The sequence below is a fragment of the Streptomyces sp. NPDC005281 genome, assembly GCF_040607495.1.
GTDB lineage: Bacteria > Actinomycetota > Actinomycetes > Streptomycetales > Streptomycetaceae > Streptomyces.
Window position 1 is genome coordinate 1 of record NZ_JBEXGX010000014.1, and the last position, 115,343, is coordinate 115,343.

Consider the following 115,343-nt stretch of genomic DNA (forward strand, 5'->3'; position numbering starts at 1 on the left):
GGCACCCCGACGCCGTGCCGCTGGCCCTGGAGGTCACCGACCCCGCGTCGGTCGCGGCCGCCGCCGCACGGGCCCAGGGCCCGGCCCCGGGGCCGGGCCGTGCGGCTCCCGGTGGTGGATCAGTCCACCGTCGGCGTCTGTGCCTTCAGCAGGGCCTGGAGGCGCGTCGTACGGGGCTTCTGGGAGACCTCCACCACCGCGTGCGGCAGCGCCTGCTCCACCCCCTGCACGACGGAGAGATGACGCTCGGCCCGCCCGAAGGCCGTGTAGATCCAGGGCCTGGTCAGGGCCGCCGCCGCGTCGCCCGGGAGCACCACGACCGCGGCGGGCCAGCGCAGCCCCACCGCCTGGTGCGCCGTGAGCGCCCAGCCGTGCCGCACGGTCTGCTCCACCCGCTCCTTCGGTACGACCACGGGGGCGCCCGAGCAGTCCAGGTGCAGACCCTCGGCGTCGGCCCTCACCACACGTCCCGGCAGCGCCCGGCCCGTGGCGGGGGAGTGGACGATCCTGTCGCCGGGGTCGAAGCCGCCGAAGCGGCCCGGACCGGGGTTCAGCCGCTCCTTGAGCGCGGCGTTCAACGCGCGGGTGCCGGCCGCGCCGCCGTGCCCCGGGGTGATGACCTGTGTCTGCTCGGCCGGGATGCCGATCGCGCGCGGCACCGAGTCGGCGACGAGCTGAACCGTGCGGTGGACCGCCTCGCCCGCGTCGCGCACCGGGACGATCACGACCTCCTTGCCCGGCGCCTCGACCTGGTTGAGCTCTCCGATGCCGATTCCGGAGACCAGCTCGCCGATGGGCCCCGGGTCAGGGGTCCGCGAGGCCGCCTGAGGGCAGACGCGGGCGGCGAGCAGGTCCGCGAAGACCCGGCCGGGGCCGGCCGACCACAGCACCCCCGGATCACCGCTCAGCACCAGGCGCGCCCCGTCCGGCAGCGACTCCACGAGCATCGCGGCCGTCTCGACGTCGAGCTGCGGCGCGTCGAGGACGACCAGGACGTCCAGGTCCAGGGCGCCGTCCGCGTCCCGGCCCGGCCCCTCGGCGCCGGAGAGAAGTCCGGCGACCGTGGCGGCCCCGGTCGCCGCGCCGACGGTGGCGCGGTCCGCGGAGTCCTCGGCCCGATCGTGCCGGACCGTCCGGGCCGCGAAGTCGTCGCGCCCGCCGGAGGTGTGCGCGGCGGCCCAGCCGCGCAGCCCGAGCTCGCGTGCCGCGTGCAGCAGCGCCGCCGCCTCCGACCGCGAGGCCTCGCCGCCGGTGTGGAGGATCAGGCCGTTCGTGCCGGCCGCGCGGACCAGCTCTCCCGCGGCGCGGGGGGCCGAGGCCGCGGCCCGCTCCCAGTCGGCGGCCGAACCGTCCTCCTTCGGCACCGAGTTCATCAGCCGGGCGAGTCCGTCGGCGAGGCTCTCCTCGGCCAGCGCGTACCGCTCCAGGCCGATCAGGACGCGCACCGGGCGCTCCTCGGGCTCCTCCGTCTCGTCCTGGGCGGCGGAGGCCGGGGGAGCGCTGTCCAGCGCGTCCTGGAAGACCAGGGCCTCGCCCTCCGCGAGAGCGTTCTGCACGGCCGTGTCCGGGTCCGGCACCGAGCGCTGGGAGAGCGCCGCGGTCAGGGCCGGGGCGTCCAGCGCGGTGTGCCCGGCGACGGCCGCCTGCTCCAGCAGCCACACGGTCAGCGCCGTGCCACGGCGTTCGTCGTCCGGGCCGCACTCCGCGCCGAGCAGCGCCCGGGCGAACCCGTCGGCCTGCTCGGGCCGCACTCCGGGCGCCCGCAGCAACTGCCAGGGATCCTCACGCAGTCGATCCTCGGCGCCCTCGCCCAGAACCGCGACGACCGATGCCGCGAGTGCTTCGGGGGCACCGGCCCCGGCCAGCACGGCACGGACGGCGGCGACGGCTTCCGGGGCCGCGCCCGGTGCCGGTGCGGCCGGTGCCGGGACCGGCTGCGGTCGTCGTACGGGCTCCGGCGCGGCTCTGCGCGGGGCGGGGTCCGGCTCCTGGAACGCGGTGGCCACGGGCTTCTCGCCGCTCTCCACGGCCCGTACGGCCGCGAGCAGGTCCGCCGCCGTGCCGCTGAGCTTGCCCCCGGCCGCGATCGGCGCCCGCTTCTCCGCCTTCCGCCGCTCGATCCGCTCCCGCTCCACCCGCTGGGCCGCCAGTTCGGCGGCGGCCTCGGACACCTGCGCGCCGCCTTCGCCGCCTTCGGCGTCCTTGCCGTCGCCCGCGTCCGTGCCCTCGCCCCCGGAAGCGTCCTCCTCCCCGGAGGCGTCACTCTCCTCGGCGAGATCCCCGTCCCCGGAGCGCGCGTCCGCCCGGTCCACGTGCTCGCCCGTCGGCTCAGGGGCACCGGCTGCCGTGTCCGCGCCCGGCGTCCCCGGCTCCGCGTCCTGAGTGGTCTCGGGCTCCGTGCTCACAGCGTGCTCCAGTCGTGATCGGGATAGTGGTGCACCGGGGCCGACACGTCGTCGAGCGCCCGGCAGATCTCGTCAGGAAGACTAAGCGTCTCCACTGACAACGCGGCCGCGAGCTGCCGTGCGTTGCGCGCGCCGACGATCGGGGCGACGACCCCGGGCCGGTCGCGCACCCAGGCGAGCGCAACCTGGAGGGCGCTCACGGCGAGGCCGTCCGCCGCGGTCGTCACCGCCTCCACGACACCGCTCGCCGTTTCGTCGAGATACGGGGCGACGAAGGGCGCGAGGTGTTCCGAACCGCCCCGGGAGTCGGCCGGTGTGCCGCCCCGGTACTTTCCGGTGAGCACACCGCGCCCCAGCGGCGAGGAGGGCAGCAGGCCGACGCCCAGGTCCAGGGCGGCGGGCAGCACCTCCCGCTCGATGCCGCGCTGCAACAGGGAGTACTCCATCTGGGTACTGGCCAGCCGGGTGCGTATACCGGGCGCGGCGAGCTGCCAGGTGGCGGCCTTGGCGAGCTGCCAGCCGCAGAAGTTGGACACGCCCGCGTAGCGCGCGCGGCCGCTGCTGACGGCCAGGTCGAGGGCCTGGAGCGTCTCGTCGAGGGGTGTGTCGGGGTCGTAGGCGTGCACGTGCCACACGTCCACGTGGTCGGTGCCCAGGCGGGCGAGCGAGGCGTCCAGGGCCGACAGCAGATGACTGCGCGAGCCGTCGAAGCGGCGGTCCGGCTCGCGCACGCTCCCCGCCTTCGTCGAGATGACCAGGTCCCGGCGCGGAATGAGCCCTTCCATCAGCTGTCCGAGGAGGTACTCGGCTTCCCCGTCGCCGTACACGTCCGCCGTGTCGACGAGGTTCCCGCCCGCTTCCCAGAACGTCTTCAAGAGGTCCGCGGCGTCATGCTCGTCGGTGTCCCGTCCCCAGGTGAGGGTGCCGAGCCCGATCCGGGAAACACGCAGGCCGGTACGGCCGAGATGCCTCTGCTCCATGGACGCCGAGATTACTGTCCGGCACCGGCGGTGTGGGGCCCTGTGGACAACGGAAATCCCGGCGGCGGACCGCACGGCGGCGCACCGCGTCCGGACCCGGAAGGAGAACGTGCCGCTCCCCGCCCGGGGGCCCGCACGCTAGGGTCTCGGGCACAAAGGACGTTACTGATCGGTAAGGGGATCGGCCATGCAGCTCGGAATCAATCTCGGCTACTGGGGCGCCGGAATGGACGCGGACAATCTCGCCGTGGCCCAGGAGGCCGACCGGCTCGGATACTCCGTCTGCTGGGCCGCCGAGGCCTACGGCTCCGACGCGGCCACCGTGCTCAGCTGGGTCGCCGCCCAGACCGAGCGCATCGACGTCGGTTCGGCCATCTTCCAGATCCCGGCCCGCCAGCCCGCGATGACCGCGATGACCGCCGCGACGCTCGACTCGCTGTCGGGCGGCCGCTTCCGCCTCGGCCTCGGCGTCTCCGGCCCTCAGGTCTCCGAGGGCTGGTACGGGGTCAAGTTCGACAAGCCGCTGGCCCGCACCCGCGAGTACGTGGAGATCGTGCGCAAGGCCATGACGCGGGAGCGGCTGTCGTACGAGGGCGAGCACTGGACCCTGCCGCTGCCGGGCGGACCGGGCAAGCCGCTCAAGCTGACCGTGCACCCGGAGCGCGAGCACATCCCGCTGTACATCGCCGCGATCGGCCCGAAGAACCTGGAGCAGACCGGCGAGATCGCCGACGGCGCGCTGCTCATCTTCCCCTCGGCCGAACACCTCGAGGACACGGCGATCCGGCACCTGCGCGCGGGCCGTGCGAAGGCCGGCAAGACGATGGAAGGGTTCGACGTCTGCCCGACCCTCCCGCTCGCCGTCGGCGCCGACAAGGACGTCCCCGCGCTCGCCGACATGTTCCGTCCGTACACCGCGCTGTACGTCGGCGGCATGGGAAGCCGCAAGCAGAACTTCTACAACCAGCTCGCCCAGCGCATGGGCTACGAGAAGGAGGCGGCCGAGATCCAGGACAAGTACCTGTCCGGCGACAAGGAGGGCGCCGCCGCCGCGATCCCGCACGCCCTGATCGACCAGACGACGCTCCTCGGCTCCGTGGACCGCATCGCCGACCGCATGAAGGCCTACGCCGCCGCCGGGGTCGACACGCTCACGCTGGCCCCCGCGGGCTTCACGCTCGAGGACCGCCTCGCCTCGCTGCGGGCCGGCACCGACGCCCTGGAGCGGGCCGGACTCGCGTAACCGCGGCGGAATCGCCGCCGGGGGACTCGCACGACCCCGGCGGAACCGCCGCCGGGAGGTTTCTGCGGCCGTGGTGGGGGCTCGGGGGTCTTCCCCGCCACGGCCGTCACGAGGAACAACGCACGGGCGGCCCCTTGGTTACGCGCCCGGACCCGCTTCTCCGTCCATCGTTCGGCGGATTTGTCGGATACATCGGTTGCCAGGTCACGAACAACCCATTTGACTCGTTTTCTGCACAACTCTGCAGAGAGGGTGTCAATGATGCTGTCCGCCAAGAGCCTGTTCCAGGAAATCCTCGACAACGACGAGTCCTACCGCCTCTTCTGCTCCATCGCCGCAGGCGGCGAGTCACAGGGCGGCTGGGAGAACGCCCGGATCGCCGCACTGGCCCCGGCGGGCGAAAGCGCACTCGCCCCCAAGATCGCCCGGCACGGCGCCGACGAGGACAAGCACGGCCGGATCTTCAACGCCCTCATGAAGAAGCGCGGCCTCGAACCCGTCGAGGTGCCGCCCGACACCGACTACACGATGCTCCTGGAGCGCCGCGGCATCGGCCTGGCGCACGACAGGCTCAAGAGCGATCAGCCCCTCACCGTGCGGGACATCGTCACGTATCTCGCCCACAGCCGGGTCACCGAACAGCGTGCCTCCGAGCAGATGGACCTGCTGCGCCGGCACTTCGCCGACCATCCCGACATCGGCCGCGCGGTCAGGATGATCGCGGCCGACGAGGACAACCACCTCGCCTACTGCCACGAGGAACTGCTGCGCTTCGCCCACGCCGGCCACGGCCGCGCCATCCAGCGAGTCCTGCGCGAGTGCGCGCTCGCCGAGATCCGGATCTACCGGGACGTCAGCCTCGCCGTGATGGCCCGCATGGGCCGCGTCCTCGGCTGGTCGAGGGCCAAGGCGGCCGTCCTCGCCGCGGGCATCCACGCCGTGTACGTCTACGAGCGGGCCGCGGGCTGGCGCCGGATGGTCACCCTGAAGATGCCCGAGCGGCGCGGCGCCCTGAACGGCCCCGCGACGACGGCACCGGAATTCGCATGAAACGACGCTCCTACAGCCAGCCCCGCCGCTTGAAGAGCCGGAACAGCAGGATCTCCAGGACGACCATCAACCCGATCACCGCCGGATATCCCCACACCCAGTGCAGCTCCGGTATGTGGTCGAAGTTCATGCCGTAGATCCCCGCGATCATCGTGGGGACCGCGGCCATGGCCGCCCACGCGGAGATCTTCCGCATGTCGTCGTTCTGCCGCACGCTCATCTGCGCCAGATGCGCCGACAGGATGTCGGACACCAGCCGGTCCAGCGCCTCCACGGACTCGTTGACCCGCATCAGGTGGTCGTTGACGTCGCGGAAGAACGGCAGCGCCTTGTCGTCCACGAACGGCACGGCCGCCACCTTCAGGCCCGAGCCCGAGAGCCGGCCCAGCGGCATCGCCAGCGGCACCGTCGCCCTGCGGAACTCCTGGACCTGCCGCTTGAACGCGTAGATCCGCGAAGCGGTGTTCCGCGACCCGCCGAGCTGCGGCGAGAAGACCTCCGCCTCCAGCTCGTCCAGATCGGTGCCGAGCTCGGTCGCCACCTCCAGATAGTGGTCCACCGTGGCGTCGGCGATCGCGTACAGCACGCCCGTCGGCCCGTGCCGCAGCATCTCCGGATCCGACTCCAGACTCTGCCGGACCCGCTTGAGGGGCGACTCCTCGCCGTGCCGCACGGTCACCACGAACGAGTCGCCCACGAAGACCATGACCTCGCCGGAAGTGACGGTGTCGCTGCGCGCCTCGTACGACACCGGCTTGAGGACCACGAAGAGCGAGTCCTCGTACACCTCGAGCTTGGGGCGCTGATGGGCCTTGAGGGCGTCCTCGACCGCCAGCGGATGGAGCCCGAACTCCTGCGTGACCAGGTCGAACTCGTCCTCCGTCGGCTCGTGCAGACCGATCCACACGAAGGAGTCACCCCCGGCGCGGCACTGTGCCAGGGCGTCGGACAGGTCGTCGGCGCCCCCGGTGCGGCGGCCGTCGCGGTAGATGGCGCAGTCGACGATCACGGTGCGCATTCTCCCGCCGCCGTGGCCCCCTCGCACACCGGGGACCGCTTTCCACAGGGCCCGCCGCCTTTCGGGGCCGTCCGTTTACGCTGGGCCGCATGCCCACCCTGATCCTCGTCCGGCACGGACGCTCCACCGCCAACACCGCGGGACTGCTCGCCGGCTGGACACCCGGCGTCGCGCTCGACGAGCGCGGCACGCAGCAGGCCGCGGCCCTGCCCGGCCGGCTGGCCGGGCTGCCGATCGCCGAGGTCGTCACCAGCCCCCTCCAGCGCTGCCGGGAGACCGTCCAGCCGTTGCTGGAGGCCCGTCCCGAGGTCCCCGTCCACACCGAGGAACGCATCGGCGAGGCCCACTACGGCGACTGGTCGGGCCGCAAGCTCGCCGAGCTCAAGGACGAACCGCTGATGGACGTCGTCCAGGCGCATCCGTCCGCGGCCGCGTTCCCGGGCGGCGAATCGATGCGGGCCATGCAGACCCGCGCCGCCGAGGCCGTACGCGAGTGGAACGCGCGCGTGGAGCGCGACCACGGCGGTGACGCGGTCTACCTCATGTGTTCGCACGGCGACATCATCAAGTCGCTCGTCGCCGACGCACTCGGACTTCATCTCGACCTCTTTCAGCGGATCTCTGTCGAACCGTGTTCCATCACCGCGATCCGTTACACCCGGCTGAGGCCCTTCCTCGTGCGTCTCGGGGACACCGGTGATCTCGCCTCCCTCGCCCCGCGCGAGGAAACCCCGGGCGGCGACGCTCCGGTCGGGGGCGGTGCGGGCGCACCGTGATCGTCGGCCGCAGTAGGGTGAAGCGGTCGAACCAGCACAGTAGTTGTCAACCCGTTCTCAGCCGACGCGGGCCGGCGCCGTCAGCCGGCCCCCGTGCCGATTCAATGGAGACAGGACGTGTCCCGTCAGGTGTTCCTCTACGACCCCCCGGACCGTTTCGTGGCCGGTACGGTCGGGTTGCCCGGACGTCGTACCTTCTTCCTCCAGGCATCCTCCGGCCCCCGGGTGACGAGCGTGGCTCTGGAGAAGACGCAGGTCGCCGCACTCGCCGAGCGGATGGACGAACTCCTCGACGAGGTCGTCCGGCGCACCGGGGGCAGCGCCCCGGTTCCGGCGATGGCCCCGACCGAGGTGTCCGACACCGCGCCCCTCGACACACCCGTGGAGGAGGAGTTCCGGGTCGGCACCATGGCGCTGGCCTGGGACGGCGAGGAACAGCGCATGATCGTCGAGGCGCAGGCACTCGTCGAGGTCGAGGCGGAGTCCGACGAGGACCTCGCCGAGGCCGAGGAGCGGCTCCTCCAGGACGAGGAGAACGGCCCGCCCATGCTCCGCGTCCGGCTCACCGGCGCGCAGGCCAGGGCCTTCGCCAAGCGCGCGCTCGACGTCGTCAACGCCGGCCGGCCCCCCTGCCCGCTGTGCAGCCTCCCGCTCGACCCGGAAGGACACGTATGTCCGCGCCAGAACGGATACCGCCGCGGAGCGTGACCATCGCCGAGCTGCTCGCCCGGGGCGAGCTCGAGGTGCGCGGACAGATCCGCGAGGCCTCGAACGCGGTGCTGTACTGCTCCGTGTCCTACGAGGGCCGTGAGGTCTTCTGCGTCTACAAGCCCGTCGCGGGGGAGCGGCCCCTGTGGGACTTCCCCGACGGCACGCTCGCCCAGCGCGAGGTCGCGGCCTACGAGGTCTCCGAGGCGACCGGCTGGGGGCTCGTGCCCACCACCGTCCTGCGCGACGGGCCGTACGGCGAGGGCATGTGCCAGGTGTGGATCGAGCCCTTCGCCGCCGAGGACGGGGACGGGCTGCTCGCCCTCGTGGAGGGGGAGGAGCCCGCCGAGGGCTGGAAGGCCATCGGATTCGCCGAGGTCGGCGAGGGCGGCACGGCCCTGCTCGTGCACGCGGACGACGCCCGGCTTCGGCGGCTCGCGGTCCTCGACGCAGTGATCAACAACGCCGACCGCAAGGGCGGCCATCTGCTGCCCACGCAGGAGGGCCGCCTCTACGGCATCGACCACGGGGTCACCTTCAACGCCGAGAACAAGCTGCGCACCCTGCTGTGGGGGTGGGCGGGGGAGCCGCTGACGGACGAGGCACTGGAGGTCCTGGCCTCCCTGCGCGGCTCCCTGGCGCCCGGCGCCCCGCTGGCCACCCGCTTGGCCGAACTCGTCACCGGCGCCGAGATCGACGCCACACGCGCGCGGGTCGAGACGCTGCTCACCTCCGGCAGGCACCCGGAGCCGAGCGGGGACTGGCCCGCGATTCCCTGGCCCCCGGTGTAGCACGGCGGTTCGCCCGCACCGGGCGGTCCGCCGCGGGACGGGGTCCCAGGCCGACAGGTGCTGCCCGGTTCGTATACGGAAGTCCCGTCCGGTTAGGCTCATGACATGTATGCCTGGCCCGCTTCTGAGGTCCCCGCCCTGCCTGGTGAGGGCCGCGACCTCCGGATCCACGACACCGCGACCGGTGGGCTCGTCACCCTCGACCCCGGTCCCGTCGCCCGTATCTACGTCTGCGGCATCACGCCGTACGACGCCACCCACATGGGACACGCGGCGACCTACAACGCGTTCGACCTCGTGCAGCGCGTGTGGCTCGACACCAAGCGGCAGGTTCACTACGTCCAGAACGTGACGGACGTCGACGACCCGCTGCTGGAGCGCGCCATACGCGACGGCGTCGACTGGGTCGGCCTCGCCGAGAAGGAGACCGCCCTCTTCCGCGAGGACATGACCGCCCTGCGGATGCTGCCGCCCCGCCACTACATAGGCGCCGTCGAGGCGATACCCGGCATCGTGCCGCTCGTCGAGCGGCTGCGGGACGCCGGAGCCGCGTACGAACTCGAAGGCGACGTCTACTTCTCCGTCGAGGCCGACCCCGACTTCGGCAGGGTGTCCAACCTGGACGCCGGGGCGATGCGCCTGCTCTCCGCCGAGCGCGGCGGCGACCCGGACCGGCCCGGCAAGAAGAACCCCCTCGACCCGATGCTGTGGATGGCCGCCCGCGACGGCGAGCCGAGCTGGGACGGCGGCTCGCTGGGCCGCGGCCGGCCCGGCTGGCACATCGAGTGCGTCGCCATCGCCCTCGACCACCTGGGCATGGGCTTCGACGTCCAGGGCGGCGGTTCCGACCTCGCCTTCCCGCACCACGAGATGGGCGCCTCGCACGCCCAGGTGCTGACCGGTGAGTTCCCGATGGCCAAGGCGTACGTCCACGCCGGCATGGTCGCGCTCGACGGCGAGAAGATGTCGAAGTCCAAGGGCAACCTCGTCTTCGTGTCCCGGCTGCGGCGTGACGGTGTCGACCCCGCCGCCATCCGGCTGGCGCTGCTCGCGCACCACTACCGCTCCGACTGGGAGTGGACGGACAGCGTCCTCGAAGAGGCCGTCGCGCGCCTCGACGACTGGCGGGCCGCGGTGTCCCGCCCCGACGGGCCGTCCGCCGACGCGCTCGTCGCGGAGATGCGCGCCGCGCTCGCCGAGGACCTCGACGCACCGGCGGCGCTCGCCGCGGTCGACCGCTGGGCCGCGCTCCAGCACGAGAGCGGCGGCACGGACGAGGGTGCCCCCGGCATCGTCTCGCGGGCCGTCGACGCCCTCCTCGGCGTCGCCCTGTAGTACCCCGTCCCGCACCGCGCCCTGAGCGCGGCGGGACCCGAGAGTGCCGGGCGGAGAAGCTCCGCCCGGCACTCTCCATGTTCCTGGAGCCCCGTCCCTACCTGGTCACGATGACGGACTGGAGGGCACCGGTGCCGGTGTCGTAGATCCCGTGGACCTGCTGCCCGAAGGCGAAGGCCCGCTGGACCACCTCATGGGTCACCGGGTCGGGGTCGACGAGCCTGCGCCAGCCGTTGTCGATGAACAGGTACAGGGCCCGCGGCTGGCCGGGGAGCGGGGTCACGACATCCTGGAAGTGCTGGGCCGTGCCGATGGCCAGAGCCCGGGTCTCGACGGCGCTCTGAAGGATCAGCGGCTCGCCCTGCTGGATCTGCTGATGCTGCTGGATCTGGTGCTGCTGGCCGCCGAGCTGCTGGAGCAGTTGCTGGAACGGCGGCTGCTGACCGAGCTGCTGGAGCTGCTGCTGGAGGTGCTGCGGAACCTGCTGCCCGGTCTCGTGCCGGCCGAAGGGCTGCTGCGTCTGCTGCCCGAACGGCATCTGCGGTGCGAACGGCATCTGCGGTGCGAAGGACATCTGCTGTCCGATGGGCATCTGCTGCCCGAACGGCTGCTGTTGGGCGATGCCCTGCTGCTGGTAGGGCGACGTGCTCGGGTACTGCTGCTGTCCCTGCTGGCTCATCTGCGGGATCGTGCTCATGCGGGGTGCCACCTTCCATCCATGGTTGGTTGCGTTCCGTCTCGGTCCGGTGGGACCACGTCCTCAGCCCGTGACGACCAGGCCGACGATCTCGTCGTCCGCGAACCAGACCCGTACGTCGGGCCGTCCCCCCGCGAAGGCGGAGTGCACCGCCTGGCGGACCTCGGGGGACGGACGGTCGAGGTTGCGCCAGGCACCGGACACGTACAGCCGGAGCCTCGGCGGGAGTTCACGCGGATACGGCAGCAGCTCGTCCCAGTACCGCTCCGCCAGGCCCGAGCCGACCGCCTCCGGCAGCAGCCTGGTGACCGCCGCCCTGATGTCCGGCCGGCTGCCGATCCGCTGGGAGGCGGGCCGGCCCGGCGCGTCCTGCTGCGGGGAACCGGTGGCCCGCAGCAGGACGCGCGCACGTTCCGAGGACATCGGCGCCTGGCCCGCGGCCTTGAGCATGCCTTGCAGCGCGGCCAGGGCGCCGACCACCACCGGGGAGGCGGAAGAGGTCCCGGAGAACGTGTCCGTGTACCAGGCGATCTCCTCGGCCCCGCCCTGGAGATCGCCCGGCCGGTCCCAGAAGCCGCCGGTGGTCGTGACCTCACGCCCCCAGCCCTGCGCGTCCACACGCGCGCCGTAGTTGGAGAACGTGAGCCGCGAACGGTCCGGCCCGTGATCGCGGCCGTGGGTGCCGGGCGGCGGCGCCCCCGCCCCGACCAGGACCGCTCCGGAGGACGGGTTCGAGGGGTTGAAGGGATTGCGCCACCACTCGGGGAACTCCGCGGGCCGCCGTTCGTAGAGCGCGTCGTCGAGCGACTCGCCGCCGTTGCCGGCTGCCGCCACCACGAGGATGCCCCGGGCGGTCGCGTCCTGGATGGCGGCGAAGTCGTCGGGCCACCATTCGAGGGCGATGTAGCCCGCCTGGCTGTCGCGCTCCTCGAAGTCGAACCGGGGCCCCGGAGCGTGCAGTTCGACCAGGATGATGTCGCCCGGGCCCAGCCGCTCCGCCGCCGCGTGGATCGCCGCCGCCGTCCCGATGCCCTGGCAGGACGCGGCCGCGGTCACCGCCTCCGGCACGATTCCGGTGATCCCGTGCCCATCGCGGTCGCCGCCGATCACGCCGATCACGGCGGTGCCGTGATTGCGCCACGCGAGATCCGTGTGCGGTGTGCCGACGACCACGCCGGCGAGCTTCGACGCCAGGTCCTCGTGTCCGAGCTGCCAGGCGCCCTCCACGTCGATCACGGTCACGCCCTGGCCCGACCCGCCCGGCCGCTGCCACGCCCAGTGCGCGTCGACGCCCTCGGGCGCCGGGCGCAGATAGCCCTGCCTGCTGGTGAAGTCGGGGGTGACGGGCGCCCCTTCCTTCAGCCGCCGGCCGTCGTCGGCGCTCCGGCCGGTCCACGGCGCCGGTTCAGGCGACGCGGGGACGGCGCCCGGCTTCACGTACGCCGCCTCGATCCCGGGCAGCGCCGCGATCCGCGCGCGCAGTTCCTGGGCGCGGTTGCGCGCCCCGCGCAGCCGGTAGAAGAGCGCGAGGCCGGGCCCGCCCCCGGTGTCCGCCGGGGACTGCCGGAGCCGTTCCTCACTGCCGAACAGCGGCTCCAGGACGAGCTGTTCGTCACTGAGGAACATGTCCAGGGCCGAGACGTCGGCGCCCGCCGCCGAATGGACGCCGTCGGCCCGTGCGCGCAGCCTGGCCTCCGGACGGGCGACGACGATCAGCTCCTGCTCGGCTCCTCGGTAGGTGAATCCCGCTCCGTCGGGCCCCGGCCCGGACATTCCCGGGCCCTGCGCCGGCTGTACCTGGTCGGTCATCGCGTACCGCTCCCTTCGATCCCTGGGGTGCCGGTCCCTGCGTGTGCCGTTCGTTGCCTGAGCCGTGCCGTGCGTTGTCCTCCGGCCGGCTCCGTACGCCGACTCCCCTGGCGGGGCGGCGGCTTCGACGCACAACCTGGCACGCCGAAGCCATCCCGTCCACCGCGAATGCGCCAACTTGGTTTGAGGACAAGTTGAATTGGGCAACCTGTGCAATCCGTCCTGAAACAGATGTCACGCCGAATTCAGGCCGAAGGCCAACGAGACGGATGTCATGTGGCGGGGCGGGAGCGGTGGTTGAACGACGGGACCACGACCGCGGGACCGCCGCCCCGGGCGGGGGACGGGGCGGCGATACGGGTCCGGACAGCCGGAAGGGGCGGTACGCGCCGCGCGTACCGCCCCTTCCCGGCCTGTCAGTCCTCGGAGGAGTCCTCCGCGTCGGAGGAGCCGGAGGCATCCGGCGCGTCCGTGGACTCCGGCGTGTTCGACGCGCCCGAGCCGTCCTCGGAGCCGGACTCGCGGTCCCGGTCCCGGTCCTGGTCCTCGGCGTCCGTCCCGGTGTCCTGTCCGCTGCCGGACTCGGGGCGCTGTGTCAGCGGAGGCCGGGTGCGGCCACCGGGAGTGTCACGGAGGTAGGGGGCCGGCTCGCCGCTCTCCGTCGCGTGGCCCTGGGGCCCCGCCGCCGGACCGCCGCCGTCCCTGCGGCGCAGATACCGCTCGAACTCGCGGGCGATCGCCTCGCCGGACGCCTCAGGCAGCTCGGCGGTGTCCCGGGCCTCCTCCAGCGTCTGCACGTACTCGGCGACCTCGCTGTCCTCGGCGGCGAGCTGGTCGACGCCCAGCTGCCAGGCCCGCGCGTCCTCGGGCAGCTCGCCCAGCGGGATGCGCAGGTCGATGAGGTCCTCCAGGCGGTTGAGCAGCGCCAGCGTCGCCTTCGGGTTGGGCGGCTGCGACACGTAGTGCGGTACGGCGGCCCACAGGGACACGGCGGGCACGCCCGCGTGCGTGCACGCCTCCTGGAGGATGCCGACGATGCCCGTGGGGCCCTCGTACTTGGTCTCCTCCAGATCCATCGTGCGCGCCAGGTCGGAGTCGGAAGTGACGCCGCTGACCGGCACCGGACGGGTGTGCGGGGTGTCGCCGAGCAGCGCGCCCAGGATCACCACCAGCTCCACACCCAGTTCGTGCGCGAAGCCGAGCAGTTCGTTGCAGAACGAGCGCCAGCGCATCGACGGCTCGATGCCCCGGACCAGCACCAGATCGCGCGGCTTCTCGCCGCCGATCCGGACCACCGACAGTCGCGTGGTCGGCCAGGTGATCTTGCGTACGCCACCGTCGAGCCACACGGTCGGGCGGTTCACCTGGAAGTCGTAGTAGTCCTCGGCGTCCAGCGCCGCGAACACCTCGCCCTTCCATTCCCTGTCCAGATGCGCGACCGCGGCGGAGGCGGCGTCGCCGGCGTCGTTCCAGCCCTCGAACGCGGCCACCATGACTGGGTCGATCAGCTCGGGAACCCCCTCCAGCTCGATCACCCAGCGCCTCCTTCCGATCTGCCCTCGCGTACGCCTCAACCTTACGGCGTGCCGAGGGGACCTCCGCAGCCCCCTTGCACGGGGGAGTGAACGGATCACTGCCCCGTCCGGGGCCCGGAAACACGCGCGACCGCCACCGCGCCCCGCGCGCCCGCCCGCGCCGTCCCCGGCCAACTCGCCCGGAAAGCGCGCGCATTGCCCCGGCGGAAGGGGCCTCGGGACCGCGCGGTGCCCGCACACGGGTGAGAGGCGGCACCCCCCCGTGGGAGCCGCCCCTCACCCGGGTTCGGGCGCCTACTTGTCGTCGAGCAGGTCCTGGACCCTGCCGCGGACCTCGTCCGTGGCCAGACCGCGGATCGTCAGGGTCGTGCGGCGGCGCAGCACGTCGTCCGCCGTCTCGGCCCACTCGTTGTCCCGGGCGTAGACGACCTGCGCCCAGATCTCCGGGGCGTCCGGGTGCACGCGCTCGCCGAGCGCCGGGTTCTCGTTCGCCAGCCGGGCGATGTCGAAGGCCAGCGAGCCGTAGTGGGTGGCCAGATGCCGGGCCGTGTCGGCGGCCATGCGCGGGCCGGGCGCCGGGCCGTCCACCAGCAGCCGGTGCGCGACCGCGCGCGGGTTGGCGACACCGGGGAGCGGCATCCTCTTCGGCAGCTCGGAGATCGGCTCGAAGTCCTCGCCCAGCGGCCGGCCAGGCAGCGACTCCAGCTTCTTCATGACCGTACGGCCGATGTGCCGGAAGGTGGTCCACTTGCCGCCCGCGACGGACAGCATCCCGCCGCGGCCCTCCGTCACGACCGTCTCCCGCTTGGCCTTCGACGTGTCGCCGGGGCCGCCCGGCAGCACCCGCAGACCGGCGAAGGAGTAGGCGATCAGGTCGCGCGAGAGCTGCTGGTCGCGGATGGAGTACGCGGCCTCGTCGAGTATCTGGGCCGTGTCCTTCTCGTTGACCGAGACGTCCGCCGGGTCGCCCTCGTACGCCTCGTCGGTGGTGCCGAGCAGCAGCATGTCCTCCCACGGGAGGGCGAAGGTGATGCGGTACTTGTCGATCGGGGTGGCGAGCGCCGCCTTCCACGGGGCGGTCCGCTTCAGGACCAGGTGCGCGCCCTTGGACAGCCGGATGGAGGGGGCCGCGTTCGGGTCCTCCAGCTTGCGCAGGTGGTCGACCCACGGGCCGGTCGCGTTCAGCACGAGCCGGGCGTTCACGCCGAACTCGTCGCCGGACAGCCGGTCCCGCAGCTCCGCGCCCGTCACCCGGCCCCGGGCGAAGCGCAGGCCCGTCACCTCGGCGTGGTTCAGGACCGCGGCGCCCGACTCGACGGCCGCGCGGACCGTCATGAGGGCCATGCGGGAGTCGTTCATCTGGTCGTCGCCGTACACGGCCACGGCCTTGAGGTTGTCGGTGCGCAGCTCGGGCACGTCCTGCGCGGCCTTGGAGGGGCTGAGCAGATGTCCCACGCCGTCACCGAACGCCGACAGGGCGGAGTAGGCGAAGACGCCCGCTCCGAGCTTCGCCGCGCCGTGCGGCCCGCCCTTGTACACAGGGAGGTAGAACGTGAGCGGATTCGCCAGGTGGGGTGCCACCTGGCGGGAGACCGCACGGCGCTCGAAGTGGTTCTCCGCCACCAGCTTCACCGCGCCGGTCTGCAAGTAGCGCAGACCGCCGTGGAGAAGCTTGGAGGAGGCGGAGGAGGTGGCGCCGGCGAAGTCGCCGGCGTCGACCAGCGCCACCCGCAGACCGGACTGCGCGGCGTGCCAGGCGGTGGAGATGCCCAGGATGCCGCCGCCGATGACGAGGAGGTCGTACGTCGCCTTGGAGAGCTGCTCCCGGGTCTCGGCGCGGCTCGGGTTGGAGCCGGAGGCCGGGTGCGTACCGAGGGCAGGCACGGACTGCAGGGTGGACTGGCTGGTCATTGCGGTTTCTTACTCCTCGTCAGTTCTCGTCTTCGATCCAGCCCATGGTCCGCTCGACGGCCTTGAGCCAGCTCTTGTACTCACGGTCGCGGACGTCCGCGTCCATGTTGGGGGTCCATTCCGCGGCCCGGCGCCAGTTGGCGCGCAGGTCCTCGGTGTTGGTCCAGAAGCCGACGGCCAGACCGGCGGCGTAGGCGGCGCCGAGGCAGGTGGTCTCGGCGACCATCGGGCGCACCACGGGGGCGTCCAGGACGTCGGCCAGGGTCTGCATCAGCAGGTTGTTGGAGGTCATGCCGCCGTCGACCTTGAGCGCCGTGAGTTCGACGCCGGAGTCCTTGGTCATGGCGTCGCTGATCTCACGGGTCTGCCAGGCGGTGGCCTCCAGGACGGCGCGCGCGATGTGCGCCTTGGTGACGTACCGGGTCAGGCCGGTGATCACACCGCGGGCGTCGGGACGCCAGTACGGGGCGAACAGGCCGGAGAAGGCCGGCACGAAGTACGCACCGCCGTTGTCCTCGACCGAGGACGCGAGCGTCTCGATCTCGGCGGCGGACTTGATCAGGCCCATCTGGTCGCGCATCCACTGCACGAGCGAGCCGGTGACGGCGATGGAGCCTTCCAGGGCGTAGACCGGCTTCTGGTCGCCGATCCGGTAGCCGACCGTGGTCAGCAGGCCCGAGTACGAGTTGATGATCTTGTCGCCGGTGTTCATCAGCATGAACGTGCCGGTGCCGTACGTGGACTTGGCCTCGCCCTCGGAGAAACAGGTCTGGCCGAACAGGGCCGCCTGCTGGTCGCCGAGCGCGGAGGCGACCGGGATGCCGCCGAGCAGCTCGCCGAGCGGGCCGCCGGTGACCTCGCCGTACACCTCGGCGGAGGAGCGGATCTCGGGCAGCATGGCCAGCGGGACGCCGATCGACTCGGCGATCTTGTCGTCCCAGGCCAGGTTGTGCAGGTTCATCAGCATGGTGCGGGAGGCGTTGGTCACGTCGGTGACGTGCTTGCCGCCGTCGACACCACCGGTCAGGTTCCAGATGACCCAGGTGTCCATGGTGCCGAAGAGGATGTCTCCGGCCTCGGCGCGCTCACGCAGGCCCTCGACGTTGTCGAGCAGCCAGCGGGCCTTGGGGCCGGCGAAGTACGAGGCGAGCGGCAGACCGGTCTCGCGGCGGAAACGGTCCTGTCCGACGTTGCGGCCGAGTTCCCGGCAGAGGGCGTCGGTGCGGGTGTCCTGCCAGACGAGCGCGTTGTGGACGGGCTCACCGGTGTTCTTGTCCCACAGCAGCGTCGTCTCACGCTGGTTGGTGATGCCGATGGCCTTGATGTCGTCACGGGTGATGCCGGCCTTGGAGATGGCCCCGGCGACGACCTCCTGGACGTTGGTCCAGATCTCGGTGGCGTCGTGCTCGACCCAGCCCGGCTTCGGGAAGATCTGCTCGTGCTCCTTCTGGTCGACGGAGACGATGCGTCCGTCGCGGTCGAAGACGATGCAGCGCGACGAGGTGGTGCCCTGGTCGATGGCGGCGATGAAGGGGCCGGCGGTGTGTGCGTCGGTCACGGTGTGCTCCTGGTGTCCGTGGGAGAGGGGCTGTATACGGCGCGGTGCTTCAAAGCGGTGCTGTGCGGCTCATGGTGCATGGGACCTGTGCTGTGGGGCTCATGGTGCATGGGACGCGGCTTCCAAGCGTGCTGGAGCGGGGCTCCTAGGCGAAGGCGACGTTGTATATGCCTGCTGCGATCGCGCCGCCGATGAGCGGGCCGACGACCGGGATCCAGGCGTAGCTCCAGTCGGAACCACCCTTGTTGGGCAGGGGGAGCAGGGCGTGCACGATGCGCGGACCGAGGTCACGGGCCGGGTTGATCGCGTAGCCGGTGGGACCGCCGAGCGAGAGGCCGATGCTCACCACCACGAAGGCGGTGATCAGCGCGCCGAGCACGCCCAGGCCGTCGCCGTTGTTGTTCAGTCCCTGCGTGAGGATCGCGAGGATCAGCACCACGGTGCCGATGATCTCGGTGGCGAGGTTCTGCACGACGTTGCGGATCTCGGGGCCGGTGGAGAAGACACCGAGCACCGGGCCGGCGCCGGGCTCCTCGGCCTCGACGGCCTTCACCACCCGCTCCTCGGGAGCTCCGACGATCTCGCTGTCGGTGAGGTGCGCGAGGAACTGACCGTAGTAGGCGACCCACACCAGCGCCGCGCCGATCATGGCGCCGAGCAGCTGTCCGCCCCAGTACGTGGCGAGGTTGCTGTAGTCGTCGTTCTTGATCGCGAGCGCGAGCGTCACGGCCGGGTTGAGGTGCGCTCCGGAGAGCGGCGCCGAGATGTAGACCGCGGTCATGACCGCGAAGCCCCACCCGAAGGCGATGGCCAGCCATCCGGCGCCACGCGCCTTGGATGCCTTCAGCGTGACGGCGGCGCACACGCCACCGCCCAGCAGGATGAGAACGGCGGTACCTATGGTCTCGCCGATGAAGATGTCGGAGCTGGACACCCGCGACTCCTTTGTCCTTCGTCCAGGGGAAGCCGAACCCCGGGTCCCACCGGTGGTTCGTGCTCTCGGGGAGTGAGAGCGATCTCGGCCCTGGCATTGCCACACCCTAACGCCTATTGCCGGTAGGTGTTCGACAATGTCGACCGATGGACGGGAGTCTTGCTCTCGCTTCGGCACCTCGTCAAGGGTTCGGTTATCGAAAACGGGATCGTTATTGATTGCCGTGTGCTATCAGTGCGTCGCCGCACGTCCGAGGGCATACGAAGGAGGCCGGGAAGCATTCCGCTTCCCGGCCCCGACCCCTGTGGATCCCGGACCTCGTCCGGTGTGAAATGTGGTCCGTCGCACGTCGAAGCCGCCGGCGGCCGTTGCGCGCGCCAGGGCGCCCGGCGCGCGCGTCGAGGCGGCGCCGCGAAGGAGCGCGCCCGAGAGCGGTTCCGCGAACGGTGTACGTGCCGAGGTCGCCCGGCGGCCGGTGTATACGCCGGTACGGCTAGGCGAACGGCGTTCGCGCCGCCGCGGCCCGGCCGGCGAGCGGCGCGTCGGAACGGCCGGGCCGAACGGTGTCCGTGCCGCCCGGCGAGGTGCGCGTCAGAACGGCCGTGCTGGAGGTGTGCCGGTCAGAACCGGCCGGCGCCCAGGTCGCGCGACACCGCGCGGGCACAGTCCCGTACCGCGGCGATCAGGTCCGGGCGCAGCTCCCCGCCCTTGCACACCCGCTCCACGGCCCCGGTGATGCCCACCGCGCCCACCGGCATCCGCCGCCGGTTGTGGATCGGGGCGGCGACCGAGGCCACACCCGTCCAGGTCTCCTCGACGTCGTCCGCGTACCCCCGCGCGCGGGTCACGTCGAGGACACCCTCGAAGTCGTCCAGTTCGCTGATCGTCCGAGGCGTGAACGCCTTGCGCTCGACCTCCAGGACCTCGCTGTGCGCCACCGGGTCGTACGCCGACAGGACCTTGCCCAGGGCCGTGGAGTGCAGCGGCTGCATCGCCCCGACCTCCAGGACCTGACGGCTGTCGTCGGGCCGGAAGACGTGGTGCACGATCAGGACGCCCTGCTGGTGCAGCACGCCCAGGTAGACGCTCTCGCCGCTGGAACGGGCCAGGTCGTCGGTCCACACCAGGGCGCGCGCCCGCAGCTCGTGCACGTCCAGATAGGTGGTGCCCAGTCGCAGCAGCTCGGCGCCCAGCTGATAGCGCCCGGAAACCGGGTCCTGCTCGACGAACCCCTCCTGCTGGAGGGTGCGCAGGATGCCATGGGCCGTACCCTTGGCCAGGCCCAGCGAGGAGGCGATGTCGGACAGGCCGAGCTGCCGCTCGCCGCCCGCGAGCAGCCGCAGCATCGCCGCTGCCCGTTCGAGCGACTGGATGTTCCGTGCCATCGCCGTGCTGCCTCCGTCCCCTTCGGCCGTCGGCGCGACTACCGCTGCCGTTCGGCAATGTCGAACACTACCGGTCGTCACCGAGCTCCCGCCAATGGGTGGTCGCTCCACGTTCCGTCCGACTCCGGACCGCCGTCACCCACGCCACGCCCGTCCGCCTCGTGGACGCCCATGCCTGATCCGCGGCGCTCCGGGCTACCCTGACGGCGTGCGCCTTCCATGGGAAGCGCAAAGCCGACAGCCGTCGCACTCCAGGGAGCACCTTCATGGCCTCGTTGCCGAACCCGTCCCTTTCGTCCGGTCTTTCCGAGGGCCGGATGCGAACCGACGCACTCCGAGAAGCGCTCGCCACCCGTGTCGTGGTGGCCGACGGCGCGATGGGCACGATGCTTCAGGCGCAGGACCCCACGCTCGAGGACTTCGAGGACCTCGAGGGCTGCAACGAGATCCTCAACATCACCCGCCCCGACATCGTGCGCTCCGTCCACGAGGCGTACTTCGAGGTCGGCGTCGACTGCGTGGAGACGAACACCTTCGGGGCGAACCACTCCGCGATGGCCGAGTACGACATCGCGGAGCGCGTACACGAGCTCTCCGAGGCCGGGGCCAGGATCGCCCGCGAGGTCGCCGACTCCTTCGGCGCCCGCGACGGCCGCCAGCGTTGGGTCCTCGGCTCGATCGGCCCCGGCACCAAGCTGCCGACGCTCGGCCACGTCTCCTACGGCACCCTGCGCGACGGCTTCCAGGCCAACGCCGAGGGACTCCTCGCCGGCGGGGCGGACGCCCTGATCGTCGAGACCACCCAGGACCTGCTCCAGACGAAGTCCTCCGTCCTCGGCGCGCACCGCGCCATGGAGGCGACCGGCGTCCGCGTGCCCCTGCTGGTCTCCATGGCCTTCGAGACCACCGGCACCATGCTGCTGGGCTCCGAGATCGGCGCCGCCCTCACCGCGCTCGAGCCGCTCGGCATCGACATGATCGGCCTGAACTGCTCGACCGGCCCCGCCGAGATGAGCGAGCACCTGCGCTACCTCACCCGGCACTCCCGCATCCCCCTGCTGTGCATGCCGAACGCCGGCCTGCCCGTCCTGACGAAGGACGGCGCCCACTTCCCCCTCGACGCCGAGGGACTGGCCGACGCCCAGGAGAACTTCGTACGGGACTACGGCCTCTCCCTGATCGGCGGCTGCTGCGGCACGACCCCGGAGCACCTGCGCCAGGTCGTCGAGCGCGTGAACGGCGTCACGCCCCCCGAGCGCAGCCCCCGGCCCGAGCCCGGCGCCGCCTCCCTCTACCAGACGGTCCCGTTCCGCCAGGACACCGCGTACATGGCGATCGGCGAGCGCACGAACGCCAACGGCTCGAAGAAGTTCCGCGAGGCCATGCTGGAGGCCCGCTGGGACGACTGCGTGGAGATGGCCCGCGACCAGATCCGCGAGGGCGCGCACATGCTCGACCTGTGCGTCGACTACGTCGGCCGGGACGGCGTCGCCGACATGGACGAGCTGGCCGGCCGGTTCGCCACCGCCTCCACCCTGCCGATCGTGCTCGACTCCACCGAGGTCGAGGTCCTGCGCGCGGGCCTGGAACGCCTCGGCGGCCGGGCGGTCCTCAACTCCGTGAACTACGAGGACGGCGACGGACCCGACTCACGGTTCGCGAAGGTCACCCGGCTGGCGCAGGAGCACGGCGCCGCGCTGATCGCGCTGACCATCGACGAGGAGGGCCAGGCCCGTACCGTCGAGACCAAGGTCGCCATCGCCGAGCGGCTCATCGAGGACCTCACGTCCAACTGGGGCATCCACGAGTCCGACATCCTCATCGACACCCTGACCTTCACCATCTGTACGGGCCAGGAGGAGTCCCGGGGGGACGGCATCGCCACGATCGGGGCGATCCGCGAGCTCAAGCGCCGCCGCCCCGACGTACAGACCACCCTCGGCCTCTCCAACATCTCCTTCGGCCTCAACCCGGCCGCCCGCATCCTGCTCAACTCCGTCTTCCTCGACGAATGCGTCAAGGCGGGACTGGACTCGGCGATCGTGCACGCCTCCAAGATCCTCCCCATCGCCCGGTTCAGCGAGGAGGAGGTCACCACCGCCCTCGACCTCATCCACGACCGGCGCGCCGAGGGCTACGACCCGCTCCAGAAGCTGATGGCGCTCTTCGAGGGCGCCACCACCAAGTCGCGCAAGGCGGGCAAGGCCGAGGAACTGGCCGCGCTGCCGCTGGACGAGCGCCTCAAGCGGCGGATCATCGACGGCGAGAAGAACGGCCTGGAGGCCGACCTCACCGAGGCACTCCAGGACCGCCCCGCCCTCGACATCGTCAACGAGACCCTGCTCGACGGCATGAAGGTGGTCGGCGAACTGTTCGGCTCCGGCCAGATGCAGCTCCCGTTCGTGCTCCAGTCCGCCGAGGTCATGAAGAAGGCCGTCGCCCACCTCGAACCGCACATGGAGAAGTCGGACGCGGAGGGCAAGGGCACCATCGTGCTCGCCACCGTGCGCGGCGACGTCCACGACATCGGCAAGAACCTCGTCGACATCATCCTGTCCAACAACGGCTACAACGTCGTCAACCTCGGCATCAAGCAGCCGGTCTCCGCGATCCTGGACGCCGCCGCGGAACACAGGGCCGACGTCATCGGCATGTCGGGACTCCTGGTCAAGTCCACGGTGATCATGAAGGAGAACCTGGAGGAGCTGAACCAGCGGGGCCTGTCGGCCGACTACCCCGTCATCCTCGGCGGCGCCGCCCTGACCAGGGCATACGTCGAGCAGGACCTGCACGAGATCTACCAGGGCGAGGTCCGCTACGCCCGCGACGCCTTCGAGGGCCTGCGCCTGATGGACGCCCTCATCGGCGTCAAGCGCGGAGTACCCGGCGCGGTCCTGCCCGAACTCAAGCAGCGCCGGGTCCGCCCGGCCGCGTCCGCACAGGTCGAGGAACGGCCGCAGGAAGGACACGTCCGCTCCGACGTCTCCATCGACAACCCCGTACCGAAGCCCCCCTTCACCGGCACCCGCGTGATCAAGGGCATCCAGCTCAAGGAGTACGCCTCCTGGCTGGACGAGGGCGCCCTCTTCAAGGGCCAGTGGGGACTCAAGCAGGCCCGCGCCGGCGACGGCCCGACGTACGAGGAACTCGTCGAGACCGAGGGCCGGCCGCGACTGCGCGGTCTGCTGGACCGGCTCCAGCGGGACAACCTCCTGGAGGCCGCCGTGGTCCACGGCTACTTCCCGTGCGTCTCCAAGGACGACGACCTGATCATCCTGGACGAAAGCGGCAACGAGCGGACCCGCTTCACCTTCCCCCGCCAGAGCCGCGGCCGCCGGCTGTGCCTCGCCGACTTCTTCCGCCCCGAGGAGTCGGGCGAGACCGACGTGGTCGGCCTCCAGGTCGTCACCGTCGGCTCCCGGATCGGCGAGGAGACCGCCAAGCTCTTCGAGGCCAACGCCTACCGCGACTACCTCGAGCTGCACGGCCTGTCCGTGCAGCTGGCCGAGGCACTCGCCGAGTACTGGCACGCACGCGTGCGCTCCGAGCTGGGCTTCGCGGGCGAGGACCCGGCCGACGTCGAGGACATGTTCGCCCTCAAGTACCGCGGCGCCCGCTTCTCCCTCGGCTACGGCGCCTGCCCGAACCTGGAGGACCGCGCCAAGATCGCCCAGCTCCTGGAACCCGAGCGCATCGGCGTCCACCTCTCCGAGGAGTTCCAGCTCCACCCCGAGCAGTCGACCGACGCCATCGTGATCCACCACCCCGAGGCGAAGTACTTCAACGCACGGTGAGCACCCCGACGCGCCGCGGCACGCGCCACGACGCACACTGATCGGATAAGTCGTACACTGGTCGGTCCATCGCAGGCCGGTCGTCCCCTGGCTACAAGGGGGCGGCCGGCCTGATCGTCCCTCAAGGAGGTGCGCCAGGATGACCAGTACGGTCCCCGCGCTCGGAACCCGTACGGCCGAAGGCTCAGCCCTTCAGGCCGTACTCCTCGACATGGACGGAACCCTGGTGGACACCGAGGGTTTCTGGTGGGACGTGGAGGTCGCGGTCTTCGCCGCCCTCGGACACGTGCTGGACGACTCCTGGCGTCATGTCGTGGTCGGCGGCCCCATGACTCGAAGCGCCGGATTCCTCATCGAGGCCACCGGCGCCGACATCACCCTGCCCGCACTGTCCGTGCTGCTCAACGACGGTTTCGAGGAGCGCATCGGCCACTCCCTGCCGCTGATGCCGGGCGCCGCCAGACTGCTCGCCGAACTCGCGGCGCACGAGATCCCCACCGCGCTGGTCTCCGCCTCCCACCGGCGGATCATCGACCGCGTCCTGGGCGCGATCGGCTCCCACTTCTTCGCCCTGACCGTCGCGGGCGACGAGGTCGAGCGGACGAAGCCGTTCCCCGACCCGTACCTCCTCGCGGCCGCCCGGCTCGGAGCCGAACCGGCACGCTGCGCCGTCATCGAGGACACCTCGACCGGCGTCGCCTCCGCCGAGGCCGCCGGCTGTCAGGTGATCGCCGTGCCCTCGGTCGCACCCATCGCCCCGGCGGCCCGCCGCACCGTGGTGAATTCCCTGGAAGAGGTCGACCTGCCCTTTCTCCATCGTCTGATGACAAAAGCGCACTGACCGGTCACGGAAAGGGGTAGGGGCCGTCACGCAGCGTGCGGAATTGAATGCGCGGGAAAGCGGCGGCCGATCCGTGTGGTAAGCGCGGGCGAGGGCCCGGCGGAATGCATATCGGGGCGGAACCACCAATTCCGGTACGCCTCAATCAATTTTACGGTGTGACCTTCGCCACGTGACGGAGGGTCGACAGCGGGACCGACCTGTGCGCGTGGTCCCCAATTGTGAAGGCCCGACGTGCCCTTGTGTCCCGATTGGTGAAACCCTGCACTAATCCTTCCCGTGTCGGGTTATCGGTGCGTCCACGCCCGGTTTCGCAGCGTGAGCGGAAGACGTTCCCGGGAACGGACTGCCGACCTTGTGGTGCGGACTAATGTCATCGCGAGAACATCGCCGTATCCCCGTGACCCGCCGCACCACCCCTGCATGCCGGTTCGCGGAACCTACAGCTCTGGAGAAACACGAGCATGAACCGCAAGACTTTGGTGCTGCCGGCCGTGGTCGGCCTGCTGGCCCCAGTGCTCGCCGCGTGTGGCGGATCCGCCGGTGGGGGCAACAGCGGCGATGCCATCGTTGTCGGTACCACGGACCAGTTCACCGCGTCGAAGGATGCCCCGGCACCGTTCGACCCGGCGTACGCCTACGACGTCGGCACCTGGAACGTGCTCCGCCAGACCGTGCAGACGCTGATGGTCCAGCCGCGTGGTGACGGTGAGCCGCAGCCCGAGGCGGCCGAGAAGTGCGGGTTCACCGACAGCGGGAACGAGCGCTACTCGTGCACCCTGCGCGACGGCCTGGAGTTCTCCAACGGTGACTCGATCACCGCGAAGGACGTCAAGTTCTCCATCGACCGTGCGCGGGCCATCAAGGCCGACAGTGGTGTGGCAGCTCTGCTGTCCACCATCGACACCGTCGAGACCCGCGGCGACCGCGAGGTGATCTTCCACCTCAAGATCGCCGACGCGACGTTCCCGTTCAAGCTGTCGACCCCGGTCGCCGGCATCGTGAACCCGAACGACTACGAGAAGAACCACCTGCGTGACGGCTTCTCCGTGGACGGCTCCGGTCCGTACACCGTGAAGATCGAGTCCAAGGACGACACCGTCACCAAGGCCGTCTTCACGAAGAACTCCCACTACACGGGACAGCTGAAGGTCAAGAACTCCTCGGTCGAGCTGCGCTCCTTCGCCGACGCCGACAGCATGGGGAAGGCCCTCGACAAGGGCGACATCGACCTGATGACGCGCTCGATGACGCCGGACCAGATCAACAAGCTGGACAACGCTTCGGGCAGCAGCATCAACCTGAACGAGATGCCCGGCCTGGAAATCCGCTACCTGGCCTTCAACACCAACGCCCCGTCGGTGAAGTCGACGGCCGTCCGCCAGGCCATGGCGCAGCTGATCAACCGCGGCGAGCTCATCTCCAAGGTCTACGGTTCCCAGGCCGAGCCGCTCTACTCGCTGGTCCCGGCGACCATCACCGGCCACGCCAACGCGTTCTTCAACAAGTACGGCGACCCGAGCGTCAGCAGGGCCCAGTCGATGCTGGCCAAGGCCGGCATAACCACCCCGGTCAAGCTGACCCTGCACTACACGACCGACCACTACGGTGCGGTCACCGCGCAGGAGTTCGAGGTCCTGAAGAACCAGCTCAACAAGAGCGGCCTCTTCGACGTCAGCGTCCAGGGCACCCCCTGGGCCAAGTTCCGCCCGGCCGAGCAGAAGGGCGACTACGACGTCTACGGCATGGGCTGGTTCCCCGACTTCCCCGACGCCGACAACTACCTGGCGCCGTTCCTCGACAAGGACAACTTCCTCGGCTCGCCGTACCTGAACACCAGGATCAGCAACACCCTGATCCCGGACTCCCGTCGCGAGGCCGACCGCCTCACCGCCTCCAAGAGCCTCACGACCATCCAGGACATCGTCGCCAACGACGTCCCGGTCATCCCGCTCTGGCAGGGCAAGCAGTACATCGCCGCGCGTGACGACATCACGGGCTCGGAGTGGGCGCTCAACTCCTCCTCCACCCTTCAGCTGTGGGAGCTGGGCCGCGGCGTCAGCGAGTGACCCAGCCGTCCGACCCGGGGCCGACAGGCCCCGGGCCCGACCCGGGACCCGACGGTCCCGGGTCTTTCGGGCTCGCCGAGAGGCGCACGCGCCGCGGGACGGCCCGAGGTCCGGCCCCGGCACCCTCCGCTCACGTGAAAGGGCGCCCGTTCCCCTGAGGAACGGGCGCCCTTTCGCGCGCTCTCGGACAGTCGGACATCAGTCGGACACCAGACAGACGGGACCGGACAGCCCCGGCGCTACTGCGCCCCGGGACGCACCAGCCCGCTCTCGTACGCGTACACCGCGGCCTGCACCCGGTCACGCAGCCCCAGCTTCGTCAGCACATGTCCCACATGCGTCTTGACCGTGGTCTCGCTGACGAACAGATCAGCCGCGATCTCCGCGTTCGACAGACCACGCGCCACCAGCTTCAGCACCTCGACCTCACGGTCGGTCAGCGTGTGCAGCGTGTCCGGAACCGGCTCGTCCCCGGACGGCAGATGACCCGCGTACTTGTCGAGCAGCCGACGCGTGATGCTCGGCGCGAGCATCGCCTCGCCCGCCGCGACGACCCGGATCGCCTGCACCAGCTCGTTGGCCGGCGCGTCCTTGAGGAGGAAACCGCTGGCACCCGCCCGAAGCGCCTCCACCACGTACTCGTCGAGGTCGAACGTCGTCAGCACCAGAACCTTCGCCGGACCGTCCCGTCCGGGACCGGTGATCTGCCGGGTCGCCTCCACACCGTCCATCCGCGGCATGCGGATGTCCATCAGAACCACATCGGGCTGCAAGGCACGCACCTGATCCAGTGCCTGGAGACCGTCACCGGCCTCGCCGACGACCGCCAGGTCCGGCTCCGCTTCCAGAATCATCCGGAAGCCGGTGCGCAGCAGCGGCTGGTCGTCGACCAGTAGGACGCGGATGGCCACGTAAGTCTCCTTCGCTAGTCCGGCCCCATTCTGCCCTGCTCACCCGCACCCGACCCGGGCGCCCTGACCGGCAGCGGATACACCGGGGGAGTACCACCGAATTCCGGACACACCGCCTGGTGGTCGCACCAGCCGCAGAGCTTGGTGGGACGCGGCCGCCACTCACCCGTCTCCGTCGCCTCCCGGATCGCGTCCCACAGAGCGAGCAGCTTGCGCTCGACACGCTCCAGATCCGCGATCTCGGGGTCGTACGTCAGCACGTCACCACTGCCCAGATAGACGAGCTGAAGCCGGCGCGGGATCACCCGCTTCAGCCGCCACACCACCAGGGCGTAGAACTTCATCTGGAACAGAGCGCCCTCGGCGTACTCCGGCCGCGGCGCCTTGCCCGTCTTGTAGTCCACGATCCGGACCTCGCCCGACGGCGCCACATCGACCCGGTCGATGATCCCGCGCAGCGTCAGCCCGGAATCCAGCCGCGCCTCCACGAACAGCTCCCGCTCGGCCGGCTCCAGCCGCGTCGGGTCCTCCAGCGTGAACCAGCGCTCCACCAGCCGCTCCGCCTCGGACAGCCAGCGCGCGAGCCGCTCACCCTCCGGGTCGTCCGCGAACAGCTCCACGACCTCGGGCTTCGTCTCCCGCAGCCGGTCCCACTGCGCGGGGATCAACGACTTGGCACGCGGTGCCGTCCGGTCCACGGCCGGGGCGTCGAACAGCCGCTCCAGGACCGCGTGCACCAGAGTCCCCCGGGTCGCCGCCTCGCTCGGCTTCTCCGGCAGCTTGTCGATCACCCGGAACCGGTACAGCAGCGGACACTGCATGAAGTCACTGGCACGCGAGGGCGACAGCGAGGCGGGCGCACGCGCGACCGCGGGAGCCGGACCGCCGCCGTCGCCGCCGGCGACGGCCCGGCCCGCCACGGCCGATTCTTCGGGCACGGCGCCCTCGGTGCTGGTTTCCATGACAACAGACCATACGGCCCGCCACCGACAGTGAACCGGTCCCGGCGGGCACGACGGCACGGAAAAGAGAAGGGGTGCCGGGGCGGAACGCGCCGCGACGGCCGCATACCATCGACCCAGACCCTCCCGCTCCACACGAACCGGGGGGCGGGGGACGCTTCGAACGAGGGGACATCGTGGACGAGAGCGGCGGGAGCGGGCAGCCGCAGTCCGGTACCGGCGAGACGACCGAGCACCACGAGAGGCCTCTGGCCTCCACCGGTCGGGACTCCGCCGCGCACCCCGGACCGGCAGGGCCCGAGACCACCGGGCCGCAGCCCACGGCCCCCGGTCACGACCCCCGGACCCCGGCGCAGCCCGACGCGGACACCGGCACCCCCTCCCGGACGGAACCCCCCGCCCGGCCCGAGGACTCCTCTCACCCGGACGCCGACACCGCGACGCACCCGGAAACCGGGCCCCACGACCCCGCCACGGCCCCGAAGACCGGGCCACTCGACCCCGCCACGGCCCCGAAGACCGGACCCCGCGACCCCGCCACGGGCCCGCAAACCGGCCCCCGCGACACCGTCACGCATCCGGAGACCGGGCCCTCCGAAGGGGCTGACGGCCACGACCGGGATCACGGCCAGGACCACGGCCACGGCCAGGACGAGGACCACGCCGAACCCGCCGGCACCCACCGCACCCGCGCACGCACCGGGACCACCAAGGGGCGCCCGCCACGCCGTACCAAGGAACCCGGCGGCGGACTCCTCATGGGCCGCCCCTTCGGCGTCCCCGTGTACGTCGCCCCCAGCTGGTTCCTCGTCGCCGCCCTGATCACCTGGGTCTTCGGCGGTCAGCTCGACCGCGTCCTGCCCGACCTCGGCGCCGCCCGCTACCTCGTCTCCCTCTTCTTCGCCGTCGCCTTCTACGCCTCCGTCCTCGTCCACGAACTCGCCCACACCGTCGCCGCGCTCCGATTCAAACTCCCCGTACGCCGCATCCAGCTCCAGTTCTTCGGCGGCGTCTCCGAGATCGAGAAGGAAGCCGAGACCCCCGGCCGGGAGTTCGTCCTCGCCTTCGTCGGCCCACTCCTCTCCCTCGTCCTGTCCGGCCTCTTCTACCTCGCCATGCTGCCCGTCGAGTCCGGCACCGTCCCCGGCGTCCTCCTGGCCGGCTTGATGATCTCCAACCTCTTCGTCGCCGCCTTCAACCTCCTCCCCGGCCTCCCCCTCGACGGCGGCCGCATGCTCCGCGCCGTCGTCTGGAAGATCACCGGCAGGGCCATGAGCGGCACGGTCGCCGCCGCCTGGGTCGGCCGCGTCCTCGCCGTCTCCGTACTCATCGGGCTGCCCCTGCTCACCCAGTCCGAGGCACTCGGCGCCGCCCCCGCGAACGCCGGCAGCATGGACACCATCACCGACGCCCTCCTCGCGGCCATCCTCGCGGCGATCATCTGGACCGGCGCCGGCAACAGCCTCCGCATGGCCCGTCTGCGCGAACACCTCCCGGAACTGCGCGCCCGCTCACTCACCCGTCGTGCCGTCCCCGTCGAGACCAACACCCCGCTCTCCGAAGCACTCCGCCGCGCCAACGACGTCGGCGCCCGCGCCCTCGTCGTCGTCGACGCCGACGGCGAACCCCTCTCCCTCGTCCGCGAGGCCGCCATCGTCGGCGTACCCGAACACCGCCGCCCCTGGGTCGCCGTCAGCGGCCTCGCCCAGGACCTCACCGACGGCATGCGGGTCTCCGCCGAACTCGCCGGAGAGGAACTCCTCGACACCCTGCGCGCCAGCCCCGCCACCGAATACCTCGTGGTCGAGGACTCCGGCGAGATCTACGGCGTCCTGTCCGCCGCCGACGTGGAACGCGCCTTCGTCAAAGCCATGGCCCGCCCCTCCTGACCGTGGTCGGCGGCCCCGTCCGGGACCGGTAGGCTGTTCACATGTCCGAACCGACCGGTGCCGCCCGCAGGCGCGGGCCCTTCAAGGTCGGGGACCAGGTTCAGCTGACCGACCCCAAGGGCCGCCACTACACGTTCACGCTCGAGGCCGGGAAGAACTTCCACACCCACAAGGGTTCCTTCCCCCACGACGAGCTGATCGGTGCTCCCGAGGGCAGCGTTGTCCGCACCACGGGAAACGTCGCCTACCTCGCGCTGCGCCCCCTGCTCCCCGACTACGTCCTGTCCATGCCCCGCGGCGCCGCCGTGGTCTACCCCAAGGACGCGGGGCAGATCCTGGCCTTCGCCGACATCTTCCCCGGCGCCCGCGTCGTGGAAGCGGGAGTGGGCTCCGGCTCGCTGAGCAGCTTCCTGCTGCGTGCCATCGGCGACCAGGGCATGCTGCACTCCTACGAGCGCCGCGAGGACTTCGCCGAGATCGCCCAGCAGAACGTGGAGCGCTACTTCGGCGGACCGCACCCCGCCTGGCAGCTCACCGTCGGCGACCTCCAGGACAACCTCAGCGACACCGACGTCGACCGGGTCATCCTCGACATGCTCGCCCCCTGGGAGTGCCTGGAGGCGGTCTCCAAGGCCCTCGTCCCCGGTGGCATCGTCTGCTGCTACGTGGCGACCACCACCCAGCTCGCGCGCACCGTCGAATCGATCCGCGAGATCGGCTGCTTCAACGAGCCGACCGCCTGGGAATCGATGATCCGCAACTGGCACATCGAGGGCCTGGCCGTCCGGCCGGACCACCGGATGATCGGCCACACCGGCTTCCTGCTCACCGCCCGCCGCCTCGCGGACGGAGTCGAGCCGCCCATGCGCCGCCGCCGCCCCGCCAAGGGCTCGTACGGCGAGGACTACTCCGGCCCGAACGCCGACGGCGGCTCCGGCCGCTGACCCACCCAACGCACCGCACCTGTGGCCGAGTTCCCGGACCTCTCCGGGAACTCGGCCACAGCGCTTTGCCGTTGACACACCATCAGGCCGATGGTCGGCACCCACGGCCGCGGCCCACCGGTGTGCCGAGCGCGCACGCGGGCCACGCGCAAGGGCTCTGACGGACCGTGAGGTCGCGCGCCCGCGCCCGCTGACGAACCGCGCGGTCGCGGAGCCCGCAAGATCTACCGGGCCTGCCGGGCCACGGGGCCGGCTGGGTCGGCGTTGCCTGGGTCGGTGTTGGCCGGGTAGGCCGGTTCTGCCAGGTGCACCGGGGCCTGGCCCGGGCGAGGTCGGTCCGCGCAGCGTCCCCGAGCCCGGGCGAGGATCCGTCCGCGCGATGAGCTTCGAGGCAGGGCCGCCACGGGCACGGCAGCCGGACGGCGTCGGGTACGGGCCTCGGGTACGGGCCTCGGGCCTACATCGGCAGGCCCGGCCCGCGCGTAAGCCACCGGCCGACCCGCCTGCCCCCTTGGCACGGTCGCCGGGTCCCGACGCAGACGGGATGCGGCCCGCGAGCCGCGAGGGGAGCCGGGCGACGCCCCCTCGGGGCCCGATCCTGGCGGGCCGGCAAGGACATGAGGTGGAGCCCGCCCGGGGCTGCGCGATCGTCCACCCGGAGGGCCCCGGCAGGGGCACGTCGCGAACCGACCCGGAGCCGCGCCCGATGCCATGCGCTCGCCCTCCCGGCTGCTTGGCCTGAGCCGGCTGTGGGCCTCCCGGCCGCCTGGCCCGGGCCTGCCGGAAGGCAACAAGGCGGCCTCCGGGCCATTTGGCCGGGGCCTGCCGGAAGGCGACCTGGCGACCTCCCGGCCACTCATCCCAGGCCCGCCCGAAGGCAACCCGGCGGTCTCCCGGCAGGCCCTGCCCAGGCCTGCCGGGGAAGCCACCCGACGGCTTCCCCGGCTGCCCGGGCAGGCCCGTTCGGGAGCCCCGCCGGAAACTCCCGCGGAACTCTTCACAAGTCCGGACCCCGCCGTTCCACCAGGCTGTGACGTGTGGCACCATGCGGGACACCCACCCCACCGGCACAGCCCTCGCGGGAGACACCCCTAGTGCAGCAATCCGTTGTCCCGGAACTGGCACATACGCAGACCAGCCCCATCCAGTGGGTCGCCACGGCAACCGCCATCGCCGGAGTCGTGGCCCTGTCGTCGGTCGTCCATCCCGATCCGGCGAGGGCCGCTCAGCCCGGTGCCGGGACGAAGACGGCGGCGGCCACGGCGGCCGCCCCCGACCCGACGGGCGTGGACTTCCCCATCGTCTGCGGGCCCACCAAGGTGCTGGTGGAGAAGAAGGCATCCGGGGACCTGGACGGCGACGGCCGGCCGGAGACCGTCGCCGTCGTCCGCTGCGACGCGGGCTCGGGCACCCCGCCCAACGGCGTCTACGTCCTCACCCAGGCCGAGGGAGCCGAGCGGCCCAGGGTCGTGGCCACCCTGGTCGAGCCCAAGGACCGGCTCAGCGTCACGGACTTCGCGGTGCGCGACGGAGCCGTCACCGCCACTCTCCTCGGCTACTCCTCGGCCGACGTACCGAGTTGCTGCCCGGACCTGAAGCAGAACGCCAAGTGGCAGTGGAAGAACGGCGCGTTCATACGCTCGACGCCGTCCGAAGCACTCGGTGCCTGAACGCGCCCCCGGCGCGAGACCCGAACAAAACAGAACACCCTCCGCCGCGCGGAGGGTGTGAGGAACCGGTCACCGGATGACGCGCGGTGCGCGCAAAGTCACTCCGCGTCAGGTCCGAAGATCTCGGTCTTGTCCGAAACACGACGGACATGGATACAGTCCCCCGGGCACTCCTTCGCCGAGTCCACCACATCGCGCAGAAGCGGCAGGGGCACGGGCGTTGTGGCACCCACGGCCTGGAGGAGCTCGTCCTCGGCGCTCTTCACGTACGCCAGCCCGTCAATGTCCAGCTCAAAGACCTCGGGCGCGTACTGGACGCAGATCCCGTCGCCGGTACAGAGATCCTGGTCGATCCAGACCTCAAGCGCCTCGCCGTCGACTCCGGCCTCCTGCTGCACGGTCATTTCTCCTGCCGTTTTCTGCGTCGAGCGAACCTGAGACTGGGGAATCGGGCCAGCTCTGACGGGTGTTGAACACTTCGACCCTACCTCCGCCCGCTTCCCAATCATGTTCGGTGGGTATTCCCCTGGCGTGAGGGAGAGCGCAAGGGTGAAGATCGGACACACCCCGACAGTCTTTGTGATCTAGGGGTTTCAATCGACACCCACCCAGGTAGGGTCTGGAAGCGTCCAGCTCCCCTTGGAGGAGGTGAGGACCGTGGCAGCCCACGACGACGACATGAACCGCGGCATCCGCCCGGGAAGAGGGTCCGATGACCCCGCCGGGCAGATTGCCTACCTTGAGCAGGAGATCGCCGTCCTGCGACGCAAGCTCGCCGACTCTCCGCGACACACGAGGATTCTCGAAGAGCGGATCGTCGAGTTGCAGACCAACCTGGCCGGTGTGTCCGCACAGAACGAACGACTGGCGAACACACTCCGTGAGGCCCGCGACCAGATCGTGGCCCTCAAGGAGGAAGTCGACCGGCTCGCACAGCCGCCGGCCGGCTTCGGAGTCTTCCTCACGGCGAACGAAGACGGCACCGCCGACATCTTCACCGGGGGCCGCAAGCTCCGGGTGAACGTCAGCCCCAGCGTCGAGCTCGACGAGCTCAGGCGCGGCCAGGAAGTGATGCTCAACGAAGCCCTCAACGTGGTCGAGGCCATGGAGTACGAGAGCTTGGGCGAGATCGTCACCCTCAAGGAGATCCTGGAGGACGGCGAGCGCGCCCTCGTCCAGGGGCACACCGACGAGGAACGGGTGGTCCGGCTCGCCGAGCCGCTCCTGGACGTCAATATCCGTCCCGGGGACGCCCTGCTCCTCGAACCCCGTTCCGGCTACGTCTACGAGATCGTTCCCAAGAGCGAGGTCGAGGAACTCGTCCTCGAAGAGGTCCCGGACATCGGCTACGAGCAGATCGGCGGTCTGGGCGGCCAGATCGAGATGATCCGCGACGCGGTCGAGCTCCCGTACCTCTACCCCGACCTCTTCAAGGAGCACGAACTGCGGCCGCCCAAGGGCGTCCTGCTCTACGGGCCCCCCGGATGCGGAAAGACGCTCATCGCCAAGGCCGTGGCCAACTCGCTGGCCAAGAAGGTCGCCGAAGTGACCGGACAGGCCACCGGCAAGAGCTTCTTCCTCAACATCAAGGGCCCCGAGCTCCTGAACAAGTACGTCGGTGAGACCGAGCGGCAGATCCGGCTCATCTTCCAGCGTGCCCGGGAGAAGGCCAGCGAAGGAACCCCCGTCATCGTCTTCTTCGACGAGATGGAATCCCTCTTCCGCACCCGCGGATCCGGCGTCAGCTCGGACGTGGAGAACACCATCGTCCCCCAGCTGCTCGCCGAGATCGACGGCGTGGAGGGCCTGCAGAACGTGGTCGTCATCGGCGCCTCGAACCGCGAGGACATGATCGACCCCGCCATCCTGCGGCCCGGCCGGCTCGACGTGAAGATCAAGATCGAACGCCCGGACGCCGAAGCGGCCAAGGACATCTTCCAGAAGTACCTCACCGAACGCCTCCCCCTGCACTCCGAGGACGTCGGAGAGCACGGCGGCGACAGGGCGGCCACCGTCCACGGCATGATCCAGACAGCCGTGGAGCAGATGTACGCCGAATCGGAGGAGAACCGCTTCCTGGAGGTCACCTACGCCAACGGTGACAAGGAAGTCCTCTACTTCAAGGACTTCAATTCCGGCGCCATGATCGAGAACATCGTCGGCCGTGCCAAGAAGATGGCCATCAAGGACTTCCTGGAACACAGCCAGAAGGGCCTCCGCGTCTCCCACCTCCTCCAGGCATGCGTGGACGAGTTCAAGGAGAACGAGGACCTCCCGAACACCACCAACCCCGACGACTGGGCCAGGATCTCCGGAAAGAAGGGCGAACGGATCGTGTATATCCGTACGCTCATCACCGGAAAGCAGGGCGCGGACACCGGACGCTCCATCGACACGGTGGCAAACACCGGTCAGTACCTGTAAAAGCCAGGGCGGCTGCGGGTGCCCCTTCACGGGTGTCCGCAGCCGCCCGCTTTTCCGGTCACGGCCGGAACACAGCAATGACGCAAATGATCTCCCCACCAGCGCAGTGGCGTTCTAGGCTCTTTCGTACCGCCGAGTCGCGCAGTGCGGGGACGGGCACCGCACACGCACCGGAGCGCCAGCGGTACTTGAGCAGCGCCCCCGACCGAGGGCGCCGCCGGGCAAGGAGGGCCGCATGACCGTACGGCGAGTAATGGGCATCGAGACGGAGTACGGGATCTCCGTCCCCGGTCACCCCAACGCCAATGCCATGCTCACCTCGTCCCAGATCGTCAACGCCTACGCGGCGGCGATGCACCGGGCGCGCCGCGCCCGCTGGGACTTCGAGGAGGAGAACCCGCTGCGGGACGCGCGAGGCTTCGACCTCGCCCGGGAGACCGCCGATTCCAGCCAGCTCACCGACGAGGACATCGGCCTGGCCAATGTCATCCTCACCAACGGCGCACGGCTGTACGTCGACCACGCACACCCGGAATACAGCTCCCCCGAAGTCACCAACCCCCGGGACGCCGTCCTGTGGGACAAGGCCGGCGAACGCATCATGGCCGAGGCCGCGGAGCGGGCCGCCCAGCTGCCGGGCGCCCAGCCGATCCACCTCTACAAGAACAACACCGACAACAAGGGCGCCTCCTACGGCACGCACGAGAACTACCTGATGAAGCGGGAGACCCCCTTCTCGGACATCGTGCGCCACCTCACCCCGTTCTTCGTCTCCCGCCAGGTCGTCACCGGAGCGGGCCGCGTCGGCATCGGCCAGGACGGGCACGAGCACGGCTTCCAGCTCAGCCAGCGCGCCGACTACTTCGAGGTCGAGGTCGGACTGGAGACCACCCTCAAGCGCCCCATCATCAACACCCGCGACGAACCGCACGCCGACGCCGAGAAGTACCGCCGGCTGCACGTGATCATCGGAGACGCGAACCTCTCCGAGATCTCGACCTACCTCAAGCTCGGCACGACGGCACTGGTCCTCTCCATGATCGAGGACGGCTTCATCGCCGTCGACCTGGCCGTCGACCAGCCCGTACGCACCCTCCACCAGGTCTCCCACGACCCGACGCTCAAGCGCCTGGTCACGCTACGCAGCGGCCGCACACTCACCGCCGTGCAGCTCCAGATGGAGTACTTCGAGCTCTCGCGCAAGTACGTGGAGGAGCGTTTCGGGGCCGACGCCGACGAACAGACCAAGGATGTCCTGCTGCGCTGGGAGGACACCCTGAACCGGCTGGAGAACGACCCGATGAGCCTCTCCGGAGAGCTCGACTGGGTCGCCAAGCGCGAGCTCATGGAGGGCTACCGGCGCCGCGACGACCTCGACTGGGACGCAGCCCGGCTGCACCTGGTCGACCTCCAGTACGCCGACGTACGCGCCGAGAAGGGCCTCTACAACCGTCTGGCGGCCCGCGGCAAGATGAAGCGCCTGCTGGACGAGAACGAGGTCGAGCGGGCCCGTACGACCCCGCCGGAGGACACCCGCGCCTACTTCCGCGGACGCTGCCTCGAGCAGTACGCGGACGACGTGGCGGCGGCCTCCTGGGACTCGGTGATCTTCGATCTGCCGGGCCGGGACTCGCTCCAGCGCGTCCCAACCCTGGAGCCCCTTCGCGGAACGCGTAATCACGTCAAGGAGCTCCTGGACCGCTGCCGTACGGCGGAGGACCTGGTCAGGGTTCTGTCGGGAAACTGAGCTTCCCCCCGGACGGCACGGGCCGGACAGGGTGGAATACCCGGCGTTACGGGAATCATCGAGGTGGTCCCCGTACGTTGTGGCAACTGCGGGGCCGATGTCGGACCCTGCTTGTAGGGTCTGATCAAGAACGTCGAACCGAGCGGGGTGAGGGTTATGGCGACCAAGGACACCGGCGGCGGACAGCAGAAGGCGACGCGTTCCACCGAGGAGGTCGAGGAACAGTCGCAGGACGCGAAGACGACCGACGAGCTCAAGGAACGCCAGGAAAAGCTGAGCGACGACGTCGACTCGGTTCTTGACGAAATTGACGATGTACTCGAGGAAAATGCCGAGGACTTCGTTCGAAGTTTCGTTCAGAAGGGCGGCGAGTAGCCTTCGAATCGTAGGCAACGGGGGTCCTGCGGTTGGGAAATGTGGAAAGCGTGAAGCGCTGCTCGCGGTGCCAGGAGTCCAGGCCGCGAGCAGCCTTCGCCAACAACAAGGCGGCCCGTGATGGGCTGCAGGCCTACTGTCGGGAATGTTGGGCGGCATACCACCAGACTCGACAACTGGCCAAGGGTAGGAATGTCAGGCCGAAGGTGAAGGTGCCGGAAGGCCACAAGTTCTGCCGAAGCTGCGGGGAGATCAAGCCCCATAGTGACTGGCATCGCAATGCGACCGCCTCCGATGGTCTCGCGACGTGTTGTAAGACCTGTAAGGCGGCCAAGGGTCGTGCCGGACACCTGAAGCGCCAGTACGGGCTCACCGAAGCCGATCGTGACGCGATGGTCGCCTCTCAAAAGGGGCTCTGCGTGATCTGCCTGAAAGCTCCTGCCGTTCATGTGGATCACTGCCACAGGACGGGTAGTGTCCGTGGCGTACTGTGCTTCAACTGCAATTCGGCCATCGGCAAGTTGGGAGACGATCCCGACGCTGTTCGTCGGGCTGCCGCCTACCTGGAGGGAAACGCGTGGAAGCCAACACTCGTAGCACCGGGCGTCTACCGGCTGCCTTCCTGACGCCCGGGTCGTCGTCCTTCATGGACTTCCTGTCCGAGCACCAGCCGGAGATGCTCCCGGGCAAGCGGCAACTGCCGCCCGTCCAGGGGGTGATCGAGGCGCCGCACGGCACGACCATCGTCGCGGTCACGTTCCCCGGCGGAGTCGTCCTCGCCGGTGACCGGCGGGCCACGATGGGGAACGTCATCGCCCAGCGCGACATCGAGAAGGTGTTCCCGGCCGACGAGTACTCGGCGGTGGGCATCGCCGGCACGGCGGGCCTGGCCGTGGAGATGGTGAAGCTGTTCCAGCTGGAGCTGGAGCACTTCGAGAAGGTGGAGGGCGCCCAGCTCTCCCTGGAGGGCAAGGCGAACCGCCTGTCCACGATGATCCGTTCCAACCTCGGCATGGCCATGCAGGGCCTCGCCGTGGTTCCCCTCTTCGCGGGCTACGACGTGGACCGCGGCAAGGGCCGCATCTTCTCCTACGACGTCACCGGCGGCCGCTCCGAGGAGCAGGGCTACGCCTCCACGGGCTCCGGTTCGATCTTCGCGCGCGGTGCCATGAAGAAGCTCTACGCCAAGGATCTGACGGAGGACCAGGCCACGATGCTGGTCATCCAGGCCCTCTACGACGCGGCCGACGACGACTCGGCGACCGGTGGTCCCGATGTCGCGCGCCGGATCTACCCGATCGTCACCGTGATCACCGAGAGCGGCTTCCGCCGGCTCACCGACGAGGAGTCCTCCGAGATCGCCAGCGTGATCCTGGAGAGGCGACTCCAGCAGCCCGACGGCCCTCGTGCCGCGCTGTACTGAAGACCCGTCCCTCTCCCAGGTGATCCAGTGACTTCGACAGAAAGGGACGGATAGCCGGTGTCGACGCCGTTCTATGTCTCACCCCAGCAGGCGATGGCCGACCGGGCCGAGTACGCCCGCAAGGGCATCGCCCGTGGCCGCAGCCTTGTCGTGCTGCAGTATGCCGACGGAATCGTGTTCGTCGGCGAGAACCCGTCCCGCGCGCTGCACAAGTTCAGCGAGATCTACGACCGGATCGGCTTCGCGGCCGCCGGCAAGTACAACGAGTACGAGAACCTGCGGATCGGCGGTGTGCGCTATGCCGACCTGCGTGGCTACACGTACGACCGTGCCGATGTGACCGCCCGTGGTCTGGCCAATGTGTACGCGCAGACGCTGGGCACGATCTTCTCGTCGGCGGCGGAGAAGCCGTACGAGGTGGAGCTGGTGGTCGCCGAGGTGGGCGAGACGCCTGACGGTGACCAGATCTACCGGTTGCCGCACGACGGTTCGATCGTGGACGAGCACGGTTCGGTCGCGGTCGGCGGCAACGCCGAGCAGATCAGTACCTATCTGGATACTCAGCACCGGGACGGCATGTCGCTGGCCGAGGCGCTGAAGCTGGCTGTCCAGTCGTTGTCCCGGGAGCCGAACGGCGGTGAGCGGGAGATTCCGGCGGAGCGGCTGGAGGTCGCGGTGCTGGACCGGGCACGGCCGCAGCAGCGGAAGTTCAGGCGGATCGTGGGGCGTCAGCTGTCCCGGCTGCTGGAGGCCGGGGGAGCGGAGACCGCGACGGAGGCCGAGGACGACGACGACGAGTGAGTTCCCTGGTTCGACCGCGCACCCGTTCACCGGGTGTTCGTACGGAAGGGGCCGCACCGGTGCATACCGGCGCGGCCCCTTCCGTACGTCTTGGCGTCGGGGGCCGGTCTACGTTCCAGGAGGGGCTGTGGAGCCTCGTACGACCAGTTCGACGGGGATGTCCTCCTGTGGGGGTGTGCGGCCGTCCAGGACGGCCAGGAGGGCCTTCATGCCCTGTTCGCCGAATCGTTCGGCGTCGAGGCGGACGGTGGTGAGTTCGGGGTCGAGGGCGCGGGCCAGGGCGAGGTCGTCCAGGCCGGTGATGGAGATGTCGTCGGGGATGCGCAGGCCCAGGCGCCGGGCCGCCTTGTAGGCGCCCGCGGCGAGTTTGTCGTCGTCGCAGATCACGGCCGTGGGGCGGGGTCCCGGGGCGGAGAGGGCGGTCTGGGTCGCGGCCAGGGCGTCTTCGAAGGAGATGGGTGCCCGTGCGATCCGCAGGCTGGTTCCGGGGACCTCGCAGAGGCAGGAGGCCAGTTCCTGGCCGCGGACCTCGAAGGTCCAGGAGGCGATGTCGGCCGCGAGGTGCAGGAAGCGGCGGTGGCCCAGGTCCAGGAGATGGCCGGTGACCTGGCGTACGCCGTCCCTGATGTCGAGGTTGACGGTGGCCGCGCCCTGGCTGCCGGCCGGGTCGCTGTCGAGCATGACCAGGGGGAGCTGGTCGCCGCGGATCGCGGTGAGGGCGTCGGCGGCCATGGAGGAGGCGATGACGCCGTCGAGGGCGGCCTGGGCCGAGCCGAAGGGGTCGCGGGCGGGGCCGATGCCCTCGGGGGACGGGTAGAGGACCAGGCCGAAGCCGTGTTCGGCGGCCACGCGGGCCGCGCCGGTGTAGACGCCCGCGAAGAACTCCGTGGTGAGCGCGGGGACCACCAGGAGGACGGTGCGGGTGCGGCCGAGGCGGAGGTTGCGGGCGGCCAGGTTCGGGCGGTAGCCGAGTTCCTGGGCGGCGTCCCGGACGCGTTCGGCCGTCGTGGCGGAGACCCGGCCGCGCCATTTGTCGCCGAGTACGAGGGAGACGGCTGCCTGGGAGACCCCGGCGGCCTCGGCGACGTCCCGGCTGGTGGGGCGCGTGCTACCTCTTGCCACCGTGTGCCTGCTCCTTCGTGTGGACTCGCGGTCAGCGCACATGGTACGTATTGAGGGAGACGTTATACGTAACACTTCGACGTCGCGCGCTACCGGAAGGGCAGGCCATGGCTGCGGGATACCTGGAGATCCTGAGGGCGAGGCACGCCGCCCGGCTGCTCGCCGGGACGCTGGTGGGGAGGCTGCCGAACGCCACCGCGGCGATCGCCGTCGTGCTGTTCGTGCGGGCCGGGGGCGGCACGTACAGCCTGGCGGGCGCGCTCGCGGCCGTCTACGGGGTGGCCAACGCGGTGGGACAGCCGCTGCTCGGCCGGCTCGTGGACCTGCACGGCCAGCCCCGGGTGCAGCTGCCGGCGGCGGTCGTCTCTGCCCTCGGCATGGTCGTCTTCGCGCTGGCCGGCACGGAGCCGGTGGCGCTCGCCTGCGCCGCGATGGCCGTGGCCGGACTCTTCACACCTCCCCTGGAGGGCGGCCTGCGGGCGCTGTGGCCCTCCGTGCTGCGCGAGGAGGGGCAGGTGCACACCGCGTACGCGATGGACGCCGTCGCGCAGGAAATCATGTTCACCGTCGGGCCGTTGTTCGTGACGCTGTGCGTGGCTCTGTGGTCCGCGCAGGCCGCTCTGCTGATCCTGAGCGTCATCGGTGTCCTGGGTGCCCTCTCCGTGGTTCTCTCGGAGCCCTCGCGCGCGTGGCGTTCGGCTCCGCGCGAGGCGCACTGGCTGGGCGCCCTGCGCTCGCCGGGGCTGCTGGCGCTGCTCGGGGCCTTCCTGTTCATCGGGATCGCGCTCGGCTCGATCACGGTCGCCGGGCTGTCGTACGCGGACGCGCACGGCGGGGACGCGGTGTACGGCTGGCTGATGGCGGGCATCGGGCTCGGCGCGCTGTGCGGCGGTGTGGTCTACGGGGCGCGCCGGTGGGGCGGGGCACCGGAGCGGCGACTGCAGGTGCTCGTGGGCCTTCTGGCGGTGTGTTACGTCCCGCTGGTGCTGGTGCCCGGTCCGGTGGCCATGACCGCGCTGGCCACTCTTGCGGGGGTGTTCCTCGCGCCGAGCATCGCGTGTGCCTTCGTCCTGGTGGACCGGCACGCTCCGGCCGGTACGGTCACCGAGGCCTTCTCCTGGCTTGTGACGACGTTCACCGTGGGTGCCTCGGTCGGAACGGGTCTGGCGGGGCCGGTCGTCGAGTGGGGCGGGGCGGGGCGGGGGTTCGCCGTTCCGGGGGTCGCTGGTGCCGCCGCGCTGGTGGTTCTGCTGGCCACGGGCAGGGTCCTCGCAGCCGCCGGTAGGGGCGAGGTTGTTGCGGTGTCATCGGAAAATGATCCAAACCGAGCCGTCGAACCCCGTTTCAGCTCAGTGGATCGGGCGTAATGTTCAGTCATGGACCGCCGCATTTTCGGGCTGGAGAACGAGTACGGCGTCACGTGTACGTTCAGGGGACAGCGCCGGCTGTCTCCCGACGAGGTGGCGCGGTACCTCTTCCGCCGTGTCGTGTCATGGGGCCGCAGCAGCAATGTCTTTCTGCGGAACGGTGCCCGCCTTTATCTCGACGTGGGATCACATCCGGAATACGCGACACCCGAATGTGACAACGTGACGGAACTCGTCACCCACGACAAGGCCGGCGAGCGCATTCTCGAAGGTCTCCTGGTGGACGCAGAACGACGCCTGCACGAGGAAGGAATCGCGGGCGACGTCTATCTGTTCAAGAACAACACCGACTCGGCCGGCAACTCCTACGGATGCCACGAGAACTATCTGGTGGCCCGGCACGGGGAGTTCTCCCGGCTCGCGGACATTCTCATCCCGTTCCTCGTCACGAGGCAGTTGCTGTGCGGTGCGGGCAAGGTGCTCCAGACGCCGCGCGGTGCCGTGTACTGCGTCAGTCAGCGGGCCGAGCACATCTGGGAGGGTGTCAGTTCCGCGACGACCCGTTCGCGGCCCATCATCAACACGCGTGACGAGCCGCACGCGGACGCCGAGCGCTATCGGCGGCTGCATGTCATCGTCGGCGACTCGAACATGTCCGAGACGACCATGCTCCTCAAGGTCGGTGCCACCGATCTCGTGCTGCGCATGATCGAGGCGGGCACCGTCATGCGGGACCTGACTCTGGAGAACCCCATTCGGGCGATCCGTGAGGTCAGTCACGACATCACGGGCCGTCGCAAGGTGCGGCTGGCCAGTGGCCGTGAGGCCTCCGCGCTCGAGGTGCAGCGCGAGTACTACGAGAAGGCCGTGGACTTCTGCGAGCGCCGGGGCATCCGCACCGGGACGGTCGAGCAGGTCCTCGAGCTGTGGGGCCGTGTCCTCGACTCGATCGAGGCCGAGGACCTCGACCGGATCGGCACGGAGATCGACTGGGTCATGAAGTACCAGCTCATCGAGCGGTACCGGGCCAAGCACAACATGACCATGTCGCACCCCCGGGTCGCCCAGATAGACCTCGCCTACCACGACATCCACCGTCGTCGTGGCCTGTACTACCTGCTGGAGAGGAAGGGGCAAGCCGCGAGGATCTGCAACGATTTGAAGATCTTCGAGGGCAAGTCGGTGCCGCCGCAGACGACTCGGGCCCGGCTGCGTGGTGACTTCATCCGGCGGGCGCAGGAGCAGCGCCGGGACTTCACCGTCGACTGGGTGCATCTGAAGCTCAACGACCAGGCGCAGCGCACGGTGTTGTGCAAGGACCCGTTCCGTTCGGTGGACGACCGGGTGGAGAAGCTGATCGCCGGAATGTGAGCCGGGTGTTCCGTGGGTGACGCGGAACGCAACGCGGGGCGCCGTACGTTTTCCGTACGGCGCCCTTCTCACGTCGTAGAGTTGCGCGCACGCCATCAACAAGATCGACCGATACGAGGCCTTCACCGTGCGCCGACGCTCACTTCTTCTCTCCGTACCCGCTGGACTGGTCACGCTCGCCGGATGCGGTGACGGCGGCAAGTCAGACACGGCGAAATCCAGCAACAGTCCCTCGCCCTCGGCCTCGGCCGCGGCTTCCGCGCCGCCGCCGCCGAAGATCGTCGACGGTCCGCTGCCGGCGATCACGGCCGGTACGAAGTTCGGTGAGAAGCCGACCGTGGCCAAGGGGTCGGGGGAGCCGTCGAAGGATCTGGCGGTCAGGACGGTGATCGCCGGAGGCGGCAGGACGGTCGCGGAGAACGACTACATCCAGGCCAATTACCTGGGGCAGATCTGGGCCACGGCGAAGGTCTTCGACAACTCCTACGACCGTAAGACGCCGCTGGTCATCCAGCTGGCGCAGGGCGGCATCATCGACGGCTGGCGTTATGGCCTGGTCGGCAAGAAGACCGGCAGCCGTGTCGAGATGTCGGTTCCCCCGACCTGGGGTTACGGCTCGTCGGGCAACGCGCAGGCGGGTATCAAGGGCACGGACACGCTGGTGTTCGTGGTGGACATCGAGGACACGTTCAACTCCAAGAGCTCGGCCAAGGGCAAGGACGTCCCGCAGAAGGACGCCTCGCTGCCGACGGTCGGCACCAACACGGACGGTTCGGCGCCCAAGATCACGGTGCCGAAGAAGACCGCTCCGACGAAGCTCGTGGCGAACTATGTGATCGAGGGCGACGGCGACGAGGTCAAGGCGGACAGCACGGTCCTGGTGCAGTACGAGGGTGTGCTGTGGGACGGCGGCAAGGAGTTCGACTCCACGTACAAGCGCGGCCAGCTGACGTCGTTCTCGTTGCAGCAGGTCGTCAAGGGCTGGGCGCAGGGGCTGACGGGCAAGAAGGTCGGCAGCCGCGTCCTGATCGTGATTCCGCCGGCTCTGGGTTACGGCGACAACCCGCCGGCCGGCAGCGGCATCAAGAAGGACTCCACGCTCGTCTTCTCGGTCGACATCCTGGCGAAGATGTAAACCCCTTCGGGGATGTAAGACTGTCCGTGTTGTCCTTACGCACACAAGCAGGAGCGAAGACGTGAGCATCGAGAAGCCCGAGATCGATTTCCCCGAGGGCGAGCCGCCGGCAGAGCTTCAGATCAAGGACATCTGGGAGGGCGACGGCCCCGAGGCCAAGTCGGGTCAGAACGTCACGGTGCACTACGTGGGTGTGGCGTTCAGCACGGGTGAGGAATTCGACGCGAGCTGGAACCGGGGCGACGCGTTCCGCTTCCCGCTCGGTGGCGGCCGTGTCATCAAGGGCTGGGACCGCGGCGTGCAGGGCATGAAGGTCGGCGGCCGTCGTCAGCTGACCATCCCCGCCCACCTCGCGTACGGCGACCAGAGCCCGACTCCGGCCATCAAGCCCGGTGAGACGCTGATCTTCGTGGTCGACCTGATCGCGGTCTGACCACGGCGGACCGGATCCGACCTGGATCCGATCATCCGGGGCCCATGCCCGTCCGGGCATGGGCCCTCGGCTTTTGCCGCGACACCCCGGAGCGGTACGGTCATCGGTCGGAAGCACCATAGGAAGGGCGTCGATGGCCATTGCCAAGGCCGAGCGGCTGATGAACCTCGCACTGTGTCTGCTCGGGACGCGGCGGCCGCTCAGCAAGCGGGAACTCCGCGAGTCCATCGAGGCCTATCTGGAAGCCGGATCGGACGACAGCTTCAACCGGATGTTCGAGCGGGACAAGGACGATCTGCGCGAACTCGGCCTGGTCATCGAGACGGTGGAGAACCTCGACGGCGAGGTCGGCTACCTCGCCCGCCGCGACAGCAACCGGCTGCCGCCGATCACCCTCGACGCCGAGGAGGCCGCCGCCCTCGGTCTGGCGGCCAAGGTCTGGCAGCAGGCCCGGCTGGCGGGCGCGGCGAGCGGCGCGCTTCAGAAGCTGCGGGCCGCGGGTCTGCCCGAGGACGTGGACCCGTACGGATCGCACGGCGCTCTCGAACCGCACATCCCCGTCCACGAGGCCGCCTTCGAGCCCCTGATGCTCGCCTGCCGCGACCGCCGCCCGGTCGTCTTCGACTACCGCAAGGCCACCGCCGCCCGCCCCGGGACCCGGCACGTCGAGCCCTGGGCCCTGGAGTGCTGGCGCGGCCACTGGTATCTCGCGGGCTGGGACCGCGACCGCGGCGCCGAGCGGGTCTTCAGGCTCTCCCGGATCACCGGCAAGGTCCGGGCGCGTGCGGGCCGGTACACCGCCGAGCCGCCCGATGTCGTCACCGTGCGCGAGACGGTGGCCGGCTGGGCCGGGGAGATCGCCGACCGTTCGGCGCTGATCCGGCTGCGTTCCGGCGCGGGCTACCCGTTGCGCGCCAAGGCCGCCTCCGTTCGGGAACTGGGCGACGGCTGGGACGAGTTGGAGATTCCGTACGGGCATGGCCTGGACGCCTGGCTCGTCGAGTTCGGGCCGGACGTCGTGGTTGTGGAACCCGCCGAACTGCGGGCCGATGTGATCGAGCGGCTGCGCGCCGTGGCCAAGGGCTGAGGGGAAAAGTAAGAAAGTGGCAGGAAAACCGGCCAGGCCCGCGAACGCGATCGACCAGACCCGGCGGATGCTCTCCCTGGTGACGTATCTGCGCGAGCGCCCCGGCGCCCGTGTCGGCGATGTCGCCCGTGCCTTCGGGATCACCGAGGACGAGCTGATCTCCGACCTCGACGTGCTGCCGCTCTGCGGGACCAGTTTCCGCGGCGGGGATCTGCTCGACATCGACACCGACGGCGACCGGATCTGGTGGCACAACCCCGACGACGTCGCCGAGCCGCTGCGGATCGCAGCCGACGAGGCGACCGCGCTGCTGGTGGCCGCCCGAGCGGTGTCCACCCTGCCCGGCCTGCGGGAGGGCGACCGGCAGGCGCTGCTGCGGGCCACCGCCAAGGTGGAGGCCGCCTCGGGCGAGGCGGCGAGTGCCAGCTCCCGGCTGTCGGTGACCTTCGAGTCCGAGGGCGGCGTCTTCGCCGAAGTCGACCGGGCGATCTCCGAGCGGCGCCGGCTGTGGATCCGCTACTACTCGCCCTCGCGGGACGAGCTGAGCGAACGCGAGATCGACCCGATCCGCCTGGTCACCGTCGGCCACACCTATGTGGAGGCCTGGTGCCGCCGCTCGGAGGCCCGCCGTACCTTCCGGCTCGACCGGGTCGCCGAGATCCGCATCCTGGACGAGCCGTCCGCGCCGCCCCAGATCGAACTGCGGGACCTGTCCGAGGGGCTCGTCCAGCCCGCGGCCGAGGACCCGGAGGTGGTCGTCGAAGCCGGTCCCGGCGGGCGCTGGGTCGCCGAGTACTACCCGCACGACAGCGCGGATGAGCTGCCGGACGGCGGGCTGCGTATCACCTTGCGGACCCCCGATCCCACGTCGCTGCGGCGGCTGGCCCTGCGCCTCGGCGGTGACGGCCGGATCGTCTCGCCGCAGGCTCTCGCGGACAGTGCCCGCAGCGCGGCCCGCGAGGCGCTCGCCGCCTACGACGCGCCGCAGGGGCTCGGGGAGGTCCGGGACAGACCGTACGAGGGGCGGGAGCAAGGGCTTTGAGGACGTCGTCGATGTCTGGTGCGCAGGGAGGGCCGGGTGCCCCGGAGAAGCCGGGGACCGTGCGGCGGGCGGGGGCCCCGGGACACGGAGGGGCGTCGACGACGGCGGGACGGACCGGTCCGGCCCCGGGTGCGCCGGAGATGTCGGTCGGGACGGCCTTCGCCGGGATGCGCCGGGTGGTCGAGGTGATGTTCAAGGCCGCCTGCCCCGACTGCCGGGCCGGTTTCGAGCTCACGCCGGGGGCCCTGCGCCTGGCCATCGGCGCCAGCAGCCGCACCACGTTCTACTCGTTCACCTGTCCCGCGTGCGGTTCTGCCGTCCGCAAGCCCGCGGGGGAACGCATCGTCGAACTCCTCACCGGGGGCGGGGTCCGCACCCTGCGGCTGCACTCCACCCTCTAGGGTCGTGGTCATGTTCTGGCCGATGTTTGCGATCGCCGCGGGTTTCCTGGGAATCACGGTTCTCGGAGTTCTCGCCGTCCGTGTCTTCATGGAAGCGGAGCGTCTGGGCCGGCAGGTGGCCGATTCCGCGCGCCGTATCAGCACAGCCTCCGAGGACCTGGAGCGGGCCGCGGTCGGGGTGGCGCGCTCCGTGGACGCGGTGTGAGCCGGTCCATGGATGCGCAATGCGTCACGTCTGCCTGTCGACTTCATGCCGGGGCCAGGTACGCTCAGGGGCGCGGCCCGGAGAATGAGGCGCGGGCCGCGAACTGGGAGTACGCACAGGGATTGCCCCGCGTTCACCCCTGAGCGTTACGATCGCTGACATCACGACGATCGGACACACGTCCGACCGATCGGCCAGCACCCCGACCATGCAGCCTCGGTGAGAAGGTAAAGACTTATGTTCGGAAGGCTCGGAGCTCCCGAGATCATTCTCATCCTCGTCGTCATCATCCTGCTGTTCGGCGCGAAGAAGCTTCCGGACATGGCGCGCTCCCTCGGCAAGTCCGCCCGGATCCTCAAGAGCGAGGCGAAGGCGATGAAGGAAGAGGGCGGCAGCACCAACCAGGCGGCCCCCGCGCCGGCCCCGGCCGACGAGCAGACCCCCGCGCAGCGCACCATCCAGGCCGCTCCCGGCGACGTGACCAGCTCGCGCCCGGTCAACGAGCCGACGGACACGACCCAGCGCTGACGCAGGGCCGGTGACATCCGGCCCGCCGCATGAGATGAGGATGTGGGTTGCTCAAGTCTGCCCGCAACACGGAGAGGGATCCTGAGGGGCGCATGCCCCTCGCGGACCATCTTCGCGAGCTCCGCAACCGGCTCGCGAAGGCGGTGCTGGCGATCGTCATAGTGACCGTCGTCGCAGCCTTCTACTACAACGACATCATCAACTTCTTCACCAAGCCGGTCCTGGACTCCATCGGGTGTCCGGAGACCTTCGCCGAGCTGGCGAAGCAGCCCAAGAACCATCAGTGCGCGCAGATCACCATTAACGGTCTACTCGCCCCGTTCACCCTGGCGCTGAAGGTCTCCCTGATGGCGGGCGTCGTGCTCGCCTCGCCGGTCTGGCTCTACCAGCTCTGGGCGTTCGTCGCGCCGGGTCTGCACAGGACCGAGAAGAAGTACGCGTACGCGTTCGTCGGCACGGGTGTCCCGCTGTTCTTCGGCGGTGCCTATTTCGCCTACAAGGTGCTCCCCACCACGGCGAAGGTGCTGATGCAGTTCACGCCGAGCGGCGTGAAGAACCTGCTGCCCCTGGACGACCTGCTCGACCTGGTCACGCGCATGGTGGTGGTCTTCGGTCTCTCCTTCGAGCTGCCGCTGCTCCTGGTGATGCTCAACCTCACGGGCATCATCACCGGCAAGCGCATGCTCGGCTGGTGGCGCGGCATGATCGTCGGCATCACCGTCTTCGCCGCCGTCGCCACTCCCAGCACCGACCCGCTGACGATGCTGGCGCTCGCCGGGCCGATCTGGATCCTGTACTTCGGCGCGGTCGCCTTCTCGCTGTTCAACGACCGGCGCAAGCGCCGGCGCGACGAGTCGGGACTCGCCGACGACGAGGCCTCCGACCTCGACCTCACCCCCGAGGACATCGGCGACATCGAGAACGTGGGTGCCGGCCGGACCCTTCCGGAGCAGGCCACCACGGACCGGGTCAACGGTTATGACGACGTGACCTGACGGAGTCCGGGACCTCGTATGGTCACCCTGTGACCAGCGAGATCACCCTCTTCGTCAACCCCACCGCGGGCCGCGGCCGGGGCGCCCGAGCGGCGCTGCCGGCCGCTTCCGCTTTGCGTGCCGCGGGATTCTCCGTCGAGACCGTCGAGGGCGAGGACGCGGCGGACGGTCTCGCGCGGGCGCGCGAGGCGGTCGCCGGCGGTACCGGCGCCCTCGTCGCGGTCGGCGGGGACGGCATGGCGAACCTGGCCCTCCAGGCCGTCGCCGGGACCCGTACCCCCTTCGGACTGGTCGCGGCCGGGACCGGCAACGACTTCGCGCGGGCCCTCGGCCTGCCCGTGGGCGACCCGGCGGCCGCGGGCCGGATGATCGCCGAGGCGCTGAAGGGCGAGCGGCTGCGTGAGGTCGACCTGGGCCGGGTGAACGGCGCCTGGTTCGGCACCGTCCTCGCCTCCGGGTTCGACTCCCGGGTCAACGACCGCGGCAACCGGATGCGTCTGCCCGTCGGACGCTTCAGGTACGACGTCGCCATGGTCGCCGAACTGGCGGCCTTCCGGCCCGTCCCGTACCGCCTCACGCTGGACGACGGCGAGACGCGGGACATCGAGGCGACGCTGGTGGCCGTCGGCAACGGATCGTCGTACGGCGGCGGTATGAGGATCTGTCCCGGCGCGAGCCTCGGTGACGGGCTGTTCGACATCACGGTGGTCGGGGACTGCTCGCGTGCGACGCTGCTCAAGATCTTCCCCCGGGTCTACCGGGGCACCCACGTCGGCCATCCCGTGGTGAGCGTGTACCGGGCGGCCCGGGTGGAACTCCTGGCCGAGGGCGTCACCGGCTACGCGGACGGCGAGCCGCTCGGCCCGCTGCCGCTCACCGCGGAGTGCATACGGGCGGCTGTGCGCGTCGCACTTCCCTGAGCTGCGGGGATCCGGGGTTTCACAGCCGCTGATCCGGATAATGATCGTCCTTGTGTCAGTGCCTCCCGGTAGTCTCGAAAGCACGATGACAGAGGACCTCTCACCGGCCGAGCGGTATGCGGCAGCACGCAGGCGCGCTGCCGAGCAGGCCACCGCGCTCGCCCCCTTCCGCGAGATGTACGACTTCGGCCTCGACCCCTTCCAGATCGAGGCCTGCAAGGCGCTCGAAGCGGGCAAGGGCGTGCTGGTGGCCGCGCCCACGGGCTCGGGCAAGACGATCGTCGGCGAGTTCGCCGTCCACCTCGCCCTCCAGCAGGGCAAGAAGTGCTTCTACACCACGCCGATCAAGGCGCTCTCCAACCAGAAGTACGCCGACCTGTGCCGCCGCTACGGCGCGGACAAGGTCGGCCTGCTCACCGGCGACAACAGCGTCAACTCCGAGGCACCGGTGGTCGTCATGACCACCGAGGTCCTGCGCAACATGCTGTACGCGGGCTCGCAGACCCTCCTCGGACTCGGCTATGTGGTGATGGACGAGGTGCACTACCTCTCCGACCGCTTCCGAGGCGCCGTCTGGGAGGAAGTGATCATCCACCTCCCCGAGTCGGTGACCCTGGTGTCGCTGTCGGCGACCGTGTCGAACGCGGAGGAGTTCGGCGACTGGCTGGACACCGTGCGCGGCGACACCCAGGTGATCGTCTCCGAGCACCGTCCCGTCCCGTTGTTCCAGCACGTCCTGGCCGGACGGCGGATGTACGACCTATTCGAGGAGGGCGAGGGCCAGCGCAGGGCCGTCAACCCCGACCTCACGCGCATGGCGCGCATGGAGGCGAGCCGTCCGTCGTACCAGGACCGCAAGAGGGGCCGCGCGATGCGCGACGCCGACCGGGAGCGGGAGCGCAGACAGCGCTCGCGCATCTGGACGCCGGGCCGCCCCGAGGTCATCGAGCGGCTCGACGCCGAAGGGCTGCTGCCCGCCATCACGTTCATCTTCAGCCGCGCGGCCTGCGAGGCCGCGGTGCAGCAGTGCCTGTACGCCGGTCTGCGGCTGAACGACGACGCGGCCCGTGCGCGCGTGCGTGAACTCGTCGAGGAGCGCACCGCCTCCATCCCGGACGAGGACCTGCACGTCCTCGGCTACTTCGAATGGCTGGAGGGCCTGGAGCGCGGTATCGCGGCCCACCACGCGGGCATGCTGCCCACGTTCAAGGAGGTCGTGGAGGAGCTCTTCGTCCGTGGCCTCGTCAAGGCCGTCTTCGCGACGGAGACCCTCGCGCTCGGCATCAACATGCCCGCCCGCTCCGTGGTGTTGGAGAAGCTCGTCAAGTGGAACGGCGAGCAGCACGCCGACATCACACCCGGCGAGTACACCCAGCTCACCGGCCGGGCCGGCCGCCGCGGCATCGACGTCGAGGGCCACGCGGTCGTGCTGTGGCAGCGCGGCTTCGTCCCCGAGCACCTCGCGGGACTCGCGGGCACGCGCACCTATCCGCTGCGCTCCAGCTTCAAGCCGTCGTACAACATGGCGGTGAACCTGGTCGAGCAGTTCGGGCGGCACCGCTCGCGCGAGCTTCTGGAGACGTCCTTCGCGCAGTTCCAGGCCGACAAGTCGGTCGTCGGGATCTCCCGGCAGGTGCAGCGCAACGAGGAGGGTCTGGAGGGTTACAAGGAGTCCATGACCTGCCACCTCGGGGACTTCGACGCCTACATGGGCCTGCGCCGCGAACTCAAGGACCGCGAGACGGATCTGGCCCGCCAGGGCATGTCCGAGCGCCGGGCCGAGGCGGCCGTCGCCCTGGAGAAGCTGAAGCCGGGTGACATCATCCATGTGCCGACCGGCAAGTACGCGGGACTGGCGCTGGTCCTCGAACCCGGGCTGCCCGCCGGCAGGTCGAACGGCCACCGGGGCTTCGAGCAGCACGACGGGCCGCGCCCGCTGGTGCTGACCGCCGAGCGCCAGGTGAAGCGGCTGGCCTCGATGGACTTCCCGGTGCCGGTCGAGGCGCTCGACCGGATGCGGATCCCCAAGTCGTTCAACCCGCGTTCCCCGCAGTCCCGTCGGGACCTCGCGTCCGCCCTGCGCACCAAGGCCGGGCACATCGTGCCGGACCGGCACCGCAAGAGGCGCGCCGAGGCCGCCGACGACCGTGAGATCGCCCGGCTGCGCACGGCGATCCGCGCGCACCCCTGCCACGGGTGCAACGACCGCGAGGACCATGCCCGTTGGGCCGAGCGCTACCACCGGCTCCAGCGGGACACCGCGCAGCTGGAGCACCGTATCGAGGGCCGGACGAACACCATCGCCCGTACCTTCGACCAGATCGTCGCCCTTCTCACCGAACTGGACTATCTGCGCGCCGACGAGGTCACCGAGCACGGCAAGCGGCTCGCCCGGCTGTACGGCGAACTCGACCTGCTGGCCAGTGAATGTCTGCGCGCCGGTGTCTGGGACGGGCTCTCCCCGGCCGAACTGGCAGCCTGCGTCTCGGCGTTGGTGTACGAGTCGCGGGTCGCGGACGACGCGACGGCGCCGAAGGTGCCGTCGGGCAAGGCCAAGGCCGCGCTCGGCGAGATGGTGCGGATCTGGGGGCGTCTGGACGCGCTGGAGGAGGACTTCCGGATCAGCCAGACCGAGGGCGTGGGCCAGCGCGAGCCGGACCTCGGCTTCGCCTGGGCCGCCCACGAGTGGGCCTCGGGCAAGGGCCTGGACGAGGTGCTGCGCGAGGCCGAGATGCCCGCCGGCGACTTCGTGCGCTGGTGCAAGCAGGTCATCGACGTCCTCGGCCAGATCGCGGCCGCCGCGCCCGTCACGGGCGGCGAGAGGTCGACGGTCTCGAAGAACGCCCGCAAGGCGGTCGACGGCCTGCTGCGCGGAGTGGTGGCCTACTCGTCGGTGGGCTGACGGACACGGCCCGGCCGTCGCGGAGCCGGGCCGAGCCCCAGCAGGTGCCGCCTCCCACCGGGAGGCGGCACTCGCGGGCCACGTCGGTGCCAGGGGCTCGGCCGGGCGGCTCAACCTCCGCCCGGCCCGAGTGGGACGGGCGCCTTCGTGTCCGTCCGCTCCTGCCGCGGGTCGCCCGGTGGGTCAATGGGCTTCGTCGCGGTCGACGTATGCGCGCCAGCCGCCGTAGGACGTGATGTCGGGTGCTCCGGTCAGTGCGCCGGGCTCGCACAGGAAGCCGGGGACGTGGGAGCCGTCGGCCAGTTCGACGCTGCCCAGCGTCATCGGGCGGGGGAGCGCGGCCAGCAGGCGTCCGAGGCCGTCCGCGGGCAGACTCCACACCTCGGCCTCGACGGCGGCGCCGCCCGCGCCGACATGGACGAGACCCGGCTTGGGCGGGCTGGTGGCCAGGGCGTGCAGGCGGTAGACGGCGGCGGTGGTGGTCGCGCGTTCCAGCCGGGCGCCCAGGGCGAGCAACTGCGGGTTGAGCGGCCGGCCGGACAGATGCGCCCCGACCACGGCGAGGCGGGTCTCCGGTTCCAGCGAGCGGGCGATCCGTGCGAGCCGTTCGTCGGTGAACGCCGGGCCGATCAGCATCACGCCGAAGGGGAGTCCCGCGGGTGTCCGCCCGGCCGGGACGGCGACCGCCGCCAGATCGAAGAGGTTCGTGGAGTTGGTGAAGCGGCCGAGGCGGGCGTTGGCGCCCAGCGGGTCGGCGGCGACCTCGGCGAGCGTGGGATGGCCGGGGGTGGTGGGCAGCAGCAGCGCGTCGGCGTCGGCCAGTTCGGCGAGCGCCCGGGTGCGCAGCGAGGCCAGCCGCTCCTGGTCCGCGTACAGCCGGTGGGCCGGGATGTCCCGGGCGCGGGTGATGATCCCGGCGACGGTCGGGTCGAGCCCGGCACCTCCCTCCGAGATCAGCTTGTCGACGAACTCACCGACCGCCGTGTAGCGCTCGGCGACGAAGGCGCCCTCGTAGAGCATCGCGGCGGCCTCGGTGAACGGGGTGAGGTCGAGGGTGCGTACGTCGGCCCCCGCCGCGACGAGCCGGTCCACCGCCGCTTCGTACGCCCGCGCCCAGCCCTCGTCGAGTTCGCCGAGCTGTGCGGTCGGCGGGACGGCGACGCGCCAGGGGCCGGGCGTCCGCTGCGGCAGGGGCGGCAGTACGCGTGCTGAGGGGGCCGCCAGGTGGGCGAGGGTCTGTTCGGCCTCCGGGAGGGTGCGGGCGAACACGGTCACGCAGTCCAGGGAGGCACAGGCCGGGACGATGCCGGTGGTCGGCACCAGGCCGCGGGTCGGCTTCAGGCCGACGATGCCGTTGAACGCGGCGGGCACGCGGCCGGAGCCGGCGGTGTCCGTGCCGAGGGCCAGGTCGACGATGCCGAGGGCGACGGCCACGGCCGATCCCGAGCTGGAGCCGCCGCTGATCCTTTCCGGGTCCAGGGCGCACCGGACGGCGCCGTGGGGCGAGCGGGTGCCGACCAGGCCGGTGGCGAACTGGTCGAGGTTGGTGGTGCCGAGGACGACGGCGCCGGCCGCGCGGAGGCGGGCGACCGCCGGGGCGTCGGCCTCGGGGGTGTACGCGTAGGCCGGGCAGCCGGCGGTGGTGGGCAGGCCGTCCACGTCGATGTTGCCCTTCACGGCGAGGAGCCGGCCGGCGAGCGGAAGGCGCTCGCCGGCGGCGACCCGCTCGTCCACGGCGCGGGCCTCCCGCTCGGCCTCCGCCCGGGGGCGCAGGCCGATCCAGATCTCGGGGCGGTCCACGGCCTCGATACGGGCGTAAGCCATGCGGACTCGGGTGACGGCGGACATCGGGACTCCTTGTGCTGGGAGGGTGCGCCGGCCGTGGCCCGGCCCGGGTGGTGGCCGGGAGGGGTGCGGGCGGGGCGGGGGCGGACGCGGATTCAGCCCGCCGACGGTTCCAGGGGGGCCAGGACCAGCAGGGTCGTGCCCGCTTCCACCTGGGCGCCCGGGCGGGTGAGGATCTGCTGGACCACGCCGTCGATCGGGGCGGGGACACGGGATTCCATCTTCATGGCCTCCAGGGCGAGCAGCGGCTGCCCCGCCGTGACCCGTTCGCCCGGTGCCACGTTCAGCTGCCACACCGAGGCGGCGAACTCCGCCTCGACGGCCCTGCCGCCCTCGGGGACCCGCACCTCGACGGCCGGGGCCGGGGGGACGGCCGCCGCCTCCGCGCGGGCGAACTCGCCCGCCGCCTCCCAGGCGTCCCGCTCGGCGGAGAACGCGCGGCCCTGCCGGGACCGGAACTGCGCGATGGACTCGGTGTTCTCGGCGAGGAAGGTCTCGTAGGCGGCGAGCGAGAAGGTGCCCTCCTCGACGCGCGGCACGAAGCGGCCGGAGATGATGTCGGCCCGCAGCTCGAGGAGTTCGTCCGCCTCCACCGGGTACCACTTGATCCGGTCGAAGAAGCGCAGCAGCCAGGGCGAGCCCGGCTCGAACGCGCCGCGCTGCTGCCAGGCCGACCACACCTGGGTCGTACGGCCGACGAACTGGTAGCCGCCGGGGCCCTCCATGCCGTAGACGCAGAGGTAGGCGCCGCCGATGCCGACGGAGTTCTCGGCGGTCCAGGTGCGGGCCGGGTTGTACTTGGTGGTGACCAGCCGGTGGCGCGGGTCGAGCGGGGTGGCGACCGGCGCGCCCAGATAGACGTCACCGAGGCCGAGGACGAGGTACTCGGCGTCGAAGACCGTGCGGTAGACGTCGTCCACCGAGTCCAGGCCGTTGACCCGGCGGATGAACTCGATGTTCCACGGGCACCAGGGGGCGTCGTCGCGGACTCCGGCCATGTAGCGGGCGATGGCCTCGCGGGTGGCCGGGTCGTCCCATGACAGCGGGAGATGGACGGTACGGGAGGGGACGACGAGCTGGTCGCTGGGCGGCAGGGCGCGGACCGTGCGCCGTACGGTGTCCAGGAGTTCGCGCTGGGGGAGCCGGGACGGGTCCGCCTGGATCTGGAGCGAGCGGATGCCCGGAGTCAGGTCGGTGACGCCTTCGAGGTCCGCCGAGGCCACCGCCTCCATGAGCGCGTGGACCCGCATCCGCAGGGCGAGGTCCAGCTGCATGGGACCGAACTCGACGAGCAGGTTGTCGTCGCCGCTGCGGCGGTACGTCACATCGCCGTCCCGGGCGAGGATCCCGCCGTCGGCGATCGGGGGCCGCGCCGAACCGTCGTCGGTGATCGGGGCGAAGCGCACGCTGTCGCCGGGGCGGAGCTGGCCGAGCTTCCAGCGCTCCGTGCTGACGACGGTCGCCGGGCAGACGAAGCCGCCGAGTGAGGGGCCGTCGGGGCCGAGGAGCACCGGCATGTCGCCGGTGTAGTCGACGGCGCCGACCGAGTAGGGGGTGTCGTGGATGTTGGAGGGGTGCAGGCCGGCCTCGCCGCCGTCGGTGCGGGCCCAGCGGGGCTTCGGTCCGACGAGCCGCACTCCGGTGCGGGCCGAGTTGAAGTGGACCTTCCAGTCGGCGGCGTAGAAGTCGTGGATGTCGTCCTCGGTGAAGAACTCCGGCGCGGCGTGCGGTCCTTCGAGGGCGCAGATCCGCCACTCGGCCGTGAAGCCGGGGCGTTCGGCGGGCGGCACGGGGGCTTCGAGCGCGGTGACCGCGCCGCCGTGCAGTACGTCGCCGGTGCGCAGGGCGCGGCCCCCGTGGCCGCCGAACCGGCCGAGCGTGAAGGTGGCGGCGCTGCCGAGGAAGGCGGGCACGTCCAGGCCGCCGCCCGCGAACAGCACGTAGGTGCGCAGGCCGTGTGCGGCGGGCGCGCCGACCTCCAGCACGGCCCCGGCCGGCAGGGTCAACGGTTCCCACTGGGCGACAGTCGACCCGTCCACGGTGACCGGCGCGGGGGCGCCGGTGACGCACACCGTCGTGGCGTGGGAGAACCTCAACGCCGGTCCCTGGAGCGTGCATTCGAGTCCCGGCGCGCCCTCGGGGTTGCCGAGCGCTCGGTTGCCGAGCCGGAAGGAGAGGTCGTCCATCGGGCCGCAGGGCGGTACGCCGACCTGCCAGTAGCCTCTGCGTCCGGGCCAGTCCTGCACGGTGGTGAGTGTGCCCCCGGACACGACCTCGACGCGCGGGGTGGGATCGCTCAGGCCGGCCAGGGTGGCGGTGGAGTGCGCGGCCCGCCGGAAGGACGGTTCGGCAAGCGCCGCCCGCACCAGGCCGAGGTTGGTCTCGATCCCGTCGACCCGGGTCGCGGCCAGCGCCTCGTCGAGGCGTTCCAGGGCCTCGGCCCGGTCGGTCCCGTACGCGACGACCTTCGCGAGCATCGGGTCGTACGAGGTGGTCACCTCGGTGCCGGTCTCGATCCAGCCGTCGACGCGGACTCCGGCGGGGAACTCGACCCTGGTCAACAGACCCGCGCTGGGCCGGTGTTCGCGCGAGGGGTCCTCGGCGTACACACGCGCCTCGACGGCGTGACCGCGGGGCGCCCCCGGATCCCGTACGACCTCGGACTCGCCCCGGGCCAGGCGCAGCATCCAGGCGACCAGGTCGACGCCGTAGATCTCCTCGGTGACCGGGTGTTCCACCTGGAGACGGGTGTTGACCTCCAGGAAGTACGCCTCCTCGCGGGCGGCGTCGTAGACGAACTCGACGGTTCCGGCGGAACGGTAGCCGACGGAGGCGCACAACTGGCGTGCGGCGGAGGTGAGTTCGGCGCGGACGTGGGCGGGGAGGCCGGGGGCGGGCGCCTCCTCCAGGACCTTCTGGTTGCGGCGCTGGAGGGAGCAGTCCCGGTCGCCGAAGGTGACGACCCGGCCCCTGCCGTCGCCGAAGACCTGCACCTCGACGTGGCGGGCATGTTCGACCAGGCGTTCAAGGAAGACCCCGGCCGAGGAGAAGGAGGCCGCGGCGACGCGCTGCACCCGGTCCCAGGCCTCGGTCAGTTCATCGGCGGATCGACATGCCGACATGCCGATGCCGCCGCCACCGCCGGTGGCCTTGAGCATGACGGGATAGCCGATGCGGTCGGCAGCCTCCAGGGCCTCGGGGAGCCCGGAGAGCAGTCCGGTGCCCGGCGCCAGCGGCACCCCGGCGGCCTCCGCCGCCGCCCTCGCGGTGTGCTTGGCGCCGAACAGCTCCAGCTGCTCCGGTGTCGGTCCGACGAACACGATCCCGGCATCCTCGCAGCGCCGCGCGAACGCCGCGTCCTCGGACAGGAAGCCGTACCCGGGGTGGATGGCCCCGGCCCCGGTGTCCTTGGCGGCCTTCAGGACCAGGTCGGCGTCGAGGTAGGACTCCTTGGCGGGGGCCGGGCCCAGGCGTACGGCCTGGTCGGCGAGCCGGACGTGGGGCGCCGCGCGGTCGGCGTCGGAGTGGACGGCGACGGTGCGCAGGCCCAGTTCGCGGGCGGTCCGGATGATCCGGACGGCGATCTCGCCGCGGTTGGCTATCAGCACGGTGCCGAAGGTCATGCGGAGGCCCCGATCGTCATGGTGACGGCCGTCGGTTCGAAGCCGTTGCACGGGTTGTTGATCTGGGGGCAGTTGGAGACCAGCACGATCACATCGCGTTCGGCGCGCAGGGTCAGCGTGAGCCCCGGCGCGGAGATGCCGTCGACGATGCCGAGGGTGCCGTCCTTCTCGACGGGCACGTTCATGTACCAGTTGATGTTCGAGACGAGGTCGCGCTTGCCGAGGCCGTAACGGGCGCCCTCGGCGAGGAAGTTGTCCACGCAGGCGTGCTGGGACCAGGTGTGGTGGCCGTAGCGCAGGGTGTTCGACTCCTTGGAGCAGGCGCCGCCGACCGTGTCGTGGCGGCCGACCTCGTCCACGACGACGGTCATCAGCGGGGTGTGCTCGTTCGACATCAGCACGCTGCCCGTGGTCAGGAAGATGTTCCCCTGGGCCTGGATCGTGTCGGGAGCGCTGTAGCGGACGGCGGTGTCCGCGGCGTCGTACACCAGGAAGTCGACGGCCTGGTTGCCGTGCAGGTCGGTGACGGTGAGCGTCTGGCCGGCGTGGACGACGGCGGACCAGGCGGCCCGGGCCGGGACGGTGACGTGCGTCATGCGAGCCCCCTCGTGGCAAGGAATTCGGCGGTGTTGAGGAAGGCACGGCGGCCCTCGGGTGTGGCCTCCCACAGCGGGTCGCCCGCCGCGGTCGGCCGCGCGCGCCAGGCCAGCACCTCCAGGGGGGTGCTGGTGTAGTGCGGGCGCGGATCGGCCGGGTGCGGCACGTTGGCGATCAGGACGGTGAGGTCCTGCTCGGCGCGCAGGGTGACGGAGGTGCCTGGCCCGGCCGAGCCGGTGAAGGCCGGCGAACCGTCGTCGTGGATCTCCACGCCCTGGAAGAAGGAGAGCGAGGGCGCCAGATCGCGGGGGCCGAGCCCGTTCTTGGCGGCGGCCAGCTTGAACAGCTCCCGCCCGGCCGGGGACGCGGACTGCGGGGTTCCGTCCCCGTAGCGCTCGGTGTTGCGTACGAGTGTGGAGGTGCCGCACAGCGCGTCGTGCCGTCCGGAGGTGTCGGCGACCACCGAGGCGAGCACCCGGCCCTGGTCGGACAGGAGCAGCCGCCCCTCGCCGAGGTAGGCGTTCCACTGGACCTTGACGGTGTCGGCGACGTTCAGGCGCTCCCACGGCCGGTCCGCGACGTACAGCAGGAGGTGGGCGCAGGCGTCGCCGGTGAGGTCGGTCAGGCGCAGTTCGGTGCCCCGGGCCAGCGCCTTGTGGGTGTAGTTGCCGCCCGCCACGGTCTCGGCCCAGACGAGACGGCCCGCCTCGCGCGGTGGGGCGGGCCAGTCCTCCGCGGGGACCACGGGCATGGCCTCGGCACGCGTTCCCTGCTGGGCGCGGGCGTGGTCGCGTGCTCCGTGGGTGGTCGCTGTCGCCATCGCGGGTCCTCCGGCTCCTGGGTCATTTCTGTCGCGTGACAGAAATTAGGGGCGGGGTGGGTCGCGGCGGTGTCCCGTGTGTTGCCGCGCGGTTACCGGTGCCTCACGCGGGTCGCCCCACCGGTGAAGCGGTGCGCGCGGGGCCGCTCCGGGGCTCGCCGGGCGGCGCCGCGACGGGCCGTCCCGGCATGTCGTGTGTGCGAGGATCGAACGCATGGGAACGGGTGACGGACGGCGGGTCGGCAGGCCTCGGGCCGCGCAGCGGCCGGAGAGCGGGCTGACGCCGCGCGCCGAACTCCTCGACGCGGCCGCCGAGTTGTTCACGACGCGGGGCTACGCAGCCACCACCACCCGTGCCGTGGCCGAGCGGGCGGGCATGCGCCAGGCGTCCATGTACCACTACGTCACCGGCAAGGAGGAACTGCTCGCCGAGCTCCTGGAGTCCACGGTCACGCCCTCCCTGGCCTACGCCCGTGAACTGCTCGCGGACGACACGGCACCCGCGGCGGGGCGGCTGTGGGAGTTGTGCCGCACCGACGTGGAAGTGCTCTGCGGGGGACCGCACAATCTCGGTGTCCTGTATCTGCTGCCCGAGGTGCGCACCGAACGCTTCGCCGGCTTCCATGCCGTGCGGGCCGAACTCAAGGACACCTACCGTCAGTTGCTCGCCGCCACGGCGGCCGGCGGCGCGCTCGCCAAGAGTGAGCTCGATCTGCGGACGGATCTGCTGTTCGGCCTGATCGAGGGCGTCATCCTCGTGCGCCGCTCCGATCCGCAGCGCCCGGTGCCCGCCTTCGCCGAGGCCACGGCCGACGCCGCGCTGCGCATCGCCGGCGTCTGAGCCCTTTCCGCCGGACTTTTCGCACGCCTGTCGCATGCCCGTACGCCATCACGCACCGTGTGCGATTGAGGGCTCAGCGTGTAAATGGGGCTGAGGGTACTCCAGTCTTATGGGCGGTTTCAGGTGCTTGCTGAATATGACACGGCGATGATCCGGTCGGACTAAGCTCGCCCGCAGCGCACCGAGTTGAGATGTATTCGTGCGCTTGTTCCCAAAAGTTCCGAAGATCTGGTTTGACCCATACCGATCTGTGCCGTTTCCCCCACAAACCTCCCCCACCCCCAGCCGACTTGTCTCAGAGGGCATACATGGTGAGTGTTCAATCGCCTCCCGGTGACAGTGAACTTCCCTACGCGCGCGTGCTGTTGCTGCCGGCCGTACTGATGGCGGTGGCGACCGGCGCCGCCGTCGCCGCCGTGACGGAGCCGGCCCGGGGCGCTGTGGCCCTGTGCGGCGGCTTCGCCACGCTGCTGGTCATCGCGATCGGCGGCGAAGCCGTCCGACGCGGTCGCGTCACCCGTGAACTGCGGGCCGACTTCGCGCGCCGCACCGCCTCCCTTGAACAGCGCGTCGCCGGACACGATCAGGAGATCGTGCGCTTCACCCGTGAGGTCCTGCCGCACGCGATCGACCGGCTGCACGACGGGGACTCCCCCTCGGAGGTCGTTCGCACCCTGGGCCGCGACAACCCGGAATTCCGGGAGATCGCCAAGTCCCAGAAGGACCTGCTGAAGAAGCTCCTCAAGATCATCGACATCGAGGAGTCGACGCGCGACGCCGCGCAGCGCTCCTTCGTCAACATCGCCCGGCGCGTCCAGGCCATCGTCCACCAGCAGAACAACGAACTCCGCGAGATGGAGGAGGACCACGGGCGCAACCCCGAGGTCTTCGACGACCTGCTGCGCATCGACCACGGCACCGCGCTGATCGGCAGGCTCGCCGACTCCATCGCCGTCCTCGGCGGCGGCCGTCCCGGACGCCAGTGGCCCGAGCCCGTACCGCTGTTCAGCGTGCTGCGCGGCGCGATGTCCCGCATCCTGGAGTACCGGCGCATCGAGCTGCACAACATCGTCGACATCGCCGTCAACGGCGTCTCGGTCGAACCGCTCATCCACGCCCTGGCCGAGCTCATGGACAACGCCACCCGGTACTCGCCGCCGCACACCAAGGTCCACGTCACCGCGATCGAGGTGCAGACCGGCATCGCCATCGAGATCGAGGACGGCGGCGTCAGCCTCAGCGACGAGGCCCGCGGCAAGATCGAGGAACTGCTGCTGCTGGCCGCCGCGGGCGTCGACCCGAACACCATGGGCCAGGCGCCCCGGCTCGGCATGGCAGTCGTCGGACGACTCGCGGAGATGTACAGCATGCAGATCTCGCTGCGGCAGTCCGCGTACGGCGGTGTCCGCGCCGTCCTCGTGGCACCGCGCGACATGCTCACCACCGACTTCGCCCCGGGTCTCGCGCACGGCGTCGGAGCGACCTCCGTGGCCGGCATCGACAACGGCGGCGTCGAGGGCCCGGCGCGCAAGCCCAAGAAGCGCAAGCCCACCACCGGCCCCCGCATCCCCTCGTCGAGCGGCGACCTCCGTGAGGACGACGTCCCGGTCGTCACGGAATGGACGCCGGGCGGCCTTCCGCAGCGCCGCAGCCGGATGAAGGTCCCGCTCAGCCAGCGGTACGCCGAGGCGCGCGCCGAGCAGGAGGCCGCCGAGGCCTCCGGCGCCGCCGCCTCGTGGCGACCCGCCCCCGAGCCGCAGGAGAAGGAGCCCGAACCAGGGCTGTGGGTCGAGGCGTTCATGAACGGACTCAAGGGCGACCCGGACCCGACCGTGTTCAGCCCGGACAACCAGCCGGCCCCTGCCGAGGCCGACGACGAGGGGGACCTCAAGTGATCCAGCAGCGAGCCAACTTCGACTGGATGCTCAAGGATCTCGCCGACGGAGTGCCGGGCATCCAGCAGATCGTGGTGCTCTCCGCCGACGGGCTGCGCATCGCCCGCTACGGCGGCGACCCCGACGCGGCCGACCGGGTCGCCGCGGCCTGCGCGGGCCTCCAGAGCCTGGCGGGAGCCGTCGCCGGCGAGATCCCCAAGAGCGACGGCCGGATGCGGATGGTCATCATCGAGATCAACGGCGGCTACTTCTACCTGATGTCGGCGGGACCCAACGCCTACCTCGCCGTGCTCGCCAACCAGACCGCGGAACCCGGCCTGATGAGCAACCGCATGCGCGACCTCGTCGTACGGATCGGCGCCCATCTCACGAGTCCGCCCCGCCGCAACGGGCAGACCGTATGACTCCTCCGCAACGCCGACGGCGCCAACCCAGGGAGCGGCCCCCGGAACCTCCCGCGCCGCCGTCCCCCCTCCCGGGCCCCGAAGGTCCCGAGGGGGAGGACGGCCAGGGCAAACCGAAGAACCCGGAGCGCCTGTATGTGCTCACGGGCGGCGGTGAGGGCGGCGACCGGGCCGAGGTCGACCTGGTCACGCTCGTCGTGACCCGCGCCGCCACCCCGCCGCCCGCCACCCAGCCGGAGCAGTCCGCGCTGCTGCGGCTGTGCAGGACCCCCCTGTCCGTGGCCGAGATCTCGGCCTATCTCAATCTGCCGTTCAGCGTGGTGACCGTCCTGCTCACCGAGCTGCTGGCGGCCGAACTGGTCCAGGCACGCGCCCCGATCGTCCGTCAGGCGCTCCCCGACCGTTCCCTCCTCGAAGCGGTGATGCATGGACTTCAAAGGCTCTGACACCATCCCGGGCCCTCGCGCCGAGGACCACCTCCCGCACACCGCGCAGGCGGCCGTGAAGATCGTGATCGTGGGCGGCTTCGGAGTCGGCAAGACGACCATGGTGGGCTCCGTCAGCGAGATCAAGCCGCTGACGACCGAGGAGACCATGACCCAGGCCGGCATCGGGGTCGACGACAACTACGGGTCGGAGACCAAGACCGCCACCACCGTGGCCATGGACTTCGGCCGGATCTCCATCACGGACCAGCTGGTGCTCTACCTGTTCGGCACACCGGGCCAGGAGCGTTTCTGGTTCCTGTGGAACGGCCTGTTCGAGGGAGCGCTCGGCGCGGTCGTCCTGATCGACACCCGCCGCCTGGAAGTCAGCTTCGACGTGATCGGACGCCTGGAGGAGCGTGGTGTCCCGTTCGTCGTCGCGATAAACGACTTCCCCGACGCGCCCCGGTACCCGGTCGAGGACCTGCGGGCCGCGCTCGATCTCGCCGAGGAGATCCCGATCGTCAAGTGCGACGCCCGCCGCAGGGCGTCGAGCCGAGACACCCTGATGATCCTGATGCGCTTCCTGCATTCCCTCGCGATGACGTCGGCACACACCTGAACACCGTACGGTGAAAACGGCATCCGTACGCCAACTGCCAATCCATAGAACGTAATTGAGCTTCGGAGCGATCATTGTGACGACCGAATCCCATTCCCCCACCGGTACGGAAGAACCCGCGTTCGGCCCCCCGCCCGGCTGCCCCGCACACGCGCTCGGCCCCGGCGTGGGCCCCGGCGGACTGCGTCGCCTCTACGGGCCCGAGGCGGAGGACCTGGGCGCGCTGTACGAGAAGCTGCGTGCCGAACACGGCGCCGTGGCACCCGTGCTGCTGCACAATGATGTGCCGATCTGGGTGGTCCTCGGTCACACCGAGAACCTGCACATGGTCAGCACTCCCTCGCACTACGCGCGCGACAGCCGGCTGTGGACCGCCGTCCAGGACGGCACCGCCGGAGCCGATCACCCGCTGGCCCCCCACATCGCCTGGCAGCCCATCTGCTCCCACGCCGAGGGCGACGAGCACCTCAGGCTGCGCGGCGCCGTCACCGGCGCCATGTCGACCATCGACTTCCGCAGTCTGCGGCGCTACATCAACCGCGCGACACAGCGCCTGGTCAACGCGTTCTGCCCGCTCGGCAAGGCCGACCTGGTCGGACAGTTCGCCGAGCATCTGCCGATGTCCGTGCTCTGCGAGATCATCGGCACGCCCGAGGACTACAACGACCGCATGGTGCACGCCACCCGCGACCTGCTCAAGGGCACCGACACCGCCATCGCCAGCAACGAGTACGTCATGAACGTGCTGACCCAGCACACCCTGCGGCGCCGGGCCCAGCCCGAGGACGACTTCACCAGCCATCTCATCAACCACCCGGCCCGGCTCACCGACGACGAGGTGGCCCAGCACCTGCGGCTCGTCCTGCTCGCCGCCTACGAAGCCACCGCCAACCTCATCGCCAACGTGCTGCGCATGCTGCTCACCGACCCGCGCTTCCGCGCCCAGCTCAACGGCGGGCAGATGACCGTGCCCGAGGCGGTCGAGCAGTCCCTGTGGAACGAGCCGCCGTTCAGCGCCGTCCTCGGCTACTTCGCCAAACAGGAGACGGAGCTGGGCGGTCAGCGCATCCGTAAGGGCGACGGACTGCTGTTCGGGATCGCGCCCGGCAACGTCGACCCCCGGATCCGTCCCGACCTGGCCGCGAGCATGCAGGGCAACCGCTCCCACCTCGCCTTCGGCGGCGGCCCGCACGAGTGCCCGGGGCAGGACATCGGCCGTGCCATCGCCGATGTCGGCGTCGACGCGCTCCTGTTGCGGCTGCCGGACGTCGAACTCGACTGCGACGAGGGCGACCTGCGCTGGCGCAGCACCATGTCCTCGCGCCACCTCGTCGATCTGCCCGTGCGGTTCGAGCCCAAGCCGACCCAGGACGTCAGCCGGCGGCCGTCCGTACGCGCCCTGCCCGCCCAGCGGTCCAACTGGCAGGTGACCACCGAAAGTACGGCACCGCCCGTGTCCGCGCCGCAGCCGACGCCTCCCGCGCCCGTCCCCGCCGCCCCCGAGCCGGGCAGCCGGCCCGGCGCCTGGCAGCGCCTCCTGCGCTGGTGGCGCGGCTACTGATCCGCTCCGGCCGCATCGGCGGCGCGGTCTGCCGGACCCCCGTCCCGGGCCGACCAGCTGTCGTACGAGGTCCACGCCTCCAGCGTCCGTCCGCTGACGAACCGGTGCGCCCGGCCGGTGACCGGATCGGTGAACTCCAGTGTCCGCGCCAGCAGTTGCAGCGGGCGCCGGAAGTCGCCGGCCGGCACCGGCCCGGTCACCACCGGGTACAGCGGGTCGCCGAGGATGGGCACGCCCAGCGCGCTCATGTGCACCCGCAGTTGATGGGTCTGCCCGGTGCGGGGAGTCAGCCGGTAGAGCCCCAGCCCGTCCCGCCGCTCGGCCAGGTCGATTCCGGTGACCGCGTTCGGCTCACCCGCCACCTCCCTCGCGGCCATCACCCCGCGCTCCTTGAGGATGCGGCTGCCGACCGTGCGCGGCAGACGGAGACCGGAGTCGTACGGGGCCACGGCCTCGTACTCCTTGCCGATCAGCCGGTCGCGGAACAGTGACTGGTACGCGCCGCGTTCCCCGGGCCGTACGGTGAACAGCACGAGACCGGCGGTCAGCCGGTCGAGGCGGTGTGCCGCGCCCAGTTCCGGCAGGCCGAGGTCACGGCGCAGCCGGGCGAGGGCCGTCTCGGCGACATGGCTGCCGCGCGGTGTGGTGGCCAGGAAGTGCGGCTTGTCGGCGACGACGATGTGATCGTCGCGGTACACCACGTCGAGCGGGAACGGCACCGGCTCCTCGTCGGGCAGTTCGCGGTGGAACCAGAGGAACATCCCCGGCGCGTAGGCGGCTTCGGCGGTCAGGGGCCGTCCGTCCTCGCGGACGATCAGCCCCTCGCCGATCATCGTGTCGATGACTCCGTCGCCCGCGGCGAGCCGGTCCACCAGATACGCCCGCGCGGTGGCCCAGCTCCCCTCGCGCGGCAGCCTGATCCGCACGGGATCGACCCCGTGGCGCTGCGGGAGGGGAGCTGGCGGGATCCGCGGCTTGCGTCTCATCAGGTCAAGCGTACGAGGCCTTCGCCGCCTCGGGTGCCCGCGCCTTCGTCGCCCGCGCCGTGAAGGCCCGGTACCCCGCGCCCGCCACCAGCGTCACGGCGAGGAACAGCAGGGTGAACCAGCGGAAGTACCAGTGCCCGCCCGCCGGGTCGTAGACCGCTGCCCGCGGCCAGGCCAGGTTGACCGTCATGAAGAGGCCGTAGGCGAGGGCCAGCGCGTTGACGGGGACGCCCCAGCGGCCCAGGGAGAAGAGCGGGGCCCCCGTCTCGTCGGTGCCCCCCACGCCGAACTGTCCGCGCAGCCGGCGCACCAGCAGCGGTCCGGTGACCATCGCGTAGGCGAGGTACAGCATCACGATGCAGGTGGTCCCGATCGCCAGGAACGCGTCCGGGGAGGCGAAGTTCAGGAGCAGCAGGGCCGCCGCGAGGACACCGACGACCAGCGCGGGTGCGCCCGGCATGCCGGTGCGCGGGTCGACCTTCGCGAGCCGCCCGGAGAAGGGGAGGCGCCGGTCGCGGGCCATCGAGAAGAGCATGCGGGAGGCGGCGGTCTGGATCGCCAGGGTGGCCACCGCGATGGCCACCACCACATCGGCGAGCAGCGCCCGGCCGACCCCGTCGCCGAGGCTGCTCGTCAGGACGTAGCTGAGGCCGTCGACTCCGAGGCGGCCGTCGGTCAGGCTCGGCGCGGCGAGCAGTCCGCCGAGCACGATCAGCCCGCCGAGCAGGCCGGCCGCACCCAGCGCGGTGAGGATCGTACGGGGCGCGGTGCGCCTCGGGTGGTGGGTCTCCTCGCTCATCTCCCCGGCGCTGTCGAAGCCGATCATCACGTACGCGGCCATGAACGAACCCACCATCAGCGCCCCGAACAGGCCGGTGCCGCCCCCGCCGGTGTGGAAGGTGATGCCGGGGGAGCGTTCGGAGTGGGTGAACAGCAGCACGATGATCAGGACGGCGCCGATGATCTCGGCGGTGACGCCGATCCGGTTGACCGCGGACATCACGCGGTTGTCGAGGAGGTTCACCACCGTGGTGAGCACGAGCAGGAGGACGCCCAGCAGGGCCGCGTTGGCCGCCCCGTCGGCGCTGGTCGGGGCCGGGTCGTGGCCGATCAGCTGGAATCCCGGCCAGATCGCGGGCAGGACCATCTGAAGGGCCAGCGCGGCCGCCGCGACCACCACGATCTGTCCGATCACCATGATCCAGCCGGCGAACCAGCCGAAGGAGGGGTTCGACAGGCGCGAGGACCACTGGTAGATCGCGCCGGAGATCGGATAGCGCGCGGCGAGTTCCGCGAAGCACGCGGCGACCGCGAGCTGGCCGGCGAACACGGCCGGCCAGGTCCAGAAGAAGACCGGGCCGCCGAACGCGTACCCGAACGCGAAGAACTGGAACACCGTGGTGAGGACGGAGATGAAGGAGAACCCGGCGGCGAACGAGGCGTACCTGCCGAGGCTGCGGTGCAGTTCCTGGCGGTAGCCGAACTCGGTCAGGGAGCCGTCGTCCGGGGAGCCGGGCGGATCGGGGCGTACGTCGGAGGGGGCGGTGGTGGTCATGGCGGCACCTGCCTTCGGCGCGAAGGGTGAGTTGGATTCCTGTCGGGTGACAGAAATTAGGGAGACCCTGTTTCACCCGCGTGACGCGGCGGTGTCGGCGGCGGGCCTAAGTCCTCACCCCGGCTCGATGTCCTCCGCGTACGCGATACATCGCGTGTATTGACGCCTTCTTCCGATACGCGATATGTTCGGCTACGGATATTCGGTGACGAGTCGAGAGGGGTGACGGCGATGAAGCGGCGCAAGCTGAGCAACCCGCTGGCGCTCGCCGTCATGACGACGCTCTGGCAGAAGCCGATGCATCCGTACGAGATCGCCCAGACGTTGCGCCGTCAGGGCAAGGACAGCAGCACGAAGATCAACTACGGGTCCCTGTACACGGTCGTGCAGAACCTGGAGAAGCACGGCTTCGTCGAGGTCACCGACGTGGAGCGGCAGGGCAACCGTCCGGAGCGCACGATCTACGGCATCACCGAGGCCGGGCGCGAGGAGATGACCGAATGGCTCTCCGACCTGATGGCCGTCCCCGCGCGTGAGTACCCGATCTTCGAGACCGCGCTCTCGCTCATGGGGGTACTGCCCCCCGACGACGTCGCGCGGCTGCTCGCGGAGCGGCTCGGATCCCTCGAGGTACAGGCCGCGAGCGCCCGCGGCGGCCTGGCCAAGCTGTACGAGACGCTGCCACGGCTCTTCCTGGTGGAGACCGAGTACCAGCTGCACATGATCGAGGCGCAGGCGGAGTGGGTCCGGGGCTTCCTCGCGGAGCTCAGGGACGGCACGCTGCCCGGCGTCGACGCGTGGCGGAACTTCCACGAGACGGGGGAGATCCCGCCCGAGTTCGAGGAGTTGGAGGAACGCCACTTCGAGCAGTGACCGAAGAGAACAGACCCCGGCAGGACTGTTGCACCAGTCCCGCCAGGGTCTCGAACCCCGAACCGAATCCGCCGTGAGGCAGTTCCAGGCGATCGAGGTGCGGCACACCCAGGATAGCCCGGCGCTCTTCACGCGGATCGGCTCGGCAGTTTCCCGAGATCACTCGGGAATCCGAGATCACCCGGCTTCATGCCGGGAATCCGCTCACTTGGGAGAGCAGTCGTCATGACTGATACACGTGCGCCCGCGGTCGAGGCGCGTCAGCTGATCAAGACCTATTCCGGTGACGTCACCGCGCTCGGCGGCCTGGACATCACCGTCGAGCAGGGCACCGTCTTCGGCCTTCTCGGCCCGAACGGCGCCGGCAAGTCCACCACCGTCAAGATCCTCACCACCCTGGCCCGCCCCGACTCGGGCACCGCCACCGTCGCGGGCCACGACGTGCTGCGCCACCCGGACCGGGTGCGGCGCGCGATCGGCGTGGTCGCCCAGAGCTCGGGCGCCGACCCGGTGGCGAGCGGCCGCGAGAACCTCCGCCTCCAGGGCAGGCTCTACGGCCTCAAGGGTGCGGTCCTGGACCGCCGGGTCGACGAACTCCTGGAGCGGTTCGGCCTCGCCGACGCCGCGCGGCGCCCGGTCAAGGGGTACTCGGGCGGAATGCGGCGGCGCCTGGACGTGGCCCTCGGTCTGGTCCACCGCCCCGAGGTGCTCTTCCTCGACGAACCCACCACCGGACTCGACCCCGAGGCCCGCGGCGCGATGTGGGACGAGATCGCCCGGCTGGCCGGCGACGACGGCCTGACCATCCTGCTCACCACGCACTACCTCGAAGAGGCCGACCGGCTCGCCGGGCGCGTCGCCATCGTCGACCGCGGACGGGTCGTCGTCGAGGGCGCCCCGGACGAACTGAAGGGTGAACTCAGGGGCGACGCCGTCCATGTGGAACTGAGCGAGGCGGTCGGCGAAGCCGGTCGTACGCTGCTGGAGGGCATCCTCGGTTCACTGCCGGGCGTGCATCAGGTACTGCTCGACGGACGCCGGATCAGCGTCCGGGCCGACGACGGCGGGGCCACCGTGCCTGCCCTGCTCGGAGCCCTGGAGCGGGCCGGGGTCAAGGTCACCGCCGCGACCGTCGCCCGCCCCTCGCTCGACGACGTCTATCTCCGCCACGCGGGCCGCCGTTACTCGGAAGCCGTGGCGGACGGCGCCGGCTCCTTCGTCCTCGCCGGAGGTGCCCGATGAGCACGGCAGTGTCCCAGACCTGGTACATGACACAACGTCAGCTGATGGTGTTCGCCCGCCAGCCCGCCTACGCGATCATCACCCTCATCCAGCCGGTGATCTGGCTCTTCCTGTTCGGCGGCCTCTTCAAGAACGTCGTCGAACTCGGCGGCTTCGGCACCGCCTCCTACCTCGACTATCTGGTGCCGGGCGTCGTCGTGATGAGCGCCCTCAGCTCCAACATGTGGGCCGGCATGGGCACGTTGGAGGAGATCCAGCGGGGCACGCTCAACCGGTTCCTCACCACCCCGGTCAGCCGGGCCGCGCTGATGAACGGCAACGTCGTCAACAACGGCCTGATCACCGCTCTCCAGTCGGTCGTCATCGTCCTGCTCGGACTTGCCGGGGGCGCCGAATACCCGGGCGGCGTCGGCGGCGTGGCGATCCTGGTCCTCGCCTCGGTGCTGCTCGGCACGGTGTTCGGAGCGCTCTCCAACGCGCTCGGCATGCTGGTGCAGGAGCGGGAGTCGATCATCGGCATCAACACCTTCCTGCTGCTGCCCCTGACCTTCCTCTCCAGCGCCTTCATGGCACCGTCCCGGATGCCGGGCTGGATCCGGCACATCGCCGACTTCAACCCGCTCAACTGGGCCATGGTCGCGGGCCGTTCGGCGATGTCCGCACATCCCGACTGGGGTGGCGTGCTCAGCCGGACGGGCGCGCTGCTCGTGCTCGCGGTAGCGGCGGTCTGGCTGTCGATCCGCACCTTCCGGTCGTACCAGCGCTCGGTCTAGCCCCTCGGGCGGGCGACTGCCGGACCAACGGCACCCGCACACATGTCAGGAGGTGGCGGACCCGCAAACGTGCGGGTCCGCCTCCTGTACGTGTGTGTGGGCCCGCCTCCCGCATGCGCGCGGGTGGGGCCGACCTGCCGCGGACCCGGCCTCCGGCGAGGCGACCTGCCTTCGGGTGAGGCGACCAGACTTCGGCGAGGCCACGCGCCTTCCGGCGAGGCGGCCCGTCTTCCAGTGAGGCGACCTGCCTTCGGGTGAGGCGACCCGCCCTTCGGCGAGGTGCAGGGAAGGGTCCGGCCGTCAGGCCGGTACCTCCTGCTCCGCCTCCACCTGGGCGTTCCACTCGCGCTTCGCGGCCTGCCACCCGTCCTCGTTGTGGCCGAGGCGCCAGTAGCCGGAGATGGACAGGTCCTCGCGCGAGATCTGGCGCTCGACCCGCAGCACCTTCCGCAGCTCCTTCACGAAGGCCGCCTCGCCGTGCACGAACGCGTGCACCCGGCCCTCCGGGAACTCCAGCGCCCGTACGGCCTCCACGAGGACCGCGCCGACGGGCCGGTCGCCGCGGTGCAGCCAGACGATCTCGGCGTCGGAGTCGATCTTCTGCTCCTCCTCGGGCCCGGAGACCTCGACGAAGGCGCGGACCGCGGCGGCGTCGGGCAGTGACTCCAGCGCGGCGGCGATCGCGGGCAGCGCGCTCTCGTCGCCGGCGAGCAGATGCCAGTCGGCACTCGTGTCGGGGGCGTAGGCGCCGCCTGGGCCCATGAACCGGACGACGTCGCCCGGCCGCGCCCGAAGGGCCCACGGCCCGGCGAGTCCCTCGTCGCCGTGCACCACGAAGTCCAGGGTCAGCTCGCGTGTCTCGGGGTCCCAGGCGCGCACGGTGTACGTCCGTGTCACCGGCCAGTCCTCGCGCGGGAACTCCTCGCGGATGCGCTCCATGTCGAAGGGCTCGGGATAGGTGACGCCCGCGGGGCCGAACAGCAGCTTCACATAGTGGTCGGTTCTGCCGTTCGTGGCGAAGTCCGCGAGGGTGTCGCCTCCCAGCACCACCCGCTGCATGTGAGGGGTCAGCCGCTCGGTCCGCACGACCTTCGCGGAGTGGGGCTTCCGGGGCTTGCGTTCCGGGCGCTCTGCCATGACTGCCTCCTGTTCACATGGTTAGGCTAACCTAAGTTAGCACCTCTTCCGGTGCGGTAACCATCCATGAACCGGTATCGGACACGCAAGAGGTGTTCACCTATGCCTCCAGTGTCGTGAGCAGACGATGCAGCGAGCCGCCCAGACCCCAGCGCGCGGCCAGCTCGTCCAGCTCGGCGGGACGGCGCGCGGCGTGCGGCAGCGCCGTGTCCACCTCCGGGAGCGGCACGTCCCCGGCCACCTTGACGACGGTCGGCGCCACGGCGAGGTACGGCCGCGACTCGTCGAGCCGCTTGCGCTGCGAGGGGGTCAGTCTGGCCCTCGGGTCGTCGACCGCGGCCATGATCCCGGCCAGGTCGCCGAACTCGGCGAGCAGCTTGGCGGCGGTCTTCTCCCCGATGCCGGGCACTCCGGGCAGCCCGTCGCTGGGGTCGCCGCGCAGCAGCGCCAGATCCGCGTACCCCGGACCGTCGACGCCGTACTTCTCGCGCAGCCAGGCCTCGTCGGTGAGCTGGAGCGTGCCGACGCCCTTGAGGGGATACAGGACGCGCACCTCCCGCTTGTCGTCGACGAGTTGATACAGGTCACGGTCGCCGGTGACGATGTCGACCGGGCCGGTGGCGCGCCCCGTGAACGTGCCGATCACGTCGTCCGCCTCGTACCCCTCGACGCCCACGCGCGCGATGCCCAGCGCGTCCAGGACGGCCTCGATGACGGGCACCTGCGGCGAGAGCGTGTCCGGCACCTCCTCCTCGTCCGGGCCCGCCTCGGTCTCCACCGCGACCCGGTGCGCCTTGTACGACGGGATCAGGTCGACCCGCCACTGCGGGCGCCAGTCCGCGTCCATACAGGCCACCAGGCCGTCGGGGCGGTGGTCCTTGACCAGCCGGTCGATGAACTCCAGCAGTCCGCGCACGGCGTTCACCGGTGTGCCGTCCGGGGCCCTCACGGACTCCGGCATACCGAAGTAGGCGCGGAAGTACAGCGAGGCGGTGTCGAGGAGCATGAGTCGTCGCGTCTGCTGAGTCACGTCCCGCATCATGCCGTACGCCACTGACAGTGACCTGGACCACTCCCGTGTTTGCTCCGTGTAAGCGTGGGCAGGCGCGGCCTCTGAACGAACTCGGTTGCGTATTGAACGTATTCAACCGTCACCGGCAGCCGGGAACACCGAAACCGTCCGTTCCACGTGCTCCCCTGCCACGACGAGAGGCACCTGTGTCATCCAGGCTTGAGGCCGACCATCTGTACAAGGTGTTCGGAAGACGATCGGAAGCGGCCGTGGAGCGGCTCCGCCAGGGGGCCGACCGTGAGGAACTGCGCGCCGACGGCACCACCGCCGCCGTGATCGACGCGTCCTTCACGGTGGAGCCGGGGCAGATCTTCGTCGTCATGGGCTTGTCCGGATCCGGCAAGTCCACACTGCTGCGGATGCTCAACGGACTGCTGGAGCCCACCGCGGGACACGTGCGCTTCGACGGCCAGGACCTCACCGCGCTCAGCCCGCGCGAGCTGCGCGAGGTCCGCTCCCGGAAGATCAGCATGGTCTTCCAGCACTTCGCGTTGTTCCCGCACCGCAGCGTGCTGGAGAACGCCGCCTACGGCCTGGAGGTCCAGGGCGTACCGGCCGCCGAGCGCCGGGAACGGGCGGCCACGGCCCTCGAACTCGCCGGACTCGCCGGCTGGGAGAAGTCCTGGCCCGACGAACTCTCCGGCGGGATGCAGCAGCGCGTGGGTCTCGCCCGCGCCCTCGCCACCGACGCCGATCTGCTGCTCATGGACGAGTCGTTCAGCGCGCTCGACCCGCTGATCCGCCGGGACATGCAGGACCAGCTGATCGAGCTCCAGAAGAAGCTCGAGAAGACCATCGTCTTCATCACGCACGACCTCAACGAGGCCATGCGTCTCGGCGACCGCATCGCCGTCATGCGCGACGGCCGCATCGTCCAGACCGGTACCGCCGAGGACATCCTCGTCCGGCCCGCCGACGACTACGTCGCCTCCTTCACCCAGGACGTCGACCGCTCGCGGGTGCTGACCGCGGGCGCCGTCATGGACACGGACCTGCGCGGCGACGAGGCCGACTGCTCCTGCGAGACCGCCACGCCCGACACCCCCTTCGTCGACCTCTGCGCGATCAGCGCCCGCCTCCCGCACCCGGTCGCCGTCCTCGACAAGAAGCACGCCCTCGTCGGCGTCGTCCCGCGGCAGCGGCTCGTGGCCTTCATCGGCGACGAGCGTCCCGTCTCCGGCCCATGTCCCGGCGGACGGGACAAGGGGGTGAAGGCCCATGCCTAGGATCCCCTTCGGCGACTGGGTCAACGGCGTGGTCGACTGGCTGCTGAATCACATGGCGTGGCTCTTCGACTTCCTCAAGGCCGTCTTCTCCGGCACCTACGACGGCATCGACGCGGTCCTCCAGGCGCCCCAGCCGCTGCTCCTCGCCGGCATCTTCGCCGTCATCGCCTTCTGGCTGCGCGGCACCTCCGCGGGCCTGCTCACCTTCGCGGGATTCGCCTTCATCGACTCCCTCGAACTGTGGGAGGACGCGATGGTGACCCTCTCCCTGGTCCTCGTCGCGACCCTCATCGCGCTCGTGGTCTCGGTGCCCGTGGGCATCTGGGCGGCCCGCTCCGACCGGGTCAGCGCCGTCGTCCGGCCGGTCCTCGACTTCATGCAGACGCTGCCCGCGATGATCTACCTCATCCCGGCGATCCTGTTCTTCGGCACGGGTGCCTCCGCCGGCATCGTCGCCACCCTCATCTTCGCGCTGGCCCCCGGTGTCCGTATGACCGAGCTGGGGATCCGCCAGGTCGACAAGGAACTGGTCGAGGCCGCCGACGCGTTCGGCACCACCCCGCGCGCCACCCTGCTGCGCATCCAGCTGCCGCTCGCCCTGCCCACCGTCATGGCGGGCGTCAATCAGGTCATCATGCTGGGCCTGTCCATGGCCGCCATCGCCGGCATGGTCGGCACCGGCGGCCTCGGCGGCGACGTCAACGAGGCCATCGGCCAGCTGAACGTCGGGCTCGGCTCCGAAGCCGGCGTCGCCATCGTCATCCTCGCGATCTACCTCGACCGGATGACCGGCGCGCTCGGCACCCAGGTCTCCCCGCTCGGCCGCCGCGCCGCCGCCCGGGCACGCGCCGCGCAGGGCCTGAAGATCTGGTCGTACCGGCCCCGTCCCGCGGTCGCCCTGGTGGGGGTCGTCGTCCTCGCCCTGGTCGCGGGCGGCATGGGTGTCTTCGGCGGCGCGGGCACGCCCGCCACCGCGGCCGACGGCCAGGACGTCGGGCAGGGCAAGAAGGTCACCATCGGCTACATCCCCTGGGACGAGGGCGTCGCCTCCACGTTCCTGTGGAAGGAGATCCTGGAGCGGCGCGGCTACCGGGTGGAGGCCAGGCAGTTCGACGCCGGCCCGCTCTACACCTCGCTCGCGCAGGGTGACATCGACTTCGAGACCGACTCCTGGCTGCCGACCACGCACGCCGAGTACTGGAAGAAGTACGGCAAGCAGCTCGACGACCTGGGCTCCTGGTACGGCCCGACGTCCCTTGAGCTCTCCGTGCCCGCCTATATGAAGGGCATCGACTCCCTCGACGACCTCAAGGGGCAGGCCGCGAAGTTCGGCGGCAGGATCACCGGCATCGAGTCCAGCGCCGGAATGATGGGCCTGCTCAAGAACAAGGTGCTCAAGGCGTACGGGCTCGACAAGGAGTACAAGGTCGTCGACAGCTCCACGCCCGCGATGCTGGCCGAGCTGAAGCGCGCATACGCGAAGAAGGCGCCGATCGTCGCCACCCTCTGGTCGCCGCACTGGGCGTACAGCGAGTACAAGCTGAAGAAGCTCAAGGACCCGAAGGGCGCCTGGGGCAAGGGCGACGGGGTGCACACGCTCTCCCGCAAGGGCTTCGCGCAGGACGACCCGGTCGTCGGGAAGTGGCTGAAGGACTTCCGGCTGACCGAGAAGCAGCTCACCGGCCTCGAGGCCGAGATCAACAAGGCCGGCAAGGGCGGGCAGCAGGACGCCGTGCGCTCCTGGCTGAAGAAGAACCCCTCGGTCGTCGGCGCGCTGGCCCCCGTCAAGGGCTCCGCCGCCGCCCCGGCCGAGGCGAAGCGCCCGCTGGACGTCGCGTGGTTCCCCTGGGACGAGGATGTCGCCGTCACCTACCTCTGGAAGAACGTACTGGCCCGGCGCGGCTACACGGTCAACCTCAAGCAGATGGACGTCGGCCCGGTCTACACCGGCCTGGCCTCCGGCGACCTGGACCTCAATTTCGACGCCTGGCTGCCCTACGCCCAGTCCAACTACTGGAATCAGCACAAGAACGACCTGAGCGACCTCGGCACCTGGTACAAGCCGACCTCCCTGGAGATCGCGGTCCCCTCGTACGTGAAGGACGTCAAGTCCCTCGCCGACCTCAAGGGCAGGTCCAAGACCTTCGGCGGAAAGATCATCGGCATCGAGCCGGGCACCGGTGAGATGAACCTCCTCAAGAAGAAGGTGCTTCCGGGCTACGGCCTCGACAAGGAGTACGAGGTCGTCGACGGTTCCACGCCCGCGATGCTGGCCGAACTGAAGCGCGCGTACGCCAAGAAGGAGCCCGTCGCGGTCGTCCTGTGGTCGCCGCACTGGGCGTACAGCCAGTACCGGCTGACCAAGCTCACCGACGACAGGAAGCTGTTCGGAGAGGGCAATACGATCCGGACCGTCGCCGGCAAGAAGTTCCCCGGCCAGTACCCGGAACTCACCAGGTGGATCAGGAACTTCAGGATGAGCGAGTCCGAACTCGGCGGCCTGGAGGGCGAGGTCGAGCAGCGCGGTCAGGGGCACGAGGAGGAAGCCGTCGCCGCGTGGCTCAAGGAGCACCCGGACATGGTCCGGCGCATGACTCCGCAGTAGGCGAGCCGCCCCCTGAGGGCGGTGCGCGGTTCATCCCGAGGGGTGGTCCTCGTCGTCACGGTCGATTTGACCCGTACGACGAGAACCACCCCTCGCCGCGTCTCCCGGCGGGCGCGGACTCCTCCCCGCCCGGGGCGGCCGCCGGCCCGCACGCGCGGGCGACGACGCCGGTGGCCGCGTACTGGCGTACGAGAGAGATCCGGACAACCGTGCCGCGGCCGGTGACCACCCCCTCCCGGAGCGTTCTCGGGCCGGGCCGCCGGCCGTGGTTCCGCGGTACCTGCCGTCCTCGGGCGGCGCCCCGCCGACCCGTCGCACATCAGCACCGTGCGCGCGGGGACCCCCGAACGCGAGGACCACCGTGCGCCCCGGCGTGACGCGATGCGCCAACTGCGCTCCGGGGAGGCGGACTTCAGGACACGAGCGGGCCCGCCGACGGATCCCGGCGGGTGTCCCGCCCTCGTGATCGGCCCTTTCGCCCCGTACGAAGCGGTGGCGGCGCCGGGCGCGCGACGGCTCGCGCGGTGGCGCGAACTGTAACCCTCACACTCCCTCGAAGTGACAGCGATGTGACGGGTCCATGAAACGGTTTGCCGAACATGCGTAGGGTGCAAACAACTCAGCAGAAGCAGCGGGCCGGAAAACCGGGCGGTTCGCGGACCCGACGACGCGAGGGAGGGAGCCGGAGCGATGGGCGACCACAAAGAACAGCCCCTTCGAGTGGGTGCGGCCGTACGGCGACGACGCCGGGCACTGCGCCTCACCCTCGCCGTCGTGGCCGAGCGCAGCGGCCTGTCGGTGCCCTTTCTCAGCCAGGTCGAGAACGAGCGGGCGCGGCCCAGTAGAAGTTCCCTCGAACGGGTCGCCGACGCCCTCGGCACCACGGCCGCCGACCTGCTCGCCGCCGCCGACCCGGCGTGCAGCGTCGACGTAGTGCGCGCCGACGCCGGGGCCGAGTTCACGCCCGAGGCCCAGGCGCGCCCGCTGGTGCGCGGTCACCACCAACTGCACGCCACCGAGTTCACCGGCGACCACGAAGAGGCCCGCGAACTCCAGCACCGCAACGACAAGTTGATGTACGTCGCCGACGGGGGAGTCGAGGTCGAGGCGGAGGGCCGGGCCCATCGGCTCGGGCGCGGCGACACGCTCTACCTGACGGGCGGCGTGCGCCACCGCTGGCGAGCCACCGTGCCGGACACCCGGGTGGTCGTCGTCGAGGTCGCCGACCACATCGACGCGGTGGAGGACCGGCACAGCTTCGGCCGGCTCTGAGACGCCCGGGCGACGAGGAGCACAGGCGGCCCGGTGACGGGGCGGCCGGAGCCGGCCCGGGAGAGGATGGCGGGACACCGGAACGGCGTACGGCGGCGGAGAGGCGGACGGGCATGCGCGTGGTGTCCCTCGTGCCCTCGCTGACGGAGGCCGTGGCCGTGTCCGTGCCCGCCGCGCTGGTCGGCGCGACCGACTGGTGCAGCCACCCCGCGGACCTGGACGTCGTCCGGATCGGCGGCACGAAGAACCCCGACGTCGACGCCGTCGTACGGCTCGCGCCCGATCTCGTCGTCGCCAACGAGGAGGAGAACCGGGAGCCCGACCTGGCCGCCCTGCGCGCCGCGGGGATCGAGGTGCTGGTCACCGAGGTGCGGGACGTGCCGGAGGCCTTCCGCGAACTGGACCGGGTCCTCGAAGCCTGCGGCGCGCGCGGTCGTCCGCGCTGGCTGGACGCGGCGGAGGCCGCGTGGGCCGAGCCGCCCGCTCCGGCCGGCCGCAGGACCGCGATCGTGCCGGTCTGGCGGCGGCCCTGGATGGTGCTGGGCCGGGACACCTTCGCGGGAGACGTCCTGGCGAGGCTGGGCGTCGACAACGCGTACGCCGACCACGAGGACCGCTACCCCCGCGTCCCCGTCGCGGAGCTGACCGCGAGGGGCGCGGACCTCGTTGTGCTGCCCGACGAGCCGTACCGCTTCACCGCCGACGACGGCCCCGAAGCCTTCCCCGGAACACCCTGCGCCCTCGTCGACGGCCGCCTGCTGACCTGGTACGGCCCTTCACTGGCCGAGGCACCGGCCCGGCTCGGCGAGGCGCTGCGAGCGGCATGTCCACGGACGTAGCTCCCGGGCACGGCTGAGGACTTGGTCCGGCCGAACCCGGGCCCGTCCGCCGGAAAACCGCCGATCGATGCATTCGGCCCTGTCGGGTTGCGGGCCCGACGGGCCGCGGTGATGTTGATGCTGATGCGAGCCGACGTCCGCAGGCTCTCCGGTGTCGGGCGCTCAGCCACGACGCACGGAAGGACAGACATGCTGATATCCATACGCCTGGCGGCCCACCGACGCCTCGCCGTGGCCGTCGCCGCGGCGATCGTCTGCTCGACGACGGCCACCGTGCCGGCCCTCGCACAGGCCGCCGCGCCGTTGTCCGAGGTGCCGGTCCCGCAACTGGATTGGACCCCCTGCGTCCCGGGCAGTCCGTTCGAGTGCGCGACCGTGAAAGCACCGCTGGACTACCGGCACCCGGGCGGCCGCACCATCGAGCTGGCGGTCGTCAAACGGAAGGCGACCGGCCCAGGACCGCGCCTCGGCTCCCTGTTCTTCAACCCCGGCGGCCCCGGCGGACCGGGAAAGGTGCAGATGCCGCAGGACTACGAGTTCTTCCCGAAGGAGGTACGGGAGCGGTTCGACATCGTCAGCTGGGATCCCCGCGGCATCGGCTACAGCACCGCGGTGAACTGCTTCGGCAGCCCTGAGAAGGCCGCCGCCTGGGCTGAGAGCAAGCCGATCGGCTTCCCGGTCGGGAAGAAGGAGCGGGCGACCTGGATCAGCGCGTACGCCGAACTGGGGCGGCTCTGCGAGAAGCGTGACCCCGCGCTGCTGCGCCACGTCTCGACCGCCGACACCGCCCAGGACCTCGATCTGCTCCGCCGGGCGGTGGGCGACCCGCAACTCACCTACCTGGGCATCTCCTACGGGACGATCCTGGGCGCCACCTACGCCAACATGTTCCCCGGCAAGGTCCGCGCCCTGGTCCTGGACGGGAACATCGACCCGCAGGCCTGGACGGACCACAACTCCACCGGCGACCCCAAGTTGCCGCTCTTCCTGCGGATGGGCACCGACGTCGGCGCGGCGGCGACCTTCGACCGGTTCCTCACCCTGTGCGGCTCGGCCGGCACGGCCCACTGCGCGTTCTCCGCCGGGAGCCCGGAAGCGACCCGGAGCAAGTTCGACAAGCTGACGCTGCGCCTGCGGAAGCATCCGGTGGGCGCGTGGACCTACGCCGCGACCGTCGACGCCGTGGCGAACGCCCTCTATGTCGTCCATCCCGGCTGGACGGACCTCGGCGGAACGCTCCAGGACCTGTGGGAGGGCCGCACCCCGGAGCCGCCGGCCGCCGTCCCGCCGCCGATCCCGTATCCGTACGCGGGGATCGAGCAAGGGGGCGCGGTGAGCTGTTCCGACAGCCCCGAGCCGCGCAATCCCTTGGCCTACCACCGGTTCGAGGCGTTCGCCGCCGCCCGCGCGGGTGACCTCGGACGGTTCTGGACCTGGGCCGCCGAGCCGTGCGCGACCTGGCCGGCCGTGGCCGCCAACCGTTACACCGGCCCGTGGAACACGCCCACCGCGCACCCGATCCTGCTGGTCAACCCCACCTACGACCCCTCCACCCCCATCCGGGACGCCAAGGCCATGGGCCGAGAACTGGCCTCCTCACGCCTGCTCACCCTGAACGGGTACGGGCACACCGCTCTGCTCAACCCCAGCAGCTGCGTCCAGGGGTACGAGAGCCGCTACATCATCGACGGCACCCTGCCGCCGGTCGGAGCGAACTGCACCCGGGACACGCCTCCGTTCACCGCGTCGCGCCCGCACGGAGGTCTCGCCACCGGCGGTGGCGCGATGGCCGACAGCATCAAGTAGATCCACCGAGGCGTCGCGGCTCGAACGAAGCCAGGGCCGCCGGACCGTGGTCTCCCAGCGGGAGTTCCGGTCCGGCGGCCGGGTCGTTCAGTCCTCGGACCGCTCGGATGCCAGCAGCTCCCGGAGGTCGTCCATCGCCTCCCGGAGCCGGTCGGCGAACGTCCGCATCTGCGCGGCGACCTCCAACGGCGTGCTCAGGTAGAGGTTGAACCGATCGGGAAGCAGCACATAGGCGATGCCGATGCACTGGCTGCTGGTCGACCCGAAGCCGAAGTGCTGGATATTGACGGACGGCGCGGAACTCGTGCTCAGGTAGTCGTCCCGCATGGTCAGCCAGCCCGGTGTCCGGTACAGCGCGGGCTGCTCGGTCACCCCGAGCTCGGCCCCCCGCCGGCGCTGGATCAGCTCCAGCTCCCACAGGTGCTGCTCCGGCACCTGCCCGGCCTGACACGCCTTCGCGCGCGCCACATGGGCCTGGGTGGCTGCCCGGAACGCGGCGCGCCGGGCGTCGGCGTCCGTCGCCGGGTCCTCCATCGCGGCCACGAAGGCCACCATCTCCGCGGTGACGACGCGCATCGCCTCGGTCCGCCCGTGCCGGTACTGCCGGGTGGCGATCGACTCGTACGTGGCGCCCAAGTGCCCCTTGGCGCGCTGGTGGGCGAGCTGGTAGGCGGCCTGGACGAACGCGTCCGGCGAGACCCCCAGCACCTTGGCCGCGCTGCTGCCGAAGTCCGCGAACGACAAGGTGCTGGTCGCGGTGTTCGCCCCGTAGGCCGCGAACGCGTCGGCGGCGGAGCGCGCCTGGTCCCGCAGCGCGTCGTCCAGTGCGAACACGATCGGCTCCAGCGCAGGCACCCCCTGGGAGCGGGCACCGGACTGCCGGGACTGCTCCTCGGCCGGGGTGTCGAGCAGGGCGTCGGTGAAGGTGAGGATCGTGGTCCCGTCCAGCTCGCAGTGCTCGACGTTGATGCCCGCCCGTCCATCGGCGAAGACGACGAAGGTCACGGCCTTGTCGAACCAGCGGTTGCCTCGGTCGCCGTACAGCAGCTGGTCACAGGCGTCCTGGACGTCGGCGGGCGCGAAGTCCTCAAGAGCGACGCAGAACAGCGCGGTCTCGACATCGTCGAGGGCGTCGGCGTTGCGGGGGTGGCAGGCGAGAAGGGACTCCCGGGCGGCCGCCCACTCCGCGCGGGCCATCGTGGTGAGGTGGCCCACCGAGGTGTCCGCGCCGGCCGGGTCGGCCTTCATCACGGCGCGCAGCCCCGCCTCGATGTCGTCCAGGCTGTGCGGGACGCCGTCCGGACCCAGCACGTCCAGCCGGAACATGCCGCCCCGGAAGAACACCACGACGTGCCTGGCCTCGGACGGGCCCGGCCACTCCTCGGTGTGAGGGGCACGGACGGTGTCCTGCTGAGCGCCGGGGATACGCGTGGTGGAGAACAGGAACTTGTTCTGCACCATCGACTGAGGTGCTCCGCGCTGCACCACAGGCGGAATCAGCCCCCGGTCGAGCTGCCGCTTGTAGTTGAGGGCCCCGGCGACGAGCCCGGCGGCGCGCTCCACCTGCGCCTGGCCGGAATCCTGGAAAAGGAAGAAGAAGTTGGCGTTGAGCGCGATCCGGTCCCGGCGGCCCAGGTACCGGTACGGCCAGAAGGTGTCGAGCCAACTGTGCACGCCCTCCGCGGTGTCGTACTCCTCCAGCGCGGCATGCAGCACCCGGCCGGGGCCGCCGGGCCGGAGAAAGGCGGCGACCTCCGCCTCGGTCGCCGACCGCTCGTCGGCGCTCAGCAGCGGCGTGCACCAGGCGAGGAACCGCTCGCAGCTCGCGTCCAGCGTAGGCAGCGGTACGCGCGGGAGGCTGTCCTCCTGGGCGAACGTCGCGTTGCCTGACGCATCCTGACTGTTCTTCAACTCTGTTCTCGATTCGGATCGTCGGTACCTGTGATGTCGTACGGCCGGGAGAGGTGGAGCTGTGCGTAAAGCCAGCCTTCCGCCTCCAGGCCTCGTGGATCCACCCCTGCGGCCGACATCCCGTCGAGTACGAGAGCCTGCTCCTGCGGGGAGGCGAACCGCCGCTGTCTGAACACCTCGTCGACGCGGACGGTCCGGTAGCCCAGATCCGCCAACGCGCCCTCGACGGAGTCGAACGGGAACATCCGCAGCACGAAGTGCGCCATCCAGGGCCGGCGGATGCCCTGCGCCCGGACGACTCGCGTGAGGGTCCGCTCGGTGACGTAGCCGACGCAGCCCGTCGAGATCACCAGGTCGGTCCCCGCGAGCCGGGCGCGCTGTCGCGGTGTGGGCTCGTGTTTCTCCAGGTCGGCGTGGACCACGTCGTCGAGGAACCCGGCCTCGAGAGCGTAGGACAGCGCGCTGCCTGAGGTGTCGAGGCCGACGAAGCGGATCGCTCGCGGGGGTCGGCGTGACCGGGACAGCTCCCGGTCGCGGGCCAGCAGCGCCTCGCGGCTCTCATCCGCGCGCTCCTCGTCGCCGTAGCGCGCGTACAGCTCGTCCATGGTCGTGTCGTACTTCAGCAGGGCTGCGTTGATTCCGTACGAGCAGCCGATGTCCAGCACCTGCGGCACCGCGACGCGCCGGGACTCCCGGTACTCCGTGATGAACTTGGCGAAGTAGGGCTTGGCCTGCTGCGGAACGCCGTAGTCGAGCGGGCGCAGCGCCCTGAAATAGGCTCGCGGATCGGGCTGGTCGTAGATGTGGTCGAGTGAGACTTTTCCGGTCACGTCGAAACGCACAGGGCTTACTCCTCCGTGGGATCGCGCAGGGGGAAACTGCCTACGGCGACTACGCGTTCTCGTCGCCCGCTGTCGCCTGCTGCGGCACTAGTCCAGGAGCCGGTCGCCGCGGACCGCGCGGCCCTCGGCCGCCAGGTGCTCGGGCAGCACCCGGCCGAAGAGCTGCCGGGTCCGTTCCGCGCTCCCGATGACGCCGGGGCGCTCGCTGTAGGCGAATATCGCGGAGTGACGCGCGACCTGGCCGCGCACCGGGCTCACTCGGTGCAGCGAGTAGCGCCCTTTGAACAACTGGAGGTCACCCGGTTGCAGGGGGAGGCGCCGGGTCAGCCGTTCGCCCCGGCCGTCCACCACGTCCCGGACGTCGTCGAAATTCTCGTCCCGCTCGGTCCGGATGTTCGGGCAGTACTCGAAGTCGCCGCCGGCCTGCGCCTGTTGGGTGAGCATGCTCACGGTGAACTCGTTGGTGTCGAAGTGCCAGGGGTGCTCCATGCCCGGCGCGACGACGTTGAGAACCAGCCCGGAGAGCGGGTCCGCGAGCTCGTGCAGCTCCGGCAGTTCGAAGCAGTGGGCGATGAACTGCCGGAACACCGTGTCGGAGTAGAGCCGGCTGATGAGAGAGTCCGCGGGGACGCGGTCCCGCGCGACGAACGCGTTGCCCCGCTCGAAGGTCCTCCGGCCCGGATGGTCCTCCGGCAGCGCCGAGTCCACCGCGATGTTGTAGACGTTCACCGTCTCGACGTCGTGGTACGCCCGGGGGGCGATGGCCGAGCACTCCTGCCGCAGCACATCGCGCAGCGAGGGGCGGATGAAGTCCGGCAGTACGGTGCAGCCTTGAGTCGACAGGTCGTGCCGGGCACGGGAAACCACGCCCTGTCCCCGGGCGCTCGCGAGTTCGGACAGGGGATAGCGGGCCGTGTCGACCACCTGATCAAGCGTCAGGGCTTCCAAAGAGCGCATTCGATCCTCTCCACATGCGGGCCGCCCCTCTCGCCAGTTCCCGGATTTCAGTAACTCGGCCGGCAGGAAGAGCACTTGAAGTTCCCACAGTGGCGCCCGCGTTGTCTGTGACACGTCACACTGCCCAACTGTGCGCTTCAGCATGCCTTCGCGGGTTTCGGCACGGGCCGACCGTCGCGCGGGAGCCGCAGGGGTCGGTGCACCCTGCGTGAGGGTCGTCCCGTCAACGCGGTGGGCGTGATGGTGGAAGTCGTGGGGGCCGCGGGTGGGCATGATCGTGGAAGTCGTGGAGGCCGCGGGTGGTCAGGAGGGCGGCAGGGGCTGCTCCGTCCAAACGGTCTTGCCGTCGTGGGTGTAGCGGGTGCCCCACCGCTCCGTGAGCTGCGCGACCAGGAAGAGCCCGCGTCCGCCCTCGTCCGTGCTGAGAGCCCTTCGCAGGTGAGGGGAGGTGTGGCTGCTGTCGGACACCTCGCAGACCAGGCACTGTGTACGGATGAGGCGCAGGGTCACGGGGCCCTCCGCGTACCGGTAGGTGTTGGTGACGAGCTCGCTGGCCACCAGCTCGGTGGTGAAGGTCATTTCCGACAGCCCCCATTCGGCCAGTTTCGCCGTGGTCAGCTCCCTGGCGCGGGCGGCGGCGGTCGCCTCCAGAGGCAGCTGCCATGTGGCGACATTCTCCGGCGGCAGTACCCGGGTACGCGCCATGAGCAGCGCGATGTCGTCGGTGGGGCGGCGGTCCGTGGGCAGCAGCGCTTCGACCACGCGGTCGCAGGTGCGCTCCAGAGGATCGGCGGAGTGGGCGAGACATTCGCGCAGGTTCTCCAGCGCGGCATCGATGTCGCCGTCGCGCGCCTCCAGCAGGCCGTTGGTGTAGAGCGTGAGCAGGCTGCCCTCGGGGAGGTCGAGGTCGTACGTCTCGAAGGGGAGTCCGCCCAGGCCGAGCGGGGGACCTGCGGGCAGGTCGAGCACGGTCACCTCGCCGTCGGGCGTGGACATCAGGGGTGCCGGGTGGCCGGCGCGTGCCAGGGAACATTTCCGGGAGACCGGATCGTAGACCGCGTAGACGCAGGTGGCCCCGAGCATCTGCTCGATCGCCGACTGGTTGCCCTCGGCGTTCGTCTCCAGCTCGGCGGCGAGCAGACTGACCAGATCGTCCAGCCGGGCCACCACCTCGTCCGGTTCCAGGTCGAGGCTGGCCAGGGTGCGTACGGCGGCACGCAGGCGCCCCATCGAGGCCGCGGCGTGGATTCCGTGGCCGACCACGTCTCCCACGACAAGGGCGACTCGGGCCCCTGACAACGGGATCACGTCGAACCAGTCACCACCGATGCCCGGTTCACCGCTCGCCGGAAAGTACCGGCAGGCCACCTCGACGGCCGGCAGATCGGACACCGCGCCCGGCAGCAGACTGCGTTGCAGAGTCAGAGCGGCGCTCTGCTGCTGGGTGAAGCGGCGCGCGTTGTCGATGCAGACCGCCGCACGCGAGGAAAGCTCATGGGCCACGGTGGCATCGTCGTCCTCGAAAGGCTCCGAATGACGCACTCGCCACAGGCTCACCACGCCCAGTATCTGGCCGCGTGCCATCAGGGGCACCGCGATCAGGGAATGAACGCCGAGACCCAAGGCGACCTCGATCCGCCGCCGGTCCATGGTGTACCACTCGGGGCGCAGGGACAGCAGTCGTTCGAGAATCGGGCCGCGCTCGGCCAGGCACCGCGCCTGCGGAGACTCCGGAAGGAGCGGGACCACTTCGCCCTCCTGGTAAGGGACCCGGGGTTCCGGGGGCGAAAGAGCCACTCGCAGTAGCGCACCTGCCACATCCGACGGCAGTTCGTCACCGACTGTCACCGGCCTCAGGAGGTCCACCGAGCAGTAGTCGGCCAGGCCGGGGGCGGCCACCTCGGCCAGTTCCCGGGCCGTCTGCGTCACGTCCAGCGAGGTTCCGATCCGGGCGCTCGCCTCGGCCAGCAGAGTGAGCCTGCGTCGGGCACGGTAACGTTGGGTCACATCCTCGATCGTCTCCGCCACGCCGAGAACCCGGCCCGAGGAGTCCTCCATCCGGAACGCGGAGACGGACACCATCCGTTCCTGGCCGGGAGCAAGGCGGGTCCGGGCCGACTGCTCCGTGAAGATCAACGGTTCGCCGGTCTCCAGGACGTGGCGTACCCGCTCCTCGGCCGGACCCGCGTCCTCGGCGACCAGGAATTCACCGGAAAGACGGCCCACCGGCGCGTCGGCCGTGATGCCGCTCGCCTTTTGGATCGCCCGGTTGATCCTGATCACCTTCCTGTCCGGGCCGTGGATGGCCAGACCGATCGGGGACCGGTGGTACAGGCCGTCCAGCAGCGCACGGTCCCGCTGCCAGGCCACGACCTCCACGGCAGGGGCACCGACCAGGAACCACTCCTGATGATCTCCGTCGCGGGTGATCGCACGGGCCCGGAAACCCATCTCCACACGCCGTCCGTCGTGGTGCCGGATGGGCAGGACCCCGAACCAGCCCCCCGCTCTCATGGCCTCCACGACGGCGGACCGCGCGACAGGCAGGTCGGAGGTGTCGACCAGGAGGTCCTGCCACGCCCGTCCGATCACTTCCTTGGCCGGGTAGCCCAGCAGCTCCTGCGCACGTGTGCTCCAGCCGACCACTGTGCCGTGATCGTCGAGCACGGCCGATGCGCCATGCCCGAGGGCGAACGGATCCTCCGGACTCTCGCTGAAATGCATCGACGGCGTCCCCATAGCCACCACCTTGCCTCCGTGACTCCGATGGTCCTCCCCCCGCTCTCCGTCCGCGACTCTCCCGTTCCTCTCGGCCCGGCGGTTGCGGCTCGGCGGCTCGGCGGGGCCGCGGCCTCGCGGTTCGACGGTGACACGGCGACGCTCGGCGTGCGCGGGCGATCGCGTGCAAGGAAGGGGGGTGGCCACGGCCCGGGACCACTTCGTCACAGAGGCCAGCGAAGGTGCCTCGGCGGGAGCCGCTGTGGCGCGTGTCGGTTCGAACGGGGTACTTGGCTTGACGCCGACTCAGGCAGCCTGTGCTGCCACGGGCCGCGGAGTTGCCTCCTTACCCCAGCCGCATCGGTCATCATCCACAGGAAGTTCGGCTTGATCCATGCCGAGCCGCGTTCACAGACCCTATGGAGCGTGATCGGGGTGAAGCCTGGCCTTCCTTGGGGGCCGTACGTTCCGCGCGGCGGACGGGTACCGCGGGCAGTATCTTGACCGCAGGATCAACATCAACGGCCACGGTGGGATCGGCGATTCCTGTCCAATCGGTCTGGCTCCGGTCTAGGGAGTTTCGCCATCGACCCTGTTCTCCTGGCGGCTTTGTGGAGGGAACGGCATCCGGGTCCTCCACTTGCTCACACGTTTCGCACAGGGTTCGCGGATCGCTGGGTGCGCTTCCACAGCCTTCCCGACTCGAAGCGCTACCCGGAGTCCGAGGACGAGTACGCGATCGTGCTGGACCGGTACAACACGATCCTCGACGAGTTGTTCGCAGGCACAGACGTGTTGGTGGTGACCATGGACTGGTCGAACACACCCACCGGGCAAGCAGGCTATCCGACACCACGACAGACACTGCATCCCGACGGCATCCGCTGGTGGACGGCGTCGGAGCAGGACGACTCCAACCCGGAGTTCCACACGCACACACGTCTGTACGCCGACCGGCGCCGGTGGCACCGTGGCTGCCTCGACGGGGTGTTGCGAGCCGTCGCGGACGAGACGCTCGCCGAAGTCTTCGTCGCCGACACGGAACTGCGACGCATCCACCATCCCTACGACGGCGGCGCAGACGTCATCCTCGCCACGGCTGCGGAGCGTGACCGTATGCGTGATCAACACGCAGACTGGCTCTCCAGCCAACCGACCGGCCTCTGAGCGCCAGGGCGGGGCCCCTTACCCAGGCCGCGTGCGATGGTCTGTCAACACGGCTTGTTGATCCAAGTCAAGCCGCGTTCACAGACCTTTGAGCAAAGCATCCGTGTGGCTCTTCGTCGCTCGTCACGAGTGGCTCGACCGGCAGTGGCTCGTCCGGTCCGATCGCGGCGCTGAACGCGGTGCGTGTTGCCGTGGCGCTCATACCGTCGAGGCGCCTCCGCCTGGCTGACAGGCTGAATCTGTTTTCTCAGAGCATGGCCGTCATGATGCGGCGCGGCGGCCTCTTCGGCGCCACACTCGCGTTCCAGTTCATGGTCGGCGGGATCAAGGCCTATTTTGGTTGCCGCTATGTATGTCGACCGTACGGCGCTCCGGAGACGGCCGGGTCCAGGTAGTCCGGGCCGGGCAGGCCCTTGCGGCGCATGGCGATACCGGTGAGCGCCTCGAAGATGGCCCGGCGGGCGTTCATCGTGGTGGTGTAACCGGGATCCAGGTCCGGGACGACCTCGACGACCTCCATGCCCACCACGGGCGTCTCGTGGCAGATCCGGCGGATGGCCGGTAGCAGTTCCCGGTTGGTCAGACCTGGCGGCTCCGGGGCGCCGGTGCCGGGCGCGAAGGCCGGGTCCAGCACGTCGATGTCCAAGGACAGGTACAGGTATTCCGGTCCGTCCAAGGCCTCGTCGATGGCCTGTTGGAGAACGACATCGAATCCGCGGCGGTCGATCTCGGCCATGAAGTGCGTGCGCATTCCGTGCTCGCGCATCCAGCCGAACAACTCGTCGTCGGGTGCCATCGCGCTGCGCAGGCCGATCTGGAGGAAGTTGCGCCCCGGTATGTGTTCGTCCTCGATCAACCGACGAATCGGTGTGGCGTGTGTGACCAGATGGCCGAGCATGTCGTTGTGGCAGTCCGGGTGTGCGTCGAAATGGACCACTCCGACCTTGCCGGACCCGTACACGTCGGCCAGGGCAGCGGCGTCGGGCCAGAGGATGGAGTGGTCCCCGCCGAGCACGATCGGGATCGCACCGGTCTCGGCGATCTCCCGGACCAGTGCGCGGATCGGCTCCATCGAGTTGTCGATGCTGAAGGGGTCGACCGCGGCGTCGCCGTAGTCGACCACCGTGAGCTCGTCGAACGGCCGGATGCGCGTGCTGGGATTGACCAGCGCCTTCGGCGTGTTGGGCAGAATCCGTTCGTCGCCCCTGAGCGCGCGCGGCCCGTAAGCGGCCCCCCGATGTCCGAGGCCCATGTCCACCGGCGCTCCGAGGATCGCCACATCGACGTGGCCGGCGCGCAGATCGTCCTGGTTGAGGCACAGCGGCACCCCGGAGAACGTGGCGATGCCGGCGTAGGTGGGGACGAAGGTGTACCGCTGCAGGTTGATCGGCCCGGGTTCGCGCCTGGGGTCGTGCGAGCGGTCGAGTTCCCTCTTCCAGACATCCGGGGGTATGCCTGCCACGGCTGGCTCCCTACTGCTGGTCACCGACGGAGCTTAGGGTCCCGCTTGGACATACCTCCAGGATGCGCGCCAATGAGACCTCATGCCCGTTGTGTGGCTGCTCGGTCGGCGCATCGCGCGCCGGCGGCCTTTCCGCGCCGCGCCTGGAGGGCCGGCCGCGTCCACCCCCGCCTACGCGTGCACCCTCATCGTCCCCAGACACTGGCAAGGGGCTGTGAACGCCGCTTGACGATCCATGTCAAGGCACGCTCACAGACCTTTTGTGGTACTTGCGGCAGACGTCAACCCGGCATCGGAATCCGACATCCGATCACCGGGATGCGACTTTCAGGGTTTCTTGGTCGTCGCCGCGGCTGCCCTGCGGTGTCCTGGCGTGCGAGGGCTGGAGCTATGGCATCAGGGCGCTCATGGCCCGGTCGAGAATCACCGCGAGGTCGGTCACGCCCTCGCAGGTCATCCATACGTCGGTCGCCGCGTCGAGGCAGCCGAGGGCGGCCGCTACCAGGGCGAGGGCCCGGGGGTCGTCGACGGCCGCCGGGTCGATGCCGAGCCGACGGGAGGTCTCGGGCACGAGCATCGGCTGCCACTGGTGGCGTTTGTCGCGGTGGCGGGCCTTGAGGGCGTCGGCCTGGTTGAGCAGGCGCATGAAGTCCATGGCCTGCTCGGGCGCGTTCCGGTGGATGTCGGTCAGGACGTCGAAGGCACGGCGCAGGGACTGCCAGGGGCTCTCCGTGTCCGGTCGGGCCTCCAGCGCGGCGGCGACTTGGGTGCCCAGGTCGTCGGTGTTGCCGAGGACCACGTCCTCCTTGGTCCCGAAGTAGCGGAAGAAGCTCGCGCGCGACAGCCCCGCCTCCTGGGCGATCTGTCCGACGGTCGTGTGCTCGAAGCCCTGTGCGGCGAAGAGGCGGAAGGCGACGGCCCTCACCTCGTCCTGCATCGCCAGACGGACCCGATCGCGCAGCGCGGACGGCGCCGGGGCACCTTGTGGGGTCTTCGAGGAAGCGGCCATGTCGCGCAGTCTACACGCAGCCTCATTTTGAGACTCAGTCTCAGCTTGATGTATGGTCTCCTGTGTAGACCAAGCGTCAATCTCTGGACAGCGTCATGAGCAAGGTCTGGTTCATCACCGGTTCCTCCCGCGGCTTCGGCCGCCGGTTCGCCGAGGCCGCCCTGTCCCGCGGCGACAAGGTCGCCGCCGCCGCCCGCGACACCGACTCCCTGGCCGAACTGGTCGCCGCCCACGGCGATGCGGTCCTGCCCCTGGCCCTGGACGTCACTGACAGGACCGCCGCAACGCAGGCCGTCAATCGGGCCCACGAGCACTTCGGCCGTCTGGACATCGTGGTCAACAACGCCGGCTACGGGCATTTCGGCATGGTCGAGGAGATCACCGAGGACGACATCCGCGGCCAGTTCGAGACGAACGTGCTCGGCGCCCTGTGGGTGACGCAGGCGGCCCTGCCGCACCTGCGTGCGCAGGCCGGGGGTCACATCGTGATGCTGTCGAGCATGCTGGGCGTCGCCCCCTTCCCCACCACCGGTGCCTACAGCGCCTCCAAGGCCGCCCTTGAGGGACTCACCGAGTCCCTCGCCCAAGAGGCTGCGGGCTTCGGCATCAAGGTCACCATCGTCGAGCCAGGCGCGTTCGGAACCGACTTCGCCGCCTCCTCCGCCTACTCCGCACCCCTGGATGCCTACGCGGGCGTGCGGGACGCGGTCAACGCCGGCTTCGCCGACATGCCGATGCCCGACCCTGCCGGCGTCGGTGCGGCCCTGCTGGCGGTCGTCGACGCCGACAACCCGCCGCTGCGCGTCTTCTTCGGCTCGGTGCCCCTCCAGGTCGTCCAGCCGCTCTACGCGGAGCGCCTCAAGACCTGGGAGCAGTGGGCCGGGGTGTCCGCTCAGGCCGGTGCCGGCCGCGACTGACATCCCGGAGGGTGGGCCGGGCATGCTCCACCGGCGGCCGACGGAGCGCGTCCGGCCTCTCCCGCCCCCCCACACCTCCCACGTTGACCGGGAGAGATCCCACGCCATGACCCCGCACCCCGGCCGGTTCATCACCCCCGGGCCGCGCAACACGTCGAGCGGCTCATCGAGGACCTCCAGCCCGTGCCGCTGCGCCAGTTCGGGACGTCGGCTGCCGCGCGCCTCTACGTCGCCCCGGGGTTTTCCCGCAGGTCTCGGACGAAGGTGACGACATTCAACACCTGGGTCAGCGCCACCTACCGGAGTGCTCTCGCCCCGCTGGCTGACGCCGTGGGAGTGGACCCGGTTCGACGGCGGACATTGCGGCCCGTCCCGGCTACCTGACGGCGTTCACGGGAGCGTGGCCTTCGACTGACCATGCGGGGTCGCCCGCCCCCTCACAATGCAGAGCTGATGTCCGTCCCGCCTACGAGCCGACCCGTACCCATACAGCTGTTCACGGCGCGTCACCAGCAGCATGGTTGGGGTCTGTGGACACTGCTTGACGATGCATGTCATACGGTCCCGCTCTCAGCAGGGATGCGGGTGAGGAAGAGCCCGCAACCAGGCCGGTAAGACCGATGAAGGCCTGGCGCGGTGCAGGACGGTTACTTTCGTCCCGGCGCCGTGAGCAGGCGGCCGTTGACCAGGCCGTGTGCGGTGTTGATGGCGGCTACCGACCAGGCGGCCACCAGCAGGGCGTACAGGGCGACGGCCAGTACCTCGAAGGCGGTCAGGCCGGTGTGGCGGGCCAGGCCCTCCGCGCCGGTGACGCAGGTGCCGACCGGGAAGGTGAACGCCCACCAGGTCATCGCGAAGCCCATGCCCTGGCGGCGGGCCCGTACGGCCATCGCGACGGCCAACGCCAGCCACAGCAGCGCGAAACCCAGCACGGGAACGCCGTAGAGGACCGCGAGGAGCGCGAAGCCCTGGTCGTACGGGGCGGGCACCACACCGGGTGCGGCGTCCGCGAACTTGCCCACCGCGGTCGTCGACTGGCCCAGCGGTCCGAGCACCAGGAACAGCGTCGGGGTGAGCGCGAGCGGCAGTGGACCCGCGGTGACGAGCCGGGCGAAGATCATCGGCAGCATCACGAACGTGGCCAGCAGACTGATCCCGAACATCGCGACACAGGCGAGGAGCAGCGTCTCCCGGGGCTGTCCGGCCGGCAGGTGGGGGATGAGGAGGGGACCGAGCGCGGCCGACACCATCGGGGCGACGATCGGGAGCAGCCACACGGGTGACGCCTGTCCTGGCTCGATCCGATGCCGTACGACCATGAGGTACGGGACGGCCACCGCGGCGGCGAGTCCGATCAGCGTCCCGGAGACGAACAGGGCGCTGTCCACGGTGACCGCCGCCTGTATCCCGATCCAGTCCCGGCCGAGAAGCAGGGTGCCGCCGCCCACGGCGAGCAGGGCCATCGAGAGGCACCCGTAGAAGGGGGCCATGGCCGGGTCGAGGAGGTGGGCGCGGGCCTGGTCGCGGTGGTACGTCCAGTGCAGGGCGCGGGCGGCGAGCAGTGACACCAGCAGCAGGAGCGAGAGGGCCCACACGACGGTGCAGGCGGTGCGCAGGCCCGGCACGTCCACGGGGAGTCCGGCTCCCGCCGTGGCCACGATCGCGGTGCCCATCACGGAGGCGTACCAGTTCGGGCCGAGATGCCGGACCGCGGCGACGGCGCGGTTTCCCGGGACACGGGGGGTCTTCGTGTCGGGGAGGGTTCCCGCCTGATGGGCGGACAGGGGCTGGGCTGCGGTGACCATGTCACCACGGTCGCGCCGCCGCCGGTTCCCCACCAGGGAGTCCGCGCCTATGACGGCATAAGCTGGGTTTATGAGCAGCAGCGCTGAGGATCGTCATGAGTAGCGGTGCTGAGGACCGGCCCGGCGTCGGAATCGCGCACCGGGTACCCGATCTGGGCGCGCTGGAACTGCTGCTGGCGGTGGCGCGCCTCGGCAGTCTCGGGCGCGCCGCGCGGGAGGTGGGGATCACTCAACCGGCGGCCAGCAGCCGTATCCGCTCGATGGAACGGCTGCTCGGGGTGGCGCTCGTCGACCGTTCACCGCGCGGGTCCCGGCTCACCCGCGAGGGCGCGCTCGTCACGGACTGGGCCCGGCGGGTGGTGGACGCGGCCGAGGCCTTCGACGCCGGGGCGCAGGCGCTGCGCGACCGGCGCGACTCCCGGCTGCGGGTGGCCGCGAGCATGACCATCGCCGAGTATCTGCTGCCCGGCTGGCTGATCGCCCTGCGCGCACAGCGTCCCGACACGGCCGTCTCGCTGCTCGCCGGGAACTCCACGGCCGTCGCCGAACGGCTCCTGTCCGGTGAGGCGGACCTCGGTTTCGTCGAGGGGCTCTCGGTGCCGTCCGGTCTCGACGCGACCGTCATCGCGCACGACCGGCTGATCGTCGTGACTGCGCCCGGACATCCCTGGGCGCGTCGCCGGGCGCCCCTCGCGGCGGCGGAGCTGGCCGCCACACCGCTCATCCTGCGCGAGGAGGGGTCGGGCACCCGTCAGGTCCTCGACTCCGCGCTCGGGGGGCTCGCCCGCCCGCTGATCGAGCTGTCCTCCACGACGGCGGTCAAGGCCTCCGTCGTCAGCGGCGCCGGACCCGCCGTCCTGAGCGAACTGGCCCTCGGCGAGGAGTTGTCCGCCCACCGCCTGGTGGGCATCCCGCTCGCCGACGTCCGGCTCACCCGTGCCCTGCGGGCCGTCTGGCCGACGGGGCACCGGCCCACGGGCCCGGCCCGCGATCTGCTGTCCCTGACGCGCGGGGCGTAGAGAGAAGACTTCTTTCGTCCCCTCCGTCCCTGCCTGTGCCGTACCCGGGGGCTCCGCCCAGGACTCCGCTCCTCGAACACCGGAGGAGCTGGACCTTCGCCTTCAAGGACTTGGCGGGCGGTGACTTCGTGTCCTGGCGGCTTCCCGGCGCCGGAAAGTTCCAGCCCCTCCGGCGATTGAGGACGGGGCCGTTCAGGCCGAAGCGGGGGTCCGGGGGGCGACAGACCCCTAGGACGACAGACCCCTAGGACGACAGACCCCTAGGACGACAGCCCCCAGGGACGACAGCCCGCCCCTTGGTCGAGCGAATCCGAGACCTTGAGGGAGGGCAGGGGCCGCTGCACCGGTACCGGTCGGTGACGCCCGCCGCGCCTTGCCCGTACCGTGCGGCAGGTTCCGAACCGCGGGCCCCGGAACTCGCGCGGGCCGCGTTCCGCTCAGGACGCCGCCGCGACCAGGCCCCGCATCACCCGCAGATCGTCGCCCATCTCCGGGTGCCACTGGACTCCCAGAACCCAGGCGGGGCCCGGGAGTTCGACCGCCTCCACGGTGCCGTCGGCCGCGTGCGCGCAGACGGTGAGGCCGTCCCCGAGACGGTCCACGGCCTGATGGTGGTACGTCGGCACGGCGCACGGCTCCGGTACGAGACCGGCGTACCGCGTCCCGGGAACGGGTGTGACCTCGTGACGGCCGACGACGCCGATGTCCTTCACGTGCCCGTCGAGGTGCTGGACGAGTGTGCCGCCCAGGGACACGTTCAGGAGCTGGTGGCCCCGGCAGATGCCGAGCAGCGGGGTGCCGGAGTCCAACGCGGCCCGGATCAGGGCGAGTTCCCAGGCGTCGCGCTCGTGGGCGGGCCGTCCCGTACGCGGGGAGCGCTCGGCGCCGTACCTGGCGGGGTCGACGTCAGGGCCGCCCGCGACGACGACCGCGTCGAGCCGGGCGACGGTCTCGGACGCCAGGGCCGGATCGTCCGGCGGCAGCATCACGGCGAGTCCGCCCGCCCGCTGGACGAGCCGCGGATAGCCGGCCGGCAGCAGCGCGGCGTCCAGCTCCCACACGCCCCAGCGCGCCCCGGCCTCCAGATACGTACTCACACCGATCAGCGGCCTGCTGCCCACGCGCTACTCCCTCGGATCCACCCAACGGCGTCAATGGAAACCTCTCATACCTTTGTGGGGTGGGGGAGCGGAACCCACTGACCCGCGCGTCACCTCCCGCTCACGCCAGGAACCCCCGCAGCGCCTCCGCAGTGCTCACGCCAGGAACCCCCGCAGCAGCGCCGCCGTGCCCCCGCAGTGCTCCCGCATGATCTCCCGTGCACCGTCCGCGTCCCCGTCGAGAACCGCCTCGACGAGGGCGGTGTGCTGGCGCTGCGAATGCTCCAGATTGCGGACGAGGAGCGGGATGCAGTCGAGCAGGTCGTTCACGGACGCGCGGACGGCCGCGTACCGCGCGGTGAGGGAGGGGGAGCCGCACAGCTCCGCGAGGGTGAGGTGGAGCATGGTGTCCAGGCGCCGGTAGTCGGCCAGCGGGGCGTCGTTCGTCCTCTTCAACGCCTCCCGCAGCCGTGCGCCCCGCTCCGCGTCGAGCCCGTGCGCGGCGCACAGCCCGGCCGCGCCCACCTCCAGGACCTCGCGGAAGCGCAGCACGTCCTCGATGTCGACCGCCGCGACCCGGCGGCGCAGCTCGTGCTCGCCCGGTGTGTCGGTGCGTGCCAGCACGAACGTGCCGCCGTACCGCCCGCGCCGCGACTCGACCAGACCCTGGTCCTGGAGCACCTTCAGGACCTCGCGCAGCGTCACCCGGCTGATGCCGAGCCGTTCGGCCAACTCTCGCTCGGCGGGCAGCCGTTCACCGCCCGGCACCAGGCCGAGGCGGACGATCTGGAGGATCTGTTCCAGCGCCTCCTCGAAGCCGTTGCCCGCCCGCACCGGCCGCAGGACAGGTGTCAGCCGGTCGTCCGTCCCACGGCCCGATTCCGTTCGCGTCATCAGGTCGCGCCCCCTTCCCAAGCAATGGTTCTCCGCAATACCTTATGGCCCTCGGCTGACCCAAGGAGGCTTTTCCGGTGGCAGACCGCACACCCCCGCTCACCGTCGACGAACTGCGCGTCCTCGTCGAGGCCGGTGACATCGACACGGTCGTCCTGGCGTTCCCCGACATGCAGGGGCGGCTCCAGGGCAAGCGGTTCGCCGCGGCCTTCTTCCTCGACGAGGTCCTGGAACACGGCACGGAGGGCTGCAACTACCTCCTCGCCGTCGACACCGACATGAACACCGTCGACGGATACGCGATGTCCTCCTGGGACCGGGGCTACGGGGACTTCGCCATGCACCCCGACCTCGCCACCCTGCGGCGGATCCCCTGGAACGAGGGCACCGCGCTCCTCATCGCCGACCTCGCCTGGAACGACGGCTCCCCGGTGGTGGCCGCGCCCCGCCAGATCCTGCGCCGCCAGCTGGAGCGCCTCGCCGAACTCGGCTACACCGCCCAGGTCGGCACCGAGCTGGAGTTCATCGTCTTCAAGGACACCTACGAGCAGGCCTGGGACACCGGCTACCGGGGCCTGACCCCGGCCAACCAGTACAACATCGACTACTCCGTCCTCGGGACCGGACGCATCGAGCCCCTGCTGCGCCGCATCCGCAACGAGATGCAGGCCGCGGGCCTCACCGTCGAGTCGGCCAAGGGCGAGTGCAACCCCGGCCAGCACGAGATCGTCTTCAAGTACGACGAGGCCCTCGTCACCTGCGACCAGCACGCCGTCTACAAGACGGGCGCCAAGGAGATCGCCTCCCAGGAGGGCGTGTCGCTCACCTTCATGGCGAAGTACAACGAGCGCGAGGGCAACTCCTGCCACATCCACCTCTCGCTCGCGGACGCCGACGGCACCAACGTGATGGCCGGCTCCGCCCAGGATCCGCACGGCATGTCGGAGGTGATGCGCCACTTCCTCGCCGGACAGTTGGCCGCGCTCCGCGACTTCTCGCTCCTCTACGCGCCCAACATCAACTCGTACAAGCGGTTCCAGCCCGGCTCCTTCGCCCCGACCGCCGTCGCCTGGGGCCACGACAACCGCACCTGCTCGCTCCGCGTCGTCGGTCACGGCCGCTCGACGCGCTTCGAGAACCGGCTGCCCGGCGGTGACGTCAATCCCCATCTGGCCGTCGCCGGACTCGTCGCGGCGGGCCTGTACGGCATCGAGCGGAAGCTGGAGCTGCCCGAGGCGTGCTCGGGCAACGCCTACACCGCCGAGTACGCGCACGTCCCCACCACCCTGCGCGAGGCCGCCGAGCTCTGGGAGAACAGCCCGATCGCCCGGGCCGCCTTCGGTGACGAGGTGGTCGAGCACTACCGCAACATGGCGCGTGTCGAAGTGGAGGCGTTCGACGCCGCGGTGACCGACTGGGAGCTGCGCCGCTCCTTCGAACGCATGTGAGGACCCCCTTGCCGCACCAGCAACCTCCCCACCACTCGGACCCGCACGCCCCGTCCCCGCGGGCCCTGTCCCCGGACACCTCGACCCCGCACACATCCCCTTCGTACGCCCACGAACTCCAGGTCCTGAATCCCGCCACCGAGGAGGTCGTCGCCACCGTCCCGGCCGCCACCCCCGAGGACGTGGCGGACGCCGTCGCACGGGCGGCGAAGGCACAGGTCCGCTGGGCCGCCCTCGCACCCGGCGAGCGGGCCAGGCTGCTGCGCCGCTTCGCGGCCGAAGTCGACGGGCACATCGAGGAACTGGCCCGCCTGGAGGTCCGCGAGGCCGGCCACACCCTCGGCAACGCCCGCTGGGAGGCGGGCAACGTCCGCGATCTCCTCGACTACGCGGCCGGGGGAGTGGAACGACTGACCGGCCGTCAGATCCCGGTCCCCGGCGGCCTCGACATCACCCTCCTCGAACCCCTCGGCGTCGTCGGCGTCATCGCGCCCTGGAACTTCCCGATGCCGATCGCCGCCTGGGGCACCGCACCCGCCCTCGCCGCAGGCAACGCCGTCATCCTCAAACCCGCCGAGACGACCCCGCTGACGGCACTGCGGCTGGCCGAACTCGCCCTGGAGGCAGGGCTGCCCGAGCACCTCTTCCAGGTGCTTCCCGGCGCGGGTCCCGTCGCGGGCGACGCGCTCGTCCGGCACCCCGGCGTCGCGAAGATCGTCTTCACCGGGTCAACGGCCGTCGGCAAACAGGTGCTGGCCAAGGGCTCCGCCCTCCTCAAGCGCGTCACACTCGAACTCGGCGGCAAGAGCCCCAACATCGTCTTCGCCGACGCCGACATCGAAGCCGCCGCGGCCGCCGCCCCCATGTCCTTCCTCGACAACTCCGGCCAGGACTGCTGCGCCCGCACCCGCATCCTCGTCCAGCGCTCCGTCCACGACCGCTTCCTCGAACTCCTCGCCCCGGCGGTCGAGTCCGTCGTCGTCGGCGACCCCTCCGACGAGCGGACCCAGATGGGCCCGCTGATCTCGAAGGTCCAGCTGGAACGCGTACGGTCCTACGTCGACGCCGACGCGCCCGGCATCCGGGGCAAGGCCCCCGGGGGCCCCGGCTTCTGGTTCGCGCCCACCGTCCTCACCGGCGTGGATCCCGGCGCGCGCGTGGCCGTCGAGGAGGTCTTCGGACCCGTGGCGGTCGTGCTGCCCTTCGAGGACGAGGCCGACGCCGTCCGGCTCGCCAACGCCACCGACTACGGCCTGTCCGGCTCCATCTGGACCCGCGACGTCGGCCGCGCCCTGCGGGTCTCCCAGGCCGTCCGGGCCGGCAACCTGTCCGTCAACTCCCATTCCAGCGTCCGCTATTGGACCCCCTTCGGCGGCTTCAAGCAGTCGGGAATCGGCCGCGAACTCGGCCCGGACGCCCTCACCGCCTTCACCGAGACCAAGAACGTCTTCATCAGCACGGAGGGCCCCGCACAGTGACTTCAGACACCCCAGAGACCATCTGCCGCCGACTGGTGGGCCGCACGGCCGTCATCACCGGCGCCGCCAGCGGCATCGGTCTCGCCACCGCGCGCCGGCTCGCCTCCGAGGGCGCGCACGTCGTCTGCGGCGACATCGACGAGACCCATGGAAAGGCCGTCGCCGAGGAGGTCGGCGGGATCTTCGTCAAGGTCGACGTGACCGACCCGGAACAGGTCGAGAACCTGTTCAGGACGGCGTACGACACCTACGGCTCGGTCGACATCGCCTTCAACAACGCGGGCATCTCACCGCCCGACGACGACTCCATCCTGGACACCGGTCTGGAGGCGTGGAAGCGCGTCCAGGAGGTCAACCTCACCTCCGTCTACCTGTGCTGCAAGGCCGCCATCCCCTACATGCGCCGCCAGGGAAGGGGCTCCGTCATCAACACGGCGTCGTTCGTGGCCCGGATGGGCGCGGCGACCTCGCAGATCTCGTACACGGCCTCCAAGGGCGGTGTGCTGGCCATGTCCCGTGAACTCGGCGTCCAGTTCGCGCGGGAGGGCATCCGGGTCAACGCGCTCTGCCCCGGGCCCGTCAACACCCCTCTGCTACAGGAGCTGTTCGCCAAGGATCCCGAGCGGGCCGCGCGCCGACTGGTGCACATCCCCGTCGGACGGTTCGCCGAGGCGGACGAGATCGCGGCGGCCGTCGCGTTCCTCGCCAGTGACGACTCCTCCTTCGTGAACGCCACCGACTTCCTGGTGGACGGGGGTATTTCGGGCGCGTACGTCACGCCTCTGTAGCCCGGCCGCGAGCTCGGTCCGCAGGTGAGGGACGGTCGCCCGTCCCTCACCTCGCGGGCGCCGCGCACGGCTCGTCCCCGCCAAGTCCCCCTGCCAGCCACGGCACTAGAGTGCCGGGATGAGTATGACGCCTCCACCCGGCTGGTACCGCGACCCGTCGTACCCGCTCGTCGAGCGCTGGTGGGACGGGGCCGCCTGGACCGACCACCGGCGTCAGCCAGAAGTCTCCCAACAGGCCGTGACACAGCCCCCGTCGGCCGGTACCTCCGGCTCCGGCCGGGCCAGGACCGTCGCCCTCGTGACGGCCGCCGTCGTCCTCGTGGCCGCGATCGTCACCGGCGCGGTGCTGCTGCGCCACGACGGCAGCGGCGACGAGGCCGCGGCACGGACCACGCCCACGGCTTCCTCCCCCACCCGGAGCGAGGGCCCCTCACCGTCACCGTCCGGCCCCTCGCCCTCCGCCGGTGACGCGTCCGTCGTCGTCGACGAACTGAACGGCATCACCTTCCCGGTCCTCGACGGCTGGGCGAAACCGCAGTACGCCGCCGACCACGACATGGTGCTCTCGACCCCGAGGACCTACGACTGCCCCGGCGACCCCGGTCTGTGCCGGCACGGCCGGGTCGACTCCCGTACGTCGACGGCCACCGACGAGACATCCCCGAAGGCCCTCGCCGAGGGGGACATCAAGGACGCCGCCGACAGCGCGTTCGGGCACGACCTCGTCGGCAGCCGTCCCTTCCGGGGCATCACCTCGCACCGGCTGGTGAAGTCCGGCTCGGTCGCCGTCGCCGGGCGCGCCGGGTATCTCGTGCGCTGGAAGGTCAGGACCGGTGTGGGGCCCGGCGGTTACGTCGAGTCGCTGGCCTTCCCGTCCAGCGTGGGCTCGCAGTCCCCGGTCATCGTCCGGTTCGCGTTCGACGCGGGCGCCGACGGGCCGCCGCTGTCCGACATGGACCGGATCACCGAAGACATCCGCTCGGTGGGCCAGAAGGACGCGGGCGGTGGTGTGGGCAGCAGTATCGGTCCGTCCAAGTGAACGACGACCGCCCGGCCGGCAGACGTGGGTCCCCGGGCCGGGCGGTCGCGATCGCACGGATCAGAGGAAGGTCCGGCCCTCGCCGCGATAGGTCGGGACGGAGGCCGTGACGGTGTCGCCCTCCACGAGGTGCAGCGTGTCGAACCGCTCGCACAGCTCACCGGCCTTCGCGTGCCGGAACCACACCTTGTCGCCGATGAGCAGATCGTCCGCGGGCGAGCCGAGCAGCGGGGTCTGTACCTCGCCGGGACCCTCCTGGGGGTCGTAAGACAGTCCCTCCGGCAGGTAGGGGACCGGCAGCCGGTCGGCGCCCGCCGCCCCGGACGCGGGATATCCGCCGCCCAGCACGGTCACCACACCCACGCCCGGGCGGCGCACCACCGGCTGGGCGAACAGCGCCGCCGGGCGTCCGCTGAAGGACGTGTAGTTGTCGAAGAGCCTCGGCACGTAGAGCCCCGACCCGGCCGCGATCTCGGTGACCGCGTCCTCGGCGGCCGTGTGCTGGACGCTGCCGGTGCCGCCGCCGTTGACGAATTCGAGATCCGGCTCCACGGCCCGGACCGCCCGGACGACTTCCGCGCGCCGCTGGGCGAGCTCCTTGCGGGCGGTCGCCTGCATCAGCCGCACGGCACGCGAGCGCAGCGGCCGCCCCGAGACGGCGTCACCGACGCCCGCGATGTGACCCTCGTACGCCATGATCCCCACCAGCTTGAACCCGGGGGCGCGCTTGACGGCACGGGCCAGCTCCGCGACCTGGGCGGGGGAGTGCAGCGGCGAACGCAGCGCCCCGACCCGGACCCGGCCGCCGAACAGCTTGAGCGAGGTGTCCAGCTCCAGGCAGACCCGTATGACCTCGGTGCCACCCTCGCGCGCCTCGTCCATGAGACGCAGCTGCGCGGGATCGTCGATCATGACGGTCACCGCGGCGGCGAGCTTGGGGTCGGCGGCCAGCTCGGCGTAGCCCTTGCGGTCGGCCGACGGATAGGCGAGCAGGATGTCGTCGAAACTTGACCTGGCCAGCCACAGCGACTCGGCGAGCGTGAACGACATGATCCCCGCGAAGCCGTCCCGGTCCAGGACGCGTTCCAGCAGGGTGCGACAGCGGACGGACTTGCTGGCGACGCGGATCGGCTTCCCGCCGGCCCTGCGGACCAGATCGTCCGCGTTCGCGTCGAAGGCCTCCAGGTCCACGATGGCGACGGGGGCGTCGAGGTGAGCGGTGGCCCGGTCGTAGCGGGCCCTGTCGGCGGCACGGGCAGTCATGAGCGAAGACTGCCAGACTCCATTACCGCAGGGTAGGGGGACGTTCCGGGCAGATGCCACGGGCCCTCGTACTGGTTCCCGTCCGGCGCGCGTCAACCCGTAGAGTGACGCGGACGCAGGGAGGAACGTCCTTGCCCCGGCGGGACCTGCCCGGGGTGACGGTCCACCGGTGCGGGTATGCCTGCCCGTGATGAGCCGCTCGCGCACACACGGAACGGCTCGCCGAGCTACGGGGCATCCGACAGCCCGGTACGAGGGAACGGGGGGTGCATGAGTACGGACGCGCGGCGCGCCTCGAATCCCCGGCCTCCCTCCGCCCCGCCCGCCGCCGCCCCGCCGGCCCCCCAGACTCCGCCGGCTCCGGACCGTCCTCCAACCCGTCCTCCGGCCCAGATTCCGCCGAAGCCGGTTCGGTCGCCCGGTCCGGACCTGTCGGGCGGGGAGGACTGGTCCGCCGAGGACCCCGCACCGATCACCCCAGGTCTCCCGTCGTCCTCGGGGCAGCCCACACTCAGTGCCGGGTCCGCGCAGGCCATGTCTGCTTCCGGATCCGGGCGGCCCGCGCCCGCTTTCGGACCCGCGCAGGCCCCGTCGGCTTCCGGATCCGGTCGGCCCGCACCCGCTTTCGGACCCGCGCAGGCCACACCCGCTTCCGGATCCGGTCGGCCCGCGCCCGCTTACGGGTCCGCGCAGGCCACGTCCGCCTCCGGATCCGGGCAGGCCACGTCCTCTGCCGGATCCGGGCAGGTCGCCTCCGACCGCGCTGCGGCGGCCCCGCCGCGCCCCGTGAGCCCGGCCCGTGGAGCGGCCACCTCACTCGTCCGACCGAGGGCGGCCGCGACCGGTGACTCCGGGTCCGCCGGCTCTGGTGCCCGCGGAGCCGCTTCGCCGGGCGGACAGGCGCCGGCCCCGACCGGCGCCTCCGTAGCCGCTTCGCCGGACGGACGGCCGGCGGCTTCGACCGGTGCGACAGGCTCGTCCGGGTCCGCCGCGTCCCGTGTGCCGAGGGGCGGCTCGACGGGTGTGTCCGGGTCCGCCGCGTCCGGTACCCCTGGTGACGCTTCCTCGGACGGGCCCACGTCGGCTGCGGCCGGCTCGTCCGGACCGGCTGCGTCCCGCACGTCGAGGTTCGCCTCGGCCGGTGCACCGGGGTCCGCCTCTCCGGCGGCACCGGAATCCGTCTCGCCCGGCCGGCCGTGGTCCGCGTCGCCCGGCACGCCGGGTTCCGACGCGCGACGGTCCACACCGAACGGTGCGCCGGGTTCCGACGCGCCCCGTTCCGTTCCTTCCGTTCCTTCCGTTCCTTCCGTTCCTTCCGGCGCGCCGGGGCCGGACGTGCCACGGTCCGCTCCGGCCGGCACACCGGCATCCGGCGAACGGCGGCCCGGCTCGTCCGGTACGCCGGGCTCCGGTACGGCGGGCTCCGCGCGGACCAGCACGTCACCGTCCGGCGCGGCGCACCCGGCGATGCCGTCCACCGCTCCGTCCAGCGCGCCGCACTCTCCGGCGGAACCCGTCTCGTACGGTTCCCCGTCGTCCCCGTCGTCACCCTGGTCCTCGTCGGAGCGCCCGGCTCCGCCGTCGGTGGCCTCGCAGCGTTCCGTGCCGGACGCGGCGCCCCAGGCTGCCGGATCCGTGCCACGGCCGGAGACCCGGCGCTACCCCCACCTGCGCCCCGAGGCCAGGACGGGGCCCTCGACCCCGCCGCCCCCCGCGGCCTCCGCACGCTTCCCGGACACGCCGCCCGCGCCCGCCGGACCCGCACGTCCCGACGCGGCGCCGCACACCACAGGACCGTCGCGGCCCGGCGGGACACAGCGTCCCGCGCAGCGGTCTCCCGGCCCGTCGCACCCCGCCGCGCCGCAGCGCCCGGCCGAGCCGCCGCGTGCTTTCGGGGCCCCGGGCTCCGGGTCCGCGTCACCGTCCGAGTCCGCGTCCGGGCGAGGCGGAGCGGCGGGACGGGTGCCCTTTTCCGGCGAGCCGTTCTCGGAGGCGACGCGGGAGACTCGGCCCGGACGGGACGGTCAGCCGCTCCTCGCCTCACCGGCCGCACCCCCGTTCATTCCGGCCCCGGCCCCGGTCCCGTCCGCAGCACCCCCCGGCCCGGAGCGCCCCTTCGTGTCGTTCGCGGAGCCCGAGATGTACGGCGGGGACACCGGGCGGGTGCGTTCCTTCCGTGGGTGGACCCGGTCCCGTGCCGTGACCGCCGCGGCCTGCATCGTTCTCGGGCTCGGGCTCATCGGCGGTGCGGTGACCGGCAGTTGGCTCACCGGCGACAACGCGGACGGACCCGGTTCGCCCGGTGCCTTCACGGCGGCCGGAGACCTCTGGCACAGCGTGCCCGTGGACCGGCTCTTCCCGCCGACCGTCCGCGGCGACGGAGCCGGCCCCGGCGGTTCCGACCGCGCCTGGACGCGGATCGCCGTCGCCCCCGACACCGGCTGCAAGGACGCCTTCGACCCGCTGCTGCGCCAGGCCCTCGCCCCCGTCGGCTGTCTGCGCCTGCTTCGTGCCACCTACGTGGACGCGACCCGCAGCCATGTCACCACCGTCGGCCTGCTGTTCACCAAGGCGGACGCGGCGGGCATGACCTCCCTGAAGGCCCGCTTCCGCAAGGAGGGCCTGGACCGGCGCACCGACCTGCTGCCCCTGCCGTACGCGGCCAAGGGCACCGCCGCCGAGGGCTTCGGCAAGGCCCAGCGTGCCTCCTGGACCGAGTCCGTCCTCACGGACGCCCCCGTGGTCGTGTTCGCGGTCTCCGGGTTCGCCGACGGGCGCACGGTCGCCGCACCGCAGCCCGCCGCCGACGCGATGAAGCCGGACTCGACCACGGCCGCGGCCCAGGCGGGCCTCGGCCATGAGGCGCAGGGTCTCGCCGACCGGGTGGAGCGAGGCCTTCGCAAGACCGTCACCTCGTCCACGGAGAAGCCGTCATGACCCGCGAAGACGGCCCCGGCGGCCGCAGCCGGCAGACCCGCGCGACCGGAACCACGTATACGGCCGCAACAACCGGAACCCCGGACACGACCGCGACAACCGGAACCGCAGGTGGGGCCGGAACAATCGGAACCACAGGTGCGACCGGTGCGACCAGCGCGAACCGTGCGACCGGTCCAGCCGGGGAAGCGACCACCCCCGTCGCCCGCCCCCGGCGCCCGGCCCGGGCTGCTCGCGGGCCCCGGCTCTCCCGCAGGTCCGGCGCCCTCGCCGCCGCCCTCGCGGCCTCCCTCGCGCTGGTGCCCTCGACCGCCGCGCACGCCGACGGCATCCGCGCCCAGCAGTGGGGTCTCGACGCGATGCACACGCAGCAGGCGTGGAGGACGACCATGGGCAAGGGCATCACCGTCGCCGTCCTCGACACCGGTGTCGACGCCCTGCACCCGGACCTCAAGGGCAATGTGCTCGCGGAGAAGGACATGGTCGGCTTCGGCGCGAACCGGGGCGACCGTTCCTGGGCCCGGCACGGCACCGCCATGGCGGGCATCATCGCCGGACACGGGCACGGACCGGGATACGCCGACGGGGTCATGGGAATCGCCCCGGAGGCGAAGATCCTGCCCGTCCGCGTCATCCTCGAGGACAAGGACCCGGCCCGCTCCAAGGCCCGCAACACCCGGGGCAACGCGCTCGCGGACGGCATCCGCTGGGCCACCGACCACGGCGCCGACGTCATCAACCTCTCCCTCGGCGACGACTCCAGGTCCGCCCACCCCGAACCCGCCGAGGACGAGGCCGTCCAGTACGCGCTGAAGAAGGGCGTCGCCGTCGTCGCCTCGGCCGGCAACGGCGGGGAGAAGGGCGACCACATCTCGTACCCCGCCGCCTACCCGGGCGTGATCGCGGCGACCGCCGTCGACCGCTACGGAACCCACGCGTCCTTCTCCACCCGCCGCTGGTACGCCACCGTCAGCGCCCCGGGCGTCGACGTGGTGATCGCCGACCCGGACGACCGGTACTACGAGGGCTGGGGCACCAGCGCAGCGTCCGCGTTCGTCTCCGGCGCGGTCGCGCTCGTCAAGGCCGCCCATCCGGGGCTGTCCCCGGCGCAGATCAAGCGGCTGCTGGAGGACACCGCCCGCAACGTTCCCTCCGGGGGGCGCGACGACTCCCGCGGCTTCGGCTTCGTCGACCCCGCCGCCGCCATCAAGGCGGCCGGCCGGCTCAAGCCGCAGGGCCTCGGGGCGGAGGGCCTCAAGCCGGCCGAGTACGGCAACAAGTACTTCGGCACGGGCCCCGACGCCCCCGACGACGGCGGTAGTTCGGCCGACTGGGCCGCTCCCCTCGCGGGCGCCCTGGGCCTGGCCCTGCTGACGGCGGCGGTGTTCCTGTGGCGCGGCCGCAGAGGCTCGAACCCGTTCCAACGGCCGTAGCCGCAACCGCCGTTAGGGGCCCGGACTCCCGGCCACGCCGAATCCCGCGGGCGCCCGGTTCCCGAGACCACCGGCCGACTCCCGGTCCTCAGGGCTCCGTTCCCCGACCTCCGGCCGAAGCCCTCCGGGACCGTAGCCCTCCGAGGCCTCAGCCCTCGGCCGTGTCCTGGAACGCCGACACCGCGGCCTTCGACATCGCCTCCACCAGCGAAATGCCTTTCGCCTGCGTGGAGTTGCCGTTCGACAAGGTGGCCACCAGATACTCGTGGCCGTCGCACGAGATCCGCCCGATGCTGTTGACGTCCCACAACCCGGTCGTGCTGCGCGCCAACCACCCGTTCTTCAGGGCCCATCGGGAACCGTCGGCGGCGGCCGACACCCCCCACTGCTGGTCGGTCTCGATCTCGCCCATGAGCCCCTGGAGATAGGACCGCGAGGTGGCGCTGAGCTTGGAGTGCTTCCCGAAAACCTGCCTCAGCAGGGCCAGTTGATCGCTCGCGGTGGTCTGGGTCAGTCCCCACAGCTCGCCGTCGCCGCCCTGCGTGGCCGTCAGGCCGAAGCGTTTGTTCGCGGCGTCCAGGCCATCGGCGCGGCCGATCACCGCCCACAGCGCGGACGCCGACGCGTTGTCGCTGTTCTCGATCATCGCGGTGGCGTACGTCTTCTCCTGAGCGGTGAGATGCCGGTCCGCGTCCTGGGCCTGGAGCAGCAGCGCGGCCAGGATGTTCACCTTGACGATGCTCGCGGTGTCGAAGGCCGCGTCACCGTGGGCAGCGCTCTCACCGGAGTCGACGTCGAGGACGGCGACCGAGGTCTTCGCGCCGGCCGCCACCGTCACCGACTTCAGCGCCTTCGCGAGCAGCGTGTCCCGGTCCACGGTGGGCTCCGCGACGGGTTCCACCGACGCCTCCTCGCTCCCGGCCGGCGACGAAGAGGGCGATGCCGACGCCGCCGACGATACGACGGCCGGGCCGTCGTGCGCCTGTGCCTTCATGTACACGGTCCCGGCCGCCGTGACGCCGACGAGGACTGCGGAGGCCACCGCGGTGTAGAGGAGTGGCTTGCGTCGGGAGGGCCGGGCGCGGCGCCCGCGTGCTCTGTGACGGTCCATCCGGCGATGCTGGACGGCCGGGCTGTGCCCGCGGTTAGACGCTTGTTAGATGTGTGTCAGGGAAGACTGAGAAACTCATGAATCCCGTCAACCCGGGGTTTCAGGGGTCGCACAAGCGCAGCAGCATCCCCCCGATAGGGTCGGGACCGTGGCGAACAAGAACATTCCCGACTCCGGCTTCTCCGACGACGACGGCTCCGCCGATCCCGGGCTGAGCGCGGCGCTCGCGGCCTGGTCCGCCGACCGCACCGCCGTGCCGCCGGTCCTGGAGGCGCTCACGGGTGCCCGGCTGCTCGTGCCCGTCGTGGCGATCCTCGGCGAGGTCGAGGAGGACGAGAAGGGGCTGCGCCGGGAGAAGACCAGCGACATGGCGGTCCCCACCCTCAAGGCCGGCAACCGCACGGCCCTGCCCGCCTTCACGTCCACGGACTCGCTGGCCCGCTGGGATCCCGAGGCCCGCCCGGTGGCCGTACGCCTGCCTCAGGTCCTGGAGGCCGCGGCGCACGAGAAGGCCGACACGATCGTGGTGGACCTGGCGGGGCCCGTGTCCTACGAGCTGACCGGTTCCGCCCTGCTGGCGCTCGCCGAGGGACGGACGACCGCCGACCCGCTCGCCGACCCCGCCGTCGTGGAGGCGGTACGGGCCGCGGTCGCAGCCGAGCCCCTGGTGGTCCGGGCCCATCTCGGCCCGGGTCCGGCCGACGGCACCCTCGCGCTGGTGCTCGACGCGTCGGCCGCTCCCGCCGAGACCGCTCGCGCGGTGGCCGGGCGGCTCGCGGCCGACGAAACACTGAGGGCCCGCCTGGTGCGCGGCCTCGACCTGGCACTGCTGCCGGCCGAGTCGACGCCCCCGGGCGAGCCCCTGTACGTACGCGGATAGGCACGCGGGTGGTCCGTGTCCGTACGACGGACGGGCACGGGTCAGCCGTAGACGGGTCCCGTGTACTTCTCGCCGGGGCCCTGGCCCGGCTCGTCCGGGACGAGGGACGCCTCGCGGAAGGCCAGCTGGAGGGACTTCAGGCCGTCGCGCAGCGGTGCCGCGTGGAAGGAGCTGATCTCGGTCGTGCTCGCGTCGAGCAGTCCGGCGAGCGCGGTGACCAGCTTGCGCGCCTCGTCCAGGTCCTTGTACTCGTCGCCCTCCTCGGTGAGACCGAGCTTCACGGCGGCGGCGCTCATCAGGTTCACGGCGACCGTCACGATGACCTCGACCGCGGGGACCTCGGCGATGTCGCGGGTCATGGTGTCGAAATCGGGGTTCTGGGGAGGGGTGTCACTCATGCCTCACACGATAGGCCCCGGCGCGCGCGCCCCCGTCCACGGGAGCCCTCCGCCTGGTGGGGACGGGGTGCCTCTGTCCGGTGGGCGGCGGTGAGGCCTCCGGTTAGCGCGTACCCGGGGGAACTGCTAACCTTGTGTAACGACCGGCCGGACACCATGTGCCCGGCCCACAAGTGGAGGCTCCGATCTCCCACCTGACCGTCCTCCGGGACGGCGGGTCACCCGGTCAGACGGCCGCCATCGTTCCGTACGGACGATGGAGTCGTCCGAATGCGCGCCCCGCGGTTGATCGCGGCGGTGCTCCGGTTGCCATGGAGCCCCGCCTGTGTCCCGTCAGGGGCGTTTTTCATGCCCCGCGTCGGTTGGTCCGTGTCATCAGAGACATACGCGGCTGTCCGCCAGACCGCCGTGTGGTGCTACCGAGGAGGATTCATCAGCACCGAGCCCCGCATCAACGACCGGATTCGCGTTCCCGAAGTGCGACTTGTCGGTCCCAGCGGCGAGCAGGTCGGGATTGTTCCGCTTGCCAAGGCCCTTGAGCTTGCTCAGGAGTACGACCTCGACCTGGTCGAGGTGGCGGCGAGCGCTCGCCCGCCCGTCTGCAAGCTCATGGACTACGGCAAGTTCAAGTACGAATCGGCCATGAAGGCTCGTGAGGCGCGCAAGAACCAGGCGCACACGGTCATCAAGGAGATGAAGCTCCGGCCGAAGATCGACCCGCACGACTATGACACGAAGAAGGGTCACGTCGTCCGGTTCCTCAAGCAGGGCGACAAGGTCAAGATCACGATCATGTTCCGTGGTCGCGAGCAGTCCAGGCCGGAGCTCGGCTACCGACTGCTCCAGCGTCTCGCCACGGACGTCGAGGACCTCGGGTTCATCGAGTCGAACCCGAAGCAGGACGGCCGAAACATGATCATGGTTCTCGGTCCGCACAAGAAGAAGACCGAGGCGATGGCCGAGGCCCGTGAGGCTCAGGCGGCTCGCAAGGCGGACGCGAAGGCCAACCCCGGTCGCTCGCAGAACGCCGCCGAGGAGGGCTTCGTCGACGGCGACGTGACCGAGGACGAGTCCGCCGAGGTCGAGTCCGCCGAGGTCGAGTCCGCCGAGGTCGAGTCCGCCGAGGTCGAGTCCACCGAGGTCGAGGCCGAGGTCGAGACCCCTGCCGAGGCATCCGCCGAGGCCTGATCCCAGGGCTGCCGCCCCGGGATGTCAATCGATACATATGACGTTCCATCCGTGCCCGGTCCCGCGACCGGGCACCGGAACGCCACTGACGAGGAGAGAACGGCGCTATGCCGAAGAACAAGTCGCACAGCGGTGCCAGCAAGCGCTTCAAGATCACCGGCTCCGGCAAGGTGCTCCGTGAGCGTGCCGGCAAGCGCCACCTGCTCGAGCACAAGTCGTCCCGCGTGACGCGTCGTCTCACCGGCACCGCCGAGATGGCCCCGGGCGACGCCAAGAAGATCAAGAAGCTTCTCGGCAAGTGACGTACCGGCGCCTCGGCGCCGTGCACGTCTGAACCGGGACCCCATCTATTTCGGGCCGTGTGAGTCCAACCACGGCCCCGCTACAAGGAGTAAAAAGTGGCACGCGTCAAGCGGGCAGTAAACGCCCACAAGAAGCGCCGGGCAATTCTCGAGGCGGCGAAGGGCTACCGCGGTCAGCGGTCGCGCCTGTACCGCAAGGCCAAGGAGCAGGTCACCCACTCCCTGGTCTACAACTACAACGACCGCAAGAAGCGCAAGGGCGACTTCCGTCGGCTGTGGATCCAGCGCATCAACGCTGCGGCCCGCCAGAACGGCATGACGTACAACCGCCTCATCCAGGGTCTGAACGCCGCCAACATCGAGGTGGACCGCAAGATCCTCGCGGAGCTGGCCGTCAACGACGCCAACGCGTTCGCCGCGCTCGTCGAGGTCGCGCAGAAGGCCCTGCCGTCGGACGTCAACGCGCCGAAGGCCGCGTGACGCTGCGCAGGCTCTGAGCCGACGTGACGAAAGGACCCGCAGGTCTACCGGCCTGCGGGTCCTTTGCATCTGCCTTCACGGGCAGTCGTTCGGTGCGGGCCGTCGGGGGCCGGTCGCCCCCCGAGTTCTCGGCCCCGCTCGAACAGGGGCCCCCATCGCGGCGGAGCCGTACATCGACACAGCCCCGCGCCCCTGGAGGCGGAGTCGCCCCCGCTGTCATGCGAGCCGCACAGATACCGAAGGTGAACCAGAACATGCCCCCCGCCAGCCCCGAGCTGATCTCGCCCCGTTCCCCCCGTGTCTCCGCCGCGCGGCGGCTGGCCCGGCGGAACTTCCGGGGGAAGGAGCGGCTGTTCCTCGCGGAGGGGCCGCAGGCCGTGCGGGAGGCGGCGGCGTACGGCGCCGACACGCTCGTCGAGCTGTTCGCCACCGTGGAGGCCGCCGAGCGGTACGCCGACCTCGTCGCGGAGGCCCGTACCGCCGGAGCCCGGGTCCACCTCGCCGACGAGCAGGTCATCGCGGAGATCTCGACCACGGTGACCCCGCAGGGAATCGTCGGCGTCTGCCGCTTCATCGACACCCCCTTCGAGGACATCCTCAAGGCCGGGCCGAGACTCGTCGCCGTCCTCGCGCACGTCCGTGACCCCGGGAACGCCGGGACCGTGCTGCGCTGCGCGGACGCCGCCGGCGCCGACGCCGTCGTCCTCACCGACGCCTCCGTCGACCTCTACAACCCCAAGGCGGTACGCGCCTCCGTCGGATCCCTGTTCCATCTGCCCGTCGCCGTCGGCGTGCCCGTCGAGCAGGCCGTGGCCGGACTCAGGGACGCGGGCGTCCGCATCCTCGCCGCCGACGGCGCCGGTGAGGACGACCTCGACGACGAGCTCGACAAGGGCACCATGGGCGGTCCCACCGCCTGGGTCTTCGGCAACGAGGCCTGGGGGCTTCCGGAGGAGACTCGCGCGCTCGCCGATGCCGTCGTGCGCGTTCCGATCCACGGAAAGGCCGAGAGCCTGAACCTGGCCACGGCCGCGGCCGTATGTCTCTACGCGTCAGCCCGTGCACAGCGCGCCTCCACAGGGTGCCGCTCCGTCACCGGCAGCTAGTAGGGTGACGGGCCCGGGGGCCCTCTGCGCCAGACGAGAGGTGGGGTACGGGGATGAGTGTCGGCACGGGCGGTGCCCACAGCGCGCTGCGAGCACGGGACGCGCGAGGCACATCCGCGTCCCGGCACGATGACCACGACGACACCGTCGCGGCCGTCCCCGGACTCGGTATAGACCCCGACGACCTGCCGGACGGCATCGTCGTCGCCGACGAACACGGCCGGGTCGTCTGCTTCAACGCGGCGGCCGCCCGGATCACCGCGGTCCCCGCCGCCGAGGCCCTCGGCCGCCGGCTCGAATCGGCGCTCCCGCTGGAGGACCTCGAAGGCCGGCGCTGGTGGCAGCTGACCGACCCATGGGGCGGCCTAGCCATCCGCAACGGCCAGCCTGAACGGAACCTGCTGCTCCCCGGCGGCCGGGAGATCCTCGTCTCCGCGCGCTATGTGCGCACCCACCCCACCGGACCCGTCCGACGGGTGGTCGTCTGCCTGCGCGACACCGAGGCCCGCCGCCGCACCGAGCGCAGCCACGCCGAGCTGATCGCCACGGTCGCCCACGAACTGCGCTCGCCGCTCACCTCGGTCAAGGGCTTCACCGCGACCCTGCTCGCGAAGTGGGAGCGCTTCACCGACGACCAGAAGAAACTGATGCTGGAGACCGTCGACGCCGACGCGAACCGTGTCACCCGGCTCATCGCCGAGCTCCTCGACATCTCCCGCATCGACTCCGGCCGCCTCGAAGTGCGCCGCCAGCCCGTCGACATGGGCGCCGCCGTCGGCCGGCACATCCAGGCCTACGTGGCCTCCGGCCAGCCCGCCGACCGGTTCCTGCTGCGCATCGAGCAGCCCCTGCCCGGCCTGTGGGCCGACCCCGACAAGATCGACCAGGTGCTCAGCAATCTGATCGAAAATGCGGTGCGCCACGGCGAGGGAACCGTCACCATTGACGTGGCACCCTCCACCTCGGCGCGCGAGCGGCCGGACGAGGAGGGCACGGCGAGCGCCGTCACGTCGGTCACCGTGAGCGACGAGGGCACCGGAATCCCGGAGGAGTCCATGAACCGCGTCTTCACCCGCTTCTGGCGGGGCAGCAAGCGCGGCGGCACCGGTCTCGGGCTCTACATCGTCAAGGGCATCGTCGAAGCCCACGGCGGCACCATCACGGTCGGCCGCGCCCCCGGCGGAGGCGCGGAGTTCCGATTTACGCTGCCCGTGGGCACCCCGGCGTATCTCCTCTAGCGCCGCAGCGGCCCCCACGGGCTCATCCGCACGGGAGCACCGCGAGGCCGCCCAGTCCTGGGCGGGCCCCCACCCCCGTTAGACTCGGCCTTTGGCACCTTTGCGTCCACTCATCTGCGGACTTTGCGTCCACTCATCTGCGGGCGATTCGTCTCCGAGTCGATGACGGGGACCCTCAGCCAGCCAACCGGAAGCACGGGAAGAGATGTCGGCACCTAATAAGTCGTACGACCCTGTAGAGGTCGAGGCCTTGAAACCGGAAGAGATCGAGCGCATGCGGGACGAGGCGCTCGCCGCCTTCGCCGCCGCCGGCGACCTCGACGCGCTCCAGGAGGCCAAGGTCGCCCACACCGGCGGCACCTCCCCGCTGGCCCTCGCCAACCGCGAGATCGGCGCACTGCCCCCGCAGGCCAAGGCCTCGGCCGGCAAGCTCGTGGGCCAGGCCCGCGGCGCCGTGAACAAGGCCCTCGCCGCCCGCCAGAGCGAACTGGAGGCCGACCGGGACGCGCGCGTACTGGTCGAGGAGGCGGTGGACGTCACCCTGCCGTACGACCGTGTACCGGCCGGCGCCCGGCACCCGCTGACCACCATGATGGAGCGGGTCGCGGACGTCTTCGTGTCCATGGGATACGAGGTCGCCGAGGGCCCCGAGGTCGAGGCGGAGTGGTTCAACTTCGACGCGCTCAACTTCACGCCCGACCACCCGGCCCGGCAGATGCAGGACACCTTCTTCGTCCAGGGCCCCAAGGGCACCCACGGCGACGAGTCCGGTGTCGTGCTGCGCACCCACACCTCGCCGGTGCAGGCCCGCGCACTGCTCGACCGGGAGCCGCCCGTCTACGTCGTGTGCCCCGGCCGCGTCTACCGCACGGACGAGCTCGACGCCACGCACACCCCGGTCTTCCACCAGATCGAGCTGCTGGCCGTCGACGAGGGCCTGA

General features: G+C 70.9%; 94 protein-coding genes (1 of these 94 running past the window's edge). 60 read left to right on the forward strand and 34 right to left on the reverse strand.

What is annotated here, in order from left to right:
* Positions 1–119: 119 nt before the first annotated feature.
* Positions 120–2,405 carry a helix-hairpin-helix domain-containing protein gene (locus tag ABZV42_RS20380; protein ID WP_356053020.1) on the reverse strand — a complete coding sequence of 762 codons (2,286 nt, stop codon included), beginning with the start codon at positions 2,403–2,405 and terminating at the stop codon, positions 120–122.
* Positions 2,402–3,385, reverse strand: a complete 984-nt coding sequence (locus tag ABZV42_RS20385) for an aldo/keto reductase (protein WP_355984463.1) — start codon at positions 3,383–3,385, stop codon at positions 2,402–2,404. The genes ABZV42_RS20380 and ABZV42_RS20385 overlap by 4 nt, the downstream gene beginning before the upstream one ends.
* 187 nt (positions 3,386–3,572) lie before the next feature.
* Between ABZV42_RS20385 and ABZV42_RS20390 the strand changes: the two genes are divergently transcribed.
* Both ABZV42_RS20390 and ABZV42_RS20395 read left to right on the forward strand, forming a co-directional pair.
* Positions 3,573–4,628, forward strand: a complete 1,056-nt coding sequence (locus tag ABZV42_RS20390) for an LLM class F420-dependent oxidoreductase (RefSeq protein ID WP_355984464.1) — start codon at positions 3,573–3,575, stop codon at positions 4,626–4,628.
* Positions 4,629–4,889: 261 nt separating this feature from the next.
* Positions 4,890–5,678: a ferritin-like domain-containing protein gene (locus ABZV42_RS20395; protein ID WP_356053124.1), complete on the forward strand. Its 789-nt coding sequence runs from the start codon at positions 4,890–4,892 to the stop codon at positions 5,676–5,678.
* A 10-nt stretch (positions 5,679–5,688) separates the two neighbouring features.
* Here ABZV42_RS20395 and corA read toward each other — a convergent pair whose 3' ends face one another.
* Positions 5,689–6,687 carry a magnesium/cobalt transporter CorA gene (gene corA / locus ABZV42_RS20400; protein ID WP_355984550.1) on the reverse strand — a complete coding sequence of 333 codons (999 nt, stop codon included), beginning with the start codon at positions 6,685–6,687 and terminating at the stop codon, positions 5,689–5,691.
* A 98-nt stretch (positions 6,688–6,785) separates the two neighbouring features.
* Here corA and ABZV42_RS20405 point away from each other — a divergent pair, with 98 nt between their 5' ends.
* The 4 genes from ABZV42_RS20405 (at position 6,786) to mshC (ending at position 10,306) form a co-directional block, all read left to right on the forward strand.
* The gene (locus tag ABZV42_RS20405) at positions 6,786–7,472 is read left to right on the forward strand and encodes a histidine phosphatase family protein (RefSeq protein WP_355984466.1); all 687 of its coding nucleotides are present in this window, start codon (positions 6,786–6,788) and stop codon (positions 7,470–7,472) included.
* A 117-nt stretch (positions 7,473–7,589) separates the two neighbouring features.
* Positions 7,590–8,180 carry a DUF3090 domain-containing protein gene (locus ABZV42_RS20410; protein WP_326788750.1) on the forward strand — a complete coding sequence of 197 codons (591 nt, stop codon included), beginning with the start codon at positions 7,590–7,592 and terminating at the stop codon, positions 8,178–8,180.
* Positions 8,144–8,971, forward strand: coding sequence for an SCO1664 family protein (locus tag ABZV42_RS20415; RefSeq protein ID WP_355984467.1), 828 nt, complete (start codon positions 8,144–8,146; stop codon positions 8,969–8,971). Before ABZV42_RS20410 ends, ABZV42_RS20415 begins: the two co-directional genes overlap by 37 nt.
* 105 nt (positions 8,972–9,076) lie before the next feature.
* Positions 9,077–10,306 carry a cysteine--1-D-myo-inosityl 2-amino-2-deoxy-alpha-D-glucopyranoside ligase gene (gene mshC / locus ABZV42_RS20420; RefSeq protein ID WP_355984468.1) on the forward strand — a complete coding sequence of 410 codons (1,230 nt, stop codon included), beginning with the start codon at positions 9,077–9,079 and terminating at the stop codon, positions 10,304–10,306.
* Positions 10,307–10,403: 97 nt separating this feature from the next.
* Here the strand turns inward: mshC and ABZV42_RS20425 are convergent, their stop codons facing one another.
* The 7 genes from ABZV42_RS20425 to ABZV42_RS20455 form a co-directional block, all read right to left on the reverse strand.
* Complete coding sequence (locus ABZV42_RS20425) at positions 10,404–11,003, reverse strand: hypothetical protein (RefSeq protein ID WP_355984469.1); 600 nt, start codon at positions 11,001–11,003, stop codon at positions 10,404–10,406.
* A gap of 63 nt (positions 11,004–11,066) precedes the next feature.
* The gene (locus ABZV42_RS20430; protein ID WP_356053022.1) at positions 11,067–12,812 is read right to left on the reverse strand and encodes a S8 family peptidase; all 1,746 of its coding nucleotides are present in this window, start codon (positions 12,810–12,812) and stop codon (positions 11,067–11,069) included.
* 416 nt (positions 12,813–13,228) lie between these two features.
* Positions 13,229–14,347 (reverse strand): PAC2 family protein, encoded by a 1,119-nt coding sequence (locus ABZV42_RS20435; protein WP_356053025.1) that lies wholly within the window; start codon positions 14,345–14,347, stop codon positions 13,229–13,231.
* A 294-nt stretch (positions 14,348–14,641) separates the two neighbouring features.
* Positions 14,642–16,258, reverse strand: a complete 1,617-nt coding sequence (locus ABZV42_RS20440; protein WP_355984472.1) for a glycerol-3-phosphate dehydrogenase/oxidase — start codon at positions 16,256–16,258, stop codon at positions 14,642–14,644.
* A 19-nt stretch (positions 16,259–16,277) separates the two neighbouring features.
* Complete coding sequence (glpK, locus tag ABZV42_RS20445) at positions 16,278–17,816, reverse strand: glycerol kinase GlpK (protein WP_355984473.1); 1,539 nt, start codon at positions 17,814–17,816, stop codon at positions 16,278–16,280.
* 145 nt (positions 17,817–17,961) lie between these two features.
* The gene (locus ABZV42_RS20450; protein WP_355984474.1) at positions 17,962–18,750 is read right to left on the reverse strand and encodes an MIP/aquaporin family protein; all 789 of its coding nucleotides are present in this window, start codon (positions 18,748–18,750) and stop codon (positions 17,962–17,964) included.
* Positions 18,751–19,370: 620 nt separating this feature from the next.
* Positions 19,371–20,135 (reverse strand): IclR family transcriptional regulator, encoded by a 765-nt coding sequence (locus tag ABZV42_RS20455; protein WP_355984475.1) that lies wholly within the window; start codon positions 20,133–20,135, stop codon positions 19,371–19,373.
* Between the two features lie 266 nt (positions 20,136–20,401).
* On the opposite strand from ABZV42_RS20455, the gene metH reads away from it, so the two are divergent.
* The 3 genes from metH (at position 20,402) to ABZV42_RS20470 (ending at position 26,839) form a co-directional block, all read left to right on the forward strand.
* Entirely contained in the window at positions 20,402–23,929 is a 3,528-nt protein-coding gene (gene metH / locus ABZV42_RS20460; protein ID WP_355984476.1) for a methionine synthase, read from the forward strand.
* A 139-nt stretch (positions 23,930–24,068) separates the two neighbouring features.
* Complete coding sequence (locus ABZV42_RS20465) at positions 24,069–24,770, forward strand: HAD family phosphatase (protein WP_355984477.1); 702 nt, start codon at positions 24,069–24,071, stop codon at positions 24,768–24,770.
* Between the two features lie 464 nt (positions 24,771–25,234).
* The gene (locus tag ABZV42_RS20470; protein WP_355984478.1) at positions 25,235–26,839 is read left to right on the forward strand and encodes an ABC transporter substrate-binding protein; all 1,605 of its coding nucleotides are present in this window, start codon (positions 25,235–25,237) and stop codon (positions 26,837–26,839) included.
* 239 nt (positions 26,840–27,078) lie between these two features.
* On the opposite strand, the gene ABZV42_RS20475 is transcribed toward ABZV42_RS20470, so the two are convergent.
* Positions 27,079–27,750, reverse strand: coding sequence for a response regulator transcription factor (locus ABZV42_RS20475; protein ID WP_037628456.1), 672 nt, complete (start codon positions 27,748–27,750; stop codon positions 27,079–27,081).
* 14 nt (positions 27,751–27,764) lie between these two features.
* Positions 27,765–28,712 carry a PD-(D/E)XK nuclease family protein gene (locus ABZV42_RS20480; protein WP_356053028.1) on the reverse strand — a complete coding sequence of 316 codons (948 nt, stop codon included), beginning with the start codon at positions 28,710–28,712 and terminating at the stop codon, positions 27,765–27,767.
* 176 nt (positions 28,713–28,888) lie between these two features.
* On the opposite strand from ABZV42_RS20480, the gene ABZV42_RS20485 reads away from it, so the two are divergent.
* From ABZV42_RS20485 to ABZV42_RS20495, 3 genes are all read left to right on the forward strand, one after another.
* Positions 28,889–30,601 (forward strand): site-2 protease family protein, encoded by a 1,713-nt coding sequence (locus ABZV42_RS20485; RefSeq protein WP_356053030.1) that lies wholly within the window; start codon positions 28,889–28,891, stop codon positions 30,599–30,601.
* 41 nt (positions 30,602–30,642) lie between these two features.
* Positions 30,643–31,545 (forward strand): tRNA (adenine-N1)-methyltransferase, encoded by a 903-nt coding sequence (locus ABZV42_RS20490; RefSeq protein WP_355984482.1) that lies wholly within the window; start codon positions 30,643–30,645, stop codon positions 31,543–31,545.
* Positions 31,546–32,639: 1,094 nt separating this feature from the next.
* The gene (locus ABZV42_RS20495) at positions 32,640–33,215 is read left to right on the forward strand and encodes a hypothetical protein (RefSeq protein WP_355984483.1); all 576 of its coding nucleotides are present in this window, start codon (positions 32,640–32,642) and stop codon (positions 33,213–33,215) included.
* Between the two features lie 98 nt (positions 33,216–33,313).
* Here the strand turns inward: ABZV42_RS20495 and ABZV42_RS20500 are convergent, their stop codons facing one another.
* Positions 33,314–33,619: a ferredoxin gene (locus ABZV42_RS20500; protein WP_355984484.1), complete on the reverse strand. Its 306-nt coding sequence runs from the start codon at positions 33,617–33,619 to the stop codon at positions 33,314–33,316.
* Between the two features lie 253 nt (positions 33,620–33,872).
* Here ABZV42_RS20500 and arc point away from each other — a divergent pair, with 253 nt between their 5' ends.
* From arc to prcA, 6 genes are all read left to right on the forward strand, one after another.
* Positions 33,873–35,639, forward strand: coding sequence for a proteasome ATPase (gene arc, locus ABZV42_RS20505; RefSeq protein ID WP_328556494.1), 1,767 nt, complete (start codon positions 33,873–33,875; stop codon positions 35,637–35,639).
* Between the two features lie 235 nt (positions 35,640–35,874).
* A complete protein-coding gene (gene dop / locus ABZV42_RS20510; protein WP_356053032.1) occupies positions 35,875–37,386 on the forward strand; it encodes a depupylase/deamidase Dop in 1,512 nt (503 codons plus the stop codon).
* 156 nt (positions 37,387–37,542) lie between these two features.
* On the forward strand, positions 37,543–37,761 hold the full coding sequence (locus tag ABZV42_RS20515; protein WP_355984486.1) for a ubiquitin-like protein Pup: 219 nt from the start codon (positions 37,543–37,545) through the stop codon (positions 37,759–37,761).
* A 50-nt stretch (positions 37,762–37,811) separates the two neighbouring features.
* Positions 37,812–38,387, forward strand: coding sequence for an endonuclease VII domain-containing protein (locus ABZV42_RS20520; RefSeq protein ID WP_355984551.1), 576 nt, complete (start codon positions 37,812–37,814; stop codon positions 38,385–38,387).
* Positions 38,339–39,184 (forward strand): proteasome subunit beta, encoded by an 846-nt coding sequence (gene prcB, locus ABZV42_RS20525; RefSeq protein ID WP_356053034.1) that lies wholly within the window; start codon positions 38,339–38,341, stop codon positions 39,182–39,184. The genes ABZV42_RS20520 and prcB overlap by 49 nt, the downstream gene beginning before the upstream one ends.
* Before the next feature lie 57 nt (positions 39,185–39,241).
* Positions 39,242–39,985, forward strand: a complete 744-nt coding sequence (prcA, locus tag ABZV42_RS20530; protein WP_356053036.1) for a proteasome subunit alpha — start codon at positions 39,242–39,244, stop codon at positions 39,983–39,985.
* A gap of 108 nt (positions 39,986–40,093) precedes the next feature.
* On the opposite strand, the gene ABZV42_RS20535 is transcribed toward prcA, so the two are convergent.
* Positions 40,094–41,107 carry a LacI family DNA-binding transcriptional regulator gene (locus ABZV42_RS20535; RefSeq protein ID WP_356053038.1) on the reverse strand — a complete coding sequence of 338 codons (1,014 nt, stop codon included), beginning with the start codon at positions 41,105–41,107 and terminating at the stop codon, positions 40,094–40,096.
* 107 nt (positions 41,108–41,214) lie between these two features.
* Here ABZV42_RS20535 and ABZV42_RS20540 point away from each other — a divergent pair, with 107 nt between their 5' ends.
* The 12 genes from ABZV42_RS20540 to ABZV42_RS20595 all read left to right on the forward strand — a co-directional run bounded on the left by ABZV42_RS20540 (position 41,215) and on the right by ABZV42_RS20595 (position 53,493).
* Entirely contained in the window at positions 41,215–42,474 is a 1,260-nt protein-coding gene (locus tag ABZV42_RS20540; protein ID WP_355984490.1) for an MFS transporter, read from the forward strand.
* Positions 42,475–42,483: 9 nt separating this feature from the next.
* Complete coding sequence (pafA, locus tag ABZV42_RS20545; RefSeq protein ID WP_019066118.1) at positions 42,484–43,845, forward strand: Pup--protein ligase; 1,362 nt, start codon at positions 42,484–42,486, stop codon at positions 43,843–43,845.
* Between the two features lie 127 nt (positions 43,846–43,972).
* Positions 43,973–44,980, forward strand: a complete 1,008-nt coding sequence (locus tag ABZV42_RS20550; RefSeq protein ID WP_355984491.1) for an FKBP-type peptidyl-prolyl cis-trans isomerase — start codon at positions 43,973–43,975, stop codon at positions 44,978–44,980.
* Positions 44,981–45,041: 61 nt separating this feature from the next.
* Complete coding sequence (locus ABZV42_RS20555; protein WP_355984492.1) at positions 45,042–45,413, forward strand: FKBP-type peptidyl-prolyl cis-trans isomerase; 372 nt, start codon at positions 45,042–45,044, stop codon at positions 45,411–45,413.
* A 133-nt stretch (positions 45,414–45,546) separates the two neighbouring features.
* A complete protein-coding gene (locus ABZV42_RS20560) occupies positions 45,547–46,500 on the forward strand; it encodes a WYL domain-containing protein (protein WP_355984493.1) in 954 nt (317 codons plus the stop codon).
* Between the two features lie 16 nt (positions 46,501–46,516).
* The gene (locus ABZV42_RS20565) at positions 46,517–47,542 is read left to right on the forward strand and encodes a WYL domain-containing protein (protein ID WP_355984494.1); all 1,026 of its coding nucleotides are present in this window, start codon (positions 46,517–46,519) and stop codon (positions 47,540–47,542) included.
* A gap of 140 nt (positions 47,543–47,682) precedes the next feature.
* Positions 47,683–47,943 (forward strand): hypothetical protein, encoded by a 261-nt coding sequence (locus ABZV42_RS20570; protein WP_103553753.1) that lies wholly within the window; start codon positions 47,683–47,685, stop codon positions 47,941–47,943.
* 10 nt (positions 47,944–47,953) lie between these two features.
* Positions 47,954–48,148 carry a hypothetical protein gene (locus ABZV42_RS20575; RefSeq protein ID WP_355984495.1) on the forward strand — a complete coding sequence of 65 codons (195 nt, stop codon included), beginning with the start codon at positions 47,954–47,956 and terminating at the stop codon, positions 48,146–48,148.
* Between the two features lie 237 nt (positions 48,149–48,385).
* On the forward strand, positions 48,386–48,676 hold the full coding sequence (tatA, locus tag ABZV42_RS20580; protein ID WP_355984496.1) for a Sec-independent protein translocase subunit TatA: 291 nt from the start codon (positions 48,386–48,388) through the stop codon (positions 48,674–48,676).
* Between the two features lie 47 nt (positions 48,677–48,723).
* Positions 48,724–49,671: a twin-arginine translocase subunit TatC gene (gene tatC, locus ABZV42_RS20585; RefSeq protein ID WP_356053040.1), complete on the forward strand. Its 948-nt coding sequence runs from the start codon at positions 48,724–48,726 to the stop codon at positions 49,669–49,671.
* A 29-nt stretch (positions 49,672–49,700) separates the two neighbouring features.
* On the forward strand, positions 49,701–50,591 hold the full coding sequence (locus ABZV42_RS20590) for a diacylglycerol kinase (RefSeq protein WP_355984498.1): 891 nt from the start codon (positions 49,701–49,703) through the stop codon (positions 50,589–50,591).
* 40 nt (positions 50,592–50,631) lie between these two features.
* Positions 50,632–53,493, forward strand: coding sequence for a DEAD/DEAH box helicase (locus ABZV42_RS20595; protein WP_356053042.1), 2,862 nt, complete (start codon positions 50,632–50,634; stop codon positions 53,491–53,493).
* Positions 53,494–53,676: 183 nt separating this feature from the next.
* Here ABZV42_RS20595 and atzF read toward each other — a convergent pair whose 3' ends face one another.
* The 4 genes from atzF to ABZV42_RS20615 form a co-directional block, all read right to left on the reverse strand.
* Positions 53,677–55,341 (reverse strand): allophanate hydrolase, encoded by a 1,665-nt coding sequence (atzF, locus tag ABZV42_RS20600; protein ID WP_355984500.1) that lies wholly within the window; start codon positions 55,339–55,341, stop codon positions 53,677–53,679.
* Between the two features lie 92 nt (positions 55,342–55,433).
* Positions 55,434–58,961, reverse strand: coding sequence for a 5-oxoprolinase/urea amidolyase family protein (locus ABZV42_RS20605; RefSeq protein ID WP_356053044.1), 3,528 nt, complete (start codon positions 58,959–58,961; stop codon positions 55,434–55,436).
* Positions 58,958–59,557, reverse strand: coding sequence for an urea amidolyase associated protein UAAP2 (locus ABZV42_RS20610; protein ID WP_355984502.1), 600 nt, complete (start codon positions 59,555–59,557; stop codon positions 58,958–58,960). Before ABZV42_RS20610 ends, ABZV42_RS20605 begins: the two co-directional genes overlap by 4 nt.
* On the reverse strand, positions 59,554–60,378 hold the full coding sequence (locus ABZV42_RS20615; protein WP_355984503.1) for an urea amidolyase associated protein UAAP1: 825 nt from the start codon (positions 60,376–60,378) through the stop codon (positions 59,554–59,556). Before ABZV42_RS20615 ends, ABZV42_RS20610 begins: the two co-directional genes overlap by 4 nt.
* Before the next feature lie 214 nt (positions 60,379–60,592).
* On the opposite strand from ABZV42_RS20615, the gene ABZV42_RS20620 reads away from it, so the two are divergent.
* The 6 genes from ABZV42_RS20620 (at position 60,593) to ABZV42_RS20645 (ending at position 66,126) form a co-directional block, all read left to right on the forward strand.
* Positions 60,593–61,219: a helix-turn-helix domain-containing protein gene (locus ABZV42_RS20620; protein WP_355984504.1), complete on the forward strand. Its 627-nt coding sequence runs from the start codon at positions 60,593–60,595 to the stop codon at positions 61,217–61,219.
* Between the two features lie 308 nt (positions 61,220–61,527).
* On the forward strand, positions 61,528–63,114 hold the full coding sequence (locus ABZV42_RS20625) for an ATP-binding protein (protein ID WP_355984505.1): 1,587 nt from the start codon (positions 61,528–61,530) through the stop codon (positions 63,112–63,114).
* Positions 63,111–63,518, forward strand: a complete 408-nt coding sequence (locus ABZV42_RS20630) for a roadblock/LC7 domain-containing protein (RefSeq protein WP_355984506.1) — start codon at positions 63,111–63,113, stop codon at positions 63,516–63,518. The genes ABZV42_RS20625 and ABZV42_RS20630 overlap by 4 nt, the downstream gene beginning before the upstream one ends.
* Complete coding sequence (locus tag ABZV42_RS20635; RefSeq protein ID WP_355984507.1) at positions 63,515–63,964, forward strand: DUF742 domain-containing protein; 450 nt, start codon at positions 63,515–63,517, stop codon at positions 63,962–63,964. The genes ABZV42_RS20630 and ABZV42_RS20635 overlap by 4 nt, the downstream gene beginning before the upstream one ends.
* The gene (locus ABZV42_RS20640) at positions 63,945–64,565 is read left to right on the forward strand and encodes an ATP/GTP-binding protein (protein WP_356053046.1); all 621 of its coding nucleotides are present in this window, start codon (positions 63,945–63,947) and stop codon (positions 64,563–64,565) included. The genes ABZV42_RS20635 and ABZV42_RS20640 overlap by 20 nt, the downstream gene beginning before the upstream one ends.
* A 76-nt stretch (positions 64,566–64,641) precedes the next feature.
* The gene (locus tag ABZV42_RS20645) at positions 64,642–66,126 is read left to right on the forward strand and encodes a cytochrome P450 (RefSeq protein WP_356053048.1); all 1,485 of its coding nucleotides are present in this window, start codon (positions 64,642–64,644) and stop codon (positions 66,124–66,126) included.
* Here the strand turns inward: ABZV42_RS20645 and ABZV42_RS20650 are convergent.
* On the reverse strand, positions 66,120–67,112 hold the full coding sequence (locus ABZV42_RS20650; RefSeq protein WP_355984510.1) for an RluA family pseudouridine synthase: 993 nt from the start codon (positions 67,110–67,112) through the stop codon (positions 66,120–66,122). The genes ABZV42_RS20645 and ABZV42_RS20650 overlap by 7 nt on opposite strands.
* A 4-nt stretch (positions 67,113–67,116) precedes the next feature.
* Positions 67,117–68,667: an amino acid permease gene (locus tag ABZV42_RS20655; protein ID WP_356053050.1), complete on the reverse strand. Its 1,551-nt coding sequence runs from the start codon at positions 68,665–68,667 to the stop codon at positions 67,117–67,119.
* 231 nt (positions 68,668–68,898) lie between these two features.
* On the opposite strand from ABZV42_RS20655, the gene ABZV42_RS20660 reads away from it, so the two are divergent.
* The 3 genes from ABZV42_RS20660 to ABZV42_RS20670 all read left to right on the forward strand — a co-directional run bounded on the left by ABZV42_RS20660 (position 68,899) and on the right by ABZV42_RS20670 (position 71,555).
* Positions 68,899–69,540, forward strand: coding sequence for a PadR family transcriptional regulator (locus ABZV42_RS20660; protein ID WP_356053052.1), 642 nt, complete (start codon positions 68,899–68,901; stop codon positions 69,538–69,540).
* A gap of 225 nt (positions 69,541–69,765) precedes the next feature.
* A complete protein-coding gene (locus tag ABZV42_RS20665; protein WP_355984513.1) occupies positions 69,766–70,782 on the forward strand; it encodes an ATP-binding cassette domain-containing protein in 1,017 nt (338 codons plus the stop codon).
* A complete protein-coding gene (locus ABZV42_RS20670) occupies positions 70,779–71,555 on the forward strand; it encodes an ABC transporter permease (protein ID WP_355984514.1) in 777 nt (258 codons plus the stop codon). The genes ABZV42_RS20665 and ABZV42_RS20670 overlap by 4 nt, the downstream gene beginning before the upstream one ends.
* Before the next feature lie 300 nt (positions 71,556–71,855).
* On the opposite strand, the gene ABZV42_RS20675 is transcribed toward ABZV42_RS20670, so the two are convergent.
* Both ABZV42_RS20675 and ABZV42_RS20680 read right to left on the reverse strand, forming a co-directional pair.
* The gene (locus tag ABZV42_RS20675) at positions 71,856–72,692 is read right to left on the reverse strand and encodes a siderophore-interacting protein (protein ID WP_355984515.1); all 837 of its coding nucleotides are present in this window, start codon (positions 72,690–72,692) and stop codon (positions 71,856–71,858) included.
* Positions 72,693–72,792: 100 nt separating this feature from the next.
* The gene (locus ABZV42_RS20680) at positions 72,793–73,731 is read right to left on the reverse strand and encodes a 5'-3' exonuclease (protein WP_356053126.1); all 939 of its coding nucleotides are present in this window, start codon (positions 73,729–73,731) and stop codon (positions 72,793–72,795) included.
* 179 nt (positions 73,732–73,910) lie between these two features.
* Between ABZV42_RS20680 and ABZV42_RS20685 the strand changes: the two genes are divergently transcribed.
* The 5 genes from ABZV42_RS20685 (at position 73,911) to ABZV42_RS20705 (ending at position 81,512) form a co-directional block, all read left to right on the forward strand.
* Complete coding sequence (locus ABZV42_RS20685; protein ID WP_355984517.1) at positions 73,911–74,990, forward strand: glycine betaine/L-proline ABC transporter ATP-binding protein; 1,080 nt, start codon at positions 73,911–73,913, stop codon at positions 74,988–74,990.
* A complete protein-coding gene (locus ABZV42_RS20690; RefSeq protein WP_355984518.1) occupies positions 74,983–77,595 on the forward strand; it encodes an ABC transporter permease/substrate binding protein in 2,613 nt (870 codons plus the stop codon). The genes ABZV42_RS20685 and ABZV42_RS20690 overlap by 8 nt, the downstream gene beginning before the upstream one ends.
* A gap of 690 nt (positions 77,596–78,285) precedes the next feature.
* Positions 78,286–78,867 (forward strand): XRE family transcriptional regulator, encoded by a 582-nt coding sequence (locus ABZV42_RS20695; RefSeq protein WP_355984520.1) that lies wholly within the window; start codon positions 78,286–78,288, stop codon positions 78,865–78,867.
* A gap of 113 nt (positions 78,868–78,980) precedes the next feature.
* On the forward strand, positions 78,981–79,706 hold the full coding sequence (locus tag ABZV42_RS20700; RefSeq protein ID WP_355984522.1) for a helical backbone metal receptor: 726 nt from the start codon (positions 78,981–78,983) through the stop codon (positions 79,704–79,706).
* 189 nt (positions 79,707–79,895) lie between these two features.
* On the forward strand, positions 79,896–81,512 hold the full coding sequence (locus ABZV42_RS20705) for an alpha/beta hydrolase (protein ID WP_356053054.1): 1,617 nt from the start codon (positions 79,896–79,898) through the stop codon (positions 81,510–81,512).
* Positions 81,513–81,599: 87 nt separating this feature from the next.
* Here the strand turns inward: ABZV42_RS20705 and ABZV42_RS20710 are convergent, their stop codons facing one another.
* The 4 genes from ABZV42_RS20710 to ABZV42_RS20725 form a co-directional block, all read right to left on the reverse strand.
* Complete coding sequence (locus tag ABZV42_RS20710) at positions 81,600–83,423, reverse strand: choline/carnitine O-acyltransferase (RefSeq protein WP_355984524.1); 1,824 nt, start codon at positions 83,421–83,423, stop codon at positions 81,600–81,602.
* A complete protein-coding gene (locus ABZV42_RS20715) occupies positions 83,420–84,265 on the reverse strand; it encodes a class I SAM-dependent methyltransferase (protein ID WP_356053056.1) in 846 nt (281 codons plus the stop codon). Before ABZV42_RS20715 ends, ABZV42_RS20710 begins: the two co-directional genes overlap by 4 nt.
* Positions 84,266–84,352: 87 nt before the next feature.
* Positions 84,353–85,222 carry an arpA protein gene (locus ABZV42_RS20720; protein ID WP_356053058.1) on the reverse strand — a complete coding sequence of 290 codons (870 nt, stop codon included), beginning with the start codon at positions 85,220–85,222 and terminating at the stop codon, positions 84,353–84,355.
* Between the two features lie 303 nt (positions 85,223–85,525).
* Positions 85,526–87,961, reverse strand: a complete 2,436-nt coding sequence (locus tag ABZV42_RS20725) for a SpoIIE family protein phosphatase (protein WP_356053060.1) — start codon at positions 87,959–87,961, stop codon at positions 85,526–85,528.
* A gap of 657 nt (positions 87,962–88,618) precedes the next feature.
* Here ABZV42_RS20725 and ABZV42_RS20730 point away from each other — a divergent pair.
* Complete coding sequence (locus tag ABZV42_RS20730) at positions 88,619–89,107, forward strand: hypothetical protein (protein ID WP_356053062.1); 489 nt, start codon at positions 88,619–88,621, stop codon at positions 89,105–89,107.
* 346 nt (positions 89,108–89,453) lie between these two features.
* On the opposite strand, the gene ABZV42_RS20735 is transcribed toward ABZV42_RS20730, so the two are convergent.
* Both ABZV42_RS20735 and ABZV42_RS20740 read right to left on the reverse strand, forming a co-directional pair.
* Positions 89,454–90,569, reverse strand: coding sequence for an agmatinase family protein (locus ABZV42_RS20735; protein ID WP_356053063.1), 1,116 nt, complete (start codon positions 90,567–90,569; stop codon positions 89,454–89,456).
* 388 nt (positions 90,570–90,957) lie between these two features.
* The gene (locus ABZV42_RS20740) at positions 90,958–91,578 is read right to left on the reverse strand and encodes a TetR family transcriptional regulator (protein WP_355984530.1); all 621 of its coding nucleotides are present in this window, start codon (positions 91,576–91,578) and stop codon (positions 90,958–90,960) included.
* 95 nt (positions 91,579–91,673) lie between these two features.
* Between ABZV42_RS20740 and ABZV42_RS20745 the strand changes: the two genes are divergently transcribed.
* Positions 91,674–92,495: an SDR family NAD(P)-dependent oxidoreductase gene (locus ABZV42_RS20745; RefSeq protein WP_355984531.1), complete on the forward strand. Its 822-nt coding sequence runs from the start codon at positions 91,674–91,676 to the stop codon at positions 92,493–92,495.
* A gap of 647 nt (positions 92,496–93,142) precedes the next feature.
* Here the strand turns inward: ABZV42_RS20745 and ABZV42_RS20750 are convergent.
* Entirely contained in the window at positions 93,143–94,300 is a 1,158-nt protein-coding gene (locus ABZV42_RS20750) for a TDT family transporter (RefSeq protein ID WP_355984532.1), read from the reverse strand.
* Positions 94,301–94,395: 95 nt separating this feature from the next.
* Here ABZV42_RS20750 and ABZV42_RS20755 point away from each other — a divergent pair, with 95 nt between their 5' ends.
* The gene (locus tag ABZV42_RS20755) at positions 94,396–95,319 is read left to right on the forward strand and encodes a LysR family transcriptional regulator (RefSeq protein ID WP_356053065.1); all 924 of its coding nucleotides are present in this window, start codon (positions 94,396–94,398) and stop codon (positions 95,317–95,319) included.
* A 437-nt stretch (positions 95,320–95,756) separates the two neighbouring features.
* Here the strand turns inward: ABZV42_RS20755 and ABZV42_RS20760 are convergent, their stop codons facing one another.
* The gene (locus tag ABZV42_RS20760) at positions 95,757–96,440 is read right to left on the reverse strand and encodes a gamma-glutamyl-gamma-aminobutyrate hydrolase family protein (protein ID WP_356053067.1); all 684 of its coding nucleotides are present in this window, start codon (positions 96,438–96,440) and stop codon (positions 95,757–95,759) included.
* A 135-nt stretch (positions 96,441–96,575) separates the two neighbouring features.
* Positions 96,576–97,313: an FCD domain-containing protein gene (locus ABZV42_RS20765; protein ID WP_355984535.1), complete on the reverse strand. Its 738-nt coding sequence runs from the start codon at positions 97,311–97,313 to the stop codon at positions 96,576–96,578.
* A 77-nt stretch (positions 97,314–97,390) separates the two neighbouring features.
* Between ABZV42_RS20765 and ABZV42_RS20770 the strand changes: the two genes are divergently transcribed.
* From ABZV42_RS20770 to ABZV42_RS20785, 4 genes are all read left to right on the forward strand, one after another.
* On the forward strand, positions 97,391–98,761 hold the full coding sequence (locus ABZV42_RS20770) for a glutamine synthetase family protein (protein WP_355984536.1): 1,371 nt from the start codon (positions 97,391–97,393) through the stop codon (positions 98,759–98,761).
* 65 nt (positions 98,762–98,826) lie between these two features.
* Positions 98,827–100,239, forward strand: a complete 1,413-nt coding sequence (locus tag ABZV42_RS20775; RefSeq protein WP_355984552.1) for an aldehyde dehydrogenase family protein — start codon at positions 98,827–98,829, stop codon at positions 100,237–100,239.
* A complete protein-coding gene (locus tag ABZV42_RS20780) occupies positions 100,236–101,027 on the forward strand; it encodes a 3-oxoacyl-ACP reductase (RefSeq protein WP_355984537.1) in 792 nt (263 codons plus the stop codon). The genes ABZV42_RS20775 and ABZV42_RS20780 overlap by 4 nt, the downstream gene beginning before the upstream one ends.
* 118 nt (positions 101,028–101,145) lie before the next feature.
* A complete protein-coding gene (locus tag ABZV42_RS20785; protein ID WP_355984538.1) occupies positions 101,146–102,066 on the forward strand; it encodes a DUF2510 domain-containing protein in 921 nt (306 codons plus the stop codon).
* Positions 102,067–102,126: 60 nt separating this feature from the next.
* On the opposite strand, the gene ABZV42_RS20790 is transcribed toward ABZV42_RS20785, so the two are convergent.
* Positions 102,127–103,329 carry an amino acid deaminase/aldolase gene (locus ABZV42_RS20790; RefSeq protein WP_355984539.1) on the reverse strand — a complete coding sequence of 401 codons (1,203 nt, stop codon included), beginning with the start codon at positions 103,327–103,329 and terminating at the stop codon, positions 102,127–102,129.
* 2,118 nt (positions 103,330–105,447) lie between these two features.
* On the opposite strand from ABZV42_RS20790, the gene ABZV42_RS20795 reads away from it, so the two are divergent.
* Together ABZV42_RS20795 and mycP are read left to right on the forward strand one after the other, a co-directional pair.
* A complete protein-coding gene (locus ABZV42_RS20795; protein ID WP_356053069.1) occupies positions 105,448–106,266 on the forward strand; it encodes a hypothetical protein in 819 nt (272 codons plus the stop codon).
* Positions 106,263–107,699 carry a type VII secretion-associated serine protease mycosin gene (gene mycP / locus ABZV42_RS20800; protein ID WP_356053071.1) on the forward strand — a complete coding sequence of 479 codons (1,437 nt, stop codon included), beginning with the start codon at positions 106,263–106,265 and terminating at the stop codon, positions 107,697–107,699. The genes ABZV42_RS20795 and mycP overlap by 4 nt, the downstream gene beginning before the upstream one ends.
* A 148-nt stretch (positions 107,700–107,847) precedes the next feature.
* Here mycP and ABZV42_RS20805 read toward each other — a convergent pair whose 3' ends face one another.
* Complete coding sequence (locus tag ABZV42_RS20805; protein ID WP_355984542.1) at positions 107,848–108,810, reverse strand: serine hydrolase; 963 nt, start codon at positions 108,808–108,810, stop codon at positions 107,848–107,850.
* Positions 108,811–108,958: 148 nt separating this feature from the next.
* On the opposite strand from ABZV42_RS20805, the gene ABZV42_RS20810 reads away from it, so the two are divergent.
* Positions 108,959–109,690: an SseB family protein gene (locus tag ABZV42_RS20810; protein WP_356053073.1), complete on the forward strand. Its 732-nt coding sequence runs from the start codon at positions 108,959–108,961 to the stop codon at positions 109,688–109,690.
* A gap of 41 nt (positions 109,691–109,731) precedes the next feature.
* Here ABZV42_RS20810 and ABZV42_RS20815 read toward each other — a convergent pair whose 3' ends face one another.
* The gene (locus tag ABZV42_RS20815; RefSeq protein ID WP_355984544.1) at positions 109,732–110,088 is read right to left on the reverse strand and encodes a DUF1844 domain-containing protein; all 357 of its coding nucleotides are present in this window, start codon (positions 110,086–110,088) and stop codon (positions 109,732–109,734) included.
* A 408-nt stretch (positions 110,089–110,496) separates the two neighbouring features.
* Here ABZV42_RS20815 and infC point away from each other — a divergent pair, with 408 nt between their 5' ends.
* The 6 genes from infC to pheS all read left to right on the forward strand — a co-directional run.
* On the forward strand, positions 110,497–111,276 hold the full coding sequence (gene infC / locus ABZV42_RS20820; protein WP_356053128.1) for a translation initiation factor IF-3: 780 nt from the start codon (positions 110,497–110,499) through the stop codon (positions 111,274–111,276).
* Positions 111,277–111,383: 107 nt separating this feature from the next.
* A complete protein-coding gene (rpmI, locus tag ABZV42_RS20825) occupies positions 111,384–111,578 on the forward strand; it encodes a 50S ribosomal protein L35 (protein ID WP_073499621.1) in 195 nt (64 codons plus the stop codon).
* A gap of 96 nt (positions 111,579–111,674) precedes the next feature.
* The gene (gene rplT / locus ABZV42_RS20830; protein WP_329212826.1) at positions 111,675–112,058 is read left to right on the forward strand and encodes a 50S ribosomal protein L20; all 384 of its coding nucleotides are present in this window, start codon (positions 111,675–111,677) and stop codon (positions 112,056–112,058) included.
* A 254-nt stretch (positions 112,059–112,312) separates the two neighbouring features.
* Positions 112,313–113,164 (forward strand): RNA methyltransferase, encoded by an 852-nt coding sequence (locus ABZV42_RS20835; RefSeq protein ID WP_355984545.1) that lies wholly within the window; start codon positions 112,313–112,315, stop codon positions 113,162–113,164.
* A gap of 53 nt (positions 113,165–113,217) precedes the next feature.
* On the forward strand, positions 113,218–114,402 hold the full coding sequence (locus ABZV42_RS20840) for an ATP-binding protein (RefSeq protein ID WP_355984546.1): 1,185 nt from the start codon (positions 113,218–113,220) through the stop codon (positions 114,400–114,402).
* A 205-nt stretch (positions 114,403–114,607) separates the two neighbouring features.
* A protein-coding gene (gene pheS, locus ABZV42_RS20845; RefSeq protein ID WP_355984547.1) for a phenylalanine--tRNA ligase subunit alpha crosses the window boundary here: on the forward strand, positions 114,608–115,343 show its 5' portion. It continues 392 nt past the right edge of the window; the window shows 736 of its 1,128 coding nt (coding positions 1–736); it begins with the start codon at positions 114,608–114,610; its stop codon lies beyond the right edge, outside the window.

Coding starts and splice junctions, on each gene's coding strand:
- ABZV42_RS20620 (WP_355984504.1), top strand. CDS start 60,593: ATGGGAACGGGTGACGGACGGCGGGTCGGCAGGCCTCGGGCCGCGCAG.
- ABZV42_RS20425 (WP_355984469.1), bottom strand. CDS start 11,003: ATGAGCACGATCCCGCAGATGAGCCAGCAGGGACAGCAGCAGTACCCG.
- ABZV42_RS20705 (WP_356053054.1), top strand. CDS start 79,896: ATGCTGATATCCATACGCCTGGCGGCCCACCGACGCCTCGCCGTGGCC.
- tatA (WP_355984496.1), top strand. CDS start 48,386: ATGTTCGGAAGGCTCGGAGCTCCCGAGATCATTCTCATCCTCGTCGTC.
- ABZV42_RS20790 (WP_355984539.1), bottom strand. CDS start 103,329: ATGACTGCCCGTGCCGCCGACAGGGCCCGCTACGACCGGGCCACCGCT.
- mycP (WP_356053071.1), top strand. CDS start 106,263: ATGACCCGCGAAGACGGCCCCGGCGGCCGCAGCCGGCAGACCCGCGCG.
- metH (WP_355984476.1), top strand. CDS start 20,402: ATGGCCTCGTTGCCGAACCCGTCCCTTTCGTCCGGTCTTTCCGAGGGC.
- ABZV42_RS20670 (WP_355984514.1), top strand. CDS start 70,779: ATGAGCACGGCAGTGTCCCAGACCTGGTACATGACACAACGTCAGCTG.
- ABZV42_RS20680 (WP_356053126.1), bottom strand. CDS start 73,731: ATGCGGGACGTGACTCAGCAGACGCGACGACTCATGCTCCTCGACACC.
- ABZV42_RS20805 (WP_355984542.1), bottom strand. CDS start 108,810: ATGGACCGTCACAGAGCACGCGGGCGCCGCGCCCGGCCCTCCCGACGC.
- ABZV42_RS20720 (WP_356053058.1), bottom strand. CDS start 85,222: ATGCGCTCTTTGGAAGCCCTGACGCTTGATCAGGTGGTCGACACGGCC.
- ABZV42_RS20690 (WP_355984518.1), top strand. CDS start 74,983: ATGCCTAGGATCCCCTTCGGCGACTGGGTCAACGGCGTGGTCGACTGG.
- mshC (WP_355984468.1), top strand. CDS start 9,077: ATGTATGCCTGGCCCGCTTCTGAGGTCCCCGCCCTGCCTGGTGAGGGC.
- ABZV42_RS20540 (WP_355984490.1), top strand. CDS start 41,215: ATGGCTGCGGGATACCTGGAGATCCTGAGGGCGAGGCACGCCGCCCGG.
- ABZV42_RS20440 (WP_355984472.1), bottom strand. CDS start 16,258: ATGACCAGCCAGTCCACCCTGCAGTCCGTGCCTGCCCTCGGTACGCAC.
- ABZV42_RS20395 (WP_356053124.1), top strand. CDS start 4,890: ATGCTGTCCGCCAAGAGCCTGTTCCAGGAAATCCTCGACAACGACGAG.
- ABZV42_RS20675 (WP_355984515.1), bottom strand. CDS start 72,692: ATGGCAGAGCGCCCGGAACGCAAGCCCCGGAAGCCCCACTCCGCGAAG.
- rpmI (WP_073499621.1), top strand. CDS start 111,384: ATGCCGAAGAACAAGTCGCACAGCGGTGCCAGCAAGCGCTTCAAGATC.
- ABZV42_RS20595 (WP_356053042.1), top strand. CDS start 50,632: ATGATCGTCCTTGTGTCAGTGCCTCCCGGTAGTCTCGAAAGCACGATG.
- ABZV42_RS20725 (WP_356053060.1), bottom strand. CDS start 87,961: ATGGGGACGCCGTCGATGCATTTCAGCGAGAGTCCGGAGGATCCGTTC.
- ABZV42_RS20560 (WP_355984493.1), top strand. CDS start 45,547: ATGGCCATTGCCAAGGCCGAGCGGCTGATGAACCTCGCACTGTGTCTG.
- ABZV42_RS20385 (WP_355984463.1), bottom strand. CDS start 3,385: ATGGAGCAGAGGCATCTCGGCCGTACCGGCCTGCGTGTTTCCCGGATC.
- ABZV42_RS20650 (WP_355984510.1), bottom strand. CDS start 67,112: ATGAGACGCAAGCCGCGGATCCCGCCAGCTCCCCTCCCGCAGCGCCAC.
- ABZV42_RS20415 (WP_355984467.1), top strand. CDS start 8,144: ATGTCCGCGCCAGAACGGATACCGCCGCGGAGCGTGACCATCGCCGAG.
- ABZV42_RS20405 (WP_355984466.1), top strand. CDS start 6,786: ATGCCCACCCTGATCCTCGTCCGGCACGGACGCTCCACCGCCAACACC.
- ABZV42_RS20755 (WP_356053065.1), top strand. CDS start 94,396: ATGAGTAGCGGTGCTGAGGACCGGCCCGGCGTCGGAATCGCGCACCGG.
- ABZV42_RS20635 (WP_355984507.1), top strand. CDS start 63,515: ATGACTCCTCCGCAACGCCGACGGCGCCAACCCAGGGAGCGGCCCCCG.
- ABZV42_RS20430 (WP_356053022.1), bottom strand. CDS start 12,812: ATGACCGACCAGGTACAGCCGGCGCAGGGCCCGGGAATGTCCGGGCCG.
- ABZV42_RS20815 (WP_355984544.1), bottom strand. CDS start 110,088: ATGAGTGACACCCCTCCCCAGAACCCCGATTTCGACACCATGACCCGC.
- ABZV42_RS20655 (WP_356053050.1), bottom strand. CDS start 68,667: ATGACCACCACCGCCCCCTCCGACGTACGCCCCGATCCGCCCGGCTCC.
- ABZV42_RS20570 (WP_103553753.1), top strand. CDS start 47,683: ATGTCGGTCGGGACGGCCTTCGCCGGGATGCGCCGGGTGGTCGAGGTG.
- ABZV42_RS20840 (WP_355984546.1), top strand. CDS start 113,218: ATGAGTGTCGGCACGGGCGGTGCCCACAGCGCGCTGCGAGCACGGGAC.
- ABZV42_RS20575 (WP_355984495.1), top strand. CDS start 47,954: ATGTTCTGGCCGATGTTTGCGATCGCCGCGGGTTTCCTGGGAATCACG.
- ABZV42_RS20700 (WP_355984522.1), top strand. CDS start 78,981: ATGCGCGTGGTGTCCCTCGTGCCCTCGCTGACGGAGGCCGTGGCCGTG.
- ABZV42_RS20615 (WP_355984503.1), bottom strand. CDS start 60,378: ATGGCGACAGCGACCACCCACGGAGCACGCGACCACGCCCGCGCCCAG.
- ABZV42_RS20490 (WP_355984482.1), top strand. CDS start 30,643: ATGTCCGAACCGACCGGTGCCGCCCGCAGGCGCGGGCCCTTCAAGGTC.
- ABZV42_RS20785 (WP_355984538.1), top strand. CDS start 101,146: ATGAGTATGACGCCTCCACCCGGCTGGTACCGCGACCCGTCGTACCCG.
- ABZV42_RS20625 (WP_355984505.1), top strand. CDS start 61,528: ATGGTGAGTGTTCAATCGCCTCCCGGTGACAGTGAACTTCCCTACGCG.
- ABZV42_RS20515 (WP_355984486.1), top strand. CDS start 37,543: ATGGCGACCAAGGACACCGGCGGCGGACAGCAGAAGGCGACGCGTTCC.
- ABZV42_RS20750 (WP_355984532.1), bottom strand. CDS start 94,300: ATGGTCACCGCAGCCCAGCCCCTGTCCGCCCATCAGGCGGGAACCCTC.
- ABZV42_RS20470 (WP_355984478.1), top strand. CDS start 25,235: ATGAACCGCAAGACTTTGGTGCTGCCGGCCGTGGTCGGCCTGCTGGCC.
- pafA (WP_019066118.1), top strand. CDS start 42,484: ATGGACCGCCGCATTTTCGGGCTGGAGAACGAGTACGGCGTCACGTGT.
- ABZV42_RS20640 (WP_356053046.1), top strand. CDS start 63,945: ATGGACTTCAAAGGCTCTGACACCATCCCGGGCCCTCGCGCCGAGGAC.
- ABZV42_RS20390 (WP_355984464.1), top strand. CDS start 3,573: ATGCAGCTCGGAATCAATCTCGGCTACTGGGGCGCCGGAATGGACGCG.
- ABZV42_RS20455 (WP_355984475.1), bottom strand. CDS start 20,135: ATGGCACGGAACATCCAGTCGCTCGAACGGGCAGCGGCGATGCTGCGG.
- dop (WP_356053032.1), top strand. CDS start 35,875: ATGACCGTACGGCGAGTAATGGGCATCGAGACGGAGTACGGGATCTCC.
- ABZV42_RS20605 (WP_356053044.1), bottom strand. CDS start 58,961: ATGACCTTCGGCACCGTGCTGATAGCCAACCGCGGCGAGATCGCCGTC.
- ABZV42_RS20745 (WP_355984531.1), top strand. CDS start 91,674: ATGAGCAAGGTCTGGTTCATCACCGGTTCCTCCCGCGGCTTCGGCCGC.
- ABZV42_RS20500 (WP_355984484.1), bottom strand. CDS start 33,619: ATGACCGTGCAGCAGGAGGCCGGAGTCGACGGCGAGGCGCTTGAGGTC.
- ABZV42_RS20740 (WP_355984530.1), bottom strand. CDS start 91,578: ATGGCCGCTTCCTCGAAGACCCCACAAGGTGCCCCGGCGCCGTCCGCG.
- ABZV42_RS20665 (WP_355984513.1), top strand. CDS start 69,766: ATGACTGATACACGTGCGCCCGCGGTCGAGGCGCGTCAGCTGATCAAG.
- ABZV42_RS20610 (WP_355984502.1), bottom strand. CDS start 59,557: ATGACGCACGTCACCGTCCCGGCCCGGGCCGCCTGGTCCGCCGTCGTC.
- ABZV42_RS20765 (WP_355984535.1), bottom strand. CDS start 97,313: ATGACGCGAACGGAATCGGGCCGTGGGACGGACGACCGGCTGACACCT.
- ABZV42_RS20465 (WP_355984477.1), top strand. CDS start 24,069: ATGACCAGTACGGTCCCCGCGCTCGGAACCCGTACGGCCGAAGGCTCA.
- ABZV42_RS20480 (WP_356053028.1), bottom strand. CDS start 28,712: ATGGAAACCAGCACCGAGGGCGCCGTGCCCGAAGAATCGGCCGTGGCG.
- ABZV42_RS20660 (WP_356053052.1), top strand. CDS start 68,899: ATGAAGCGGCGCAAGCTGAGCAACCCGCTGGCGCTCGCCGTCATGACG.
- ABZV42_RS20835 (WP_355984545.1), top strand. CDS start 112,313: ATGCCCCCCGCCAGCCCCGAGCTGATCTCGCCCCGTTCCCCCCGTGTC.
- ABZV42_RS20695 (WP_355984520.1), top strand. CDS start 78,286: ATGGGCGACCACAAAGAACAGCCCCTTCGAGTGGGTGCGGCCGTACGG.
- atzF (WP_355984500.1), bottom strand. CDS start 55,341: ATGTCCGCCGTCACCCGAGTCCGCATGGCTTACGCCCGTATCGAGGCC.